Origin of the sequence: Enterobacter cloacae complex sp. OE43NF (genome assembly GCF_023544405.1) — a bacterium.
GTDB classification, from domain to species: Bacteria; Pseudomonadota; Gammaproteobacteria; order Enterobacterales; family Enterobacteriaceae; genus Enterobacter; species Enterobacter cloacae.
On sequence record NZ_JAMJFW010000001.1, the window covers coordinates 113,994 to 229,336 of the forward strand.

General features: G+C 54.6%; 101 protein-coding genes and 1 riboswitch (2 of these 102 cut by a window edge). Of the genes, 46 read left to right on the plus strand and 55 right to left on the minus strand.

What is annotated here, in order from left to right:
• The 3 genes in view from pdxA to lptD are tightly spaced (at most 53 nt apart) and all read right to left on the minus strand, a layout consistent with a single transcriptional unit that may run on beyond the window.
• Positions 1–12 carry the start of a 4-hydroxythreonine-4-phosphate dehydrogenase PdxA gene (pdxA, locus tag M8370_RS00565; protein WP_013095541.1) on the minus strand. It extends 975 nt beyond the left edge of the window, so 12 of the gene's 987 nt are visible here — the first part of the coding sequence; its start codon is at positions 10–12; the stop codon falls past the left edge of the window.
• Entirely contained in the window at positions 12–1,298 is a 1,287-nt protein-coding gene (gene surA, locus M8370_RS00570; RefSeq protein WP_013095542.1) for a peptidylprolyl isomerase SurA, read from the minus strand. Before surA ends, pdxA begins: the two co-directional genes overlap by 1 nt.
• A gap of 53 nt (positions 1,299–1,351) precedes the next feature.
• Entirely contained in the window at positions 1,352–3,703 is a 2,352-nt protein-coding gene (lptD, locus tag M8370_RS00575; protein ID WP_045902536.1) for an LPS assembly protein LptD, read from the minus strand.
• 239 nt (positions 3,704–3,942) lie between these two features.
• Here lptD and djlA point away from each other — a divergent pair, with 239 nt between their 5' ends.
• On the plus strand, positions 3,943–4,761 hold the full coding sequence (gene djlA / locus M8370_RS00580) for a co-chaperone DjlA (RefSeq protein ID WP_013095544.1): 819 nt from the start codon (positions 3,943–3,945) through the stop codon (positions 4,759–4,761).
• Between the two features lie 30 nt (positions 4,762–4,791).
• On the opposite strand, the gene rluA is transcribed toward djlA, so the two are convergent.
• From rluA to araB, 6 genes are all read right to left on the minus strand, one after another.
• Positions 4,792–5,451, minus strand: coding sequence for a bifunctional tRNA pseudouridine(32) synthase/23S rRNA pseudouridine(746) synthase RluA (rluA, locus tag M8370_RS00585; RefSeq protein WP_020688480.1), 660 nt, complete (start codon positions 5,449–5,451; stop codon positions 4,792–4,794).
• Positions 5,452–5,463: 12 nt separating this feature from the next.
• Entirely contained in the window at positions 5,464–8,370 is a 2,907-nt protein-coding gene (gene rapA, locus M8370_RS00590) for an RNA polymerase-associated protein RapA (RefSeq protein ID WP_045292756.1), read from the minus strand.
• A 128-nt stretch (positions 8,371–8,498) separates the two neighbouring features.
• Positions 8,499–10,856, minus strand: coding sequence for a DNA polymerase II (gene polB, locus M8370_RS00595; RefSeq protein WP_250020367.1), 2,358 nt, complete (start codon positions 10,854–10,856; stop codon positions 8,499–8,501).
• A 74-nt stretch (positions 10,857–10,930) separates the two neighbouring features.
• Complete coding sequence (gene araD / locus M8370_RS00600; RefSeq protein WP_023620030.1) at positions 10,931–11,626, minus strand: L-ribulose-5-phosphate 4-epimerase; 696 nt, start codon at positions 11,624–11,626, stop codon at positions 10,931–10,933.
• Positions 11,627–11,712: 86 nt separating this feature from the next.
• On the minus strand, positions 11,713–13,215 hold the full coding sequence (gene araA / locus M8370_RS00605; RefSeq protein ID WP_020688483.1) for an L-arabinose isomerase: 1,503 nt from the start codon (positions 13,213–13,215) through the stop codon (positions 11,713–11,715).
• 10 nt (positions 13,216–13,225) lie between these two features.
• Positions 13,226–14,935 carry a ribulokinase gene (gene araB / locus M8370_RS00610; RefSeq protein WP_023620027.1) on the minus strand — a complete coding sequence of 570 codons (1,710 nt, stop codon included), beginning with the start codon at positions 14,933–14,935 and terminating at the stop codon, positions 13,226–13,228.
• Positions 14,936–15,271: 336 nt separating this feature from the next.
• On the opposite strand from araB, the gene araC reads away from it, so the two are divergent.
• Positions 15,272–16,117 carry an arabinose operon transcriptional regulator AraC gene (araC, locus tag M8370_RS00615; protein WP_013095551.1) on the plus strand — a complete coding sequence of 282 codons (846 nt, stop codon included), beginning with the start codon at positions 15,272–15,274 and terminating at the stop codon, positions 16,115–16,117.
• Positions 16,118–16,244: 127 nt separating this feature from the next.
• The gene (locus M8370_RS00620) at positions 16,245–17,012 is read left to right on the plus strand and encodes a DedA family protein (RefSeq protein WP_013095552.1); all 768 of its coding nucleotides are present in this window, start codon (positions 16,245–16,247) and stop codon (positions 17,010–17,012) included.
• Here the strand turns inward: M8370_RS00620 and thiQ are convergent.
• From thiQ to sgrR, 4 genes are all read right to left on the minus strand, one after another.
• On the minus strand, positions 17,002–17,703 hold the full coding sequence (gene thiQ, locus M8370_RS00625) for a thiamine ABC transporter ATP-binding protein ThiQ (protein ID WP_250020368.1): 702 nt from the start codon (positions 17,701–17,703) through the stop codon (positions 17,002–17,004). The two genes, M8370_RS00620 and thiQ, sit on opposite strands and share 11 nt — an antisense overlap.
• Complete coding sequence (gene thiP / locus M8370_RS00630; RefSeq protein WP_250020369.1) at positions 17,687–19,297, minus strand: thiamine/thiamine pyrophosphate ABC transporter permease ThiP; 1,611 nt, start codon at positions 19,295–19,297, stop codon at positions 17,687–17,689. Before thiP ends, thiQ begins: the two co-directional genes overlap by 17 nt.
• Positions 19,273–20,256, minus strand: coding sequence for a thiamine ABC transporter substrate binding subunit (gene thiB / locus M8370_RS00635; protein WP_013095555.1), 984 nt, complete (start codon positions 20,254–20,256; stop codon positions 19,273–19,275). The genes thiP and thiB overlap by 25 nt, the downstream gene beginning before the upstream one ends.
• 31 nt (positions 20,257–20,287) lie before the next feature.
• Positions 20,288–20,388, minus strand: a riboswitch (TPP riboswitch).
• A gap of 36 nt (positions 20,389–20,424) precedes the next feature.
• Positions 20,425–22,080 (minus strand): HTH-type transcriptional regulator SgrR, encoded by a 1,656-nt coding sequence (sgrR, locus tag M8370_RS00640; protein WP_013095556.1) that lies wholly within the window; start codon positions 22,078–22,080, stop codon positions 20,425–20,427.
• 88 nt (positions 22,081–22,168) lie between these two features.
• Here sgrR and sgrT point away from each other — a divergent pair, with 88 nt between their 5' ends.
• The 3 genes from sgrT (at position 22,169) to M8370_RS00655 (ending at position 23,990) form a co-directional block, all read left to right on the plus strand.
• Complete coding sequence (gene sgrT, locus M8370_RS00645) at positions 22,169–22,321, plus strand: glucose uptake inhibitor SgrT (RefSeq protein ID WP_013095557.1); 153 nt, start codon at positions 22,169–22,171, stop codon at positions 22,319–22,321.
• 121 nt (positions 22,322–22,442) lie between these two features.
• A complete protein-coding gene (locus M8370_RS00650; RefSeq protein ID WP_013095558.1) occupies positions 22,443–23,621 on the plus strand; it encodes a sugar efflux transporter in 1,179 nt (392 codons plus the stop codon).
• Positions 23,622–23,837: 216 nt separating this feature from the next.
• Complete coding sequence (locus M8370_RS00655) at positions 23,838–23,990, plus strand: Hok/Gef family protein (protein WP_010427008.1); 153 nt, start codon at positions 23,838–23,840, stop codon at positions 23,988–23,990.
• A 91-nt stretch (positions 23,991–24,081) separates the two neighbouring features.
• On the opposite strand, the gene leuD is transcribed toward M8370_RS00655, so the two are convergent.
• The 5 genes from leuD to leuL form a co-directional block, all read right to left on the minus strand.
• Positions 24,082–24,687: a 3-isopropylmalate dehydratase small subunit gene (leuD, locus tag M8370_RS00660; protein WP_013095559.1), complete on the minus strand. Its 606-nt coding sequence runs from the start codon at positions 24,685–24,687 to the stop codon at positions 24,082–24,084.
• Positions 24,688–24,697: 10 nt separating this feature from the next.
• Positions 24,698–26,098 carry a 3-isopropylmalate dehydratase large subunit gene (gene leuC / locus M8370_RS00665; RefSeq protein ID WP_045292743.1) on the minus strand — a complete coding sequence of 467 codons (1,401 nt, stop codon included), beginning with the start codon at positions 26,096–26,098 and terminating at the stop codon, positions 24,698–24,700.
• Between the two features lie 2 nt (positions 26,099–26,100).
• The gene (gene leuB / locus M8370_RS00670) at positions 26,101–27,192 is read right to left on the minus strand and encodes a 3-isopropylmalate dehydrogenase (RefSeq protein WP_013095561.1); all 1,092 of its coding nucleotides are present in this window, start codon (positions 27,190–27,192) and stop codon (positions 26,101–26,103) included.
• A complete protein-coding gene (leuA, locus tag M8370_RS00675; protein ID WP_013095562.1) occupies positions 27,192–28,763 on the minus strand; it encodes a 2-isopropylmalate synthase in 1,572 nt (523 codons plus the stop codon). The genes leuB and leuA overlap by 1 nt, the downstream gene beginning before the upstream one ends.
• A 91-nt stretch (positions 28,764–28,854) precedes the next feature.
• Positions 28,855–28,941 (minus strand): leu operon leader peptide, encoded by an 87-nt coding sequence (leuL, locus tag M8370_RS23545; protein ID WP_071885196.1) that lies wholly within the window; start codon positions 28,939–28,941, stop codon positions 28,855–28,857.
• A 636-nt stretch (positions 28,942–29,577) separates the two neighbouring features.
• Here leuL and leuO point away from each other — a divergent pair.
• From leuO to mutT, 23 genes are all read left to right on the plus strand, one after another.
• Positions 29,578–30,522 (plus strand): transcriptional regulator LeuO, encoded by a 945-nt coding sequence (gene leuO, locus M8370_RS00680; protein WP_013095563.1) that lies wholly within the window; start codon positions 29,578–29,580, stop codon positions 30,520–30,522.
• A 379-nt stretch (positions 30,523–30,901) separates the two neighbouring features.
• A complete protein-coding gene (gene ilvI, locus M8370_RS00685) occupies positions 30,902–32,626 on the plus strand; it encodes an acetolactate synthase 3 large subunit (RefSeq protein ID WP_038418678.1) in 1,725 nt (574 codons plus the stop codon).
• 1 nt (position 32,627) lies between these two features.
• Positions 32,628–33,119 (plus strand): acetolactate synthase small subunit, encoded by a 492-nt coding sequence (gene ilvN, locus M8370_RS00690; protein ID WP_008501994.1) that lies wholly within the window; start codon positions 32,628–32,630, stop codon positions 33,117–33,119.
• 179 nt (positions 33,120–33,298) lie between these two features.
• Positions 33,299–34,303, plus strand: coding sequence for a catabolite repressor/activator (cra, locus tag M8370_RS00695; protein ID WP_013095565.1), 1,005 nt, complete (start codon positions 33,299–33,301; stop codon positions 34,301–34,303).
• A gap of 604 nt (positions 34,304–34,907) precedes the next feature.
• Entirely contained in the window at positions 34,908–35,366 is a 459-nt protein-coding gene (gene mraZ, locus M8370_RS00700) for a division/cell wall cluster transcriptional repressor MraZ (RefSeq protein WP_014830641.1), read from the plus strand.
• A 2-nt stretch (positions 35,367–35,368) separates the two neighbouring features.
• Complete coding sequence (gene rsmH, locus M8370_RS00705) at positions 35,369–36,310, plus strand: 16S rRNA (cytosine(1402)-N(4))-methyltransferase RsmH (RefSeq protein ID WP_013095568.1); 942 nt, start codon at positions 35,369–35,371, stop codon at positions 36,308–36,310.
• Positions 36,307–36,672, plus strand: a complete 366-nt coding sequence (gene ftsL, locus M8370_RS00710; protein ID WP_008501989.1) for a cell division protein FtsL — start codon at positions 36,307–36,309, stop codon at positions 36,670–36,672. The genes rsmH and ftsL overlap by 4 nt, the downstream gene beginning before the upstream one ends.
• Before the next feature lie 15 nt (positions 36,673–36,687).
• The gene (gene ftsI / locus M8370_RS00715; protein ID WP_023620014.1) at positions 36,688–38,454 is read left to right on the plus strand and encodes a peptidoglycan DD-transpeptidase PBP3; all 1,767 of its coding nucleotides are present in this window, start codon (positions 36,688–36,690) and stop codon (positions 38,452–38,454) included.
• A complete protein-coding gene (gene murE / locus M8370_RS00720) occupies positions 38,441–39,928 on the plus strand; it encodes a UDP-N-acetylmuramoyl-L-alanyl-D-glutamate--2,6-diaminopimelate ligase (protein ID WP_013095570.1) in 1,488 nt (495 codons plus the stop codon). Before ftsI ends, murE begins: the two co-directional genes overlap by 14 nt.
• The gene (murF, locus tag M8370_RS00725; protein ID WP_047352030.1) at positions 39,925–41,283 is read left to right on the plus strand and encodes a UDP-N-acetylmuramoyl-tripeptide--D-alanyl-D-alanine ligase; all 1,359 of its coding nucleotides are present in this window, start codon (positions 39,925–39,927) and stop codon (positions 41,281–41,283) included. Before murE ends, murF begins: the two co-directional genes overlap by 4 nt.
• On the plus strand, positions 41,277–42,359 hold the full coding sequence (mraY, locus tag M8370_RS00730) for a phospho-N-acetylmuramoyl-pentapeptide-transferase (RefSeq protein WP_008501985.1): 1,083 nt from the start codon (positions 41,277–41,279) through the stop codon (positions 42,357–42,359). The genes murF and mraY overlap by 7 nt, the downstream gene beginning before the upstream one ends.
• A 2-nt stretch (positions 42,360–42,361) precedes the next feature.
• Positions 42,362–43,678 carry a UDP-N-acetylmuramoyl-L-alanine--D-glutamate ligase gene (murD, locus tag M8370_RS00735; protein ID WP_250020370.1) on the plus strand — a complete coding sequence of 439 codons (1,317 nt, stop codon included), beginning with the start codon at positions 42,362–42,364 and terminating at the stop codon, positions 43,676–43,678.
• Positions 43,678–44,922 carry a cell division protein FtsW gene (ftsW, locus tag M8370_RS00740; protein ID WP_013095573.1) on the plus strand — a complete coding sequence of 415 codons (1,245 nt, stop codon included), beginning with the start codon at positions 43,678–43,680 and terminating at the stop codon, positions 44,920–44,922. Before murD ends, ftsW begins: the two co-directional genes overlap by 1 nt.
• Positions 44,919–45,983 carry an undecaprenyldiphospho-muramoylpentapeptide beta-N-acetylglucosaminyltransferase gene (murG, locus tag M8370_RS00745; protein WP_250020371.1) on the plus strand — a complete coding sequence of 355 codons (1,065 nt, stop codon included), beginning with the start codon at positions 44,919–44,921 and terminating at the stop codon, positions 45,981–45,983. The genes ftsW and murG overlap by 4 nt, the downstream gene beginning before the upstream one ends.
• Before the next feature lie 58 nt (positions 45,984–46,041).
• A complete protein-coding gene (murC, locus tag M8370_RS00750; protein ID WP_013095575.1) occupies positions 46,042–47,517 on the plus strand; it encodes a UDP-N-acetylmuramate--L-alanine ligase in 1,476 nt (491 codons plus the stop codon).
• Positions 47,510–48,430, plus strand: a complete 921-nt coding sequence (locus M8370_RS00755; protein WP_038981206.1) for a D-alanine--D-alanine ligase — start codon at positions 47,510–47,512, stop codon at positions 48,428–48,430. Before murC ends, M8370_RS00755 begins: the two co-directional genes overlap by 8 nt.
• 1 nt (position 48,431) lies before the next feature.
• The gene (gene ftsQ / locus M8370_RS00760) at positions 48,432–49,274 is read left to right on the plus strand and encodes a cell division protein FtsQ (protein ID WP_250020372.1); all 843 of its coding nucleotides are present in this window, start codon (positions 48,432–48,434) and stop codon (positions 49,272–49,274) included.
• Positions 49,271–50,527 (plus strand): cell division protein FtsA, encoded by a 1,257-nt coding sequence (gene ftsA / locus M8370_RS00765; protein WP_006173845.1) that lies wholly within the window; start codon positions 49,271–49,273, stop codon positions 50,525–50,527. Before ftsQ ends, ftsA begins: the two co-directional genes overlap by 4 nt.
• Positions 50,528–50,590: 63 nt before the next feature.
• Positions 50,591–51,742, plus strand: coding sequence for a cell division protein FtsZ (gene ftsZ, locus M8370_RS00770; protein WP_008501978.1), 1,152 nt, complete (start codon positions 50,591–50,593; stop codon positions 51,740–51,742).
• Positions 51,743–51,843: 101 nt separating this feature from the next.
• A complete protein-coding gene (gene lpxC / locus M8370_RS00775; protein WP_013095578.1) occupies positions 51,844–52,761 on the plus strand; it encodes a UDP-3-O-acyl-N-acetylglucosamine deacetylase in 918 nt (305 codons plus the stop codon).
• A gap of 279 nt (positions 52,762–53,040) precedes the next feature.
• A complete protein-coding gene (secM, locus tag M8370_RS00780) occupies positions 53,041–53,544 on the plus strand; it encodes a secA translation cis-regulator SecM (RefSeq protein ID WP_250020373.1) in 504 nt (167 codons plus the stop codon).
• A 59-nt stretch (positions 53,545–53,603) separates the two neighbouring features.
• On the plus strand, positions 53,604–56,309 hold the full coding sequence (secA, locus tag M8370_RS00785; protein WP_013095581.1) for a preprotein translocase subunit SecA: 2,706 nt from the start codon (positions 53,604–53,606) through the stop codon (positions 56,307–56,309).
• A 56-nt stretch (positions 56,310–56,365) separates the two neighbouring features.
• Positions 56,366–56,758, plus strand: coding sequence for an 8-oxo-dGTP diphosphatase MutT (gene mutT / locus M8370_RS00790; RefSeq protein WP_013095582.1), 393 nt, complete (start codon positions 56,366–56,368; stop codon positions 56,756–56,758).
• 34 nt (positions 56,759–56,792) lie between these two features.
• Here the strand turns inward: mutT and yacG are convergent, their stop codons facing one another.
• Genes yacG through coaE form a run of 3 tightly spaced genes read right to left on the minus strand, consistent with a single transcriptional unit; the run spans position 56,793 to position 58,360 of the window.
• Positions 56,793–56,987 carry a DNA gyrase inhibitor YacG gene (yacG, locus tag M8370_RS00795; protein ID WP_003856332.1) on the minus strand — a complete coding sequence of 65 codons (195 nt, stop codon included), beginning with the start codon at positions 56,985–56,987 and terminating at the stop codon, positions 56,793–56,795.
• A gap of 9 nt (positions 56,988–56,996) precedes the next feature.
• A complete protein-coding gene (gene zapD / locus M8370_RS00800) occupies positions 56,997–57,740 on the minus strand; it encodes a cell division protein ZapD (RefSeq protein WP_222169078.1) in 744 nt (247 codons plus the stop codon).
• Complete coding sequence (coaE, locus tag M8370_RS00805) at positions 57,740–58,360, minus strand: dephospho-CoA kinase (protein WP_014830656.1); 621 nt, start codon at positions 58,358–58,360, stop codon at positions 57,740–57,742. The genes zapD and coaE overlap by 1 nt, the downstream gene beginning before the upstream one ends.
• Before the next feature lie 228 nt (positions 58,361–58,588).
• Between coaE and M8370_RS00810 the strand changes: the two genes are divergently transcribed.
• The gene (locus M8370_RS00810; RefSeq protein WP_013095585.1) at positions 58,589–59,632 is read left to right on the plus strand and encodes a GMP reductase; all 1,044 of its coding nucleotides are present in this window, start codon (positions 58,589–58,591) and stop codon (positions 59,630–59,632) included.
• A 32-nt stretch (positions 59,633–59,664) separates the two neighbouring features.
• Here the strand turns inward: M8370_RS00810 and hofC are convergent, their stop codons facing one another.
• The 4 genes from hofC to nadC all read right to left on the minus strand — a co-directional run bounded on the left by hofC (position 59,665) and on the right by nadC (position 63,741).
• On the minus strand, positions 59,665–60,849 hold the full coding sequence (gene hofC / locus M8370_RS00815) for a protein transport protein HofC (RefSeq protein ID WP_250020374.1): 1,185 nt from the start codon (positions 60,847–60,849) through the stop codon (positions 59,665–59,667).
• On the minus strand, positions 60,839–62,221 hold the full coding sequence (gene gspE, locus M8370_RS00820) for a type II secretion system protein GspE (protein WP_038418685.1): 1,383 nt from the start codon (positions 62,219–62,221) through the stop codon (positions 60,839–60,841). Before gspE ends, hofC begins: the two co-directional genes overlap by 11 nt.
• Before the next feature lie 12 nt (positions 62,222–62,233).
• The gene (ppdD, locus tag M8370_RS00825; protein ID WP_023620000.1) at positions 62,234–62,671 is read right to left on the minus strand and encodes a prepilin peptidase-dependent pilin; all 438 of its coding nucleotides are present in this window, start codon (positions 62,669–62,671) and stop codon (positions 62,234–62,236) included.
• A gap of 176 nt (positions 62,672–62,847) precedes the next feature.
• Positions 62,848–63,741 carry a carboxylating nicotinate-nucleotide diphosphorylase gene (gene nadC, locus M8370_RS00830; RefSeq protein ID WP_013095589.1) on the minus strand — a complete coding sequence of 298 codons (894 nt, stop codon included), beginning with the start codon at positions 63,739–63,741 and terminating at the stop codon, positions 62,848–62,850.
• Between the two features lie 87 nt (positions 63,742–63,828).
• On the opposite strand from nadC, the gene ampD reads away from it, so the two are divergent.
• Both ampD and ampE read left to right on the plus strand, forming a co-directional pair.
• Positions 63,829–64,380: a 1,6-anhydro-N-acetylmuramyl-L-alanine amidase AmpD gene (ampD, locus tag M8370_RS00835; protein ID WP_058651097.1), complete on the plus strand. Its 552-nt coding sequence runs from the start codon at positions 63,829–63,831 to the stop codon at positions 64,378–64,380.
• A gap of 9 nt (positions 64,381–64,389) precedes the next feature.
• The gene (gene ampE / locus M8370_RS00840) at positions 64,390–65,244 is read left to right on the plus strand and encodes a beta-lactamase regulator AmpE (protein WP_020688508.1); all 855 of its coding nucleotides are present in this window, start codon (positions 64,390–64,392) and stop codon (positions 65,242–65,244) included.
• An 18-nt stretch (positions 65,245–65,262) separates the two neighbouring features.
• On the opposite strand, the gene M8370_RS00845 is transcribed toward ampE, so the two are convergent.
• The 3 genes from M8370_RS00845 to aroP form a co-directional block, all read right to left on the minus strand.
• Positions 65,263–66,213 (minus strand): glycoside hydrolase family 43 protein, encoded by a 951-nt coding sequence (locus M8370_RS00845; RefSeq protein ID WP_038418687.1) that lies wholly within the window; start codon positions 66,211–66,213, stop codon positions 65,263–65,265.
• Positions 66,206–67,618, minus strand: a complete 1,413-nt coding sequence (locus tag M8370_RS00850) for a glycoside-pentoside-hexuronide (GPH):cation symporter (protein WP_250020375.1) — start codon at positions 67,616–67,618, stop codon at positions 66,206–66,208. The genes M8370_RS00845 and M8370_RS00850 overlap by 8 nt, the downstream gene beginning before the upstream one ends.
• Positions 67,619–67,784: 166 nt before the next feature.
• On the minus strand, positions 67,785–69,155 hold the full coding sequence (aroP, locus tag M8370_RS00855; protein ID WP_013095594.1) for an aromatic amino acid transporter AroP: 1,371 nt from the start codon (positions 69,153–69,155) through the stop codon (positions 67,785–67,787).
• A 537-nt stretch (positions 69,156–69,692) separates the two neighbouring features.
• Here aroP and pdhR point away from each other — a divergent pair.
• From pdhR to lpdA, 4 genes are all read left to right on the plus strand, one after another.
• On the plus strand, positions 69,693–70,457 hold the full coding sequence (gene pdhR, locus M8370_RS00860) for a pyruvate dehydrogenase complex transcriptional repressor PdhR (protein ID WP_013095596.1): 765 nt from the start codon (positions 69,693–69,695) through the stop codon (positions 70,455–70,457).
• Positions 70,458–70,580: 123 nt separating this feature from the next.
• Entirely contained in the window at positions 70,581–73,244 is a 2,664-nt protein-coding gene (gene aceE / locus M8370_RS00865; protein WP_013095597.1) for a pyruvate dehydrogenase (acetyl-transferring), homodimeric type, read from the plus strand.
• A gap of 14 nt (positions 73,245–73,258) precedes the next feature.
• Entirely contained in the window at positions 73,259–75,151 is a 1,893-nt protein-coding gene (gene aceF / locus M8370_RS00870) for a pyruvate dehydrogenase complex dihydrolipoyllysine-residue acetyltransferase (protein WP_023620930.1), read from the plus strand.
• Between the two features lie 197 nt (positions 75,152–75,348).
• Entirely contained in the window at positions 75,349–76,773 is a 1,425-nt protein-coding gene (lpdA, locus tag M8370_RS00875) for a dihydrolipoyl dehydrogenase (protein ID WP_014830669.1), read from the plus strand.
• Positions 76,774–76,825: 52 nt separating this feature from the next.
• Here lpdA and M8370_RS00880 read toward each other — a convergent pair whose 3' ends face one another.
• Both M8370_RS00880 and M8370_RS00885 read right to left on the minus strand, forming a co-directional pair.
• On the minus strand, positions 76,826–77,617 hold the full coding sequence (locus M8370_RS00880; protein ID WP_048972714.1) for a DUF2950 family protein: 792 nt from the start codon (positions 77,615–77,617) through the stop codon (positions 76,826–76,828).
• A 10-nt stretch (positions 77,618–77,627) separates the two neighbouring features.
• Positions 77,628–79,172, minus strand: a complete 1,545-nt coding sequence (locus M8370_RS00885; RefSeq protein ID WP_130626888.1) for a DUF3300 domain-containing protein — start codon at positions 79,170–79,172, stop codon at positions 77,628–77,630.
• Positions 79,173–80,063: 891 nt separating this feature from the next.
• Here M8370_RS00885 and acnB point away from each other — a divergent pair.
• Both acnB and yacL read left to right on the plus strand, forming a co-directional pair.
• Positions 80,064–82,661 carry a bifunctional aconitate hydratase 2/2-methylisocitrate dehydratase gene (acnB, locus tag M8370_RS00890; RefSeq protein WP_013095602.1) on the plus strand — a complete coding sequence of 866 codons (2,598 nt, stop codon included), beginning with the start codon at positions 80,064–80,066 and terminating at the stop codon, positions 82,659–82,661.
• Positions 82,662–82,850: 189 nt separating this feature from the next.
• Positions 82,851–83,213, plus strand: a complete 363-nt coding sequence (yacL, locus tag M8370_RS00895) for a protein YacL (RefSeq protein ID WP_013095603.1) — start codon at positions 82,851–82,853, stop codon at positions 83,211–83,213.
• 47 nt (positions 83,214–83,260) lie between these two features.
• Here the strand turns inward: yacL and M8370_RS00900 are convergent, their stop codons facing one another.
• The 4 genes from M8370_RS00900 to M8370_RS00915 form a co-directional block, all read right to left on the minus strand.
• On the minus strand, positions 83,261–84,232 hold the full coding sequence (locus M8370_RS00900; RefSeq protein WP_095440133.1) for a hypothetical protein: 972 nt from the start codon (positions 84,230–84,232) through the stop codon (positions 83,261–83,263).
• An 18-nt stretch (positions 84,233–84,250) separates the two neighbouring features.
• Positions 84,251–84,700 (minus strand): lysozyme, encoded by a 450-nt coding sequence (locus tag M8370_RS00905; protein WP_013095605.1) that lies wholly within the window; start codon positions 84,698–84,700, stop codon positions 84,251–84,253.
• Positions 84,693–85,400, minus strand: a complete 708-nt coding sequence (locus tag M8370_RS00910; protein WP_013095606.1) for a DUF2589 domain-containing protein — start codon at positions 85,398–85,400, stop codon at positions 84,693–84,695. The genes M8370_RS00905 and M8370_RS00910 overlap by 8 nt, the downstream gene beginning before the upstream one ends.
• A 79-nt stretch (positions 85,401–85,479) precedes the next feature.
• Positions 85,480–86,145, minus strand: a complete 666-nt coding sequence (locus tag M8370_RS00915; RefSeq protein ID WP_040022115.1) for a DUF2589 domain-containing protein — start codon at positions 86,143–86,145, stop codon at positions 85,480–85,482.
• A 310-nt stretch (positions 86,146–86,455) separates the two neighbouring features.
• Here M8370_RS00915 and M8370_RS00920 point away from each other — a divergent pair, with 310 nt between their 5' ends.
• Positions 86,456–87,076 (plus strand): LuxR C-terminal-related transcriptional regulator, encoded by a 621-nt coding sequence (locus M8370_RS00920; RefSeq protein ID WP_013095608.1) that lies wholly within the window; start codon positions 86,456–86,458, stop codon positions 87,074–87,076.
• 67 nt (positions 87,077–87,143) lie between these two features.
• Here M8370_RS00920 and speD read toward each other — a convergent pair whose 3' ends face one another.
• From speD to M8370_RS00935, 3 genes are all read right to left on the minus strand, one after another.
• On the minus strand, positions 87,144–87,938 hold the full coding sequence (speD, locus tag M8370_RS00925; protein WP_013095609.1) for an adenosylmethionine decarboxylase: 795 nt from the start codon (positions 87,936–87,938) through the stop codon (positions 87,144–87,146).
• Complete coding sequence (gene speE, locus M8370_RS00930) at positions 87,939–88,808, minus strand: polyamine aminopropyltransferase (protein WP_013095610.1); 870 nt, start codon at positions 88,806–88,808, stop codon at positions 87,939–87,941. It lies immediately after the preceding gene.
• A gap of 114 nt (positions 88,809–88,922) precedes the next feature.
• Positions 88,923–89,270 (minus strand): YacC family pilotin-like protein, encoded by a 348-nt coding sequence (locus tag M8370_RS00935; RefSeq protein WP_014830675.1) that lies wholly within the window; start codon positions 89,268–89,270, stop codon positions 88,923–88,925.
• A 145-nt stretch (positions 89,271–89,415) separates the two neighbouring features.
• Here M8370_RS00935 and cueO point away from each other — a divergent pair, with 145 nt between their 5' ends.
• A complete protein-coding gene (gene cueO / locus M8370_RS00940) occupies positions 89,416–90,975 on the plus strand; it encodes a multicopper oxidase CueO (RefSeq protein ID WP_047352022.1) in 1,560 nt (519 codons plus the stop codon).
• 132 nt (positions 90,976–91,107) lie between these two features.
• On the opposite strand, the gene M8370_RS00945 is transcribed toward cueO, so the two are convergent.
• Positions 91,108–93,498: a glucose/quinate/shikimate family membrane-bound PQQ-dependent dehydrogenase gene (locus tag M8370_RS00945; protein ID WP_047352021.1), complete on the minus strand. Its 2,391-nt coding sequence runs from the start codon at positions 93,496–93,498 to the stop codon at positions 91,108–91,110.
• A gap of 208 nt (positions 93,499–93,706) precedes the next feature.
• On the opposite strand from M8370_RS00945, the gene hpt reads away from it, so the two are divergent.
• Positions 93,707–94,243, plus strand: coding sequence for a hypoxanthine phosphoribosyltransferase (hpt, locus tag M8370_RS00950; RefSeq protein ID WP_013095614.1), 537 nt, complete (start codon positions 93,707–93,709; stop codon positions 94,241–94,243).
• Positions 94,244–94,302: 59 nt separating this feature from the next.
• Here hpt and can read toward each other — a convergent pair whose 3' ends face one another.
• The gene (can, locus tag M8370_RS00955; RefSeq protein WP_013095615.1) at positions 94,303–94,965 is read right to left on the minus strand and encodes a carbonate dehydratase; all 663 of its coding nucleotides are present in this window, start codon (positions 94,963–94,965) and stop codon (positions 94,303–94,305) included.
• Positions 94,966–95,072: 107 nt separating this feature from the next.
• Here can and M8370_RS00960 point away from each other — a divergent pair, with 107 nt between their 5' ends.
• The 4 genes from M8370_RS00960 (at position 95,073) to M8370_RS00975 (ending at position 98,622) form a co-directional block, all read left to right on the plus strand.
• Complete coding sequence (locus tag M8370_RS00960; protein ID WP_013095616.1) at positions 95,073–95,999, plus strand: ABC transporter ATP-binding protein; 927 nt, start codon at positions 95,073–95,075, stop codon at positions 95,997–95,999.
• Positions 95,996–96,766 carry an ABC transporter permease gene (locus tag M8370_RS00965; RefSeq protein WP_013095617.1) on the plus strand — a complete coding sequence of 257 codons (771 nt, stop codon included), beginning with the start codon at positions 95,996–95,998 and terminating at the stop codon, positions 96,764–96,766. The genes M8370_RS00960 and M8370_RS00965 overlap by 4 nt, the downstream gene beginning before the upstream one ends.
• 104 nt (positions 96,767–96,870) lie before the next feature.
• The gene (locus M8370_RS00970) at positions 96,871–97,311 is read left to right on the plus strand and encodes a PTS sugar transporter subunit IIA (RefSeq protein ID WP_040022739.1); all 441 of its coding nucleotides are present in this window, start codon (positions 96,871–96,873) and stop codon (positions 97,309–97,311) included.
• Between the two features lie 63 nt (positions 97,312–97,374).
• Complete coding sequence (locus tag M8370_RS00975) at positions 97,375–98,622, plus strand: polysaccharide deacetylase family protein (RefSeq protein ID WP_029883642.1); 1,248 nt, start codon at positions 97,375–97,377, stop codon at positions 98,620–98,622.
• A gap of 1 nt (position 98,623) precedes the next feature.
• On the opposite strand, the gene M8370_RS00980 is transcribed toward M8370_RS00975, so the two are convergent.
• The 16 genes from M8370_RS00980 to thpR all read right to left on the minus strand — a co-directional run bounded on the left by M8370_RS00980 (position 98,624) and on the right by thpR (position 112,908).
• Complete coding sequence (locus M8370_RS00980) at positions 98,624–99,700, minus strand: fimbrial protein StkG (protein WP_045902559.1); 1,077 nt, start codon at positions 99,698–99,700, stop codon at positions 98,624–98,626.
• Positions 99,701–99,725: 25 nt separating this feature from the next.
• The gene (locus tag M8370_RS00985) at positions 99,726–100,361 is read right to left on the minus strand and encodes a fimbrial-like protein (protein WP_311764736.1); all 636 of its coding nucleotides are present in this window, start codon (positions 100,359–100,361) and stop codon (positions 99,726–99,728) included.
• Positions 100,361–100,903 carry a fimbrial protein gene (locus M8370_RS00990; RefSeq protein WP_052123593.1) on the minus strand — a complete coding sequence of 181 codons (543 nt, stop codon included), beginning with the start codon at positions 100,901–100,903 and terminating at the stop codon, positions 100,361–100,363. The genes M8370_RS00985 and M8370_RS00990 overlap by 1 nt, the downstream gene beginning before the upstream one ends.
• A gap of 24 nt (positions 100,904–100,927) precedes the next feature.
• Complete coding sequence (locus M8370_RS00995; protein WP_013095623.1) at positions 100,928–101,506, minus strand: fimbrial protein; 579 nt, start codon at positions 101,504–101,506, stop codon at positions 100,928–100,930.
• Between the two features lie 13 nt (positions 101,507–101,519).
• Complete coding sequence (locus M8370_RS01000) at positions 101,520–104,099, minus strand: outer membrane usher protein (RefSeq protein ID WP_250020376.1); 2,580 nt, start codon at positions 104,097–104,099, stop codon at positions 101,520–101,522.
• 65 nt (positions 104,100–104,164) lie between these two features.
• Positions 104,165–104,902 carry a fimbrial chaperone gene (locus M8370_RS01005; RefSeq protein WP_149896552.1) on the minus strand — a complete coding sequence of 246 codons (738 nt, stop codon included), beginning with the start codon at positions 104,900–104,902 and terminating at the stop codon, positions 104,165–104,167.
• A 62-nt stretch (positions 104,903–104,964) separates the two neighbouring features.
• Positions 104,965–105,552, minus strand: coding sequence for a fimbrial protein (locus M8370_RS01010; protein WP_250020377.1), 588 nt, complete (start codon positions 105,550–105,552; stop codon positions 104,965–104,967).
• A 395-nt stretch (positions 105,553–105,947) separates the two neighbouring features.
• Positions 105,948–106,328, minus strand: a complete 381-nt coding sequence (gene panD / locus M8370_RS01015; RefSeq protein WP_003856284.1) for an aspartate 1-decarboxylase — start codon at positions 106,326–106,328, stop codon at positions 105,948–105,950.
• 56 nt (positions 106,329–106,384) lie between these two features.
• Positions 106,385–107,236: a pantoate--beta-alanine ligase gene (panC, locus tag M8370_RS01020; RefSeq protein WP_013095627.1), complete on the minus strand. Its 852-nt coding sequence runs from the start codon at positions 107,234–107,236 to the stop codon at positions 106,385–106,387.
• Positions 107,237–107,247: 11 nt separating this feature from the next.
• The gene (gene panB, locus M8370_RS01025) at positions 107,248–108,039 is read right to left on the minus strand and encodes a 3-methyl-2-oxobutanoate hydroxymethyltransferase (RefSeq protein ID WP_013095628.1); all 792 of its coding nucleotides are present in this window, start codon (positions 108,037–108,039) and stop codon (positions 107,248–107,250) included.
• A 122-nt stretch (positions 108,040–108,161) separates the two neighbouring features.
• Positions 108,162–108,641 carry a 2-amino-4-hydroxy-6-hydroxymethyldihydropteridine diphosphokinase gene (gene folK / locus M8370_RS01030; protein ID WP_013095629.1) on the minus strand — a complete coding sequence of 160 codons (480 nt, stop codon included), beginning with the start codon at positions 108,639–108,641 and terminating at the stop codon, positions 108,162–108,164.
• Entirely contained in the window at positions 108,638–110,035 is a 1,398-nt protein-coding gene (gene pcnB, locus M8370_RS01035; RefSeq protein WP_072193776.1) for a polynucleotide adenylyltransferase PcnB, read from the minus strand. The genes folK and pcnB overlap by 4 nt, the downstream gene beginning before the upstream one ends.
• Positions 110,036–110,077: 42 nt before the next feature.
• Positions 110,078–110,968, minus strand: a complete 891-nt coding sequence (gene gluQRS, locus M8370_RS01040) for a tRNA glutamyl-Q(34) synthetase GluQRS (RefSeq protein ID WP_013095631.1) — start codon at positions 110,966–110,968, stop codon at positions 110,078–110,080.
• Positions 110,969–111,027: 59 nt separating this feature from the next.
• Positions 111,028–111,483, minus strand: a complete 456-nt coding sequence (gene dksA / locus M8370_RS01045; protein WP_013095632.1) for an RNA polymerase-binding protein DksA — start codon at positions 111,481–111,483, stop codon at positions 111,028–111,030.
• Positions 111,484–111,659: 176 nt separating this feature from the next.
• Positions 111,660–112,364: a DNA/RNA nuclease SfsA gene (sfsA, locus tag M8370_RS01050; protein WP_013095633.1), complete on the minus strand. Its 705-nt coding sequence runs from the start codon at positions 112,362–112,364 to the stop codon at positions 111,660–111,662.
• Complete coding sequence (thpR, locus tag M8370_RS01055) at positions 112,354–112,908, minus strand: RNA 2',3'-cyclic phosphodiesterase (protein WP_013095634.1); 555 nt, start codon at positions 112,906–112,908, stop codon at positions 112,354–112,356. The genes sfsA and thpR overlap by 11 nt, the downstream gene beginning before the upstream one ends.
• A gap of 73 nt (positions 112,909–112,981) precedes the next feature.
• On the opposite strand from thpR, the gene hrpB reads away from it, so the two are divergent.
• Positions 112,982–115,343 carry the 5' portion of an ATP-dependent helicase HrpB gene (gene hrpB / locus M8370_RS01060; protein ID WP_250020378.1) on the plus strand. 68 nt of this gene lie beyond the right edge of the window, so 2,362 of the gene's 2,430 nt are visible here — the first part of the coding sequence; its start codon is at positions 112,982–112,984; its stop codon lies off the right edge, out of view.

The window sequence follows — 115,343 nt, forward strand, 5'->3', positions numbered from 1 at the left end:
ATGCTGTTTCATTAGTTGCTCAGAACTTTCACGTAAGCGCTGGCGCGTTGTTCCTGCATCCAGGTTGCCGCTTCTTCAGAGAACTTACGGTTGAACAGCATACGATAGGCTCTGTCTTTCTGCGCTGCGTCGGTTTTATCAACGTTGCGGGTATCCAGCAGTTCGATCAGATGCCAGCCAAAGGAGGAGTGTACCGGCGCACTCATCTGGCCTTTGTTCAGCTTCATCAGCGCATCGCGGAATGCCGGATCGTAGATATCCGCCGCCGCCCAGCCCAGGTCGCCGCCCTGGTTAGCTGAGCCAGGATCCTGAGAGAACTCTTTTGCGGCATTCGCAAACGACGTTTTTCCGCTCTTAATGTCCGCAGCAATCTGTTGCAGCTTCGCACGCGCCTGATCGTCTGTCATGATCGGTGACGGTTTCAGCAGAATGTGGCGAGCATGAACTTCGGTGACGGAGATGTTCTGGCTCTGACCACGCAGGTCGTTGACTTTCAGGATGTGGAAGCCAACACCTGAACGGATTGGACCCACGATGTCGCCTTTCTTCGCCGTGCTCAGCGCCTGGGCAAAGATGGATGGCAGTTCCTGAATACGTCCCCAGCCCATCTGGCCGCCTTTCAGCGCCTGTTGGTCTGCAGAGTAGGTAATGGCCAGCTTGCCAAAGTCACTACCGTTACGTGCCTGCTCAACGATAGCGCGCGCCTGGCTTTCCGCTTCTGCGGCCTGGTCAGACGTTGGGTTCTCAGGCAGCGGGATCAGAATGTGGCTCAGGTTCAGCTCGGTGCTGGCATCGTTCTGGTTGCCCACCTGTTTTGCCAGCGCGTCGACTTCCTGCGGCAGGATGGTGACGCGGCGACGAACTTCATTGTTACGCACTTCTGAGATCAGCATCTCTTTACGGATCTGATTACGGTAGGTTGAATAGCTGATGCCATCATAAGCCAGACGACTACGCATCTGATCCAGGGTCATATTGTTCTGCTTAGCGATGTTAGCGATCGCCTGATCGAGCTGCTCGTCAGTGATCTTCACGCCCATTTTCTGACCCATTTGCAGGACAATCTGATCCATGATCAGACGTTCCAGGATCTGATGGCGCAGCGTTGCGTCATCAGGAAGTTGCTGACCCGCCTGGCCCGAATTGAGCTTCACAGATTTCATCAAACCGTCAACGTCACTTTCGAGCACGACACCGTTGTTAACCACAGCGGCGACCTTATCAACAACCTGGGGGGCCGCGAAGCTGGTATTCGCAACCATAGCGACACCGAGCAGCAGCGTTTTCCAGTTCTTCATACTTTTTCCATTTCAATTAACCGCAAAGCGGATTACGTTGCAAAACAAGCACATTACAAGGAACTGCGGTACGGCAGAATGTTCGAGCGCAGCATCTGCTGCGTGCCCAGGCCGTAGTTGGAGCTCAGGCCGCGCAATTCGACATTAAAGCCAATCACGTTATCGTATTTGCTCTGATTGTTTTGAGTATCCCAGCCGTTAAGCTTGCGTTCGTAGCCGACACGCAGCGCGTAACAGCAGGAGTTATATTGCAGACCAACCATCTGGTCAGCAGGCTTGTTGGCGTTAGTGTCAAAGTAGTATGCGCCCACAATTGACCAGCGGTCAGCGATTGGCCAACTGGCTGCACCCCCCACCTGCGAAATCCCGTCTTTATACTGTTCACTGGTGGCATAGTTCGGCAATGTTGCCTGAATATATTCCGGGCTGGCGTAACGATAGGTCAACTGCACCATACGATCTTCATCGCGACGGTACTCGACGGCTGCACTGCTGGTCGCAATATTGTCGAGACGCGTGTCGTACTGCAGACCCCCGCGTAAGCCCCAGCGATCGGTCATGCGCCAGTAGGTATCGCCCGCCCACACCAGCGAACCTGTTTTGTTGTCTTTCTCCCAGTTGATATTGTCATCACCGGTACGAGACTCGGTGAAATAGTAGATTTGACCAACAGAAACGTTAAAACGTTCAACGGCAGATTCATCATAAACGCGCGTTGTGACGCCGGTCGTTAACTGGTTCGCGGAAGCAATACGGTCGAGACCGCCGTAGGTACGGTCACGGAACAGGCCGCTGTAGTCAGACTGCAGGAAAGCGGAGTCATAGTTCTGGATTTTGCTCTGATCGCGATAAGGCACGTACAAATACTGCATACGTGGCTCAAGCGTCTGCGTATACCCATCCGCCAGCAGACCCATATCGCGCTCGAAGATCAGCTTACCGTCCATTTTGAATTGTGGAAGAACGCGGTTCACGGATTCGTCGAGGTCGGTGCCATAACGGTTGTTATACCAGTCCACATTTTTCTGCTGATAATGGGTCGCCATCAGCTTGGCTTCGGTATTCAGACTCGACCAGTTGTTCGACAGCGGTAAATTGATCGTCGGTTCTAAATGTACACGCGTGGCTTCCGGCATGTCCGAGTTGGTATTGACGAAATGCACTGCCTGAGCGTAGACGCGGGTATCGAATGGACCAACATCGTTCTGATACCAGTTCACATCCAGCTGCGGTTCTGCACCGTAAGTGCTTCGCGTCTGGCTATCAAACACCTGGAACTGCTTCGTCGACACCGTAGCGTTGAAGTTCTGAATGGCATAGCCAACGCTGAACTTCTGCGTGGCGTAACCATCGGTACTGGAACCGTACTTGGAATCGAAGTCGTTGAAATAGTAAGGATCGCTGACTTTGGTGTAGTCGACGTTAAAACGCCAGACCTGGTCCATGACGCCAGCGTGACGCCAGTAGTACATCCAACGGTGTTTATCACCTTCTGTTGGGTGCTCATCCTGGAAGACCTTATCTGATGGCAGATAATCCAGTTCCATCAAACCGGTACCCGCCTGGGTCAGATAGCGGAACTCGTTTTCCCACATGACGTTGCCGCGCTTATGGATATAGTGCGGCGTGATCGTGGCGTCCATGTTGGGCGCGATGTTCCAGTAATACGGCAGATAGAACTCAAAATAGTTCGAGGTGCTGTATTTGGCATTTGGGATCAGGAAGCCTGAACGACGTTTGTCGCCCACGGGAAGTTGCAGGTACGGGCTATAGAAAACCGGCACCGGGCCGAGTTTAAACCGGGCGTTCCAGATTTCTGCGACCTGTTCTTCACGGTCGTGAATTACCTCACTTCCGACCACGCTCCAGGTATTCGAACCCGGCAGACAGGAGGTGAAGGAACCATTTTCCAGAATCGTATAGCGGTTTTCACCGCGCTGTTTCATCAGATCTGCTTTACCACGCCCCTGACGACCTACCATCTGGTAATCACCTTCCCAGACGTTCGTATCTTTGGTGTTCAGGTTTGACCATGCTTTCGGACCTTTCAGGATGACCTGATTGTCGTCATAGTGCACATTACCCAGCGCATCCACCGTTCGTACTGGTTCAGCCGCACCTTCCGGCTGCTTCTGGTGCAACTGCACTTCATCTGCCTGCAGGCGGCTATTGCCCTGATTTATATCCACACTGCCCGTAAACGTGGCATTGTCAGGATAAGTTCCTTTAGAACTGTCGGCAGTAATGGTTACTGGCAAGCTATTGGTATCGCCACTCACCAGTGGGCGATTATAACTTGGGACGCCAAGCATACACTGCGAGGCAAGATCGGCCGCCAGCCCCTGTTGACTGTACAGGGCGGTGCCAATCATTGTGGCCAGGAGGGTGGGGATACGTTTTTTCATACGTTATATTTTAGTGTTCCGTCATCAGTGGCTACGGCTTACAAACGCTCAGAGACTATCTTACTCATCAGCGCAGTACCAGCGTTAATCCTGCCCGTTTGCGTGCCAGAGTGTTAGGCTCGCTATCGAATGACGAGTATGATAATGCAAATTATAGGCGATGTCCCTCAATTGACCGTGGCTCGACCACTGTAATGATGGCGTTGCGTCGACAAGGGACATGACTATCCGGGGAGTATATGCAGTATTGGGGTAAAATCATCGGCGTTGCGTTCGCCATCATCATGGGTGCCGGGTTTTGGGGCATCGTGCTTGGCCTGATTATTGGCCATATGTTCGATAAGGCACGCAGCCGCAAAATGGCGTGGTTCGCCAACCAGCGCGAGCGTCAGTCCCTCTTTTTCTCTACCACCTTTGAGGTGATGGGGCACTTAACCAAATCAAAAGGGCGGGTAACGGAAGCCGATATCCAGATTGCCAGCGTATTTATGGACCGCATGAATCTGCATGGGGAATCTCGTGTGGCGGCGCAAAATGCGTTTCGCATCGGTAAATCGGATAACTATCCGCTGCGCGAAAAAATGCGTCAGTTCCGCAGTATCTGTTTCGGCCGTTTTGATTTAATTCGGATGTTTCTGGAGATCCAGATTCAGGCGGCGTTTGCCGACGGGTCTCTTCATCCGAATGAACGCGATGTGTTATACGTGATTGCCGAAGAGCTGGGGATCTCCCGCATGCAGTTCGACCAGTTCCTGCGCATGATGCAGGGCGGCGCACACTTTGGCGGTGGCTATCAACAGCATCAATCCTCTGGCGGCGGCTGGCAGCAGGCGCAGCGAGGCCCGACGCTGGAAGACGCCTGTAACGTGCTTGGCGTGAAACCTTCGGATGATGCGACAACCATCAAGCGTGCCTATCGTAAGCTGATGAGTGAACATCACCCGGATAAACTGGTCGCGAAGGGCTTACCGCCAGAGATGATGGAGATGGCGAAGCAAAAAGCGCAGGAAATCCAGAAAGCGTACGAGCTGATAAAAGAGCAGAAAAATTTCAAATAAAAAATGGCCCGACACAGTCGGGCCATTTTTTTAGAAATCCACCGGGGCTTTAAACGTCATTGCGTTGCCAAACGCCGGGTGGGTGATGGTGAGTGTCTGGGCATGAAGCTGCAAACGCGGCGCTGAAGCCAGCGCCTCCGGGGGGGCGTAAAAACGGTCTCCCAGAATCGGGTGCCCCAGCGCGAGCATATGCACACGCAGCTGATGTGAACGCCCGGTAATGGGCTTAAGCAGCACGCGCGCGGTGTTATCCGGCGCGTACTCCAGCACTTCATACTCGGTTTGCGCGGCCTTGCCCGTCTCATAGCATACCTTCTGCTTTGGTCGATTTGGCCAGTCGCAAATCAGCGGCAGATCCACCAGCCCTTCCGCCTGCGCGGGATGGCCCCAGACGCGTGCGACATACTGCTTTTTCGGCTCACGCTCGCGGAACTGACGTTTGAGTTCACGTTCAGCCGCTTTGTTCAGCGCCACCACAATCACGCCGCTGGTTGCCATGTCCAGGCGATGAACGGACTCCGCCTGGGGATAATCACGCTGAATACGTGTCATCACGCTGTCTTTGTGCTCATCCAGACGTCCCGGCACGGACAACAAGCCGCTTGGCTTATTGACCACCATAATGTGCTCATCCTGATAAAGGATAACCAGCCACGGATCTTGCGGCGGATTGTAAGGCTCCATCACCATCTTGTGCTCCGGTTACTGATGCGTCACAACGATAAGACGCAGGGCATCCAGACGCCAGCTTGCCTGATTCAGGCTTTCCAGCACCTGCTGACGGTTGCTCTCAATCGCGGTCAGTTCGTCATCACGGATGTTTGGGTTCACCGCTTTTAACGCTTCCAGACGAGACAACTCTGCAGACAGTTTCTCATCGGCTTCCTCGCGTGCGGCATCAATCAGCGTCCTGGCCGCTTTTTCGATCTGCGTTTCACCCAACTGCAGAATGGCGTGCACGTCCTGTTGTACGGCGTTGACCAGTTTGCTGCCCGTGTGGCGGTTTACTGCGCTCAACTGGCGGTTGAAACTCTCGAATTCAACCTGTGCAGCCAGGTTGGTGCCGTTTTTATCCAGCAGCAGACGCACTGGCGTTGGCGGCAGGAAGCGGGTGAGCTGCAGCTGTTTCGGCGCTTGCGCTTCCACAACATAGATCAGCTCAACCAGCAGCGTACCAACGGGTAATGCTTTGTTTTTCAACAAGGAAATCGTGCTGCTACCCGTGTCGCCGGAAAGGATCAGGTCGAGGCCGTTGCGGATCAACGGGTGTTCCCAGGTGATGAACTGCGCGTCTTCGCGAGACAGCGCCACGTCACGCTCAAAGGTGATGGTGCAACCATCCTCCGGCAGGCCCGGGAAATCCGGAACCAGCATATGATCGGATGGGGTCAGCACGATCATGTTCTCGCCGCGATCGTCCTGGTTAATCCCGACGATGTCGAACAGGTTCATGGCGAAGCTGATCAGGCTTGTGTCGTCATCCTGCTCTTCAATGCTTTCGGCAAGCGCCTGCGCTTTTTCGCCACCGTTGGAGTGGATTTCCAGCAGGCGGTCACGTCCCTGCTCCAGCTGCGCTTTCAGAGCCTCATGCTTTTCGCGACAGGATTTGATCAGCTCATCAAAACCGTCCGTATTTTCCGGCGCTGCCAGGTAACCGATCAGATCCGTATGCACCTGATCGTAAATGGTACGTCCCGTCGGACAGGTATGTTCGAACGCGTCCAGACCTTCGTGGAACCAGCGTACCAGCACCGACTGAGCGGTTTTTTCCAGGTAAGGGACGTGGATCTGAATATCATGCGCCTGACCGATACGGTCCAGACGGCCGATACGCTGTTCCAGCAGGTCGGGGTTGAACGGCAGATCGAACATCACCAGGTTGCTGGCGAACTGGAAGTTACGCCCTTCAGAACCGATTTCAGAGCACAGCAGAACCTGTGCGCCGCTGTCTTCTTCACTGAACCAGGCCGCGGCGCGGTCGCGCTCGACAATGGACATGCCCTCGTGGAACACGGCGGCTCGAATACCTTCACGCTCGCGCAGAACCTGCTCCAGCTGCAGCGCGGTGGCCGCTTTGGCGCAGATCACCAGCACTTTCTGTGAACGATGAGCCGTTAAGTAACCCATCAGCCATTCAACACGCGGGTCGAAGTTCCACCAGGTTCCGGTATCGCCTTCAAATTCCTGATAAATCTGCTCCGGGTAGAGCATGTCGCGCGCACGTTCTTCCTGGCTTTTGCGCGCCCCCATAATGCCGGAGACTTTTATTGCCGTCTGATACTGCGTCGGCAGCGGCAGCTTGATGGTATGCAGTTCGCGTTTCGGGAAGCCCTTCACGCCGTTACGGGTGTTACGGAATAGCACGCGGCTGGTGCCGTGGCGGTCCATCAGCATATCGATCAGCTCTTTACGCGCGGATCCCGCGTTGTCGCTGTCACTGTTGGCTGCCTGCAGCAGCGGCTCAATATCCTGTTCGCCAATCAGATCGCTCAGGGTGTTGAGTTCGTCATTCGAGAGGCGTTTGCCCGCCAGCAGCATGGCGACAGCATCGGCAACCGGGCGGTAATTATTCTGTTCTTCGACAAACTGCTCAAAGTCATGGAAGCGGTTTGGATCGAGCAGGCGCAGACGGGCGAAGTGGCTCTCCAGCCCCAGCTGCTCCGGCGTTGCGGTCAGCAGCAGGACGCCCGGCACGCGCTCGGCAAGCTGTTCAATCGCCATGTATTCACGGCTCGGTGCCTCTTCGCTCCAGACCAGGTGGTGCGCTTCGTCGACCACCAGCAGATCCCACTCTGCGTCGCACAGATGCTCAAGACGCTGCTTGCTGCGGCGCACGAAGTCCAGGGAGCAGATGACCAGTTGTTCGGTTTCAAACGGGTTGTCTGCGTCATGCTGGGCTTCGGCGTAGCGCTCGTCGTCAAACAGCGAGAAACGAAGGTTAAAGCGGCGCAGCATCTCAACCAGCCATTGGTGTTGCAGCGTTTCCGGTACCACGATCAGCACGCGCTCGGCGGCGCCAGAAAGCAGTTGTTGATGCAGGATCATACCGGCTTCAATGGTTTTACCGAGGCCCACTTCGTCTGCCAGCAGTACGCGAGGCGCATGACGACGACCAACGTCATGGGCGATATTCAACTGATGAGGGATCAGGCTGGTGCGTTGACCACGCAGGCCGCTCCACGGCATGCGGTACTGTTCACTCTGGAATTTACGTGCGCGATAGCGCAGGGAGAAGCGATCCATACGGTCGATTTGCCCGGCAAACAGGCGATCCTGCGGCTTGCTGAAAACCAGTTTGCTGTCGAGCAGCACTTCACGCAGGATGACATTGCTCTCGTCAGTGTCGAGGCGAGTCCCAATGTAGGCGAGCAGACCATTCTCTTCTTTTACGTCTTCAACCTTTAGCTGCCAGCCGTCGTGGCTGGTCACGGTGTCACCTGGATTGAACATCACGCGGGTAACAGGGGAGTCATTGCGAGCGTACAGGCGGTTTTCACCGGTAGCAGGGAAAAGGAGGGTGACCATGCGTGCATCGACTGCAACCACGGTTCCCAATCCAAGTTCGCTTTCTGTATCGCTGATCCAGCGTTGACCAAGTGTAAAAGGCATATGTGTTCGGCTCTAATCTTTAATTGCAGGCAATAGTTCAACCACCGTCAAAAAAGACGGTCATCGAAAAATGGGTCCGGGAGTGGAAAGGGCGCTATGGTACTGGATGGCAGCGATTTCGTCACGTGTCAAAATAGGCCAAGCTGCCCTGTCACTAGTGTAGCAAAATCGTCGTCAATGAAAGGCAAAATTCCATCCGCGACGGGCTGAAGCTGGCGCGTCAGGTAGTGGTCGTAGTCCAGCGCAGAGTGTTGATAATCCACAGGCTCTGGCCCGTTTGTCGTCCAGACATACTTGATGGTGCCCCGGTTCTGATACTGCGGGGCGCGCCCCCGACGGACGTTCTCTTCATCCGCCAGACGCGCGGCGCGGACGTGCGGCGGAACGTTACGCTGATACTCGGCCAGCGGGCGGCGCAGGCGTTTGCGATACACCAGCTGGTTGTCGAGCTCGCCGGCCATCAGGCTGGCTATCGTCTCGCGGACGTAGTCCTGATAAGGCTCATTACGAAAGATCCGCAGATAGAGCGTTTGCTGGAACTGCTGCGCCAGCGGAGTCCAGTCTGTGCGTACCGTCTCCAGCCCTTTAAACACCATGCGTTGCTTTTCACCTTCCTGAATCAGTCCGGCGTAGCGTTTCTTGCTGCCCTGATCGGTTCCACGGATAGTGGGCATTAAAAAGCGGCTGAAATGGGTTTCATACTCCAGCTCTAACGCACTGGTTAACCGCTCTTTTTGCAAATGCGCTTGCCACCAGTCGTTCACGAAGGCGACCAGCTGTTTGCCAATTCGCGCGGCTTCCTCTTCGGCGTGCGCGCCCTTCAACCAGACGAAGGTGGAGTCGGTATCGCCATAGATCACTTCATAGCCCTGGGATTCGATCAGCGCCTTTGTCTGGCGCATGATCTCATGCCCGCGCATGGTGATAGACGAGGCGAGACGCGGGTCGAAGAAGCGACAGGCGCTGGTGCCCAGCACACCGTAAAAGGCATTCATGATAATTTTCAGCGCCTGAGAAAGCGGCTTGTTGCCGTGGCGCTTGGCCTCATCGCGCCCGTGCCAGATCTGTCCCACGATCTCCGGCAGGCAGTGTTTCTCCCGTGAGAAACGCGCCCCCAGAAACCCGTCGGTGCTGTGCGTATCGTCCGGCTGCGCCATCCCCTCTACCAGCCCCACCGGATCAATCAGAAAGGTGCGGATAATCGAGGGGTAGAGGCTTTTGTAGTCCAGTACCAGCACGGAGTCATACAGTCCCGGCCGGGAATCCATCACGTAGCCGCCAGGGCTTGCCTGCGGCGGCACGTCCCCCAGGTTCGGTGCGACGTAGCCTGCCCGGTGCATGCGGGGAAAGTACAGATGGCTGAATGCCGCCACGGAACCGCCGTGCCGATCAGCGGCAAGACCATTTACTGTGGCGCGTTCCAGCAGAAAAGGCATGATCTCGGTTTTGTGGAAAATCTGCGTAACCAGCTCACAATCTTTCAGGTTATAGGTGGCAAGTGCCGGTTTGTCTTCGTTGAAGCGGCGGTCGATCTCATCCATTCGGTCCCACGGGTTATCGATGGATTTCCCTTCCCCCAGCAGCTCCTGCGCCACTGCCTCCAGCGAGAAGGAAGAAAAATTCCAGAATGCGGATTTCAGCGCCTCGATGCCGTCGATAATCAGGCGACCGTTGGCCTGCGCGAAGAAGACGCCGTTTTTGAAACCGTGCTCGCGCCATTCCAGTTCGCTATGACCCCGCCCAAGCATGAGCGGGATGCGGTAACGCTCGGCGTGTTTTTGCAGTACCCGCAGGTCGAACTGCACCACGTTCCAGCCGATCAGGACATCGGGATCGCGATCGGCAAACCACTGGTTCAGTTTTTCCAGCAGCTGTGGCCGACTGTTGACGTACTCCAGCCGGAAGTCCAGCGCGGAGGCATCGCCATTCGGTGGCCCGAGCATATAGACAACCCGGTCGCCGCAGCCTTCAAGACCAATACAGTACAGTTCACCGTGACGGGTGGTTTCGATGTCCAGTGAGACCCATTTCAACGGCGGACGGTAGTGCGGGTTGGGTTTCAGGCGGGCGTTAATCAGCCCGCCGTTGTGCGCTGTGCCATCAACCCAGACAGGGGCGGTAATAAACCGCTCCATCAGAAAACGTTCCGGGGGACGAATATCGGCCTCGTACAGGGTGACGCCCGCCTCGCGCAGCAGTTTTTCATAGCGCATCAGCTGGCGATGGGCGCGACAATAGAGACCGTAAACCGGCTGGCGATGGAAATCTTTTAGCTCAAGTGGCGTGATGCGCCAGTTGTTTTCACCGCGCAGTAGCTGCTTTGCTTTGTCGATGTGGGCTTCAGGAATAAATGCCACGGACTCCTGTGGCGGCAGGGTAACGCGCAGCGGGCCGTTGTCCGTCGCCAGCCAGAACTCCACCTCTGTTCCCTGAGGCGTATCCCGCCAGTGTCGGGTCAGTAAAAAACCTTCTTGCGCCTGCGTCACGCCGTTATCCCATAAAACAAAACCAGGCCTGATTATAGCCTGGTTAGCGGTTTTATGCTGGGTTTATATACAGTTTATTGCCCGTAATAAGCTTTTGCACCGTGCTTGCGCAGGTAGTGTTTGTCCAGCAGCGTCTGTTGCATATCCGGCAACTGTGGTGCCAGTTGACGACAGAAGATGCCCATATAGGCTACCTCTTCCAGCACAATCGCGTTATGCACTGCATCTTCCGCATTTTTGCCCCACGCAAACGGGCCGTGGGAATGCACCAGCACCCCGGGCATCTGTGCTGCGTCGATTCCTTGTTTTTCAAAGGTTTCGACAATCACATTGCCGGTTTCCCACTCGTACTCGCCGTTGATTTCCGCATCGGTCATCAGGCGGGTGCACGGAATGGTGCCGTAAAAGTAGTCTGCGTGCGTGGTACCGGTAGCCGGGATGGACTGGCCTGCCTGCGCCCAGATAGTCGCATGACGCGAGTGGGTATGCACAATGCCGCCGATGGTCGGAAATGCCTGATACAGCAGGCGATGGGTGGGGGTATCGGAGGAGGGTTTTTTCTTCCCTTCCACCACTTCACCGGTTGCAATGCTGACCACAACCATATCGTCAACGGTCATCACCGTATAATCCACGCCGGAAGGCTTGATGACGAACACCCCTTTTTCGCGGTCAACGGCGCTGACGTTGCCCCAGGTCAGGGTCACCAGATTATGTTTAGGCAGCGCCAGGTTGGCTTCGAGTACCTGGCGTTTGAGATCTTCTAGCATTGTTGTCTCCCGCCGGATGGCGTTTCGCTTATCCGGCATACACAATCGTAGGCCCGGTAAACGCAGTGCCACCGGGCACGTCGTACTTAACGTTTCGAACCGTAATAGACTTCATTCCAGCGCAGCGCGTCTTTAAACGCGGGCAGGCGGGTATCGTTATCGATCACGGTCAGTTCGATGTCGTGCAGTTCAGCGAACTGACGCATATCGTTGAGATCCAGCGCGTGACTGAAGACGGTATGGTGCGCGCCACCGGCGACGATCCAGGCTTCGGAGGCGGTTGGCAGATCGGGCTGCGCTTTCCACAGGGCGTTGGCGACCGGCAGTTTTGGCAGCGCGTGTGGCGTTTCAACCGCATCCACACAGTTCACCAGCAGGCGGAAACGATCGCCCAGGTCGATCAGGCTGGCGTTGATGGCCGGGCCGGTACGGGTGTTGAAGATCAAACGTGCCGGATCCGCTTTACCGCCAATGCCGAGGTGCTGCACGTCGAGGATCGGTTTCTCTTCAACGGCAATGGACGGGCACACTTCCAGCATGTGTGAACCGAGTACCAGGTCGTTGCCATTTTCGAAGTGGTAGGTGTAGTCCTCCATAAAGGAGGTGCCGCCCTGCAGACCGGTTGACATCACTTTCATGATGCGAAGCAGAGCGGCAGTTTTCCAGTCGCCTTCGCCCGCGAAGCCGTAGCCCTGCTGCATCAGACGTTGTACTGCCAGACCCGGCAGTTGTTTCAGACCATGGAGATCTTCAAATGTCGTGGTAAAGGCGTGGAAGCCACCCTGTTCCAGGAAGCGTTTCATCCCCAGTTCAATGCGCGCCGCGTCCAGCACGTTCTGGCGTTTGTCACCCTTCACCTGCGCCGCTGCGGTGAGGCGGTAGCTGCTTTCGTATTCGTCAACCAGCGCGCTCACGTCGCCATCGCCGATCTCATTGACGACCTGCACCAGGTCACCCACGGCCCAGGTGTTCACGGAAAAACCAAACTTGATCTGCGCGGCAACTTTATCACCGTCGGTGACTGCCACTTCACGCATGTTGTCGCCAAATCGCACCACTTTCAGATGGCGGGTATCCTGTTTGGAAACGGCCTGACGCATCCAGGAGCCGATGCGTTTCTGCGCATGTTGATCCTGCCAGTGTCCGGTCACTACGGCGTGCTGCTGACGCATACGGGCGCCGATGAAGCCGAACTCACGGCCGCCGTGTGCGGTCTGGTTCAGGTTCATAAAGTCCATATCAATGCTGTCCCATGGCAGGGAGGCGTTGAACTGGGTATGGAATTGCAGCAGCGGTTTGTTGAGGATAGACAGACCGTTGATCCACATTTTGGCGGGTGAGAAGGTGTGCAGCCACACCACCAGACCCGCACATTTATCGTCGTAGTTTGCGTCACGGCAGATATGGGTGATCTCATCCGGCGTCGTGCCCAGCGGCTTCAGCACCAGTTTGCATGGCAGTTTGGCCTCAGCATTCAGCGCGTTCACGACGTGTTCCGCATGTTTCGTCACCTGTTGCAACGCTTGCGGTCCGTACAAATGCTGGCTGCCAATCACAAACCACACTTCATAATTATCAAAAATGGTCATCGTCGTGTCCTTAATGGGTCAGGGTTGCCGTCGTATCCGCGGTGTGTTTTGACGGGGCGGCGACAGGGAGATAGTGAAGTTCGGCGCTTTTTGCCCATTGCTGGTAGCGCTGATAAAGCTGTTCAAAGCGTTGCGCCTGTTGAGCACGCGGCTGAAGGGTATTTTCGACCGCGCTTGCCATATGCTGCTGTGCAGTCGGGATATCGGCGTGTACGCCCGCGGCAACGGCGGCGAAAATAGCCGCACCCAGCGCGCAGCATTGATCGGATGCGACAATCTGCAGCGGACGGTTCAGCACGTCGCAGCAGGCCTGCATGATCACCGGGTTTTTACGGGCGATACCGCCCAGCGCCATGACGTTATTGACGTCGATGCCCTGTTCGGTGAAGCACTCCATAATCGCGCGGGCACCAAAGGCGGTGGCTGCAATCAGGCCGCCAAACAGGGCCGGGGCATCGGTCGCCAGATTGAGATCGGTGATAACGCCTTTAAGACGCTGGTTGGCAAATGGCGTACGGCGGCCGTTGAACCAGTCGAGCACCACCGGCAGGTGTTCAAGAGACGGATTTTTCGCCCACGCGGCGGTGAGCTGGGGCAGCAGCTGTTTCTTACTCTCGGCAATCTGGGTTTTCAGTTCCGGGTGCGCGGTCGCCAGCTGGTCCAGCGGCCAGCCCAGTACCCGACCAAACCAGGCGTAAATATCGCCAAACGCAGACTGCCCGGCTTCCAGACCGATAAAGTCCGGTACCACGCTGCCGTCGACCTGTCCGCAGATACCTTTCACTGCGCGGTCACCGACGCTGGCCTTATCCGCAGTCAGGATGTCGCAGGTGGAGGTGCCGATCACTTTCACCAGCGTATTGGGTTGGGCACCAGCGCCCACCGCGCCCATATGGCAGTCAAACGCACCGCCGGAGATTGCCACGTTTTGCGGCAGGCCCAGGCGTGTTGCCCACTCTTCACAGAGCGTGCCCACCGGAATATCGGCGGTAAAGGTGTCGGTAAAGAGCGGGTACTTCAGGCTCTTGTTGATAATCGGATCGAGTTCATCGAAGAAGGCTGCCGGTGGCAGACCGCCCCAGCTTTCATGCCATAGGGATTTATGCCCGGCGCTGCAGCGGCCGCGGCGAATATCCTGCGGGCGGGTGGTACCCGAGAGCAGGGCAGGAACCCAGTCACACAGTTCAATCCACGATGCGGCTGCTTGTGCAACCGCTGCGTCAGCGCGGGTGACATGCAGGATCTTGGCCCAGAACCATTCACTGGAATAAATTCCGCCGATGTAGCGCGAATAGTCGGTTTTGCCCGGCTGGTGGCACAACCGGGTGATGGCTTCGGCCTCTTCGACGGCGGTATGGTCTTTCCACAGCACAAACATGGCGTTCGGGTTGTCGGCGAACTCAGGACGTAGCGCGAGCACCCGGCCTTCCGCATCCACTGGCGCGGGGGTAGAACCGGTGCTGTCTACGCCGATCCCAACCACCTCTGCACGCTGGGCGTCAGTCAGTTCTGCCAGCACGGTTTTGATTGCCGCTTCCATCGACTCGATGTAGTCGCGTGGATGGTGACGGAACTGGTTGTTTGGCGCATCGCAGTAGCGCCCCTCTTGCCAGCGTGGGTACCACTCAACGCTGGTTGCTATCTCCTGGCCGGACGTACAGTCCACTGCCAGGGCGCGAACCGAGTCGCTGCCAAAATCGAGGCCAATCGCAATTGCCATGGTGTTGCTCCATCAGAAAACAGGTATGAGAGAACATTAGAGACTGGGGGCGAAAATCGTCAGGCAGGATCCGCTAATCTTATGGACTAAATTGCTGTTGAGATGGAAAGTGTGACGCCGTGCAAATATTCAATGTGGACATTTCTGCCGCACTTATAGACACTTTTGTTACTGCTTATCTGCCCACTCTGGCGGAGAAATCAGGGGGAAAGGCTGAAACATGGCGGACGTAAAAGAGACGTGATGCTTTTTGGATCTCGTCGCAGGCCATTTTTATACGGCTTTTAACGATATGGACAATTGGTTTCCTTCAGTACCGTTGGGAGAACTGAATCTATGGCCGAAACGCAAAACGATCCCTTACTGCCGGGTTATTCGTTTAACGCCCACCTGGTGGCGGGGCTGACCCCTATCGAGGCTGAGGGATATCTCGATTTTTACGTTGACCGTCCGCTCGGGATGAAAGGGTACATTCTGAACCTGACCGTACGTGGGGAAGGGATAATCAAAAACAACGATCAGCAGTTCGTCTGTCGTCCCGGCGATATGCTGCTGTTTCCACCTGGTGAGATCCACCATTACGGGCGTCATCCGGATGCCAAAGAGTGGTATCACCAGTGGGTCTACTTCCGCCCCCGCGCCTACTGGCAGGAGTGGCTTTCGTGGCCAGCCATTTTCGCGCACACCGGTTTTTACCGCCCGGACGACGCTCATCTGGCCCAGTTCCGCGAGCTGTTTGCCCAGATCATAGAGGCAGGGCAGGCGGGTGGGCGCTACGCTGAGTTGCTGGCGATTAATTTGCTTGAACAGGTGTTACTGCGCCGGATGGAGGCGATTAACGCGTCGCTTAATCCGCCGCTGGATAACCGTGTGCGTGATGCCTGCCAGTACATCAGCGACCACCTGGCCGACAGCCAGTTTGATATCGCCAGCGTGGCCCAGCATGTCTGCCTGTCGCCGTCGCGGCTGTCGCATCTGTTCCGGCAGCAGTTGGGTGTCAGCGTGCTGAGCTGGCGCGAAGATCAGCGCATCAGCCAGGCGAAACTGCTGCTCAGCACCACCCGGATGCCCATTGCCACCGTCGGGCGCAATGTGGGCTTTGAAGATCAGCTCTATTTTTCCCGCGTATTTAAAAAATGCACTGGCGCCAGCCCCAGTGAATTCCGGGCGGGATGTGAATAAACGGTAAAAAAAGATAAACAAGCAGGTGAACAACGGAAGCAACCTGTAAACTATTCAGACAATTGTTGTCTTGACGCGGTGAGGGCGCTAAGCAGAATCCCTGATTCGTTTTCTGACCGGAATAGTTATGCAGGCATTGCTGGAACATTTTATTACCCAGTCGGTTATGTATTCGCTTATCGCCGTTGCGCTGGTGGCGTTTCTGGAATCGCTGGCGCTGGTTGGGCTGATCCTGCCTGGTACGGTGATGATGGCGGCGTTGGGCGCGTTGATTGGCAGCGGTGAGGTCAATTTCTGGCAGGCATGGCTGGCCGGTATGATCGGCTGCTTACTGGGCGACTGGATCTCCTTCTGGCTGGGCTGGCGTTTCAAGAAGCCGCTGCACCGCTGGTCTTTTATGAAGAAGAACAAAGCGTTGCTGGATAAAACCGAGCATGCGTTGCATCAGCACAGCATGTTTACGATCCTCGTCGGGCGCTTTGTCGGGCCAACGCGTCCGCTGGTGCCGATGGTCGCCGGGATGCTGGATCTGCCCGTCGCAAAATTCGTTTTGCCGAACATTATCGGCTGCGTCTTCTGGCCGCCGTTCTACTTCCTGCCGGGGATCCTGGCGGGGGCGGCAATTGATATTCCAGACGATGTGCAGAGCGGTGGCTTTAAATGGTTATTGCTGGCAACAGCGCTGCTGTTATGGCTCGCTGCATGGTTGTGCTGGCGGCTATGGCGCAGCGCGAAAGCAAATGTCGATCGTCTGACGCGCTATCTGCCTCGTTCGCGCTTGCTGTGGCTGGCGCCGCTGACGCTGGGCGTTGCCGTCGTGGCGCTGATCGCGCTGATTCGCCACCCGCTGATGCCGGTGTACGGTGAGATCCTGTTGAAGGTGGTCAGCCGTTAAGGATCCCCAGCAGGTGCGACGCGCTTGCTTTGCCACTCATCAACTCTTCGGTTTCACCATCCCACACGATCCGACCCTCCGCGATCACCACCGATCGCGGGGCGATGCGTGCGGCATCTTCAATACTGTGTGACACCATCAGCATCGTCAGTTGCTGACGCTGGCAGACCTCCTGTACCAGGGCGAGCATCTCCTGACGCAGCGCGGGATCGAGTGCAGAGAAGGGCTCATCCAGCAGCAGTATCGGCTGCTCGCGAACCAGACAGCGAGCCAGCGCCACGCGCTGACGTTGTCCGCCAGAGAGCTCTCCGGGGAGCCGGTCAATAAACGTGGTGATGCCCATCTGCCCGGCAATCTTTTCCAGCTTCTGGCGCTGCGCGTCGTTCAGTTTCAGCCCCGGATCCATACCCAGCGCGATGTTTTGCCGCACCGTCAGATGGGTGAACAGGTTATTTTCCTGGAACAGCATCGAGACCGGACGCCTGGCGGGCGGGGTGTAGGTATGGTCGTTGTTTTCAATCATTATCGACCCGCTTGCCGGTTGCAGAAAACCGGCAATCAGATTGAGTAAGGTACTTTTCCCTGCCCCGCTTGGGCCAAGCACGGCAATCATCTCACCCGGGTGTACCGACAGGCTGAAACGCATAGGCAGGTGCTGGTAGAGCCAGGTGACATCAGTCAGTTTTAACATTGCGCCCCGGAAGTTTTTCGATAACGGTAAATAAGGCAAAGCACAGCAACAGCAGCAACAGCGCCGTGACGGCCCCCTCCTGGCTGCGATAGGAGCCGATCTGCTGATACAACCAGTATGGCAGCGTGCGGAAATCTTCATTGCCGAAGAGCGCCACCACACCAAAATCTCCAATGGAGAGCACACAAGCGAAGGCCAGCGCCTGAGCAAGCGGGCGTTTCAGCGCTCGCAGTTCAACCACCTTAAACCGGCGCCAGCCCTGTAGACCAAGCGACTGACACAGCAAAGCGTAACGGCTGTTGACGTCGCGCATGGGGTTTTCCAGCACCTTCAGCGCATAGGGAATGGCCATCAGGGCGTTGGTAAAAATCACGATTCCGTCGGCGCTTTCCGGCAGACCAACCGTACTGTTGAACAATAAAAAGAAGCCGGTTGCCAGGACGATGCCCGGCATTGCGAGGATTAACATCCCCGTCAGCTCCAGCGCTTGTCCGGCTTTGCGCGCCTGGCGCGCATAAAGTTCGCGACTGCTCCACAGCAGCATCATGGTCAGCACGACACACAATAGCCCGGCAGCCAGTGCGATGCGCAAGGATGTCCAGGTCGCCTGCCAGAGGACGGGCTGTTGCAACACGGAGACGAGGTTAAGGTTAACGCCATCGACGATGACGGCCATCAGCGGTGGCAGAAGCAACAGCAGGGCCAGTACGATCAACATCACATCCGCGATTCGGCTGTGCAGGCTGTCCTGTGGATCGCGCCAGCCTGTAATCTGATGACTGCCCGGTGGAATGGCTTTGCTCAGACGCTGACTCAGCAGGACCAGCACAAGACAGCATAGCATCTGTACCAGAGCCAGAAGCGCAGCGCGGCCGGGGTCGTAGTCGTAACTCAGCGCCTGGTAAATCGCCAGTTCGATGGTGGTCGCCTGTGGTCCACCACCAAGAGAAAGCACGGTGGCGAAACTGGCAAAACAGAGCATGAAGATCAGCGCCGCAACCGGAGGGATTTGACGGCGCAGCCACGGCCATTCGACAAAGCGGAAGAATGACCAGCCGCGCATATCCAGCTGTGCCGCAAGCTGACGCTGCTCGCCGGGGATAGCCTCCAGCGCCTGTAAAAAAAGCCGGGTCGCCATGGGCATGTTGAAAAAGATGTGCGCCAGCAGAATACCTTTGAGTCCGTAAGGGGAGAAGGTCCACTCCAGACCAAGCAGGTTAAAGAGGGCGGCCAGCCAGCCCTGACGACCATACACGCTCAGGATCCCAAATACCGCCACCAGGACGGGCAGGATCAGCGTCATGGCGCACAGTCTCAACAGCGCCTCCCTGCCGGGGAAGCGTCTGCGGTAGAGCGCCCGCGCGAGAAAAATGGCCGGGATCACCGACAGCAGGGCAGAGAGAAACGCCTGCCAGAAAGAGAACCGGATGACGTGCCAGAGATAGCTGTCGTGCCAGAGGGAGAGCAGATCACTCTCTGGCGCGTTAAACCACAATGCCAGAAAAGCACCCAGACTGACCGCCACCATCACTACAGCGGCGAGCAGTCCGGGAAATAACCAGCCGGGAATTAGCGGCTGACGGCGCGTTGCCATTCACTTACCCATGCTGCTCGCTGCGCGGCGACCTGCTGCGGCGTAAACTCCAGCGAGGTTTGCGGTTTGGTCAGTTGCTCAAAGCCAGCAGGTAGCGTCACGTTGGTCACCGGATACATCCAGTTACCCGTAGGGATCGCATTCTGGAACGCCGGGGAGACCATGAATTTCAGGAACTTCTCGGCCAGTTCCGGCTGCTTGCTGGCGGCAGTGCGGGCAGCCACTTCCACCTGCAGATAATGACCTTCAGCGAAATCAGCGGCGGCGTAGTTGTCTTTCTTCTCGGCGATAATGTGATAAGCCGGGGAGGTGGTATAGCTCAGCACCAGGTCGCTCTCCCCTTTCAGGAACAGGCCATAGGCTTCGCTCCAGCCTTTGGTGACGGTCACGGTTTTGGCGGCCAGCTTCTGCCACGCCTCCGGCGTTTTATCACCGTATACCTTCTGCATCCACAGCAGCAGGCCCAGACCCGGCGTGCTGGTGCGCGGATCTTCATAAATCACGCGCCATTTCTGGTCGCTTTCCACCAGCTCCTTCAGGCTTTTCGGCGGGTTCTTCAGCTTGTTTTTGTCATAAACAAACGCAAAATATCCGTAATCGAACGGCACAAAGGTGTCGTTTTTCCAGCCGCCCGGCACGTTAACCGCATCTGCCGCTACGCCGCTTTTGGCGAACAGTTTCGTTTGCGAGGCCGCATCCAGCAGGTTGTTATCCAGGCCGAGTACCACGTCGGCCTTGCTGTTTTTACCTTCCATACGCAGACGGTTAAGCAGCGAGACGCCATCTTCCAGCGCCACGAATTTCAGTTCGCAGTTGCAGTCGGCTTCAAAGGCTTTTTTGACGACCGGGCCTGGGCCCCAGTCGGCAGAAAAGGAGTCGTAGGTGTAGACCGTCAGGACGGGTTTTGCGAAAGCAGGTAGCGCAAACAGCGCCAGCAGGGGAAGCACTTTTTTTAACACTTTGCACCTCAAGGTTGAGTGGCAAAGGATTTTGAGCGACAGCCTCAAATCCCTTCGCCGGCGTTATCCGGATCAGGTTCGACGGGTATTATCTCAGCGCACATCAGTGATGCAGCACCCCGTTGAGAACGGCGCTATTGTAATGATTTGGCGAATATTACGAAAGTGTTATGGCTCTGGTGGCGCAAACCAGGCGGATTTAAAATCAAACCAGCCCAGCGTATTCATCCGTAACCCCCGCATACTGCGCTGGCCCTGGATCATCAGCCAGTGGTGGATCAGCGGCACGATTGCCTGTTCGGCCAGCAGCGCCTGACACCAGGTGGCCAGGTTCATCTCGCCCGCACGCCATTGCGCCGCATCCTGCTGCCAGTCCCGATCGATACAGTGCTGGATCAGCGGGACTTCATACAGGTGTGAGAAGAGCGAGAAATCGAGCGGCAGGGTGAAGTTGGCGCTGTTCAGCCAGATATCGCTGGTCAGTTCCCCCTGGTGCCATTCGTCATAGTCCACTTCCCTGATGTCCAGCCGGACGCCTTCTGCGGCCAGCAGTCTGGTCATGATCCTGGCGATAAAACGGTGTTCCACGTGCTCGCGGTAGTAGGTCAGGGTAACAGACTCCAGCCCTGCCGGTTTGTCACAGTGGGCAGGCCGGGCATGATGCCAGCGAGGAAGCAACCCGTACGCCGGGAACCAGTACGTCTGATACTGTTCTTCCGCATGGTAAATCAGATTAGAAGGAGATAAGACGTGGCTGATCCATTTGCGTACCGCCTGATTGGCCCCGCGGTGAGTGCGGCTGTCAAACAGCAGGTAGTAGCAGCCCTCCTCAAGGCGGCTTTCCACCGCCTTTTCGCCCGTTGTGGGGCCTTCAAGCGTCAGCCCGGCGCTGAGCTCTTCATTGAGATCCGGTAATACCCAGACGTTCACTTCGTCGATCAGCGCCCGGTAGCCAAAATAATCATCAAACGCGCGAATTTTCAGCTGGTTATTGGTGTTACGCGACACGGCATAGGGCCCGGTGCCAATGGGCTGGCTGGCAAAATTGTGCAGCGATTCCCACTCTCCTGGCAAAATCATTGATGGGACATACCCCAGCAGCCAGGGGAGCCATTTATCCGGCTGAGACAGTTCAATATCCAGCGTCCAGGCGGTGGGGGAGTGAACGCGCGAGATATGCGAATAAAGCGGAAGCTTGCGGGCACGTTCCAGTGAGGCGATGACATCGCGCATTTCCAGCTCGCGGCCGTGGTGAAAGTGGATGCCGGGACGTAAGAAAAAGCGCCAGTGACGTGGGGAGAGTTGCTGCCAGTGGTGCGCAATATCAGCTTCCAGTTCCCCGTTTTCCTCATTTATTCGCGTCAGGCCGCTGAATATTTGTCGCGCCATATGGGTTTCTGAGCGGCGTAAGGCCGTGCCGGGGAGCAGATTCTTCATCGGGCGATAGTAGAGCACACGCAGAATGTGGCGGCCCTGACGAAAACTCCGCCCAAGATGGGAGACCAGCATCTGACGTACTGCGGCTTTATCGCCTACCAGTTGCACCAGCTGATCGATTCTGTCCTGTTCCAGCAGGTCTTCTGCTCGCTGTTGCTGCAAGGCCAGCCCGGTATAGAGAAAGGTCAGGCGTGAGCGTTTGCCGCGTCCCGCTTCGGCTTCCCAGTTTAACCAGCCCTGTTGCTGCATGGTGTTAAGCAGCGTGCGCATATGACGTCGGGAGCAGTTAAGGAGTTCAGCCAGTTCGTTAAGCGTGGTCTCCTGCGATTGCCCTTCGCAGCACTGCCAGAGGCGGATGAATTGTTGTTGCAGACGACCAGAAGGCATAAAAGGGGAACTCCTGACAAAAAATCAGCAATTTATTAATCCCTATATTAAGCCAATAATGATTCCCGATGAAGTGAGGAGGTACATTATGAAGAGGTCTACCGCACGTCAGTTTTATCAGCAGTACTTTTCAGCGACAAAAGGAACGTCCTGGCTGGCCCGTCAGTGTGCTGAGCAACGGCTGAAAATGTTAGAAGAACTGATGCAGTGGGACGTTACGAAACCGACCTCTTCTCGCTAACTCGCCTCGATCATGTGTGACTGAGTATTGGTGCTTATCACCCGCCAGCAAAATGTTTTTTGCTGGCTTTTTTCGTTTATTCTTTCACCCAATTTCGATTCGCTTTCACAAGGACTTGCAGATGCTCTGGTTAATGACGATGGGGCGACGCCTGAACGGCGTGTATGCCGCTTTTATGCTGGTGGCCTTTATGATGGGCGTGGCGGGGGCGCTGCAGGCACCGACGCTGAGTCTTTTTCTCAGCCGGGAGGTGGGGGCGCAGCCGTTTTGGGTCGGCCTGTTTTATACCGTGAACGCCATCGCCGGGATCCTGGTGAGCCTGGGGCTGGCGAAACGATCCGACAGCCAGGGCGATCGCCGCAAGTTGATCCTATTTTGTTGCGCCATGGCTGTGGGTAACGCGCTGCTGTTTGCCTTTAATCGTCACTACCTGACGCTGATCACCTGCGGCGTGCTGCTGGCCTCACTGGCGAACACCGCCATGCCTCAGCTGTTCGCGCTGGCCCGGGAATATGCCGACAACTCGGCGCGGGAAGTAGTGATGTTTAGCTCGGTGATGCGTGCGCAGCTCTCTCTTGCATGGGTCATTGGTCCGCCGCTGGCCTTTATGCTGGCGTTGAATTACGGTTTTACCGCCATGTTTTCCATCGCTGCGGGGATTTTTGCCATTAGCCTGGCACTGATTGCCTTCGTGCTGCCGTCAGTGGCGCGTGTCGAACAGACAGCGGATAAACCCATTACTCAGGTGAGCGGCTGGCAGGACAAAAACGTCCGTATGCTGTTTATCGCCTCCACGCTGATGTGGACCTGCAACACCATGTATATCATCGATATGCCGCTATGGATCAGCAGCGATCTGGGGCTGCCGGATAAGCTCGCGGGGATCTTAATGGGGACGGCCGCCGGGCTGGAAATTCCGGCGATGATTCTGGCGGGATACTACGTGAAACATCTCGGGAAACGCCGGATGATGCTGATAGCCGTAGCGGCCGGAGTGCTTTTCTACCTGGGGCTGATTTTCTTCCATTCACGAGAGGCGTTGCTGGCGCTGCAGCTGTTTAATGCTGTGTTTATCGGGATCGTGGCCGGGATAGGGATGCTCTGGTTCCAGGATCTAATGCCCGGACGGGCGGGTTCGGCGACCACACTCTTTACCAACAGTATCTCTACGGGGGTAATTCTGGCGGGGGTGATTCAGGGGGCGTTGTCGCAAAGCTATGGACATGGGTCGGTGTACTGGATGATTGCACTAACGTCGATTGTCACGCTGATGCTGACCTGGCGCGTAAAAGACGTCTGATTCTGGAAGGCGCCTTCACGAAATGAAACGATTTTCTGACAGAGTTTAAGAAGACAAATAGAGTGCGTGGCGGGTGCTTGAGGCTGTTTGCCTCAGGCTTTCGCAAGAGGCAAACAGTGGAGAGTCCCACATCAAAAAACTGATGGGGAGACCAACTTCACAACCAACATTGCGAGGTTAGTCTCTTCATTGCCGAAAAGCAATAAGGAGGCTGGAATGCCAAAACGTACTCTGCTGTTAGGTTTGTTTCTGATCTGTACAACGCTGTTGATCTTCACCTGGATGGTGCGTGATTCACTGTGTGAACTGCATTTCAGACAGGAGAAAACAGAGCTGGCAGCAGTGTTGGCTTACGAAGCAAAACGTTAGCGGTATGGGCGGGGAAAGTTCCCCGCCTCTCCAGAGTGGTTGAGCCTCAACGCACCCTTATCAATGGCCCGCATCGTGCGGGCCATTGCCTTTAGCCCATAAACGCAGGCTGTTTTTTCTCGTATGCGGAGATGGCGTCTTCATGCTGAAGCGTCAGGCCAATGCTGTCCAGACCGTTCAGCATGCAGTGGCGACGGAAGGCATCGATGCTGAAGCTGTAGGTTTTATCTCCGGCTTTCACCACTTCCGCTTCCAGATCCACTTCAAACGACATGCCCGGATTTGCCTTAACCAGCGCGAACAATTCATCCACTTGCTCGTCACTCAGCGTCACCGGCAGCAGCTGGTTGTTGAAGCTGTTGCCGTAGAAGATATCTGCAAAGCTCGGGGCGATCACCACTTTAAAGCCGTAATCGGTCAGCGCCCATGGCGCGTGCTCGCGTGAGGAGCCGCAGCCAAAGTTTTCCCGTGCCAGCAGAATGGAGGCGCCTTTATATTCCGGGAAATTCAGCACAAATTCCGGGTCAGGTACCTGACCTTTATCATCCAGAAAACGCCAGTCGTTAAACAGATGAGCACCAAATCCGGTGCGGGTGACCTTCTGCAAAAATTGCTTCGGGATGATCGCATCGGTATCGACGTTAGCGGCGTCCAGAGGGACAACCCGGCCTGTATGTTGGGTAAATTTCTCTGCCATGATTGTCTCCTTATTTCAGGCTGCGAATATCGGCGAAATGGCCGGTAACTGCCGCAGCGGCGGCCATCGCCGGGCTGACCAGGTGGGTGCGTCCACCGCGGCCCTGACGACCTTCAAAGTTACGGTTACTGGTGGAGGCACAACGTTCGCCCGGATTCAGGCGGTCATTGTTCATGGCCAGACACATGGAGCAACCAGGCAAGCGCCACTCGAAGCCTGCTTCGATAAAGATCTTATCCAGGCCTTCGGCTTCCGCCTGCGCTTTTACCGGGCCGGAGCCTGGCACAACCAGCGCCTGCACGCCGGGTGCCACTTTACGGCCTTTGGCGATCTCCGCCGCAGCGCGTAAATCTTCGATACGCGAGTTGGTGCAGGAGCCAATAAAGACTTTGTCGATGGTCACATCGGTCAACGGCACACCGGGTTTGAGACCCATATACGCCAGCGCTTTTTCGGCACTGGCGCGTTCGACCGGATCGGTAAATGAGGCCGGATCGGGAATAGTGTCATTCACGGAAATGACCTGACCCGGATTGGTTCCCCAGGTCACCTGCGGGGCAATCTCCTCCGCCTGCAAGGTAACAACGGTGTCAAAAACCGCGTCATCATCGGTTTTCAGGGTTTTCCAGTACGCGACGGCGTCAGCGTAATCCTGATCTTTTGGCGCGTGCAGACGCCCTTTTACATAGTTGAAGGTGGTTTCATCCGGCGCCACCAGGCCTGCTTTGGCCCCCATCTCGATGGCCATATTGCACAGAGTCATACGACCTTCCATGCTCAGCGCCTGAATAGCGTCACCGCAGAACTCAACTACGTGCCCGGTGCCGCCGGCACTGCCCGTTTTACCGATGATGGCCAGCACGATGTCTTTCGCGGTGATCCCCGGCGCGGCTTTGCCTTTCACTTCAATCTTCATGGTTTTGGCTCGGCCCTGTTTCAGGGTCTGCGTAGCCAGAACATGCTCAACTTCAGAGGTGCCAATACCGAACGCCAGTGCACCAAACGCGCCGTGCGTTGCGGTATGGGAGTCGCCGCAGACGATGGTCATGCCGGGCAGGGTGATCCCTTGCTCAGGTCCCATCACGTGAACGATACCCTGATACGGATGGTTCAGATCGTAGAGCTCGACGCCAAACTCGTTACAGTTCTTGATCAACTCCTGCATCTGGATACGCGCCATTTCGCCCGACGCATTGATATCTTTGGTCTGGGTGGAAACGTTGTGATCCATTGTCGCGAAGGTTTTACCCGGCTGACGTACCGGGCGTTTGTGCGCACGCAACCCATCAAATGCCTGTGGGGAGGTCACTTCGTGTACCAGATGCCTGTCGATATAGAGCAGTGGGGTTTCGTTTGGTGCCTCATAGACAACGTGTGCATCAAACAATTTTTCATATAACGTCTTCGCCATGATTACACCCCTTCAGCGACATAGCGGGCAATGATGTCGCCCATTTCATCGGTACTGACTGCCGCCGTGCCGCGTGCTAAATCACCGGTACGGACGCCTTCTTCTAACGCGCGATTAATGGCGTTCTCAATTGCGGTTGCCGCATCGCCTGCATCCAGGCTGTAGCGCAGCAGCAGAGCCAGGGAGAGGATCTGCGCAATCGGGTTAGCGATGTTTTTACCTGCGATATCCGGCGCGGAGCCGCCAGCAGGCTCGTACAGGCCAAAGCCTTCTTCGTTCAGGCTCGCTGACGGCAGCATGCCCATGGAGCCGGTGATCATCGCGCACTCATCCGAGAGGATATCGCCGAACAGGTTGGAGCACAGCAGCACGTCAAACTGGGACGGATCTTTAATCAGCTGCATTGTCGCGTTATCGATGTACATATGCGACAGCTCAACGTCAGGATAATGCTTAGCAACTTCGCTGACGATCTCACGCCATAAGATGGAAGACTGCAGCACATTCGCTTTGTCGATAGAGGTCACTTTATGGCGGCGTTTGCGTGCTGACTCAAAAGCGATATGGGCGATACGTTCAATTTCGAAACGGTGATAGACCTCGGTGTCGAACGCTTTTTCATGCTGGCCGCTGCCTTCGCGGCCTTTTGGCTGACCGAAATAGATCCCGCCGGTCAGCTCACGTACGCACAGAATGTCAAAGCCGTTAGCGGCGATATCCGCGCGCAGCGGGCAGAACTCTTCCAGACCCTGATACAGCTTTGCCGGACGCAGGTTACTGAACAGCTTGAAATGTTTACGCAGCGGCAGCAACGCGCCGCGCTCTGGCTGCTCTGCGGGTGGCAGGTGTTCCCATTTCGGGCCACCCACGGAACCAAACAGGACTGCATCGGCGTTCTCGCAACCCTCTACCGTTGCTTTTGGCAGCGGCGTACCGTGATTATCGATAGCAATACCGCCCACGTCGTAGTGGCTGGTGGTAATTTTCATCGCAAAACGCGAGCGAACGGCTTCCAGTACTTTCAGCGCCTGTGCCATCACTTCCGGGCCAATACCGTCACCCGGCAACACAGCAATATGGTAATTCTTCGACATTACACGGTTTCCTTGTTGTTCTCTTTATTCTGAGCTTTGCGTTGCAACTCTTTTTCGACTTCAGCGGCGCGCCAGATATTGTTCAGGACATGCACCATCGCTTTCGCAGAGGATTCGACGATATCGGTCGCCAGACCCACGCCGTGGAAACGACGGCCGTTATAATTGACCACGATATCCACCTGACCGAGTGCATCTTTGCCATGGCCTTTGGCCGTCAGGTCATATTTGACCAGCTCCACGTCGTATTCGGTGACGCGGTTAATCGCCTGGTAGATAGCATCGACAGGACCATTGCCGTTTGCCGCTTCCGCTTTTATCTCATCCCCGCAGGCCAGCTTGATGGATGCCGTGGCGATATCGCTGGAGCCGGACTGCACGCTGAAGTAATCCAGACGGAAATGCTCTGGCTCTTCCTGCTGCTTATTAATGAAGGCCAGTGCTTCCAGGTCATAGTCGAACACCTGACCTTTTTTGTCGGCCAGCTTCAGGAACGCGTCGTACAACTGATCCATGTTGTAATCGCTGTCCTTGTAACCCATCTCTTCCATACGATGTTTCACTGCCGCACGGCCGGAGCGGGAGGTCAGATTCAACTGAACCTGGTTCAGACCGATCGATTCCGGGGTCATGATTTCGTAGTTTTCGCGGTTTTTCAGTACGCCATCCTGGTGGATACCGGAAGAGTGCGCGAATGCGCCGGTACCGACAATCGCCTTGTTGGCGGGGATCGGCATGTTGCAAATCTGGCTGACGGTCTGGCTGGTACGCCAGATTTCATTGTGATTGATGCGGGTGTGCACGTTCATGATGTCTTTGCGCACTTTGATCGCCATGATCACTTCTTCCAGGGAACAGTTGCCTGCGCGTTCCCCGATACCGTTCATCGCTCCTTCTACCTGACGGGCACCGGCGTGAACAGCGGCGATGGCGTTGCCGACGGCCAGGCCTAAATCGTCGTGGGTATGAACTGAGATAATTGCCTTATCAATGTTTGGCACACGATCATACAAGCCAGTAATGATGTTGGAGAACTCAAACGGCATGGTGTAGCCGACGGTGTCCGGGATGTTGATGGTTTTGGCACCGGCATTAATGGCGGCTTCCACCACGCGCGCCAGATCCTCAATTGGCGTGCGGCCTGCGTCTTCACATGAGAATTCAACATCATCCGTATAGTTGCGCGCGCGTTTGACCATGTAGACCGCGCGCTCAATCACCTCGTCGAGGGTGCTGCGCAACTTGGTGGCAATATGCATGGGGGAGGTGGCAATAAAAGTATGAATACGGAATGCTTCAGCCACTTTCAGTGACTCGGCGGCAACGTCGATGTCTTTCTCAACGCAGCGTGCCAGACCACAGACGCGGCTGTTTTTGATGGTACGGGCGATGGTCTGTACCGATTCGAAATCACCCGGAGAAGAGACCGGGAAACCCACCTCCATCACGTCGACACCCATACGTTCGAGAGCCAGCGCAATCTGCAGCTTCTCTTTCACACTCAGGCTCGCCTGTAATGCCTGTTCACCGTCACGTAAAGTGGTATCAAAAATAATGACTTGCTGGCTCATGGGTTAGGTCCTTGTCAGTCTTAGGGCGCCTTGCTACGAGCATAAAAAAACCCGCGCAGTGGCGCGGGTTTTTAGTCTTACTGGTGACGATTCAACGCTGAATTTCGCCCGCCAGTCTACCGCGCACAGAGAATGCGTTTAGTAGTAGTAGACCGGTGAAACGAATGGTGCGAATCATGAATCGTGCTCCGTTAAATTCAATATGCTTTTAGTGGTACTGGATATGGGGGTTGATGTCAACCCCTGACAACAAAAACGACCCCGATCGCACGATGTTCCAGAGAATTTGATTTAGCTAATTGTGCTGGTTTTTATCTTTCATGCCTTTTGAAAAGTCTATTTTTGGACTGGAGATTCATCTCCGGAACGATTTAAATATAATTAGTATCAATTCAACATACGTCTGTAATGGATGAGCCCTGAGAAGAATTGTTTTTAATTTCATTGGCTTATTAGTGCTGCAAATAAAAATGCAGTAAATAAAGCGTGAGCAATGATGCGAGTTTGTTAATTGTTTGGCATGGCTCACGTGAATAGTTTAATAATACTTAAGTTATCATTAACCGAAGGGCGATTGTGTATTTGTCTTGATTATGGTTTCATGCAAACCATAATGTCATTGATATCATTTATGCGAAATTTCATCTCACCATCAATGACCTGGGCGAAGTCACCCTTTTGATGATGCGCTCTTTATATTTTCCGAATTTTAAACAATTCTCTTTCGCTGGTTGTATCTGCATGGTAAATCATATTTTTCGAAATTATTACTGTAATTTGGCAAAGGGAGTTTAGCGTGACAGTGGAGCCAGGAGTGCCAGAAAATAATATTAATCAACCTCAGGGTTATAATGGGGTTAAACCTCAGTTACGCACCGTGGATCTCAATCTGTTGACCGTGTTTGACGCGGTGATGCAGGAACAGAATATCACGCGGGCAGCGCAGTCTCTGGGGATGTCGCAGCCTGCCGTCAGCAATGCGGTATCCCGGCTTAAAGTGATGTTTAATGACGAATTGTTTGTTCGTTATGGCAGGGGGATTCAACCCACGGCGCGTGCATTTCAGTTGTTTGGCTCTATCCGCCAGGCGTTACAGTTGGTGCAAAATGAGCTGCCGGGATCGGGTTTTGAGCCCTTAAGCAGTGAGCGTGTTTTCCATCTTTGTGTATGTAGCCCGTTAGATAATTATTTGACGTCCGTGATCTACAATAAAGTGGAAGAAATTGCGCCCAATATTCAACTGGTATTTAAATCTTCTCTTAATCAGAACACAGAACATCAGCTTCGGTATCAGGAAACAGAATTCGTTCTGGGATACGAAGAGTTCCGTCGTCCGGAATTTTCCTGTGTACCGCTGTTTAAAGATGAAATGGTACTGGTCGCCAGCAAAAAACATCCACGAATGAATATGCCGCTGCGCGAAAGTGATGTTTATAACGAGCAGCACGCTGTTGTTGCCCTCGACCGATACGCCTCATTTAGTTTGCCGTGGTATGACACTGCGGATAAACAGGCGAGCGTGGCTTATCAGGGAATGGCCATGGTCAGCGTCTTAAATGTGGTTTCCCAGACCCATCTGGTCGCTATTGCCCCGCGTTGGCTGGCGGAGGAGTTTTCGGAACCCTTAAATCTGCAAATCCTGCCGTTGCCACTCAAACTCAATAGCCGTACCTGTTATCTTTCCTGGCATGAAGCCGCAGGCCGGGATAAAGGCCATCAGTGGATGGAAGAGCTGCTTATTAGCATTTGCCGCCGATAAGCGCGTCAGGATAAATCACATCGGCGTGTGTGGTTTATCCTGCGTATTTTTTCATTTGCGGTATTTTGTGCTGTTGTTATTTTTTCTGGCTACTGCCAGCTTCGCAAAAATAGATGATTTCCTGAAAGGTTGCGCTTTTCAGCGATGATTTATCACCTCACGAACGAATCACAGTGGAATTAACCATATCCTCCCTGTAACGCTGCTTTTTGTGCTTCTGACCCCGTTTGCCGCGTCCTGTTTGCTAATTGCCTGCCTCAAAACGAGCGGTTAAGGTAACGATCACTCTGCAATATATAAGATTGGTTCATCACGATCGTAAGACGGTGTGGAAATGAATTCTGCAGTCCGTCTATAACAAAATGCCTGGAGGCAAAGCATGGAGATGTTGTCTGGCGCGGAAATGGTCGTCCGATCGTTAATCGATCAGGGCGTTAAGCAGGTGTTCGGCTACCCTGGAGGCGCAGTTCTGGATATTTATGATGCGCTTCATACGGTAGGCGGCATTGACCATGTTTTGGTGCGCCACGAGCAGGCGGCGGTGCACATGGCTGACGGGCTGGCGCGTGCGACGGGTGAAGTGGGCGTGGTATTGGTCACCTCCGGCCCTGGCGCGACGAACGCAATTACCGGTATTGCGACAGCCTATATGGACTCCATCCCGCTGGTCATTCTATCCGGGCAGGTCGCAACGTCACTGATTGGCTACGATGCATTTCAGGAGTGCGACATGGTGGGGATTTCACGCCCCGTTGTGAAGCACAGTTTCCTGGTGAAGCAAACTGAAGACATTCCCGGCGTACTGAAAAAAGCCTTCTGGCTGGCAGCCAGTGGGCGGCCTGGTCCTGTGGTGGTCGATCTGCCTAAAGATATTCTTAACCCGGCAAACAAGCTGCCGTATGTCTGGCCGGAAACGGTAAGCATGCGCTCCTACAACCCAACGACACAGGGCCACAAAGGCCAGATCAAACGTGCGTTACACACGCTTCTGGCTGCGAAAAAGCCGGTGGTCTATGTCGGCGGCGGCGCGGTTAACTCAGCCTGTGAAATGCAACTGCGTGAGCTGATCGAAAAATTGAATCTTCCTGTCGCCTCGTCACTGATGGGACTGGGCGCCTTCCCGGCAACGCACCGCCAGGCTCTGGGTATGTTGGGCATGCACGGTACCTATGAAGCTAACATGACGATGCATCATTCGGATGTGATCTTTGCCGTTGGCGTGCGCTTTGACGATCGCACGACCAACAATCTGGCGAAGTACTGCCCGAACGCCACCGTGCTGCATATTGATATCGATCCTACGTCTATTTCGAAAACGGTACCGGCGGATGTGCCGATCGTTGGGGATGCGCGACAGGTTCTGGAGCAAATGCTGGATCTGCTATCGCAGGAAACCCCTTCACAACCGTTGGATGAGATCCGCGACTGGTGGCAACAGATCGAGCAGTGGCGAGCACGTCAGTGTCTGAAATACGATACCCAAAGCGAAAACATTAAGCCGCAGGCGGTGATCGAAACCCTCTGGCGTCTGACGAAAGGTGAAGCCTATGTCACCTCAGATGTAGGTCAGCATCAGATGTTTGCCGCGCTTTATTATCCGTTTGATAAACCACGTCACTGGATCAACTCTGGTGGTCTGGGGACAATGGGCTTTGGGTTACCTGCCGCACTGGGGGTGAAGCTTGCGCTGCCGAATGAAACCGTCGTTTGCGTGACAGGAGACGGCAGCATTCAGATGAATATCCAGGAACTCTCCACCGCGTTGCAATATGAACTGCCGGTTCTGGTTCTGAACCTGAATAACGGTTATCTCGGTATGGTGAAGCAGTGGCAGGATATGATCTACTCTGGCCGCCATTCTCACTCCTACATGAAATCGCTGCCGGATTTTGTTCGTCTGGCCGAAGCCTATGGTCATGTCGGGATGCGGGTGACCGAGCCGGCAGAGCTGGAAGCGAAACTTGCTGAAGCGCTTGAACACGTCAAAAATAACCGCCTTGTTTTCATGGATGTCATTGTCGATGGCACAGAGCACGTTTATCCGATGCATATTCGCGGTGGTGGTATGGACGAAATGTGGTTAAGTAAAACGGAGAGAACCTGATATGCGCCGGATATTATCTGTATTACTGGAAAACGAGTCTGGCGCACTGTCACGCGTTATTGGACTCTTTGCACAACGCGGCTACAACATTGAGAGCCTGACCGTTGCCCCTACCGAGGATCCTACTCTGTCGCGCATGACGATTCAGACCGTCGGCGACGCCAAGGTGCTTGAGCAGATCGAGAAACAGTTACACAAACTTGTCGATGTTCTGCGCGTGAGCGAACTGGGGCAGGGGGCCTATGTAGAACGTGAGGTCATGCTGGTGAAAATTCAGGCCAGCGGTTACGGCCGTGAAGAGGTTAAACGCAACGCGGATATCTTCCGTGGGCAGATTATCGACGTTACCCCTTCTTTATATACGGTTCAGCTGGTGGGAACGAGTGACAAGCTGGACGCATTCCTTGCGTCCGTGAGGGATGTGGCAAAAATTGTTGAGGTTGCGCGGTCGGGCGTTGTCGGCCTTTCGCGCGGCGAGAAAATCATGCGTTAGCAGACAATAAGGTTCGCCTCTTTCAGCCCGGTCACCAAAGCCGGGCTTTTTTTTGCGTAATACGCCGATAACACAGATAAAAGCGGTTGCCGCGAAAGCTATTCTGCGTTTAGATGTTAAAAGATTTAACCATAACCTTGACAGGGCCATGGACTCTTTTCTTTTTTTAAGGGGCAATTGTGAAACTGGATGAAATCGCCCGGCTAGCCGGCGTGTCACGAACTACGGCCAGCTATGTGATTAACGGTAAAGCAAAGCAGTACCGTGTCAGCGACAAAACCGTTGAGAAAGTCATGGCGGTGGTTCGTGAGCACAACTACCACCCGAATGCTGTCGCAGCGGGCTTACGTGCCGGGCGCACCCGATCGATTGGTCTGGTGATCCCCGATCTGGAAAACACCAGCTACACCCGCATCGCTAACTATCTTGAACGTCAGGCTCGCCAGCGTGGCTATCAGCTCCTGATTGCCTGCTCTGAAGATCAGCCTGATAACGAAATGCGCTGTATTGAGCATCTGCTCCAGCGTCAGGTTGATGCGATCATCGTTTCGACCTCCTTGCCACCTGAGCATCCCTTCTATCAACGCTGGGCGAACGATCCGTTCCCAATCGTTGCACTGGATCGCGCCCTGGACAGAGAGCATTTTACCAGTGTCGTCGGTGCCGATCAGGATGACGCGGAAATGCTGGCCGCGGAGCTGAGAACCTTTCCGGCTGAAACCGTGCTCTATCTTGGGGCGTTGCCTGAGCTCTCTGTGAGTTTCCTGCGTGAGCAAGGCTTCAGAACGGCATGGAAAGACGACCCGCGCGAGGTTCACTACCTTTATGCCAACAGTTATGAACGCGAAGCCGCTGCGCAGCTGTTCGAGAAATGGCTGGAGACGCACCCGATGCCTCAGGCGCTGTTCACCACTTCATTTGCGTTGCTGCAGGGGGTGATGGATGTCACTTTGCGTCGGGATGGTAAGCTGCCTTCCGATCTCGCTATCGCCACCTTCGGTGATAACGAACTGCTCGACTTCCTGCAATGTCCGGTCCTGGCCGTCGCGCAGCGCCATCGTGATGTGGCGGAGCGCGTGCTGGAGATCGTTCTCGCGAGCCTTGATGAACCACGTAAACCGAAGCCGGGGCTGACGCGCATCAAACGTAATCTCTACCGTCGCGGAATTTTAAGCCGCCATTAATGAAATGAGACGGGGCAGCGAAAACTGCTCCCTCTTTTTTCTGGATAATTCTGTCAAATAATTCCCGGAGAAAAATTAGGACGATTCCTTAGGAATCAGAACCTGCTATTTTTTTTATTCTTTCAGGCGTTTTAAAATGCCTTTGAAAGAACATTTATATGATTTATAAAGCCTGTCTTTGTATTGTTTTGTTACAAAGCTGCCCGGTCGATGAATATTCAGACGTTTTTCCCCTGCTCCAGCGTGCTTGCCTGCCAGCCGGTTCGTTCATTGCGCATTGTGGTGAATGTGGCGCTGTTATCCCCTGTGAATATGTCTTAAAATGCTGCCCGCGTCGCAAACTGACACTTTATATTTCGATGCGATGATATTGAGTGAGCCTTAACGCTAGTGTGCATATTCGGTTTTTTTCTTACAAATATTCATAACGTTAATTTTGCCTCGCCAGTTGTGCAGTTATTAACCAGGACTGTTTATCTCTGTAAATAGAGCCCTTTCGGGTTCGTATAGAGAGAGTCCTGGCTTGACAAGCTTTTCCCTCGCTCCGTAAACTCCTTTAGGTGGGAATTTGTGGGTTAAAGTGGTGAGGAGGGGTGAGACTGGCATGTTCCGTGGAGCAACGTTAGTCAATCTCGACAGTAAGGGGCGTTTATCGGTACCAACCCGATACCGCGACCAGCTGATCGAGAACGCTTCGGGTCAACTGGTTTGCACCATTGACATCAACTCCCCCTGCCTGCTGCTTTACCCTTTACCTGAATGGGAAATTATTGAGCAAAAGCTGTCGCGACTGTCGAGCATGAACCCACAGGAACGCCGCGTGCAGCGGTTGTTATTGGGGCATGCCAGTGAGTGTCAGATGGATAGTGCAGGGCGATTACTGATTGCGCCCGTGCTGCGGCAGCATGCCGGTCTGACCAAAGAAGTGATGCTGGTCGGTCAGTTCAACAAGTTTGAACTGTGGGACGAAACGACCTGGTATCAACAGGTCAAGGAAGATATCGACGCTGAGCAGTCTGATTCCGCTACCTTGTCGGAACGGCTGCAGGACTTGTCTCTATAAATATGATGGAAAATTATAAACATACAACGGTGTTGCTGGATGAGGCCGTCAACGGCCTGAATATTCGTCCGGACGGCATCTACATTGATGGCACTTTTGGTCGCGGTGGCCACTCGCGTTTGATCCTCTCCCAGCTTGGAGCGGAAGGACGTCTGCTGGCAATTGATCGCGATCCGCAGGCGATTGCTGTTGCGCAAACCATCGATGACCCACGCTTTTCCATCGTGCATGGACCTTTCTCTGCGCTGGCGGATTACGTTGCTGAGCGCGGTCTGACGGGCAAGATCGACGGGATTCTTCTCGATCTTGGCGTCTCTTCACCCCAACTTGATGATGCTGAACGCGGCTTCTCCTTTATGCGCGACGGCCCGCTGGACATGCGCATGGATCCCACGCGCGGTCAGTCTGCCGCCGAGTGGTTACAGACCGCAGATGAAGCCGATATCGCCTGGGTGATTAAAACCTTTGGCGAAGAACGTTTTGGCAAGCGCATCGCGCGCGCCATTGTTGAGCGCAATCGTATTGAGCCGATGACCCGCACGAAAGAGCTGGCTGAGGTGATTGCGGCGGCAACACCGGTGAAGGATAAACACAAACACCCCGCGACCCGTACCTTCCAGGCGGTTCGCATCTGGGTAAACAGTGAACTGGAGGAAATAGAGCTGGCGCTAAAAAGCTCGCTCGACGTGCTGGCCCCGGGAGGGCGGTTGTCCATCATCAGCTTCCATTCGCTGGAGGACCGTATTGTGAAACGCTTTATGCGTGAACAAAGCCGCGGTCCACAGGTGCCAGCAGGGCTGCCGATGACGGAAGAACAACTCAGGAAGCTGGGTGGCCGTCAGTTGCGAGCATTAGGCAAGTTGATGCCGGGCGAAGAAGAGGTGGCAGAGAATCCACGCGCCCGTAGTTCAGTGCTGCGTATTGCAGAGAGGACGAACGCATGATCGGCAGAGTGACAGAGACCCTAAGCAAAGTTAAGGATTCGTTAGGAAGCAACGAGCGCCATGCCTTGCCTGGCGTGATCGGCGACGATCTTTTGCGGTTTGGGAAGCTGCCACTCTGCTTGTTCATTTGCATTATTGTGACGGCAGTAACGGTGGTGACGACAGCCCACCACACACGTTTATTGACTGCGCAACGCGAGCAGATGGTACTGGAACGCGATGCGCTGGATATTGAATGGCGAAACCTGATCCTTGAAGAAAACGCCCTCGGCGATCACAGCCGGGTCGAGCGGATCGCAACAGAAAAGCTGCAATTGCAGCATGTTGATCCTTCCCAGGAAAATATCGTAGTACAAAAATAAGGGAAAACGCGACGCATGAGAGCAGCGGCAAAAACGCTAAAACCAAAACGTCAGGAAGAACAGGCCAACTTTATCAGTTGGCGTTTTGCGTTGCTTTGCGGCTGCATTTTACTCGCGCTGGGCTTCCTGCTGGGACGTGTGGCGTGGCTACAAATCATCGCGCCTGACATGCTGGTGCGCCAGGGCGATATGCGCTCTCTGCGCGTACAGGAAGTCTCCACATCTCGCGGGATGATCACTGATCGTTCCGGTCGTCCGCTGGCGGTGAGCGTACCGGTGAAGGCGATCTGGGCCGATCCGAAAGAGCTGCACGATGCCGGTGGTATCACGCTCGACAACCGCTGGAAAGCGCTGTCTGACGCCCTGAAAATGCCGCTGGATCAGCTTGCCTCTCGCGTTAACGCCAACCCGAAAGGGCGCTTTATCTATCTGGCGCGTCAGGTTAACCCTGACATGGCCGATTACATCAGAAAACTGAAGCTTCCGGGTATCCATCTGCGAGAAGAGTCTCGCCGTTACTATCCTTCCGGCGAAGTAACCGCTCACCTCATTGGTTTTACCAACGTCGACAGCCAGGGGATTGAAGGGGTTGAAAAAAGCTTCGATAAGTGGCTTACCGGTCAGCCGGGTGAGCGAATCGTGCGTAAAGACCGCTATGGTCGCGTGATTGAAGATATCTCTTCCACAGACAGCCAGGCCGCGCATAACCTGGCGTTGAGCATTGATGAACGCCTGCAGGCGCTGGTGTATCGCGAGCTGAACAATGCCGTGGCCTTTAACAAGGCGGAGTCGGGCAGCGCCGTGCTGGTGGATGTCAGCACTGGCGAAGTGCTGGCGATGGCCAACAGCCCGTCCTACAACCCGAACAACTTTACCGGTACCGCCAAAGATGCAATGCGTAACCGGGCCATTACCGACGTGTTCGAACCTGGCTCCACGGTGAAGCCGATGGTGGTGATGACGGCGCTGCAACGCGGCATCGTCAATGAGAACACGGTTCTGAACACGATCCCTTACCGAATCAACGGCCACGAAATTAAAGACGTGGCGCGCTACAGCGAATTGACCCTGACCGGGGTATTACAGAAGTCGAGTAACGTCGGTGTTTCAAAGCTGGCGTTAGCGATGCCGTCCTCAGCGTTAGTAGAGACTTACTCACGTTTTGGGCTAGGAAAGGCGACCAATTTGGGGTTGGTCGGAGAACGCAGTGGCTTATATCCTCAAAAACAACGGTGGTCTGACATAGAGAGGGCCACCTTCTCTTTCGGCTACGGGCTAATGGTAACCCCGTTACAGTTAGCGCGAGTCTACGCAACGATTGGCAGCTATGGCGTCTATCGCCCACTGTCGATTACCAAAGTTGATCCACCGGTTCCGGGCGAGCGTATCTTCCCGGAATCTATCGTTCGTACCGTTGTGCATATGATGGAAAGCGTGGCGCTACCTGGCGGTGGCGGCGTGAAGGCGGCGATCAAAGGCTATCGCATCGCCATTAAAACCGGTACGGCGAAAAAAGTGGGGCCAGATGGCCGCTACATCAACAAATACATTGCCTATACCGCAGGCGTTGCGCCTGCAAGCAATCCGCGTTTTGCGCTGGTGGTCGTCATTAACGATCCACAGGCGGGTAAATACTACGGCGGCGCCGTTTCAGCGCCTGTGTTCGGCGCCATCATGGGCGGCGTATTACGCACCATGAACGTTGAACCGGACGCGCTGGCAACGGGCGAAAAAAGTGAATTTGTAATTAATCAAGGCGAGGGTACAGGTGGCAGATCGTAATTTGCGCGACCTTCTCGCTCCGTGGGTGCCAAACGCACCTGAGCGAGCGCTACGGGAGATGGTACTGGACAGCCGTGTGGCTGCTTCCGGCGATCTTTTTGTGGCTGTAGTTGGTCATCAGGCGGACGGGCGTCGATATATCCCGCAGGCGATTGCGCAAGGTGTAGCTGCCATTATTGCTGAGGCTAAAGATGAGGCAACCGACGGTGAAATCCGTGAAATGCACGGTGTGCCGGTTATCTACCTTAGCCAGTTGAATGAGCGACTCTCCGCACTGGCGGGACGTTTTTATAACGAGCCTTCAGACCAGCTGCGTCTGGTGGGCGTGACGGGTACTAACGGAAAAACGACGACCACCCAATTGATGGCGCAATGGGCGCAACTGCTGGGAGAAACCGGCGCCGTAATGGGCACCGTGGGGAATGGGCTGCTGGGTAAAGTGAGCCCGACGGAAAACACCACCGGCTCCGCGGTTGACGTACAACATGTGATTGCCGGTCTGGCAGGGCAGGGTGCGACCTTTGCCGCGATGGAAGTCTCCTCTCATGGTCTGGTACAGCATCGTGTGGCGGCGTTGAAATTTGCCGCCTCCGTGTTCACGAACCTGAGTCGCGATCATCTTGATTATCATGGTGATATGGAGCATTACGAGGCCGCGAAATGGCTGCTCTTCTCCACGCATCACTATGGACAGGCCATCATCAACGCTGATGACGAAGTGGGGCGCCGCTGGCTTGCGAAGCTGCCGGATGCGGTTGCGGTGTCGATGGAAGACCATATCAATCCGAACTGCCATGGCCGCTGGCTGAAGGCGGTTGAGGTTAATTATCACGACAGCGGCGCGACGATTCGCTTTGCCTCTTCCTGGGGTGAAGGCGAAATTGAAAGCCGCCTGATGGGGGCGTTTAACGTCAGCAACCTCCTGCTGGCGCTGGCAACGCTGCTGGCGTTGGGCTATCCGATGGCCGAACTGCTCAACACCGCAGAGCGTCTGCAGCCCGTCTGTGGCCGTATGGAAGTGTTCAGTGCGCCAGGTAAACCGACCGTTGTTGTCGATTATGCCCACACGCCGGATGCGCTGGAAAAAGCGCTTGAAGCGGCACGTCTGCACTGCGCCGGTAAGCTCTGGTGTGTGTTTGGCTGTGGGGGCGATCGTGACAAGGGCAAGCGTCCGTTGATGGGTGCCATCGCCGAACAGTTCGCGGATATTCCGGTTGTGACCGATGACAACCCGCGTACTGAAGAGCCGCGCGCCATTATCAACGATATCCTGGCCGGTATGCTGGACGCAGGACGTGCCCGCGTGGTGGAAGGCCGTGCGGAAGCCGTGACCAACGCCATCATGCAGGCGCAGGAGAACGATGTCGTGCTCCTGGCGGGTAAAGGCCATGAAGATTATCAGATTGTTGGCAATCGTCGTCTGGACTATTCGGACCGTGTAACGGCAGCGCGTCTGTTGGGAGTGGTGGCATGATCAGCTTAACGCTCGGCAAGGCGGCAACCCTCCTGCAGGGTACGTTACATGGTCAGGATCTGACCATCGACGCCGTGACGACAGATACCCGCAAAGTGACCGCCGGGTGCCTGTTTGTGGCGCTGAAGGGCGAACGTTTTGACGCCCACGATTTTGCTGAACAGGCGAAAGAGAATGGTGCGGGTGCGCTGCTGGTGAACCGCAAACTCGATATCGATTTACCACAGATTGTGGTGAAGGATACGCGCCTTGCCTTCGGTGAGCTGGCAGCATGGGTTCGTCAGCAGGTGCCAGCTCGCGTTGTTGCTCTGACGGGGTCTTCGGGCAAAACGTCAGTAAAAGAGATGACGGCGGCGATCCTCAGTCAGTGCGGTAACACGCTTTACACCGCAGGCAATCTAAATAATGACATCGGCGTGCCGATGACATTGCTTCGCCTCACCAAAGAGCATGACTTTGCGGTGATTGAATTAGGGGCAAACCACCAGGGTGAAATTGCCTGGACGGTCAGCCTGACGCGTCCGGAGGCTGCGCTGGTGAACAACCTGGCCGCCGCGCATCTGGAAGGTTTCGGTTCACTTGAAGGCGTGGCGAAAGCCAAAGGTGAGATCTATACCGGCCTGCCGGATAACGGTATCGCCATTATGAATGCCGATAATAACGACTGGTTGAACTGGCAGAGCATCATCGGTTCACGTAAGACGTGGCGCTTCTCGCCAAATGCGGCAGACAGTGATTTTACCGCGACCCAGATCCATGTGACTTCGCATGGCACGGAATTCACGCTCAATACCCCAACGGGAGGCATTGAGGTTCTGCTGCCGCTGCCGGGTCGCCATAACATCGCCAATGCGCTTGCTGCCGCGGCGCTGTCGATGGCCGTCGGCGCAACACATGACGCGATCAAAACTGGCCTTGCGAATTTAAAAGCCGTACCGGGACGTCTGTTCCCAGTCCAGCTTGCAGAAAACAAACTGCTGCTGGATGACTCCTACAACGCGAACGTCGGTTCGATGACGGCAGCCGTACAGGTGTTGTCCGAAATGCCAGGCTATCGCGTGATGGTGGTTGGCGATATGGCCGAGTTGGGCGATGAGAGCGAAGCCTGTCATATCCAGGTGGGTGAAGCCGCGAAAGCGGCCGGGCTGGATTGCGTACTGAGCGCAGGAAAACTGAGCCAGGCGATTAGCCATGCCAGCGGTGTTGGCGAACATTTTGCCGATAAAGCCGCACTGATTGAACGTCTGAAGACGTTGATTGCTGAAAAACAAATTGTGACTGTGTTAGTGAAAGGTTCACGTAGTGCCGCCATGGAAGAGGTAGTGCACGCATTACAGGAGAACGGGACATGTTAGTTTGGCTGGCCGAACATTTGGTCAAATATTACTCAGGCTTTAACGTCTTTTCCTATCTGACGTTTCGCGCCATCGTCAGCCTGCTGACTGCGCTGTTCATCTCGTTGTGGATGGGCCCGCGCATGATTGCCCGTCTGCAAAAACTCTCTTTCGGCCAGGTCGTTCGTAACGATGGTCCGGAATCGCACTTCAGCAAGCGCGGTACGCCAACCATGGGCGGGATTATGATCCTGACCGCGATCGTGGTTTCCGTGCTGCTGTGGGCCTATCCATCCAACCCGTACGTCTGGTGTGTGCTGACTGTGCTGGTGGGCTACGGAATCATTGGGTTTGTTGATGATTACCGCAAAGTGGTACGTAAAGACACGAAAGGTCTGATCGCCCGCTGGAAATATTTCTGGATGTCGGTGATTGCGCTGGGCGTGGCCTTCGCGCTGTATCTGGCCGGAAAAGACACTCCCGCTACCGAGCTGGTGGTGCCGTTCTTTAAAGACGTCATGCCGCAACTGGGGCTGTTCTACATTCTGCTGGCGTACTTCGTGATTGTGGGCACCGGTAACGCGGTGAACCTGACCGATGGTCTGGATGGCCTGGCCATTATGCCAACGGTCTTCGTGGCCGCAGGTTTCGCGCTGGTGGCGTGGGCGACCGGCAACATGAACTTTGCCAACTATCTGCACATTCCTTATCTGCGTCACGCGGGCGAGCTGGTGATCGTCTGTACGGCCATTGTCGGGGCAGGGCTGGGCTTCCTGTGGTTCAACACCTATCCGGCCCAGGTCTTTATGGGTGACGTCGGTTCACTGGCTCTGGGCGGCGCGCTGGGTATTATTGCCGTGTTGCTGCGCCAGGAGTTCCTGCTGGTGATCATGGGCGGGGTATTCGTGGTTGAGACCCTGTCGGTGATCCTGCAGGTCGGTTCCTTTAAGCTGCGCGGCCAGCGCATCTTCCGTATGGCACCGATTCACCATCACTATGAACTGAAAGGCTGGCCAGAGCCGCGTGTCATCGTGCGCTTCTGGATTATTTCGCTGATGCTGGTGCTGATTGGCCTGGCAACGCTGAAGGTACGTTAATCATGGCAGATTACCAGGGCAAAAAAGTCGTTATCATCGGGTTGGGCCTTACTGGCCTGTCCTGCGTGGACTTTTTCCTTGCGCGCGGCGTGACGCCGCGGGTGATGGATACGCGTGTTTCTCCGCCGGGTCTGGACAAACTGCCGGAACAGGTTGAACGCCACCTTGGTGGTCTGAATGATGACTGGCTGCTGGCAGCCGATCTGATTGTGGCCAGCCCCGGTATGGCGCTGGCGCACCCTTCACTGAGCGCCGCAGCCGATGCGGGCGTTGAGATTGTCGGTGATATCGAGCTGTTCTGCCGCGAAGCGCAGGCGCCTGTTATCGCCATTACCGGCTCTAACGGAAAAAGCACCGTCACTACCCTGGTGGGTGAGATGGCGAAAGCGGCGGGCAAAAATGTCGGCGTTGGCGGCAACATTGGTTTGCCCGCGCTGATGCTGCTGGACAAAGGCTGCGAGCTGTACGTGCTGGAACTCTCCAGCTTCCAGCTGGAAACCACCTCCAGCCTGCATGCTGCCGCGGCCACAATCCTGAACGTGACCGAAGATCATATGGACAGGTATCCGTTTGGTCTACAGCAGTATCGCGCAGCCAAACTGCGTATATATGAAAATGCCAAAGTCTGCGTCGTTAACGCCGATGATGCCCTGACCATGCCGGTACGCGGTGCCGATGACCGCTGCATCAGCTTTGGTATCACCATGGGTGATTATCATCTGAACCGTCAGCTGGGTGAAACCTGGCTGCGGGTGAAAGGTGAGAAGGTGTTGAACGTGAAGGAGATGAAGCTTTCCGGTCAGCATAACTACACCAATGCGCTGGCGGCGCTGGCGCTGGCGGATGCCGTCGGTTTGCCACGCTCCTCCAGCCTGCAGGCGCTGACCACCTTTACCGGACTGGCGCACCGTTTCCAGCTGGCGCTGGAGCATAACGGCGTACGCTGGATCAATGATTCCAAAGCCACCAACGTAGGCAGTACAGAGGCCGCGCTGAATGGTTTGCAGGTGGAAGGTACTCTGCATCTGCTGCTGGGTGGCGACGGTAAGTCCGCCGATTTCACCTCCCTGAAGCAGTATCTCTCCGGCGATAACATCCGTCTCTACTGCTTTGGTCGTGATGGCAGGGAACTGGCGGAATTGCGTCCTGAGATCGCCGAGCAGACCGCAACCATGGAACAGGCAATGCGCCTGATTGCTCCTCGCGTGAAGCCGGGCGATATGGTGCTGCTCTCTCCGGCATGCGCCAGCCTTGATCAATTCAAGAATTTCGAACAGCGTGGTGATCTCTTTACCCGCCTGGCGAAGGAGTTAGGCTGATGCGTTTATCTCTCCCTCGCCTGAAAATGCCGCGCTTCCCAGGATTTGGTGTCCTGGTGTGGTTGTTTGCGGCACTGAAAGGCTGGGTGATGGGCTCTCGTCAGAAAGATAACGACAGCCTGATCATGTACGATCGCACGCTCTTCTGGCTCACCCTGGGGCTGGCGGCGGTCGGCTTTATTATGGTGACGTCAGCATCAATGCCCGTCGGGCAGCGACTGGCGAACGATCCTTTCCTGTTTGCCAAGCGTGATGGTCTGTACATCATCCTGGCGTTCTGTCTTGCGCTGATAACCTTACGTCTGCCAATGGCGTTCTGGCAGCGACACAGTACCGCGATGCTGATCGCCTCGATCATCATGCTGCTGATCGTGCTGGTGGTGGGGAGTTCCGTAAACGGGGCATCGCGCTGGATCGCCTTTGGTCCGCTGCGTATTCAGCCTGCAGAATTTACCAAACTGTCCCTGTTCTGCTACCTGGCGAACTACCTGGTGCGCAAAGTAGATGAAGTGCGTAACAACCTTCGCGGCTTCCTGAAACCGATGGGCGTGATTCTGGTGCTGGCGGTCTTACTGCTGGCGCAGCCTGACCTCGGTACCGTGGTGGTACTGTTTGTGACGACGCTGGCGATGCTGTTCCTGGCGGGGGCGAAACTGTGGCAGTTCATCGCCATTATCGGGATGGGTATTTCAGCGGTTGTCCTGCTGATCCTTGCTGAACCATACCGTATCCGCCGTGTGACCTCGTTCTGGAACCCGTGGGAAGACCCGTTTGGCAGTGGCTATCAGCTGACGCAGTCACTCATGGCGTTTGGCCGCGGTGAAGTCTGGGGACAAGGCCTGGGCAACTCGGTTCAGAAACTGGAGTATTTACCCGAAGCGCATACTGACTTCATCTTCTCCATTATTGCGGAAGAACTGGGTTATATCGGTGTGGTATTAGCGCTATTAATGGTATTCTTCGTCGCTTTCCGCGCCATGTCGATTGGGCGGAAAGCGCTGGAGATCGATCACCGCTTCTCAGGTTTCTTAGCCTGTTCAATTGGTATCTGGTTTAGCTTCCAGGCATTGGTTAACGTCGGGGCCGCAGCGGGTATGCTGCCGACCAAGGGCCTGACGTTGCCGTTGATCAGTTATGGTGGTTCCAGTCTGTTGATCATGTCGACGGCCATCATGATGTTGTTACGTATAGATTATGAAACGCGTCTGGAAAAAGCCCAGGCGTTTACACGAGGTTCACGATGAATCAACCGAAGCGGTTAATGGTGATGGCAGGCGGTACCGGTGGACATGTGTTCCCGGGGCTGGCGGTTGCGCACCATTTAATGGATCAGGGCTGGCAGGTACGCTGGCTGGGAACCGCAGACCGCATGGAGGCCGACCTGGTACCGAAGCACGGTATTGAGATCGACTTTATTCGTATTTCTGGCCTTCGTGGCAAAGGCATTAAGGCCCAGCTTCTGGCGCCGGTGCGCATTTTCAACGCATGGCGTCAGGCGCGCAGCATCATGAAGCGCTTTCAGCCGGATGTGGTGCTGGGCATGGGCGGTTATGTTTCCGGTCCGGGCGGACTTGCCGCGTGGTCGTTGGGCATTCCCGTTGTACTGCATGAGCAGAATGGTATTGCCGGACTGACCAACAAGTGGCTGACGAAAATCGCCACCAAAGTGATGCAGGCATTTCCTGGTGCGTTCCCGAAAGCGGACGTCGTCGGAAACCCGGTGCGTGTGGATGTGCTGGCGCTGCCGTTGCCGGATACCCGCATGGCTGGCCGTGAAGGCCCTGTTCGCGTGCTGGTCGTCGGCGGATCGCAGGGCGCACGCATCCTGAACCAGACGATGCCGCAGGTTGCCGCAAAGCTGGGTGATGCCGTGACCATCTGGCATCAAAGCGGAAAAGGCGCTCAGCAGACCGTTGAGCAGGCTTATGCGGCAGAAGGTCAACCGCAGCACAAAGTGACGGAATTTATCGACGATATGGCGGCAGCGTACGCCTGGGCCGATGTCGTGGTCTGTCGCTCCGGTGCATTAACGGTGAGTGAAATTGCCGCCGCGGGTTTACCGGCTCTGTTTGTGCCGTTCCAGCACAAAGATCGTCAGCAGTACTGGAATGCGCTGCCGCTTGAAAAAGCCGGTGCCGCGAAAATATTCGAGCAGCCACAATTTACCGCCGATGCGGTCGCCACCACCCTGGCGGGCTGGAACCGGGAAACATTAATGGAGATGGCGCAACGCGCACGTGCGGCGGCCATTCCTGATGCAACGGAGCGGGTGGCAAAAGAAGTGAGCCTGGCAGCCCAGGCTTAACCCTCGCAGCGCGTGTTGCGCTGCACGATTTTTTTAAGTAGTCGATGGCGTTTAGAGAATGAATACACAACAACTGGCAAAACTGCGTTCAATCGTGCCCGAGATGCGTCGCGTCCGGCACATTCACTTTGTTGGCATCGGTGGTGCTGGCATGGGCGGTATTGCCGAAGTGTTAGCTAACGAAGGCTATCAGATCAGCGGGTCTGACCTGGCGCCAAACCCTGTTACGCAGCAACTGGCGTCGCTTGGGGCGACTATCTATTTCAACCATCGCCCGGAAAACGTGCGCGATGCGAGTGTGGTGGTGGTATCCAGCGCCATCTCCTCTGATAACCCGGAAATTGTGGCCGCGCATGAAGCGCGTATTCCGGTGATCCGCCGCGCGGAAATGCTGGCAGAGCTGATGCGTTTCCGTCACGGGATTGCGATTGCCGGGACGCACGGTAAAACCACGACCACGGCGATGGTTTCCAGTATTTATGCCGAAGCGGGTCTCGACCCGACGTTCGTCAACGGCGGTCTGGTAAAAGCAGCAGGTGTGCATGCGCGTCTGGGCCACAGCCGTTATCTGATTGCGGAAGCGGATGAGAGCGATGCGTCGTTCCTGCATCTGCAGCCGATGGTGGCGATTGTCACTAACATCGAAGCTGACCACATGGATACCTACCAGGGCGACTTCGAGAATTTAAAGCAGACCTTTATCAACTTCCTGCATAACCTGCCGTTCTATGGACGCGCGGTAATGTGTGTGGACGATCCGGTCATTCGCGAGTTGTTGCCGCGGGTTGGTCGTCAGATCACCACCTATGGTTTCAGTGAAGACGCGGATGTTCGCGTGGAAGAGTACAAACAGATTGGTGCGCAGGGGCATTTCACCCTGGCGCGTCAGGACAAAGAGCTGCTGCACGTGACGCTGAACGCACCAGGCCGTCATAACGCCCTGAACGCAGCCGCGGCGGTGGCCGTCGCAACAGAAGAAGGCATTGATGACGATGCGATCCTGCGTGCTCTGGAAAGCTTCCAGGGAACCGGGCGTCGTTTCGACTTCCTTGGCGAATTCCCGCTGGATGCGGTAAACGGTAAACCGGGTACTGCCATGCTGGTAGACGACTATGGCCACCATCCAACCGAAGTGGACGCGACCATTAAGGCCGCACGTGCGGGATGGCCAGAGAAGAACCTGGTGATGATCTTCCAGCCACACCGTTTTACGCGTACGCGCGATCTGTATGACGATTTCGCCAGCGTGCTGTCCCAGGTGGACACATTGCTGATGCTGGATGTTTATTCTGCAGGTGAAACGCCGATCCCAGGCGCGGACAGCCGTTCTCTGTGTCGAACCATTCGCGGACGCGGTAAAGTAGACCCTATTTTGGTTTCGGATCCTGCTCAGGTCGCCGAAATTCTGGCGCCGGTACTGACAGGTAACGATTTGATTCTGATTCAGGGCGCGGGAAATATCGGCAAAATCGCCCGTACCTTAGCTGAAATCAAACTGAAGCCGCAAACTCAGGAGGATGAGCATCATGGCTGATAAGATTGCTGTCCTGTCTGGCGGCACCTCCGCCGAGCGCGAGGTTTCCCTGAATTCAGGCGCTGCGGTACTGGCGGGCCTGCGTGAGGCTGGCGTTAATGCACATCTGGTCGATCCGAAAGAGGTCGATGTAACGCAACTGAAAGCAATGGGCTTCGATAAAGTCTTTATTGCTCTGCACGGTCGTGGAGGAGAAGACGGTACCCTGCAAGGGTTGCTGGATCTCATCGGTATGCCCTACACCGGCAGCGGCGTGATGGCCTCCGCCATCTCAATGGATAAACTGCGCAGTAAGCTGCTGTGGCAGGGGGCGGGTTTGCCGGTTGCGCCGTGGGTTGCGTTGACGCGCCGCGAATTTGAAATGGGCCTTCAGGATAGCGTTAATGCACGCATTGCTGAGTTGGGCTTACCGGTTATTGTAAAGCCCAGCCGTGAAGGGTCGAGCGTTGGGATGTCCAAAGTTGATAAAGCTGACGATTTATCGTCTGCTTTAGCGCTGGCATTTCAACACGATGAAGAAGTTCTGATTGAAAAATGGCTGAGCGGGCCGGAATTTACCGTGGCGATGCTTGGTGAAGAAATTTTACCGTCGATTCGCATCCAACCTGCTGGCGTCTTCTATGATTATGAGGCGAAGTATCTCTCTGACGAGACGCAATATTTCTGCCCAGCAGGTCTTGAAGCAGAACGTGAAGCGGATTTACAGTCCCTGGTGCTTAAAGCCTGGCATATTCTTGGTTGCAGTGGCTGGGGACGCATTGATGTGATGCTCGACAGCGATGGGCAATTTTATTTGCTGGAAGCGAATACTTCTCCAGGCATGACCAGCCACAGCCTTGTGCCGATGGCCGCGCGTCAGGCGGGGATGAGCTTCTCGCAGTTAGTCGTACGTATTCTGGACCAGGCGGGCTGATATGTCTCAGGCTGCATTGAACACGCGCAACCGCGATGACGAGGAAGAATATTCTTCTTCACGCCGGAGTAATGGAACGCGTCTTGCAGGGATTATTTTCCTGCTCGGGGTGCTGTGCACCGTGTTTATCAGCGGCTGGATGGTACTGGGCTGGATGGAAGATGCGCAGCGGTTGCCGCTGTCGAAGTTGGTGGTCACCGGTGAACGCCACTACACGCGTAACGATGATATTCGCCAGTCGATTCTGGCACTGGGGTCGCCTGGCACCTTTATGACGCAGGATGTCAACATTATCCAGAGTCAGATTGAACGTCTGCCCTGGATAAAACAGGCGAGTGTAAGAAAGCAATGGCCTGATGAATTGAAGATTCATCTGGTTGAATATGTGCCCATTGCGCGTTGGAATGATCAGCACATGGTTGACGTAGACGGAAATTCCTTCAGCGTCCCGGCCGATCGTGTCAACAAGCAAAATTTACCGATGTTGTATGGTCCTGAAGGCAGCGAAAACGAAGTGTTACAGGGTTTTCGCGAGATGGGGCAAGTGCTGGCGAAGGACAGGTTTACGTTAAAAGAAGCTGCGATGACGGCGCGCCGTTCGTGGCAGCTCACCTTAACGAATGGCATTAAGCTCAACCTTGGCCACGGCGACACGATGAAGCGTCTGGCGCGTTTTGTAGAACTTTACCCGGTTTTACAGCAGCAGGCACAGACTGACGGCAAACGGATAAGCTACGTTGATTTGCGCTATGACTCAGGCGCAGCAGTCGGTTGGGTACCGGCTCCGGTCGAGGAACCTAATCAGCAACAGAATCAGGCACAGGTACAGGCAGAACAACAATGATCAAGGCGACGGACAGAAAACTGGTAGTTGGACTGGAGATTGGCACCGCGAAGGTTGCCGCTTTAGTAGGGGAAGTTCTGCCCGACGGTATGGTCAATATCATTGGCGTGGGCAGCTGCCCGTCCCGTGGTATGGATAAAGGTGGGGTAAACGATCTTGAGTCGGTGGTGAAATGCGTGCAGCGCGCCATCGATCAGGCTGAATTAATGGCAGATTGCCAGATTTCCTCTGTCTATCTGGCCCTCTCTGGTAAGCATATCAGCTGCCAGAATGAAATCGGCATGGTGCCCATTTCTGAAGAAGAAGTGACGCAGGAAGACGTTGAAAACGTAGTACACACGGCGAAATCTGTGCGTGTCCGCGATGAGCACCGCGTATTGCACGTGATTCCGCAAGAGTACGCGATTGACTACCAGGAAGGGATCAAGAACCCGGTTGGTCTGTCTGGCGTGCGTATGCAGGCAAAAGTGCACCTGATCACATGTCACAACGATATGGCGAAGAACATCGTAAAAGCCGTTGAACGTTGTGGCCTGAAAGTTGACCAACTTATTTTCGCCGGTCTGGCGGCAAGCTATTCCGTGCTAACCGAAGATGAACGTGAACTGGGCGTCTGTGTGGTCGATATTGGTGGTGGTACAATGGATATGGCCGTGTATACCGGCGGTGCCCTGCGCCACACCAAAGTGATCCCTTACGCGGGGAACGTGGTGACCAGCGATATTGCCTACGCGTTTGGTACGCCGCCAAGCGATGCAGAAGCGATTAAAGTGCGCCACGGTTGTGCGCTGGGGTCTATCGTTGGCAAAGATGAGAGCGTTGAAGTGCCAAGCGTGGGCGGCCGTCCGCCGCGTAGCCTGCAGCGCCAGACGTTGGCAGAGGTGATTGAGCCGCGCTATACCGAGCTGCTCAACCTGGTCAACGAAGAGATTTTGCAATTACAGGAACAGCTTCGCCAGCAGGGCGTAAAACATCATCTTGCGGCGGGGATTGTATTAACCGGCGGTGCAGCGCAAATTGAAGGTCTTGCGGCCTGTGCGCAGCGTGTGTTCCATACGCAGGTGCGTATTGGCGCACCGCTGAATATTACCGGTTTAACGGATTATGCCCAGGAGCCTTACTATTCAACGGCTGTGGGCCTGCTCCACTACGGGAAAGAATCCCATCTCAGTGGTGAAGCAGAAGTGGAAAAACGCGTCTCAGTGGGGTCGTGGGTCAAACGACTGAACAACTGGCTGCGAAAAGAGTTTTAATTTTTTTAAGAGACCGGAGAGAATTAACGGTCTCGGGCGACAGGCACAACGGAGAGAGAAATTATGTTTGAACCTATGGAACTGACCAACGACGCGGTGATTAAAGTCATCGGCGTCGGTGGCGGCGGCGGTAACGCCGTAGAGCATATGGTGCGCGAGCGCATTGAAGGTGTTGAATTCTTTGCGGTTAACACTGATGCACAGGCACTGCGTAAGACGGCAGTCGGCCAGACTATCCAGATCGGTGGTGGCATCACCAAAGGTCTGGGCGCAGGGGCTAACCCGGAAGTAGGTCGCAATGCGGCTGAAGAAGATCGTGAAGCGCTGCGTGCTGCACTGGAAGGTGCGGACATGGTCTTCATCGCAGCAGGTATGGGTGGCGGTACAGGTACCGGCGCAGCACCTGTTGTGGCTGAAGTGGCTAAAGATTTAGGTATCCTGACCGTTGCTGTCGTGACCAAGCCTTTCAATTTTGAAGGCAAGAAACGTATGGCCTTCGCGGAGCAGGGTATCACCGAGCTGTCCAAGCATGTGGACTCGCTGATCACCATCCCGAACGACAAACTGCTGAAAGTGCTGGGTCGCGGTATCTCTCTGCTGGATGCCTTTGGCGCAGCAAACGACGTGCTGAAAGGCGCGGTTCAGGGTATCGCTGAACTGATTACCCGTCCTGGCCTGATGAACGTTGACTTTGCTGACGTTCGCACCGTGATGTCCGAAATGGGCTACGCGATGATGGGCTCCGGCGTGGCGAGCGGTGAAGACCGTGCGGAAGAAGCAGCAGAAATGGCTATCTCTTCTCCGCTGCTGGAAGATATCGATCTGTCGGGTGCGCGTGGCGTGCTGGTCAACATCACCGCTGGCTTTGACCTGCGTCTGGATGAGTTCGAAACCGTGGGTAACACCATCCGTGCGTTCGCCTCTGACAACGCGACCGTGGTAATCGGTACCTCCCTTGACCCGGAAATGAACGACGAGCTGCGTGTAACGGTTGTTGCTACCGGTATCGGTATGGACAAGCGTCCTGAAATCACTCTGGTGACGAACAAGCAGACTCAGCAACCGGTAATGGATCGTTACCAGCAGCACGGTATGTCTCCTCTGACTCAGGAGCAAAAACCGGCCGCGAAAGTGGTTAATGACCCAACGCCGCAAACGGCGAAAGAGCCAGATTATCTGGATATCCCGGCGTTCCTGCGTAAGCAAGCTGACTAAGAATTGGCTGGAATTTGGGGATTTCCGCTCTTTGTGCTAAACTGGCCCACCGTTAGTGATATACACTCTCGGTTGGATAGTTAATTTGGCGAGATTATACGATGATCAAACAAAGGACACTTAAACGTATCGTTCAGGCGACAGGTGTCGGTTTACATACCGGCAAGAAAGTCACCCTGACGTTACGCCCTGCGCCGGCCAATACCGGGGTCATCTATCGTCGCACCGACTTGAATCCACCGGTAGATTTTCCGGCCGATGCCAAATCTGTGCGTGATACTATGCTCTGTACTTGTCTGGTGAACGAGCATGACGTGCGGATTTCTACCGTAGAGCACCTGAACGCCGCCCTGGCGGGTCTGGGTATCGACAACATTATTGTTGAAGTCGATGCGCCAGAAATCCCGATCATGGATGGTAGTGCTGCTCCGTTCGTTTATCTGTTGCTGGATGCCGGCATCGAAGAACTGAACTGCGCGAAGAAATTTGTTCGCATCAAAGAGACCGTTCGCGTCGAAGATGGCGACAAGTGGGCTGAATTCAAACCGTACAATGGTTTCTCGTTGGACTTCACCATCGATTTTAACCATCCGGCGATTGATGCCAGTACCCAGCGCTATGCGATGAACTTCTCTGCTGATGCGTTTATGCGCCAGATCAGCCGTGCTCGTACTTTCGGCTTCATGCGTGATATCGAATATCTGCAGTCCCGCGGCCTGTGCCTGGGCGGCAGCTTCGATTGTGCCATCGTTGTTGACGATTATCGCGTACTGAACGAAGACGGTCTGCGTTTCGAAGATGAATTCGTTCGCCACAAAATGCTTGATGCAATTGGCGACCTGTTCATGTGTGGTCACAACATTATTGGTGCATTTACCGCGTTCAAATCCGGTCATGCGCTGAATAACAAACTCTTGCAGGCCGTCCTGGCAAAACAGGAAGCCTGGGAGTATGTGACCTTCGAAGACGAAGCTGAACTGCCGCTGGCCTTCAAAGCCCCTGGCCTGGTTCTGGCGTAACGGTTCAAGCCGTTTCGTAAAAAATCGACTGGTTAACCTGGTACTCTCTCCGACCAGGGAAACCAGTCGTTTTTATTTTTACCTTTCTTCATTTTGCCCCAGCTTCCCCTTTCGCTTAGCAGGCGTAGAAAATCTGTGCGTTAGCTGCATTCTTGACCGTTTTTCCCTGCTGCAGTACGTCATTCCTGCTGCTGTGTATTGGCTTTAGTGGTAATATCTGGGCGCTTAAAAGAATAACTGAAATCAGCCTGTGTAAGACGGGCTTATGTGGTGGAGCAAGTGAGCGGAATTCTGACGCGCTGGCGACAATTTGGCAGACGTTACTTCTGGCCGCATCTCTTATTAGGGATGGTCGCGGCGAGTTTCGGCTTGCCTGCGCTCAGTAACAGCGCTGAAGCTGCCACACCGGCAAAGACGTCAACCACCAAACACGATCTCACCGCGCGCGTTAACTTCACCAATCTTGCGTGGCTTGAAGCCAGCCGCCGTCCTAACTTTTCGGTAGATTACTGGCAGCAGCACGCCATCCGCACGGTTATTCGCCATCTGTCATTTGCAATGGCGCCGCAGGCCATACCGGTTGCTGAAGAGACGCTGCCGGTTCAGGCGCAACACCTTGCGCTGCTGGATACGCTCAACGCGCTGTTGACGCAGGACCGCCAGCCAGCTGTTAGCGTTCCGCAGACAGCGCAATCTGTCGTTGTTTCACCCGCCACATTCTCTGTCTCGACGTGGATAAGCCAGGTTCACGGCATTCGCGCCGGGCCTCAGCGCCTCAGTTAAATTAACCGTTTTCAATACCTTAATTTATCTGCCCGTTATGGGGCGTTTGAGAATTTATTATGCTAATCAAATTATTAACCAAAGTTTTTGGTAGTCGTAACGATCGTACCCTGCGCCGTATGCGCAAAGCTGTCGCTGTCATCAACGGTATGGAACCGGCGATGGAAAAGCTGTCTGATGACGAGCTGAAAGCGAAAACCGCAGAATTCCGCGCACGCCTGGAAAAAGGCGAAACCTTAGAAAGCCTGATCCCGGAAGCCTTCGCGGTTGTGCGTGAAGCGAGTAAACGTGTATTCGGCATGCGTCACTTCGACGTGCAGCTGCTGGGCGGTATGGTGCTTAACGAGCGCTGCATCGCGGAAATGCGTACCGGTGAAGGTAAAACCCTGACCGCGACGCTGCCTGCCTACCTGAACGCACTGACCGGTAAAGGCGTGCACGTCGTGACCGTCAACGACTATCTGGCACAGCGTGACGCCGAAAATAACCGTCCATTGTTCGAATTCCTGGGGATGACCGTCGGCATCAACATGTCCGGTCTTCCTGCGCCAGCCAAGCGCGAAGCGTATAACGCCGATATCACCTACGGTACCAACAACGAATACGGCTTCGACTACCTGCGTGACAACATGGCGTTCAGCCCTGAAGAACGTGTGCAGCGTAAATTGCACTATGCGCTGGTGGATGAGGTGGACTCCATTCTGATCGATGAAGCGCGTACCCCGCTGATCATCTCCGGTCCGGCCGAAGACAGCTCTGATATGTACCGTAAAGTCGACAAAATCATTCCACACCTGCTGCGTCAGGAGAAAGAAGACTCCGATACCTTCCAGGGTGAAGGCCACTTCTCCGTTGATGAAAAAGCGCGCCAGGTGAACCTGACTGAACGTGGTCTGGTTAAAATTGAAGAGCTGTTAGTGGCTGAAGGCATCATGGAAGAGGGCGAGTCTCTTTACTCCCCGAGCAACATCATGCTGATGCACCACGTGACTGCCGCACTGCGCGCCCATGCGCTGTTCACTCGCGACGTCGACTACATCGTCAAAGACGGCGAAGTCATCATCGTTGATGAGCACACCGGCCGTACCATGCAGGGTCGTCGCTGGTCTGACGGTCTGCACCAGGCCGTTGAAGCCAAAGAAGGCGTGGATATTCAAAACGAAAACCAGACGCTGGCGTCTATTACCTTCCAGAACTACTTCCGTCTGTACGAGAAGCTGGCAGGGATGACCGGTACAGCAGATACCGAAGCGTTTGAATTCAGCTCCATCTACAAACTGGATACCGTTGTCGTTCCAACCAACCGTCCAATGATCCGTAAGGACATGCCGGACCTGGTCTACATGACCGAAGCGGAAAAAATTCAGGCAATCATCGAAGATATTCGCGAACGTACTGCTAAAGGCCAGCCGGTTCTGGTGGGGACCATCTCCATCGAGAAATCCGAAGTGGTGTCTAATGAGCTGACCAAAGCGGGTATCAAGCACAACGTACTGAACGCCAAATTCCACGCCAAAGAAGCAGATATCGTTGCGCAGGCGGGTTATCCAGCGGCCGTGACCATCGCCACCAACATGGCGGGTCGTGGTACCGATATTATGCTGGGTGGTAGCTGGCAGGCCGAAGTGGCGGAGCTGGAAAACCCAACGCCGGAACAGATTGCGCAGATCAAAGCCGACTGGCAGGTGCGTCATGACGCGGTTCTGGCATCTGGTGGTCTGCACATCATTGGTACTGAGCGTCACGAATCACGTCGTATCGATAACCAGCTGCGTGGTCGTGCAGGTCGTCAGGGTGATGCCGGTTCTTCCCGCTTCTACCTGTCGATGGAGGATGCGCTGATGCGTATCTTCGCCTCTGACCGTGTTTCCGGCATGATGCGTAAGCTGGGGATGAAACCAGGTGAAGCCATTGAGCACCCATGGGTGACCAAAGCGATTGCCAACGCGCAGCGTAAAGTGGAAAGCCGCAACTTCGATATTCGTAAGCAGCTGCTGGAATATGACGACGTCGCCAACGATCAGCGTCGTGCTATCTATACCCAGCGTAACGAACTGCTGGACGTATCCGACGTGAGCGAAACCATCAACAGCATTCGTGAAGATGTGTTCAAAGCGACTATCGATGCGCACATTCCGCCTCAGTCTCTGGAAGAGATGTGGGATATCGAAGGCCTTCAGGAGCGCCTGAAAAACGACTTCGACCTCGACCTGCCAATCAAAGAGTGGCTGGATAAAGAGCCTGAGCTGCACGAAGAGACCCTGCGCGAGCGTATCTACGAAACCGCGCTGGAGGTATACAAGCGTAAGGAAGAGGTTGTTGGCGCTGAGATGATGCGTCACTTCGAAAAAGGGGTGATGCTGCAGACGCTGGACTCACTATGGAAAGAGCACCTGGCGGCGATGGACTACCTGCGTCAGGGGATCCACCTGCGTGGCTATGCACAGAAAGATCCTAAGCAGGAGTACAAGCGCGAATCCTTCTCGATGTTTGCCTCCATGCTGGAGTCGCTGAAATATGAAGTTATCAGCACCCTGAGCAAAGTGCAGGTGCGTATGCCGGAAGAAGTGGAAGCGATGGAGCAACAGCGTCGTGAGGAAGCCGAGCGTCTGGCACAGATGCAGCAGCTCAGCCACCAGACTGACGATAGCGAAGCCGCTGCGGCAATCGCCGCGCAAACTGGCGATCGCAAAGTGGGGCGTAACGATCCGTGCCCATGCGGCTCCGGTAAAAAATATAAGGCGTGCCACGGCCGTCTGAGCTAAGTTCATAAAAAACGAAAAGGCGCAGAAATCTGCGCCTTTTTTATGGAAGTGACAATATGAAAATACTGCAAATTGCTGTCGGGATTATTCGCAACCCGCAAAACCAAATCTTCATTACGCAACGTGCCGCTGACGCCCACATGGCAAACAAGTGGGAGTTTCCTGGCGGGAAAATCGAGTCCGGTGAAACGCCGGAGCAGGCGCTGGTGCGTGAGCTTCAGGAAGAGGTCGGCATTACTCCGATTGGCGCAACGCTATTTGATAAGCTGGAATACCAGTTTCCGGATCGTCACATCACGCTGTGGTTCTGGCTTGTGGAAAGCTGGGAGGGGGAACCCTGGGGGAAAGAGGGTCAACCGGGTGGCTGGGTTTCGCTTCACGCGAGTGATGCCGAAAAATTTCCTCCGGCAAATGCGCCCGTCATATCCCGGCTAACGGGCAACCTGTAGGCCTGCTAAGCGAAGCGCCAGCAGGCATCTACCGCTACTGCTGGTTTTCGCTCCAGTCATCGCTGTCTGAGAGGTCGCCTTCACTTGGAATGCGTTTCTCTTCCGCCGCCCATTCGCCCAGGTCAATTAACTGACAACGCTTACAGCAGAATGGGCGAAACGGACTCACCTCTCCCCAGACAACAGTTTTGCCACAGGTTGGGCAGTTTACGGTGGTTACATCAGACATAGGCACTCCTTAACAACAGGCCAGTTCAAAATCGAGGCGTTCCGGCACGGTGCCATTTTCACTATCCAGCGGCATAAAGCGAATCGCAAAACGACTCTTATGCCCGGATATTTGCGGGTAAAGCTGTTCACCTAAAGAGAGGTTAAGACGCAGCAGATCCGCATCATCACCGTTGTCCTGGTAGAAACCGTTCAGGCTGGTTTGCTTTCGGAATGGCGCCGAGTTACGGATGAGATCGAGGATCAGGGATAACGTCTGATGCATCGGCTCCAGGCTGTCCAGCCAGCTTTTCACTTGCGCATCACGCTGGACCTGCGGCATATGCAACCACATATGCAGTGTCGGCAGGTCAAAGCTGCAGCAGCCGCCCGGGATACTCAGGCGCTGGCGCACCAGCCCGATTAAGCGGTCTTCGCGCAAAAACTGCCCAACGCGGGGAGCGGCCATCAGCGTACTGCTGCTGTTTTTAAGCTGTTGACGGAGTGAATCAATGCGGCTCTGGTCAACGCCCGGTACTTCGGCCCAGGCCTGTAATTTACGCTGCTGGCGCTCCAGCTCTTTCAGTAGCTCGGTGCGAACGTCGCCTCGTTCAATTACATCCAGAAGATCGCCCACATTGCGGAAGAAGTGCAGCGCCGTAGCATGATCGCTGATGGGCAAATGTTGTGAGAGTTGTTGAATCAGAAATTCGATACGCAGCCAGGTACGCATTTTTTCGTTGAGCGGATGCTCAAAAAGGATGTGGGTCGACATTATGGTTTTTCCTGTGCAACGGCCTGCGCGGCATACGTCAGATACTGCGCGTGCAGGCGGGCAACATCCGATGCAATGGCATCTGGTGCGCCGTTATTATCAATAACATCATCCGCAACGGCAAGGCGCTGAGCGCGCGTGGCCTGAGCGGCAAGAATTTGTTCAGCCTGTTCGCGCGAGACATGGTCGCGCGCCACGGTGCGCTGGATTTGCGTTTCGGGTGAGACATCAATGACCAGTACCCGGTCCGCTTTATTGTGCAGTTGATTCTCTACCAGCAGCGGAACCACCCACAGAACATACGGCGAGCGGGCTGCGGCAATCTGACGCTGGGTTTCCTGGTGGATAATGGGGTGGAGCAGAGCATTAAGCCAGGCCTTTTCTGAAGAATCAGAAAAAATGCACTCACGAAGCTTGCGGCGATTTAGCGTGCCATCCGCGTTGATAATTGCCTGACCAAAATGTGCCTTAATGGCGTTTAGTGCGGGTGTATCTGGCTCTACCACCTGACGGGCAATGATATCGGCATCGATTATGGTGATACCCAGACGAGAAAATGCGTCCGCAACGGTACTTTTCCCGCTACCGATGCCGCCGGTTAATGCGACGATATACCCCATTAAATCAAATCCTGGGAATTATTCATTATTAAAATCAGTTGGTTAAAATTCAAACGTGCGCCAGCCACTGTTTGGCTCTCTTTACCGGCTTTTTACCAGGTAAATTTATAGGATTGTAGCGTAAAAAAAGAGAATTTCGCAGTCTTGCGGAGCAGGTATTAGTGCGTATGATAACGTCACTGGAGTTGTGCTTTTAACATATTTGCCTCTAACCCCAGGAATCCGCACATGCGTATCGAAGAAGATCTGAAGTTAGGTTTCAAAGACGTTCTTATCCGCCCTAAACGCTCTACACTGAAAAGTCGCTCAGACGTTGAACTCGAACGTCAATTCACCTTTAAACATTCCGGTCAGACCTGGTCTGGCGTGCCGATCATCGCAGCCAATATGGATACGGTGGGAACCTTCGAGATGGCGACCGCGCTGGCGAAATTCGATATCCTTACCGCTGTGCATAAGCACTACAGCCCGGAAGAGTGGAATACCTTTATCGCCTCTGCATCGGACGATGTGGTGAAGCATGTCATGGTTTCCACCGGTACCTCCGATGCCGATTTCGAGAAGACCAAACAGATTCTTAACGCTAACCCGGCGCTCAATTTTGTCTGTATTGATGTGGCAAATGGTTACTCCGAGCACTTCGTGCAGTTTGTCAGCAAGGCGCGTGAGGCCTGGCCCACCAAAACCATTATCGCGGGCAACGTGGTAACCGGTGAAATGTGTGAAGAGCTGATCCTTTCCGGTGCAGACATCGTAAAAGTGGGCATTGGCCCGGGTTCCGTGTGTACCACGCGTGTGAAGACCGGTGTGGGTTACCCGCAACTTTCTGCGGTGATTGAGTGTGCTGATGCCGCGCACGGTCTGGGTGGTCAGATCATCAGCGACGGCGGTTGCACCATGCCGGGTGATGTCGCGAAAGCCTTTGGCGGCGGCGCGGATTTCGTGATGCTTGGCGGCATGCTGGCGGGTCATGAAGAGAGCGGCGGTACCGTGGTTGAAGAGAACGGCGAGAAGTTCATGCTGTTCTACGGCATGAGCTCAGAATCAGCAATGACCCGTCACGTAGGTGGCGTGGCAAAATACCGTGCTGCGGAAGGCAAAACCGTGAAGCTGCCTCTGCGTGGCCCGGTCGAAAACACGGCTCGTGACATCCTGGGCGGCCTGCGTTCCGCATGTACCTACGTTGGGGCATCCCGTCTGAAAGAGCTGACAAAACGTACGACGTTTATCCGCGTTCAGGAGCAGGAAAACCGCGTTTTCAATAGCCTGTAATGTTTCTGCTGGCGTATGTCCGTACGCCAGCGTTATCCCGCGCTCATTGCATCCCCGAGATGGAAAATGGGCAGATACATCGCCACCACCAGCGTACCGATAATCACCCCTGTCACAATCAGCAGCACTGGCTCCAGAAGCGCGGCCAGATTATCTGCCAGTTGAAAGGTTTGCTCCGTATGATGGCGGGCAAGGTTTTCCAGCATAATGTCGAGTGACCCAGAGACCTCCCCGGTGCGTATGAGTTGAATGCACAGCGGGGTAAAGACGGCCGCTTTCTGAAATGAAGACCAGACGGTAAAGCCTTGTTCTATGTCCCCACGAACGCTGCGCAATATGCCTTGCCAGTACCGGCTATCAACAGTTTCTTCTGCGCTCTGTAATCCCTGTAAAAAGGGGATGCCCGCCTGCTGGGTGAGTGACAGTACGGTAAAGATCTGCCCCAGTTTTTGCCCTCTTGCCAGCCTTCCCGTCACGGGAATATGCATCAGGATACGTTGCCAGCGCGGATCCCGTCGCAGCGCCCAGGCGATGGCCACGGGAATAAGCAGCAGCACGAACAGGGCGATGGCGTATGTCTGGATAAACGCCGACAGGCCCATGACCATCTGTGTCAGCAGCGGCAGGGGAGTATTAAACGTTTTGTAGATGGCCGCGAACTCCGGCAAGACCAGGGTGACCATGGCCAGAACGACCAGAACGGCCAGCGCCAGGATGATCGTCGGATAGCGCAACGCCTTCTTCACTTTTGCCGTGAGTTGCTGCTGGGATTGTTGCTGCTGAGCGAGCTGGCGGCAGCACGTTTCCAGCTTTCCCGTTAGCTCCCCTGTTTTTACCATCGAGACATACAGCGGGCTAAATACCGCAGGCCATCGCTTCAGCGCCTCTGAAAAGACGCATCCCTCGCTCAGATCATCATTCATGTTTTCCAGCAGCGCCTGCCAGTGTTTGACAGGATGCTGCTCGGCCAGCATTTGCAGACTTTGCGATAACGTCAGGCCAGCCTGCAGTAGCGTGGCAAGCTGGCGAAACATCTCATAGCAATGATGGGGTTGCCAGCGGTGCGTCAGTGAGCATCGGGTGAGCGAAAGTGGGTGTAACTCTTTACGCATCAGCCTGACTAAGGCCGTTTCGCGATCTGGTGCCCACAGCACCCCACACAGAGATTCGCCTTCACTGGATAGCGCCCGCCAGCGCCAGAGATGATTAACACTCATTGGGCATTCCCAGCACGCGCAGCAACTCTTCGAGCGTGGTCAGTCCTTGCTCAACGGCCAGACAACCCTGCTCAAATAACGATGTCATTCCCGCCTGACGGGCGCTGGCTTCGATGACTTCTATCGAGGCGCCACTGGCGATGGCCTGCCGGAGCGTGGTGTCGATGGCAAGGACTTCAAAAATGGCGACGCGGCCATAAAAGCCGTGATAGCAGCGATCGCAGCCGCCAGGTTGCCAGCGAGGAAGCGGCCGGGGCCATACGGTGCGCGGTAATTCTGCGCGGCTGTTGGCTTCCTGCCGACAGTGAGGACACAGACGACGCACCAGTCGCTGGGCAATCACCAGCGAAAGTGCAGAGGAGATCATCCAGCGTGCGACCCCCATCTGCTGCAGGCGAATGACGGTTTCCGTCGTGGAGTTGGTGTGCAGCGTCGACAGCACCAGATGCCCGGTCTGTGCGGCGTTAATGGCAATCTCTGCCGTTTCACTATCGCGGATTTCGCCTACCATAATGATGTCCGGATCCTGGCGCAGGAGCGCCCGCAGAACGCTCTGAAAGGTTAAGCCCGCACGGGGATTAATCTGCGTTTGGTTCAACCCCGCAAGCGGGATCTCGATCGGATCTTCCACGCTGCAGATGTTAACGTCAGGGGTATTACGCGCCTGCAATGCGCTATAGAGCGTGACCGTTTTTCCGCTGCCAGTGGGGCCCGTGACCAAAATCAGCCCCTGCGGTTGATGAAGGATCTCGTTAAAGCGGGCCAGCTGTTTCGCACTCATTCCCAGTTTTTCGGGTTCCAGCGCCTGATGAACCTGATGCAGCAGGCGCAGCACAATTTTCTCTCCGCCGCTGCAGGGAAGCGTGGCGATGCGAAAAGAGACCGGCTCGCTTGCCAGTTCAATCGTAAATTGACCATCCTGCGGTAAACGGCGCTCCGCAATATCCAGTTGGCCCAGCACTTTTAAGCGAGCGGTGAGGGTATTTGCCACCGCTGCAGAAAGCGGAGGCAGCGGACAAAGCACACCGTCAACACGCAAGCGGACCTGACAGATATCCCCCATCGGTTCGATATGAATGTCAGATGCGCGCTGGTTGATCGCCTGCTGCAGGGTGTGGTTGAGAATATCCACCGTGTTGTGCGGCGTTAACACAACCGGGAGGTGTGATTGCGCGGTTAACTGCCGGTGTTTTTCCATGCGCTCCGCTGTCCAGCATTCAATATCAATACGTTTTTGCGTGGCGAAACGTAGCGCTTCCATCATTTCAGCGGCGGGATTGCCCACGACGGCGATGCTAATCATGTCGGCGTCGCTGGTCAGCAGCAAAGCATGGTGGCGCTGGCACAGGGTGACGAGTTGATCTGAATTCATTGTCCGCTCCTGTCAGTTACTGTCGAAACGGAAAACATCTTCGCAGGCCTCTTTGAGCGCACCGTCGTTGCTGATGTTGCAGCTACGTTTCCAGCCCGTCATACCGTTGCCACTACTCCATTGCGGCGTCACCACCACCTCAAGTCCGTTAAGGCTCTCCTGCCCGGTTAACGACACGACGCCCTGCGTCACGCTCATTCCCGAGACATAGCGTGTTGTCGTTGGAGAAGGGATACCGTTACTGCCGCCGTCGCAGCTCGTCACGCCGCCATGTTCCAGGGCACAAAGTTCAATCGCCGTGCGATAGGGCACGAACGTTTGCAGCATGTCGGTCAGGGCCGCTTTTCGCAGGTAGTTCTGGTAGGCGGGAATACCAATGGCGCTCAGGATGGCAATAATGCCGATTACCACCATCAGCTCAATGAGCGTGAAGCCTTGTTGTCTGTTCATATCTGCTCCTCAGGGTTAAGTGGCGCTACTCTGACAGCGGGGAAAAAAGCAGACGAGGGGCAAAAAACGGAACGTGAAGCGGCGTTCAGGGAATTTGTACTTACTTGCAGAGAAGAACAGAGAGATTGCGAGGAGGGCTGAAATTTCCCCTCTCCAGGCAGAGAGGGGGAACGACGTTATTTAAAGCGCATGGAGAGATCGAGGGCGCGAACGTGCTTGGTCAGCGCCCCGACAGAAATGTAGTCCACGCCGGTTTCGGCGAATTCACGGATCGTTTCGAAGGTGACGTTTCCTGAAACTTCGAGCTGTGCCTGGCCGTTGGTGAGCTTCACCGCCTCGCGCATCTGTGCTGTTTCAAAGTTATCGAGCATGATGATATCGGCACCGGCCTTGATGGCCTGCTCCAGCTCTTCGAGGTTTTCAACTTCCACTTCAACCGGCACATCCGGGTGCAGCCAGAAGGCTTTCTCCACCGCCTGACGCACGGAGCCAGAGGCAATAATGTGGTTCTCTTTAATCAGGAAGGCGTCGGACAACCCCAGACGGTGGTTGGCTCCCCCGCCACAAAGCACCGCGTACTTTAATGCCGTGCGCAGACCTGGCAGCGTTTTACGGGTGTCCAGCAGCTGCGTATGGGTACCGGCCAGCAGGTCAACGTAACGACGCACTTCACTTGCCACCCCTGAAAGGGTCTGCACAAAGTTAAGCGCGGTACGTTCACCGGTCAGCAGCACGCGGGACGGGCCTTCAAGCTCAAACAGCGGCTGGTTTGCGGTAATGGCGTCACCGTCTTCGACATGCCAGGTGATTTGCACCTCATCGCCAGCCAGTTGAGTAAAGACCTCTTCAACCCAGCGCTTGCCGCAAAACACGCCATCTTCGCGGGTGATGATCACGGCGTGTGAGCGTGTCTCTTTCGGCAATAATTGTGCGGTAATATCGTTGTCCGCGCTGACGTCACCGCCCAGATCTTCTTTCAAAGCATGGGCAACGCTTGCCGGAATATCCATATTAATACGTTCCAGAAGCGCTTCACGTCGGTGGTCGGGGTTGTAGCGGCGAGGCGGCATGATAAAACTCCAAATTGGTAACGAATCATAATATTGAAACATGCTACTCTGAACCGAGTAACAGCACCATACATAAGGAGTTCCAGCATGTTGTTAGAAGACGGATGGCTGGTGGATGCGCGGCGTGTACCCTCACCGCACCACGATGGCCGCCCGGAGGATGAAAAGCCCACACTGCTGGTGGTTCATAACATTAGTCTCCCGCCAGGTGAGTTTGGCGGTCCGTGGATCGATGCGTTATTCACGGGAACGATAGATCCCGATGCCCATCCTTTCTTTGCTGAGATTGCGCATCTGCGCGTATCGGCGCACTGCCTGATCCGTCGCGATGGCGAAGTGGTTCAGTATGTTCCTTTTGATAAGCGCGCCTGGCATGCGGGTGTCTCGATGTATAAGGGGCGCGAGCGTTGCAATGACTTCTCTATTGGGATTGAGCTGGAAGGCACGGACACCACCCCTTATACCGATGCACAGTACCAGCGGTTGGTGGATATCACCCAAACGCTCATCAGGCTTTACCCTGCGATTGCAGAGAACATTACGGGACACTGTGATATCGCCCCGGCGCGAAAAACCGATCCTGGCCCTGCATTTGACTGGCCCCGGTTTCGCGCCATGCTTACCGCGTCGTCAGAATAAGGAGATAACATGACGTTGTTTACCATGCTGCTGGTTATCATCGCTGAACGCTTGTTCAAACTCGGTGAGCACTGGCATCTGGATCACCGGCTGGAGGTGCTTTTCCGCCGGATTAACCATTTTTCCATGCTGCGTACGCTGCTGATGACCGCGGGCGTGATGGTGATTACGTTCTTGCTGCTGCGCTCGTTATACGGCCTCTTTTTCAACGTGCCGCTACTGGTGGTGTGGATCCTGCTCGGCGTGCTGTGCATTGGCGCAGGCAAAGTGCGTATGCACTATCACGCTTATCTGAAAGCCGCTTCCCGTGATGATGCGCATGCACGTAGCGCCATGGCCAGCGAGCTGACGATGATCCACGGCGTGCCGCCGGATTGCGATGAACGCGAGTTCCTGCGTGAACTGCAAAACGCGCTGCTGTGGATTAACTTCCGCTACTACCTGGCGCCGCTGTTCTGGTTTGTGGTGGGGGGCCCGTGGGGGCCGGTACTGCTGATGGGATATGCGTTCCTGCGCGCCTGGCAGACCTGGCTTGCCCGCTATCTCACCCCGCATGAACGTTTGCTCTCCGGCATTGATGCGATCCTGCACGTGCTCGACTGGCTTCCGGTTCGTCTGGTGGGTGTGGTCTACGCGCTTATTGGCCACGGCGAAAAAGCGCTCCCGGCGTGGTTCGCGTCGCTTGGCGACCGTCATACCTCGCAGTACCAGGTGCTGACACGCCTCGCGCAGTTCTCACTGGCGCGTGAGCCGCATACCGACAAGATAGAAACGCCGAAAGCGGCGGTCTCGATGGCGAAGAAAACGTCGTTTGTGGTGGTCGTTATCGTGGCGTTGCTGACCATTTACGGCACGCTGGTCTGAACCCGCGTGCCGTAGCGGTTAAGGCGTATCTGCAGGTGGGATGCCAAAATCAGGCATCCCGTTTTCGTGCCAGCGGACGAGCTTCAGGCGGGTATGACGATTGGGGTCATAAAGCGGATCGCCTTCAATTTCGGTGTAATTTCGCGCGTGATACACCAGCACATCTTCTCCTTCCGGCGTTTGCGTAAAGCTGTTATGGCCTGGCCCATACTGGCGGTTTTCGTAGCTGGTGACGAAGACCGGGCGCGAGGCCTTGTGCCAGTTGGCAGGATTTTGCGGATCGGCATTGATCTCTGTCCACAGCAGCCCCATGCAGTAGTTCTCGTCGGTCGCGCTGGCGGAATAGCTGATAAACAACTTGTCGCCGTGGAATAGCACCGCTGGGCCTTCGTTGACCCAGAAGCCGCGGCACTCCCAGTCATATTCCGGTTTACTGAGCATCACCGGCTCGCCTTTCAGCGTCCACGGGTTCTCCATTTCACATAAATAGAGATTGGAGTTGCCGGAGATATCCGGGGCTTTTTGCGCCCACAGATACCAGCGTTTCCCCTGATGCACGAACGTGGTCGCGTCCAGCGCAAAGGTGTCGAACGGCGTTTTTACCTGGCCTTTTTCAGTCCACGTGCCGGTTAGCGGGTCGCGGTCGGCACACTCCAGCACAAACATGCGGTGCTGGAACATGCCCAGACCGTCCAGCGCCTGGGTGTGCGCGGCGGCAAAATAGATGTACCACTTACCGTCGATATGATGCAGTTCCGGTGCCCAGATAAGCTGGCTCATTGGGCCGGTCTCCGGTTTGCGCCATACGACCACCTCGTCGGCGCTGCGCAGACCTTCCAGCGACGCTGCCCGGCGGATCGCCAGCCTGTCGTATTGCGGCACGGAGGCGATAAAATAATATTGCCCTTCATGACGCAGAATGTACGGGTCAGCGCGTTGTTCTATAAACGGGTTAGGCCAGTTATGCATGCGGCGTTCCTTCTTTTGTTTCGGCTCTCGTTTCCTGCCAGGCGTTCAGTTCGCTGTAGTTGGTGCGGCGTTTCTCCAGGTCGAGCTGGATCTGTTTCATGGTTTCCCGATCCACTTTCAGCAGTCGTACTACGCCCGCAGTGATCAAATACCCCACACCCGGGATCACGGTAAACAGCAGAACGATCACGTTAATGGCCTCTGCGCTTTGCGCTTTCGCACCGGCGTCGTAGCCATACCATGAGAGCAGGAAGCCCACCATCGCGCCAGCAATCGCCAGCCCCAGCTTGAGGAAGAAGATATTGCCCGAGAAGCTGATCCCGGTGATGCGTTTACCGGTTTTCCACTCGCCATAGTCGTCCACATCGGCCATTAGCGACCAGTGCAGCGGAGATGGGATCTGGTGAAGAATGTTAAGCAGGAAGTAGAGCACCACGATGGTGACGGTCGCTTTCGGGTCGAATAAATAGAACGCGCAGGAGAAAAGCGCCAGCACGATGTTGGTCCAGAAGAACACTTTTAGTTTACACCAGCGGTCGGTCAGCACTTTCGCCAGCATACTGCCGAGCATCATTCCCACCACGCCCAGGCTGATAAACAGGGTGGCAAAGTGAGTGCTCTGGCCCATTACCCAGGTGACGTAATACATGGTGGCCGCCATGCGGATAAAGCCCGGGCAGACGTTGCAGAGCGTCAGCAGCAGAATGCGTACCCACTGGTCGTTTTTCCACACGTCCTTCAGATCGTTTTTCAGCTCATCATGGGTCTGCACCGCCGGACGTACGCGCTCGCGCACGGTGGCGAAGCAGAACAGGAACATACAGGTACCAATCAGCGCCAGCACGGTCATCGCCATCTGGTAGCCTTTGGCTTTGTTATCGCCACCAAACCAGTCCGCCATCGGCAGGAGCGTGAGCGACAGTAAAAGCGTGGCAATACCCACCATCACAAAGCGATAGGACTGGCAGGCCACGCGCTCTTTTGGGTCATTGGTGATCACGCCGCCCAACGAGCAGTAGGGAATGTTGATGGCCGTATAGGTTAACGAGAGCAGGAAGTAGGTCACAAAGGCATAGATAACTTTGCTGTTATAGCTCCAGTCAGGCGTGGTGAACATCAGGATACTGAACAGCGCATAGGGGAACGCAATCCACAAAAGCCATGGACGAAACCGCCCATATTTACTGCGGGTACGGTCCGCGATGGCCCCCATAATCGGGTCCGTAACGGCATCAATGACGCGCACGGACAGCAGCAACACGCCGACCAGCGCAGGTGCCAGCCCAAAAATATCGGTATAAAAATAATTAACAAACAACATGATGGCGCCGAAGATGATATTGCATCCTGCATCGCCCATCCCATAGCCGATCTTCTCTTTTACTGACAGTTTATTGTTATCCATTGACTGCTCTCCGGGTGACGGTATGGAGAGAATTATTTGCTGGCTAATCGATATATGCGTTGCAGTATCAGGGCGGTGATATGGATAAAGCGGCTGACGAGGTGAATTTGTGAGGAAGGTAACAAACGCTCAGCACCCGCGAAACGAGTGCTGAGCTGAGGGGCTATTAATGTGCTTTTACGGTTTTACCGTTTTTCTGTTTTACCAGATACCCCACGCCGAGGATCGCAATCCAGACCGGGATCAGGTAAACGGAAATCGCCATGCCTGGGGTGAGTAGCATAATTACCAGCACGCCCGCCATAAACAGCAGGCAAACCCAGTTACCCAGCGGATAGAGCAGGGCAGGGAAGCGTGTGGTTACGCCCTGCTGCTGTTTAGCGCGGCGGAACTTGATGTGCGCCAGGCTGATCATCGCCCAGTTAATCACCAGAGCCGAGACCACCAGGGCCATCAGCAGGCCAAACGCCGATTCAGGTGCCATGTAGTTAATCAGCACGCAAAGCGCCGTCACGATAGCCGAAACAATGATGGTATTGACCGGCACGCCGCGCTTATCGACGTTCAACAGGGCTTTCGGTGCGTTACCCTGCTGCGCAAGGCCGAACAGCATGCGGCTGTTGCAGTACACGCAGCTGTTGTAAACGGAAAGCGCCGCCGTCAGCACGACGATATTGAGTGCATTCGCCACGAAGGTATCGCCCAGTTCGTGGAAGATAAGGACGAACGGGCTGGTGTCGGCCGTGACGCGTGTCCACGGCAGCAGCGAGAGCAGAACGGCCAGTGAACCCACATAGAAGATCAGAATTCGGTAGATAACCTGATTTGTCGCTTTCGGGATGCTTTGCTCCGGGTTGTCGGCTTCAGCGGCGGTGATCCCCACCAGCTCCAGCCCCCCGAAGGAAAACATAATAATGGCCATCATCATCACCAGACCGGTCATCCCGTGAGGCAGGAATCCACCTTGCTCCCAGAGGTTACGCACTGTGGCCTGTGGGCCACCGTTGCCGCTAAACAGCAGCCAGCCGCCAAAGATAATCATCGCCACCACGGCAATGACTTTGATGATGGCAAACCAGAACTCCATCTCACCGAACACTTTTACGTTGGTCAGGTTGATGGCGTTGATAATGACGAAGAACGCTGCCGCAGAAACCCAGGTTGGGATCTCGGGATACCAGAACTGAATGTATTTCCCCACGGCGGTCAGTTCTGCCATGGCCACCAGAACGTAAAGCACCCAGTAGTTCCAGCCGGAAGCGAAACCGGCAAAACTGCCCCAGTATTTGTAGGCAAAGTGGCTGAACGAGCCTGCAACCGGCTCTTCAACGACCATCTCACCTAACTGGCGCATAATCAGAAACGCAATAAAACCTGCGATAGCGTAACCCAAAATAATGCCTGGACCGGCCGACTGGATGACGGATGCGCTTCCCAGAAACAGGCCAGTGCCGATAGCACCACCCAATGCGATGAGCTGTATATGGCGGTTTTTAAGGCCGCGCTTTAGCTGATCGCCGTGCTGTTGAGCTTCCATTTGAAACCTCGTGTGTGGTTGTTATGTTCACGCTGTGCGTGTGTAATTATGAATATCCGTTTTCTGTATTTATTTCTTTACGGTTAATAAGACCGAAAAAAGCGGAGATGTCTTCCGTAAGCGCAAGAATAGTGGTAAGCGCATGTGAATGCACCTGCTTTATGAAGGGCTGATGACGAGTTGAATAAAAAGAAAGCATTTGTAAATCGCACCGTTAATTCTTACTACCCCAACCTATAGAATAGAAATGCCTTAAAAGTGGGCGAATTTTCATTTTTTGCGTTGTTGAATCGCTTCAGATTGCAAAAACCCTCGTTTCATTATGGTTAAAACTCCCTCTTTGGTAGTAATCAGCTCATTTGTGCAAAGTTACATTTCTGAAACGTTATTTCTGTAAGGTTGTTAAAATGTGCAGGGTTTACTGATTTCAATCAAAACCAATATGGACAGAAGGTGAATACTTTGTTACTTTAGCGATACGAACTTGAAATTGGTAAGACCAATTGACTCCGGGCAAAAAGGCGTAAGACAGGGAATATGGCCTACAGCAAAATTCGCCAACCAAAACTATCCGATGTGATTGAGCAGCAGCTGGAGTTTTTAATCCTCGAGGGGACACTGCGCCCGGGTGAGAAACTTCCGCCAGAACGCGAGCTGGCTAAACAGTTCGACGTATCCCGCCCCTCTCTGCGTGAGGCGATTCAACGCCTCGAAGCAAAGGGCTTGCTGCTTCGTCGCCAGGGCGGCGGAACCTTTGTTCAAAACAGCCTGTGGCAGAGCTTCAGCGATCCGCTGGTAGAACTTCTCTCTGACCACCCAGAATCCCAGTTTGATCTGCTTGAGACCCGTCACGCGCTTGAAGGTATCGCGGCCTATTACGCCGCCCTTCGCAGCACTGATGAAGATCGCGTGCGTATCCGCGAACTGCATCAGGCCATTGAACGGGCACAGCAGTCCGGCGATTTAGACGCCGAGTCCAATGCCGTCGTCCAGTATCAGATTGCCGTCACCGAAGCGGCACACAACGTAGTGCTCCTCCATCTGCTACGCTGCATGGAGCCGATGCTGGCCCAGAACGTTCGTCAAAATTTTGAATTGTTGTATGCCCGTCGGGACATGCTCCCGCTGGTAAGCAACCATCGCACCCGAGTATTCGAGGCGATAATGGCCGGGGAACCGGAGCAGGCGCGCGAAGCGTCGCACCGACATCTGGCTTTCATTGAGGAAATCTTGCTGGACCGCAGCCGAGAACAATCGCGTCGCGAACGTTCATTACGCCGCATACAGCAACGAAAGGATTAAGCGCCAGGTACTTTTAGAGCGCGGCAACTAAACGCAGAACCTGTCTTATTGTGTTTTCTGACGAAAATACAATGGGACAGGTTCCAGATAAATCAACGTATTAGATAGATAAGGAATACCCCCATGTCAGAACGTCTCCAAAATGACGTGGATCCGATCGAAACTCGCGACTGGCTACAGGCGATCGAATCGGTCATCCGTGAAGAAGGTGTTGAGCGCGCTCAGTATCTGATTGATCAGCTGCTTTCTGAAGCCCGCAAAGGCGGCGTGAAGGTTGCTTCAGGTGCAGGGGCTAGCAACTACGTAAACACGATTGCCGTTGAAGACGAACCGGAATACCCGGGCAATCTGGATCTGGAACGCCGTATCCGTTCTGCTATCCGCTGGAACGCCATCATGACCGTTCTGCGTGCGTCCAAGAAAGATCTGGAGCTGGGTGGCCACATGGCGTCCTTCCAGTCCTCTGCGACCGTTTACGAAGTGTGCTTCAACCACTTCTTCCGTGCTGCTAACGAGAAAGACGGCGGCGACCTGGTGTACTTCCAGGGCCACATCTCTCCGGGCATCTATGCACGTGCATTCCTGGAAGGTCGTCTGACTGAAGAGCAGATGAACAACTTCCGTCAGGAAGTTCACGGTAAAGGTCTGTCTTCTTACCCGCACCCTAAACTGATGCCTGAATTCTGGCAGTTCCCGACCGTATCCATGGGTCTGGGCCCAATTGGTGCAATCTATCAGGCGAAATTCCTGAAGTACCTGGAACACCGTGGTCTGAAAGATACCTCTGAGCAAACCGTTTACGCCTTCCTGGGCGACGGTGAGATGGATGAGCCAGAATCTAAAGGTGCGATCACCATCGCTACCCGTGAGAAGCTGGACAACCTGTGCTTCATCATCAACTGTAACCTGCAGCGTCTGGATGGTCCGGTAACCGGTAACGGTAAGATCATCAACGAACTGGAAGGCATCTTCGCAGGTGCTGGCTGGAACGTTATCAAAGTAATGTGGGGTTCCCGTTGGGACGAACTGCTGCGTAAAGACACCAGCGGTAAACTGATCCAGCTGATGAACGAAACCGTTGACGGTGACTACCAGACCTTCAAATCCAAAGACGGTGCCTACGTTCGTGAGCACTTCTTCGGCAAATATCCTGAAACCGCCGCACTGGTTGCAGACTGGACTGACGAGCAGATCTGGGCGCTGAACCGTGGTGGTCACGATCCGAAGAAAATCTACGCTGCACTGAAAAAAGCGCGCGAAACCAAAGGTAAAGCGACTGTAATCCTGGCCCACACCATCAAAGGTTACGGCATGGGTGATACCGCAGAAGGTAAAAACATCGCTCACCAGGTTAAGAAAATGAACATGGACGGCGTGCGCTATATTCGCGACCGTTTCAACGTGCCAGTGACCGATGAGCAGGTAGAAAACCTGTCTTACATCACCTTCCCGGAAGGTTCTGAAGAGTACAAGTACCTGCACGAACGTCGTCAGGCGCTGAAAGGCTACCTGCCAGCTCGTCAGCCTAACTTCACCGAGAAACTGGAACTGCCAGCGCTGGAAGACTTCTCTCAGCTGCTGGAAGAGCAGAACAAAGAGATCTCCACCACTATCGCTTTCGTTCGTGCCCTGAACGTGATGCTGAAGAACAAGTCGATCAAAGATCGTCTGGTGCCAATCATCGCTGACGAAGCGCGTACTTTCGGTATGGAAGGTCTGTTCCGTCAGATCGGTATCTACAGCCCGAACGGCCAGCAGTACACCCCGCAGGACCGTGAGCAGGTTGCATACTACAAAGAAGACGAGAAAGGTCAGATCCTGCAGGAAGGTATCAACGAGCTGGGCGCAGGCGCATCCTGGCTGGCTGCTGCGACCTCCTACAGCACCAACAACCTGCCGATGATCCCGTTCTACATCTACTACTCCATGTTCGGGTTCCAGCGTATCGGTGACCTGTGCTGGCAGGCAGGCGACCAGCAGGCTCGCGGCTTCCTGATTGGTGGTACTTCCGGTCGTACGACCCTGAACGGTGAAGGTCTGCAGCACGAAGATGGCCACAGCCACATTCAGTCTCTGACTATCCCTAACTGTATCTCTTACGACCCGTCTTACGCGTACGAAGTGGCAGTCATCATGCATGACGGTCTGCAGCGCATGTACGGCGAAGCGCAAGAGAACATTTACTACTACATCACCACCCTGAACGAAAACTACCACATGCCGGCAATGCCAGCAGGTGCCGAGGAAGGTATCCGTAAAGGTATCTACAAACTCGAAACCATCGAAGGTAGCAAAGGTAAAGTTCAGCTGCTGGGCTCCGGTTCTATTCTGCGTCACGTTCGTGAAGCAGCGCAGATCCTGGCGAAAGACTACGGTGTGGGTTCCGACGTGTACAGCGTGACCTCCTTCACTGAACTGGCGCGTGATGGCCAGGATTGTGAGCGCTGGAACATGCTGCACCCAATGGAAACCCCACGCGTTCCGTACATCGCTCAGGTGATGAACGACGCGCCAGCGGTGGCGTCTACTGACTATATGAAACTGTTCGCTGAGCAGGTTCGTACTTACGTTCCAGCTGATGATTATCGCGTACTGGGTACTGACGGCTTCGGTCGTTCTGACAGCCGCGAAAACCTGCGTCACCACTTCGAAGTTGATGCTTCTTACGTGGTTGTAGCAGCACTGGGCGAACTGGCTAAACGTGGCGAAATCGATAAGAAAGTGGTTGCGGACGCAATTACCAAATTCAACATCGATGCAGAAAAAGTTAACCCGCGTCTGGCGTAAGAGGTAAAAGAATAATGGCTATCGAAATCAATGTACCGGACATCGGGGCTGATGAAGTTGAAATCACCGAGATCCTGGTCAAAGTAGGCGACAAAGTTGAAGCTGAACAGTCGCTGATCACCGTAGAAGGCGACAAAGCCTCTATGGAAGTCCCGTCTCCTCAGGCTGGCATCGTTAAAGAGATCAAAGTCTCTGTTGGCGATAAAACCGAGACTGGCAAACTGATCATGATTTTCGATTCCGCCGACGGTGCAGCAGCTGCTGCACCTGCGCAGGAAGAGAAGAAAGAAGCTCCGGCCGCCGCTGCTCCAGCAGCTGCCGCGGCAGCGAAAGAAGTTAACGTGCCTGACATCGGCGGTGACGAAGTTGAAGTCACTGAAATCCTGGTGAAAGTGGGCGATACCGTTGCGGCTGAGCAGTCTCTGATCACCGTAGAAGGCGATAAAGCGTCTATGGAAGTGCCGGCGCCGTTCGCGGGCACCGTTAAAGAGATCAAGATCAACACCGGTGACAAAGTGTCTACCGGCTCTCTGATCATGATCTTCGAAGTGGCGGGTGCTGCACCTGCCGCTGCGCCAGCTCAGGCTGCTGCTCCGGCGCCAGCGGCTGCACCAGCAGCAGGCGGCGTGAAAGACGTTAACGTTCCTGACATCGGCGGTGACGAAGTCGAAGTGACCGAAGTGATGGTGAAAGTGGGCGACAAAGTTGCCGCTGAACAGTCACTGATCACCGTTGAAGGCGACAAAGCCTCTATGGAAGTGCCTGCGCCGTTCGCGGGTACCGTTAAAGAGATCAAAATCAGCACCGGCGACAAAGTCTCTACCGGCTCTCTGATCATGGTCTTCGAAGTGGAAGGCGCTGCGCCTGCTGCCGCTCCGGCTGCCGCAGCTGCTCCAGCACCGGCTGCTGCACCGGCTCAGGCTGCTAAACCAGCGGCACCTGCTGCAAAAGCGGAAAGCAAATCTGAGTTCGCTGAAAACGACGCTTACGTCCACGCGACCCCGCTGATTCGTCGCCTGGCGCGCGAATTCGGCGTGAACCTGGCGAAAGTGAAAGGGACTGGCCGTAAAGGTCGTATCCTGCGCGAAGACGTTCAGGCTTATGTGAAAGACGCGGTGAAACGCGCTGAAGCTGCACCAGCTGCAGCCGCAGGCGGCGGTATCCCGGGCATGCTGCCATGGCCGAAAGTGGACTTCAGCAAGTTCGGTGAAATTGAAGAAGTGGAACTGGGCCGCATCCAGAAAATCTCTGGTGCTAACCTGAGCCGTAACTGGGTCATGATCCCGCACGTTACGCACTTCGACAAAACCGATATCACCGATCTGGAAGCGTTCCGTAAACAGCAGAACGCCGAAGCTGAGAAGCGTAAACTGGACGTGAAATTCACCCCTGTGGTCTTCATCATGAAAGCCGTTGCCGCTGCCCTGGAGCAGATGCCACGCTTCAACAGCTCCCTGTCCGAAGATGGCCAGAAGCTGACGCTGAAGAAATACATCAACATCGGTGTTGCGGTTGATACGCCAAATGGTCTGGTTGTTCCGGTCTTCAAAGACGTGAACAAGAAGAGCATCACTGAGCTGTCCCGCGAACTGACCACCATCTCCAAAAAAGCGCGTGATGGTAAGCTGACTGCCGGCGAAATGCAGGGCGGCTGCTTCACTATCTCCAGCATCGGCGGCCTGGGTACTACCCACTTCGCACCGATTGTTAACGCGCCGGAAGTGGCTATCCTCGGTGTGTCCAAGTCCGCGATGGAGCCGGTGTGGAATGGCAAAGAGTTCGTGCCGCGTCTGATGATGCCAATCTCTCTGTCCTTCGACCACCGCGTGATCGACGGTGCTGATGGTGCGCGTTTCATCACCATCATCAACAACATGCTGAGCGACATTCGCCGCCTGGTGATGTAAGTGAAAAGCCGGCCAGTCGGTCGGCTTTTTTCTGTTAATCTCATGTGGTTTGTGAGGTTATTGGCGAAAGCGACAATTCGTGAGCCGTTTGTTGTTTCAAAATTGTTAACAATTTTGTAAACTGCGGGCGGATAGAACGTCCCGGTGGATGAAGGGCGACAAGTACCTGGACCGCCGGAAATCAATAAGAGGTCATGATGAGTACTGAAATCAAAACTCAGGTCGTGGTACTTGGGGCAGGTCCCGCAGGTTACTCTGCAGCCTTCCGTTGCGCTGATTTAGGTCTGGAAACCGTCATCGTAGAACGTTACAACACCCTTGGTGGTGTTTGTCTGAACGTAGGTTGTATCCCTTCTAAAGCGCTGCTGCACGTAGCGAAAGTTATCGAAGAAGCCAAAGCGCTGGCTGAACACGGTATCGTCTTCGGCGAGCCGAAAACCGATATCGATAAAATCCGTACCTGGAAAGAGAAAGTTATCACTCAGCTGACCGGTGGTCTGGCTGGCATGGCGAAAGGCCGTAAAGTGAAAGTGGTTAACGGTCTGGGTAAATTCACCGGCGCGAACACCCTTGAAGTGGAAGGCGAAAACGGCAAAACCGTAATCAACTTCGACAACGCGATCATCGCGGCGGGCTCTCGTCCAATCGAACTGCCATTCATTCCACATGAAGATCCACGCGTGTGGGATTCCACCGATGCCCTGGAACTGAAAACCGTTCCAAAACGTCTGCTGGTTATGGGCGGCGGTATCATCGGTCTGGAAATGGGTACCGTGTACCATGCGCTGGGTTCAGACATTGACGTGGTTGAAATGTTCGACCAGGTTATCCCGGCTGCGGATAAAGACATCGTTAAAGTCTTCACCAAGCGTATCAGCAAGAAATTCAACCTGATGCTGGAAACCAAAGTGACTGCCGTTGAAGCGAAAGAAGACGGTATTTACGTTTCCATGGAAGGTAAAAAAGCGCCATCCGAACCACAGCGTTACGACGCCGTGCTGGTGGCGATCGGCCGTGTGCCGAACGGTAAGAACCTCGACGCGGGCAAAGCAGGCGTGGAAGTGGACGACCGTGGCTTCATCCGCGTTGACAAACAGCTGCGCACTAACGTGCCGCACATCTTTGCTATCGGCGATATCGTCGGTCAGCCAATGCTGGCGCACAAAGGTGTTCACGAAGGTCACGTTGCCGCTGAAGTTATCGCCGGCATGAAACACTACTTCGATCCGAAAGTGATCCCATCTATCGCGTACACCGAGCCAGAAGTGGCATGGGTCGGTCTGACCGAGAAAGAAGCGAAAGAGAAAGGCATCAGCTACGAAACCGCCACCTTCCCGTGGGCTGCTTCTGGCCGTGCTATCGCTTCCGACTGCGCAGACGGTATGACCAAACTGATCTTCGACAAAGAGACTCACCGCGTTATCGGTGGTGCGATTGTCGGTACCAACGGCGGCGAGCTGCTGGGTGAAATCGGTCTGGCGATCGAAATGGGTTGCGACGCGGAAGACATCGCGCTGACCATCCACGCTCACCCAACTCTGCACGAGTCCGTGGGCCTGGCGGCAGAAGTGTTTGAAGGTAGCATCACCGACCTGCCAAACGCGAAAGCGAAGAAGAAATAAGTTTCTTCAGACAAAAAAAGCGGCCTGTGGCCGCTTTTTTTATGTGCTGGATTCAGGGAGCCACAGGCTGCCAGGTTTTATCCGGGCTATAGGCGGTTAACGCCTGGGCTTTCTGCTCAGAGTCATTGCCGAGATCGGCCTGGTACACTTTGTCATCCTGGTTTATCACAAAGCTCATGACGCCTGTCTGGCCATAGCTGACGGGCCATGCCACCATCGCAAAGCCTTTCTCATCAGGCAGGATACGGAACCGATAGCCGTGATAGCCTGCACCGGGCTCTTTGGGGCTGAAGGCCGGCCCCAGCGGGCTGGGGGCTTCACCCGGCGAAACGGGCCAGTAGAGACCATCTTTTTTCCCTTCAGAGCTGACAATTTTCTGCGCGTATTTTTGATTCATGGCGAAATAGCTCTGCTGGGCATCCACATAGGCATGTAATGCTTCGATGGCGGCAAGCTCGTTACGCCCGATCTCGCGGGTCAGGATCTCCTCGGCGCCCTCCTTGATATCGAATTGCCATCCGGTAGCGGTTTTGACAACCGGGATGGGCAACTGCCAGTCGTTATTTCCGACGACCAGATGCGCCGTATTACCATCGATAACCGTGTTGTGCCGCACCTTCCAGTCGCGGAGGAAACGATCGACGGCATCAGGATCGACCCCTTCTGGCGGCAGAAAATCGCGCCAGTTCTCTCCAAGCAGATTGTTCATCGCCGTTTCATTCTGCTCACTGATGGCATGCGCCAGCGCATCGGTCGCCTGAGCGGGCGTGCTGAAGGATTGCTGTGCCATCGCAGCGGTGGACATCATGAACAACACCATTCCACAGACAAGATTCTTTTTCATGTTGGCTCCCTTAACGATGACGGAATTCACGGTGTTCAGCACGTCCGGCAGGGGCCTGACGCGGCTGCTGATGACGGGCAGCCAGTTGTCTGCTTTGCGCCCCCCGTTGCTGCTGGGCTTGCCAGTTGGCAGAGCGGCTGTCGTTGCCGCTCAAGGCATTTGCGCGAGGCTGGCTGGTTCGCTGCGGGATATGGCGTTGCTGAGCAGGCTGCGCGATCCGTTTCTCCTGTCGCTGGGTTACGGCAGGGTGATTATCACGCTGCTGCGAGGTGGTTCGCTTTGCCGTTTGCGGTCTGGTGTCGTAGCCACGGTAGTTGTTGCGCTGGGATATCTGCTTCAGCTGTTCGCCTGAAGCCTGGCGCTGTGCATCTCTGGTTCCCGGACGCGCGGTTTGCGGGAAGGTTTTACCCGTCGATTTCTCTATCTGGCTCAGGGCCGCCTGACGCTGGCTGTCGCGGTTAACCGGTTTTTGCTGCGTAGAACTGAGCCCCGTTACCGTGTTAGTGGAATGGAAGCGGTTATTAAGCTGGCTGGTGGGGTAGGGCACACCTTCCCGATACGCCGGGTTATGCTGCCAGGTGCGGTTGGCATCCGTCAGGCGTTGACCACTGATTTTGTTGAAGTTCTCAACGTTGATATTGATATTGTTATCACCGTTGCGGTTATAGCCGCCGTGATTCCAGTCATCGTCATGATGGTGGTCCCAGTCGTCGTCATCATCCCAGTCGATGTTGCTGAAGATGGCGTAGGTTGTCGCCACACCCAGGCTGAAGCCTAAGCCTTTAACCAGACTGTCCGTAAACTGCTCTCCCGGAGAAGGAGGTAGATAGGTTGGCGGGTAAGCCGTGTTTGGCCAGGTACCGTAAACGGTATTGGGGTTATAGGTGGGGACGTAAACGACCTGCGGATCTGCGGATTCAATTTTGATCACCGTCGGGGCAGGCGTGGTGGAAGTCGTCGATTCGCTGGTGGCCGATTTGGCCGGGGCAGGTTTCGTCACGGTGGTGACCGTCTGCTGAGGCGTCGATTGTAAGGCGCCGGTCTTTTGAGCCAGCGCGCGCAGGCGTTGGACGGAATCCATGACATCCTTCGGTTGCGCGAGAAACGCATCCCCCAGATTTTGTACCCACGGCGGGTTTTCACCCATCAGCGACATCAGTTGAGGAAACGCGACCAGCGATTTTACGCTGGGATCCCAGGGCTGGCTGGCAACGGCCTGGATAGCGGCGTCTCCTTCCATTTTAGGGTTGTCTTTGGACCACTGCGCCGCCTGGATGACGTTGGCCGGGTAGGTCGAGGCCATTAAAATTTGTGACAGCAGGGCATCCGGATAGAGTGCGATGGGAGCAACCCACTGATCGATTTGCGCGGCCGTATAGGCTGGGGCGACGACGGGGGCGGGTTGCGCTGCTGCGGGGGGTACCGGTTGTTGTGCGACGGGAGCGGGGACGACAGGCTCTGTCTCCCGACTTTTGACAAACATGACACCTGAGGCGGCAAACAGCCCGGCACTGCACAGAAGAACAAGCAGATGTGGTTTAAAGGGCAACTTCATAAAATGACTCCAACGAGACAAGCGCTGTGCCGTGAGGCGTTACGGTTGGCGTGAGTATTATTCACTCGCCTTTTACTGTTTTGACTTTTGTTGGGGAACTGCCGGTACGTCCGGATAAAGAGTGTGAGTATTTATTACACAATTATATGTGATAGCTGAAAAGCCGCTGGGATTTCAGAAGGCCGCTCTTGCGAGCGGCCAGCAGCTAGTTGCCGAGGTTGACAACAAACAGCACTGTGATGTCGGATATGTTCCAGCCACCGTGCAGTGCCGTAAGCAGTAAACCGAGCGCAACGATCAGCGCAGTGATTCGCATCTCCATTGCGTGCGTTCCTGTACAGGCTACGCGGGTTCATTCTTCACCGGGAAAGGCAGAACCTGGCAAGTTGATGTTGCCGCGTAGATGAAGGAACTGCTCCCGGGCCCGGTGACTGGTTGCTACACCAGCGGAGCAGGCCGCGGAGAAGAATAGTCAATTCAATGGATCTGAAGAAGGCAAAAAATGCAATTACATGGGCTTTCATACGAAATGGGAAGGCGCTACGCAAAATCGTGATAGCAGCTTGCAAGCCCACAGGGAGTGATGCACAATATTTCACGTTGGTGTTGCCGCAAATCTGCCAACCCGGTGTGCTACCACCGCAAGGCAACAAATAAACCGCTTTCAGGCGGTTTTTTTGTTGCCAAAATTCCACCCGTCAGCCCTCTACACCATGCTTAACGATTCAGCAAATTTTTTAATGTTGCTTTTTTGTAAACGGATTAACACTGTGCAGAAATCCTGCTATGCTGCCCGACGCGGTATCGGGCATTTACCCTACAAACTGCTGTCTCACAGGAGCGTGAAGAGAACGCCCGCCGCATATGACAATGAGAGCGAGGAGAACCGTCGTGCTAGAAGAATACCGTAAGCACGTAGCAGAACGTGCCGCCGAGGGAATTGTACCCAAACCGTTAGATGCAACCCAAATGGCCGCGCTCGTCGAGCTGCTGAAGAACCCGCCTAAGGGCGAAGAAGAATTCCTGTTAGATCTGCTGATCAACCGCGTACCGCCTGGCGTAGATGAAGCTGCCTACGTAAAAGCCGGATTCCTTGCTGCTATCGCCAAAGGCGAAGCCACCTCCCCACTGGTTACTCCTGAAAAAGCCATTGAACTGCTCGGCACCATGCAGGGTGGTTATAACATTCATCCGCTGATTGACGCGCTGGATAACGACAAGCTGGCACCGATTGCCGCTAAAGCGCTCTCTTCAACGCTGCTGATGTTCGATAACTTCTACGATGTGGAAGAAAAAGCCAAAGCAGGCAACGTCTATGCGAAGCAGGTGATGCAGTCCTGGGCCGATGCCGAATGGTTCCTGAACCGTCCTGCGCTGGCTGAAAAAATTACCGTTACCGTATTCAAAGTCACCGGTGAAACCAACACCGATGACCTCTCTCCGGCACCGGATGCATGGTCTCGCCCGGATATCCCGCTGCACGCACTGGCGATGCTGAAAAACGCCCGTGAAGGCATTGAGCCGGATCAGCCAGGCGTTGTCGGCCCGATCAAACAGATCGAAGCGTTGCAGAAAAAAGGATTCCCGCTGGCTTACGTCGGTGACGTTGTCGGTACCGGTTCTTCCCGTAAATCCGCCACTAACTCCGTCCTGTGGTTTATGGGTGACGATATTCCGCATGTGCCGAACAAACGCGGTGGCGGCCTGTGCCTGGGCGGTAAGATTGCCCCAATCTTCTTCAACACCATGGAAGATGCTGGCGCACTGCCAATCGAAGTGGATGTCTCTAACCTGAACATGGGCGACGTGATTGACGTTTACCCGTATAAAGGTGAAGTCCGTAACCACGACACCAACGAGCTGCTGGCGAGCTTCGAGCTGAAAACCGATGTGCTGATCGACGAAGTGCGTGCCGGTGGCCGTATCCCGCTGATCATCGGTCGTGGCCTGACCACCAAAGCGCGTGAAGCGCTGGGTCTGCCGCACTCAGACGTGTTCCGTCATGCGAAAGACGTAGCGGAAAGCAATCGTGGCTTCTCGCTGGCGCAGAAAATGGTTGGCCGTGCGTGCGGCGTGGCCGGTATCCGTCCTGGCGCTTACTGCGAGCCGAAGATGACCTCTGTGGGCTCTCAGGACACCACCGGTCCAATGACCCGTGACGAGCTGAAAGACCTGGCGTGCCTGGGCTTCTCGTCCGATCTGGTCATGCAGTCCTTCTGTCACACGGCGGCGTATCCGAAGCCGGTTGACGTAACCACGCACCACACACTGCCAGACTTCATTATGAACCGTGGCGGCGTCTCCCTGCGTCCGGGCGACGGCGTTATCCACTCCTGGCTGAACCGTATGCTGCTGCCGGATACTGTTGGTACCGGCGGTGACTCCCATACCCGTTTCCCGATTGGTATCTCCTTCCCGGCGGGCTCCGGTCTGGTGGCGTTTGCCGCAGCGACCGGCGTGATGCCGCTGGATATGCCGGAATCGGTACTGGTGCGCTTCAAAGGTAAAATGCAGCCGGGTATCACCCTGCGCGACCTGGTTCACGCTATCCCGCTGTATGCCATCAAACAGGGCCTGCTGACCGTTGAGAAGAAAGGTAAGAAAAACATCTTCTCTGGCCGCATCCTGGAAATTGAAGGGCTGCCGGACCTCAAAGTTGAGCAGGCATTCGAGCTGACCGATGCGTCTGCAGAGCGTTCCGCCGCGGGTTGTACCATCAAGCTGAACAAAGAGCCGATCATTGAGTATCTGAACTCTAACATCGTCCTGCTGAAGTGGATGATTGCGGAAGGCTACGGCGACCGTCGTACGCTGGAGCGTCGTATTCAGGGGATGGAGAAATGGCTGGCGGATCCGCAGCTGCTGGAAGCCGATGCTGACGCAGAATATGCGGCGGTGATCGACATCGATCTGGCAGACATTAAAGAGCCAATTCTCTGTGCACCGAACGATCCTGACGATGCGCGTCTGCTGTCTGACGTGCAGGGCGATAAGATCGACGAAGTGTTCATCGGTTCCTGTATGACCAATATCGGTCACTTCCGTGCTGCCGGTAAACTGCTGGATACTCACAAAGGCCAGCTGCCAACCCGCCTGTGGGTAGCGCCACCAACCCGTATGGATGCGGCGCAGCTGACTGAAGAGGGTTACTACAGCGTGTTTGGTAAGAGCGGTGCGCGCATCGAAATCCCTGGCTGTTCCCTGTGTATGGGTAACCAGGCGCGCGTGGCTGACGGTGCGACGGTGGTCTCCACCTCTACCCGTAACTTCCCGAACCGTTTAGGTACCGGTGCGAACGTCTACCTGGCGTCTGCTGAGCTGGCGGCGGTTGCGGCGCTGATTGGCAAACTGCCAACGCCGGAAGAGTACCAGACCTTCGTTGCTCAGGTTGATAAGACGGCGGTGGATACCTATCGCTATCTGAACTTCGACCAGCTCTCTCAGTACACCGAGAAAGCTGACGGGGTGATCTTCCAGACGGCGGTATAAAAGCAAAACCGTCTCCACGAGACGGTTTTTAGTGTTTGCACCCTCTCCCATGGGAGAGGGCCGGGGTGAGGGCATCAGGCCGCAGGGCCTTGCTCTCACCTTTTTATTTTCATTCCTCCCACCTCACACGCTTTTTTTCTTCCTCTCTGCTGCGATAATTACCGTAATGGCTTTGCAGAGGAAAACACTATGGATTACGAATTTCTGCGCGACATCACCGGGGTGGTGAAAGTGCGTATGTCGATGGGCCACGAAGCCGTTGGACACTGGTTTAACGAAGAAGTGAAAGAAAATCTAGCGCTTCTTGATGAAGTTGAACAGGCGGCGAATACGATAAAAGGCAGTGAACGTTCCTGGCAACGTGCGGGTCATGAATACACGCTGTGGATGGATGGCGAAGAGGTGATGGTGCGGGCCAACCAGCTGGAATTCTCGGGCGACGAGATGGAAGAGGGGATGAGCTACTACGACGAAGAGAGCCTGTCGCTGTGCGGCGTGGAGGACTTTCTGCAGGTCGTGGCGGCGTACCGGGAGTTTATGAAACAGAAATAAATGAAATTCCCTCCGAAGCGTGTCGGAGGGAATTCGCTGGTATCGCTCTACAGCAAAAATCTCACAAAATTAGCGGTCGGGTTGGTCGCCGCAACGGGTGACGCCCCCCTGGCGCTGAACGACCACGCCTGACATTGGGAAACGCCTGGCATACCATCGTTGCGTACAAGGAATTGTACGCCGCCAGGGTTTTGCGGCGGATCGCCAGCCGGCATTCCGCAGGCTATCAGGAAATCAATGTCACTTTGTTTACTCCGCAGCTCCGCTACCCGCTGTTCCCAGCCCGCCGGGCGAACACCTTTCTGGGTAAAATAATCCAGGCAGATATCAATGCTAAATGGCTTATCGTCAGCATAAGTATTGGTGAAGTAATCGGTGATGACGATCCCATGCACTGATTCTGCCGACACTTCACTGTTGCTGCCAATATGAATGATTTGACCATTCGGCAATTGGGCTGAAATATGACCTGGGATCGCGTGACCGTTCACCTGAGGAAAGAAATCAATTGTGGAAACGTAGCGTTTTGGCCACATCGTCAGAGATTTATCGCTACGGGTATTCTGCCCGCACAGCAGCCAATTCACAGCGTGAAAAACGGGATCGTGGCAGGGCGTCTTCTCACTCTCCTTATCGTCGCGGTAGAGGATGGCACATGTTCCCGCCAGAAACGTGATGGCAGAAGAGGGATCCCCGGAACGGGCCGGGAAGGCATCAATCAGCCTGTTAACGTAGTCGCTGACATGGTCCATGTAGAAGTCACCGAGTTGCATGAGTTCATCTTCACTGAGCACATTACTCCAGCGGGTATTCCAGAAAAATTCCGGAAGCGTGACAAAGGTATGGTCCCAGCTACCGGTGTCAGTTTCCAGCACCGCTTCGAGCTCAGCAATAACCTGGCTCAGACGAAACTCCATCCGCTCTTTGGCGTGAGTCAGAAGATCGTTATCCGCACTTCGCACGTCGTCTGCCTCGTGCGTAAAGGAGTCAGCACGCCAGGAAAGAATTCGAATTGTCATTTTACACCTCGTGATTGATCAGGATAAAAAAAGAGTTTTTTCAGCGTTACGACGTGCTGTCAGGCCCGCCAGGACCTGACCACCCGCATGGTTCCATTTCAGAAATTCGTCGGCGGCGCCGTTAACGTCTCCGCTGTTCACTTTGCGTAACAGGGTTGAACTCTTCAGATTGGCCGGGCCCAGATTGAAGGCGAAGCTCACCAGAGCATCGAACTGGTTCTGCGTCACCTCCACAGTCAGCATGTTGTTAACCTCGTGCTCAAAACGCTGCAGGTCATCACGAAGGAGCTGTTCTGCGGCTTCTGCGGTGATGGTCCGCGTGCCGCCTGGCGGGATCGGGTTTTCGACGTGACCATAACCGATAGTCGGAATACCGACTGCGTCTTTGTAGGTGGTTAAACGCAGGCCTTCGTACTGTTTGATAAGGGCAATGCCGCCATTGCCGGTTGTTTTCAAGGCATTACTCATGGCTATTCTCCTTTACGGGGACGGGGGTCATACGGTGGATAAATTCATCAAGCAGCCGCAGCACCGCTTCCGGCGGTTCCTGAGCGACAAAATCAATTTCAATATCAATGTTCTGGCTGTCCGTTTTGCCCTCATGGGGCTGGGGCGCCATCGTGACGTGGAAGTGACCCCGCTCTCCCTGTCCTGTCAGCGTGCTGATGGCTTCTGTGGCATCACCGCGAACGGTCAGGCGCATCTTCATTCTCTCCATTGACAGATTGCGCGGTGGAGCAAGTGTCACCAGCGGTACGTTCAATCGATGCCCGTCATCCAGCTGAAGCTCGGCATAGTCGGGTTTGTAGCTGCCGTCCGGGGCCTGCTCAAATAGCTGCGAGAGCACGGCAACGTACTGATGGGCCATATACTGGTTGGCGCTAAAGGCAGCGTGCTGGAGCCCTTGTACCAGGGCATCTAATCCCATCGCGTGGTTGCCCTTGTTGCCGGCAGGGGGCGGCGGCGTTCCGTCATCGCCCCCGCCGCCACCTCCGTCATTGCTTCCGGCGTTCTCCTCCTCCCCGGCAGGAGAAGGAGACGGAGTTGCGGCAGAGGGGGGATCTGACGATACCGTCATCGGTTTATCTGCCGGGGGTTCGGTACTGGCTTCAGGCTTTACATCGCCGGGCGTTTTACGGCTGAACCAGAATCGACGTGAATCAGGCATATTTTTTCTCCATCAGGCAGGTGCCCGTTAACCGGACACCTGTTAGGGGTAATAAATGCGTTTGAATGCGTTGTACGGGTTAGCCGTTACCCCCCTGAGCAGGCGCGGCTGGGGCTGGTGCTGGTGTAATCAGACCTGAACTGTTGGTTGCAGGCAGCTCAGCGGGTTGATCTCCAGCGCGTTGTGCCGGTTTGGTAGCAGCATTGGTCAGATAATCGACCACGCGGCTAAGTGCTTCCGGCATCGGCTGACGTTTAACGGAGGTGTGGATGGAGTATTTGGCACGGGTATCGGTCGAACGGGTCTGTTCTGACTTATGGCTCACGCTGCCCTTGACGCTAACGGAGAATGGACCCCAGCCGATTTTGCCCTCCAGGGAGCCTTCCTGGCTGCTGCTTTCATTGCTGGCTGCGCTCTGATGGATCTCAAGCTCGAAGTCGATGGTCCCTTCTTCGATACAGATGATGGGGTGCACCACTGCCGCCAGCAGAGGAATACGCATGACTTTGGTTTGCGTACCGGTCGTCACGCCTTTCTCATCGACGAGGGTCTCCTCATAATCAAACTGTACCGAAACGGCTTTGCCATCTTTAATACAGACGCTTAATAAGAAATCGGTATAACTTTTGGCTGCCTGGGTTTGGGCTTTAATCATTGCCTGTAATGGCGCGGAAATCATACTGTCTAGCGGCAATGAACTAATAACTGAACCAATAAATCCGGCATCAACATTTGCATCTGGCATAATTCATTCCTCGATGTTTGGGGGGAGCAGAATATGTCTGCCCATTAATCATGGATATCGATTAAAAAAGCATCCATGCGCTTAAAGTTATGTTTTCGGAAATCATTGTGTCTGTATGGAATGGTCTGTATCGAAAGTTACATGGCGAAATGAGACGGGCTGTGCTTAATAAATTAAACCGGCATTACTCCTGCAATTGAAAGTTTCTCCTGGTGTTATTACTTTTCATCCCGCAGCAACCGTTGTTTAAGGTTTGTTTGAAGGGTTTAAGTGCCGCTAACAAGATAACGATTATTTAAGTGGGACGACAATGAATATACTTATTTATGATGAATTGCCGCTGTTCATTCATGGCATCCGATGCCGTTGGGCGGAACTTGCGCCCGCATTACACATCACAGCAGCACATACCGAAGATGAGGTCTGGAAAGGTTTAATAAAAGTCAGGACGGATGTTGTTATTCTGGATGCGGATTATGAAATAGAGAAAAAAAGAGCGTTATTAACCCAGCTAAAATCGCAGGCGGACACTATTTTAGTGTTGATGAATTTTTCACGGCTGGATAATGTCAACCCGATTTATTTTCTGGAATGTGGTGCGGCAGGGATTTTAACCAAGAAAATGGAGTCGGAAGAGTTATTGCAGGCAATTGAATGGGTGCGGCAAGGGAGAATATATTTACCGGATAGTTGCCTGCGCGAACATAAATTAATACGCATGCAGAATTATCCATCCCCGCTGTGCACACTATCACCCCGACAACGTGAGATTCTGCATCTTGTTGTTCAGGGAAATAGCAATAAGCAAATTTGTCGTGTACTTGGGATTGCGGAAGGAACGGTTAAAAATCACCTTCACGCCCTGTTTCGTCAACTGGGAGTCAGAAACCGCACGGAAGCGGCGATGATACTGGCCCAAACGACTGTTTAGGAAAATAACCAGCATGATAAAGAAGGAAAAATCATCACTTTTCCTTCTTTGTCTGCTTACCTGCGTCTTACACGGCCGGAATATTGCGGCCGTAGTAGATTTCGCGCATCTCTTTCCAGAGCAGGTCGGTAATGACCTTACGCTCTTCTTCGCTTAAATCTTCTGGCTTTGTGTGGAACATGTAGTGCTTAAGGTCAAACTCCTTAAGCAGCATCTTGGTGTGGAAGATGTTCTCCTGATACACGTTCACGTCCATCATGTCGTACAGCGATTTCATGTCCTCGGACATAAAGTTCTGAATGGAGTTGATCTCGTGATCGATAAAGTGCTTCATGCCGTTGATATCGCGCGTAAAACCACGCACACGATAATCAATGGTGACGATATCGGATTCCAGCTGGTGAATTAAATAGTTCAGCGCGTTTAGCGGGGAGATCACGCCGCAGGTGGATACTTCAATATCGGCGCGGAACGTACACAGGCCGCCTTCCGGGTGGCTTTCCGGGTAGGTGTGCACGCAGATATGGCTTTTATCGAGGTGGGCGACAACCACTTCAGGCAGCGGGCCCGGGTGTTCGGTTTTGTCGATAAGCTTAGGATCGACCGGCTCTTCGCTGACCAGAATGGTCACGCTAGCGCCCTGAGGTTCATAATCCTGGCGGGCGATGTTCAGAATATTTGCGCCGATAATAGAGCAGGTTTCCGACAGGATCTCGGTCAGTCGGTTGGCATTGTAGAGTTCATCGATATAGGCGATGTAGCCATCGCGCTCTTCCGCTGTTTTGGCATAGCAGATATCGTAAATACAAAAACTCAGGCTTTTGGTCAGGTTGTTAAAGCCATGCAGTTTAAGCTTTTTCAATTAGTTCACCCCCTGGGAGGACAGTGCATCTTGCAGGTACTGCGGCAAGGCGAAGGCTGCGGTATGGACCGCCGGATTGTAGTAACGGCACTGGAGACCTGCCTGATGGAAGCGCGCCTGGATAATCTCCGTGGAGAGATGACGCAGGACGTCGTTATCCGTCGCCCAGGCAAAGGTCATGATCCCGCCGTAGTAGGTCGGAATGGCAGCCTGATAGAAGCTAACATCGCCAAAATAGGTGCTCAGTTTGCGGTGGCTGTCGAGCGCTTCATCCTGCTGCAGGAAGCAGACGCCATTTTGCGCCACGAAGATACCGCCAGGGTTCAGACAACGCTTGCAACCCTCGTAGAACGATGAGGTAAATAGCGAGGCTCCCGGGCCGATAGGGTCGGTACAGTCGGAGATAATAACGTCAAACGTCTGGGTCGTCTGGTTGACGAAGTTCACGCCATCGTCAATCACCAGCTTAAAGCGCGGATCGTCGTAGCTACCCGCATTATGGTTAGGCAGGTACTGACGACAGAATGAGACCACGCCCGCGTCGATCTCTACCATGGTGATGGTTTCAATGGACTGGTGGCGGGAGACTTCGCGCAGCATCGCCCCGTCGCCGCCGCCGATAATCAGCACGTGCTTCGCGTGACCATGAGCCAGCAGCGGGACGTGGGTCATCATCTCATGATAGATAAACTCATCTCGCTCGGTGGTTTGCACCACGCCGTCCAGCGCCATCACGCGGCCAAAAGCGGCATTCTCGAAGATGATCAGATCCTGATGATCGGTTTTCTCATGATAAAGCACGTTATCAACGGCAAAGTACTGACCAAACTGGTCATGCAGTGTTTCATGCCACAACGTGTGGTCGGCCATACGCAGACTCCTCTTCGTTAACATCCGTTACACTCACGAAAAATGAGCGAAACATGATAGCTAACTATAACCGTGGTTGCACGGTTCCAGGCGAAACAAGAGGCGTCGGGAAGGTTATTTCACGTAGGCGAGCAGGCTAAGCGAATCGCGGGCCAGCGCTTTGCATTTTTTTGCCGTTGGGATGCCAATACCGCTTAAATCACGGTAACTGTCTTCACCGAGCGCTTTCATGTCGAAGCTGTCGTAGTTGCTGAGGTCCCATTGGTTCTGCTGGGCAAAAAAGACCAGTGCGCGACGAATTTGCCCGTTGGGTAAATTCTGGTAGCCACAATCATTTTTCAGGAACACAAAAACCGCCGTCAGATCGGCCATATCTTCCGCTTCATTTTCACTGAGCGCATAGCTGTTCGCACACATTGCCATCAGGCTGGTGAACAAAATTGTCCTGAAAAACGTCTTCATTGCTTCTACCACTGCATCACGGAAAATTAACGTTAGCATATTTGGTGCCAGTGCGACGATCTTTATTATTGCCGCGTAACTTGACCTTCCGGTAAGGGGAGGGTTTATGCTCAAAAGATCGTCTGCACGAAATAAGGAAATGAATATGCAACGTCGTGAATTTCTAAAATATTCCGTTGCGTTGGGGGTTGCCAGCGCATTACCACTGTGGAGTCGCGCGGTTCTGGCGGCTGACAGACCTGCCTTACCCATTCCTGATTTATTGACCGCCGATGCCCGTGGCCGTATCCAGCTGGTGGTTCAGTCCGGTAAAACGGCGTTTGGTAAAAATAACGCCACCACCTGGGGCTATAACGGCAATGTGCTTGGCCCGGCGTTGCAGTTGCGCAGAGGAAAAGCCGTCACCGTTGATATTCACAACACGCTGGCAGAAGAGACGACGCTGCACTGGCACGGGCTGGAAGTGCCGGGTGAGGTCGACGGCGGCCCGCAAGGGATTATAAAAGCGGGTGGGAAGCGTACCGTGACCTTTACCCCCGAGCAGCGGGCGGCGACCTGCTGGTTCCACCCGCATCAGCATGGTAAAACGGGCCATCAGGTGGCCATGGGGCTGGCAGGCCTGGTGCTGATTGAAGATGACGAAAGCCGCTTGCTGCGTCTGCCCAAACAGTGGGGTATCGACGATGTGCCGGTCATTGTGCAGGACAAAAAATTCTCCACAGACGGTCAGATTGATTATCAGCTGGATGTGATGACCGCGGCGGTAGGCTGGTTTGGCGATACGCTGCTGACCAATGGCGCGATCTACCCCCAGCACGCTGCACCAAAAGGCTGGCTGCGGTTACGTCTGCTCAACGGATGCAACGCGCGCTCGCTGAACTTTGCCACCAGCGATAATCGTCCGCTGTACGTCGTGGCGAGCGACGGAGGACTGCTGCCTGAGCCGGTCAAAGTGAATGAACTCCCTGTGCTGATGGGCGAGCGCTTTGAGGTGCTGGTGGACATCAGCGACGGTAAATCATTTGACCTGGTGACGCTCCCGGTCAGCCAGATGGGGATGGCCGTTGCGCCATTCGATAAGCCGCACCCGGTTTTACGTATTCAGCCGCTGCAGATCACCGCCTCCGGTACGCTGCCGGACACCTTAACCACGCTGCCGGGACTTCCGTCGCTGGCTGGGCTTACGCAACGTAAGCTGCAGCTCTCCATGGATCCGATGCTCGACATGATGGGCATGCAGGTGCTGATGAAAAAGTATGGCGATCAGGCGATGGTGGGGATGCACCACGGGCAGATGATGGGCCATATGAACATGGATCACGGCAAGATGGGCGGTATGAATCACGGCGGTCACGGGTTTGATTTCCACAATGCCAATATGATCAACGGCAAAGCGTTCGATATGAACACGCCAATGTTTGCTGCTACAAAAGGGCAGTTTGAGCGCTGGGTGATTTCAGGCGAAGGCGACATGATGCTGCATCCGTTCCATATTCACGGCACCCAGTTCCGTATTCTTTCAGAGAACGGCAAAACGCCGGATGCGCATCGCGCGGGCTGGAAAGATACAGTGAGAGTGGAAGGCGGCGTCAGCGAGGTGCTGGTGAAGTTTGACCACGAGGCGCCAAAGGAGTTTGCCTATATGGCGCACTGTCATCTGCTGGAGCATGAAGATACGGGGATGATGCTGGGTTTTACCGTATAAAAAAGCCGGGTGGCGGCTTCGCCTTACCCGGCCTACATTTCGCAGGTGCGGCCTGATGCCCTCACCCTGGCCCTCTCCCGGTGGGAGAGGGAACAAACATAAAAAACGGCAACCGAGGTTGCCGTTTTGCATTTATTTTGCGTCATCCGGCAACGCATACGCGACAATATAGTCGCCCATCTTCGTGCCAAACGAACCGTGACCGCCCGCAGAGATGACTACGTACTGCTTGCCATTCACTTCATAGGTCATCGGCGTTGCCTGTCCACCGGCTGGCAGACGGCCTTGCCACAGTTTCTCACCGTTGGTCATGTTGTACGCGCGCAGGTAGTTATCTGCGGTTGCCGCGATGAACAGCACGTTACCGGCGGTGGAAATTGGGCCACCCAGCATTGGCATACCCATGTTGAACGGCACCGGAACCGGCATCGGGAACGGCATGCTGTCCTGCGGGGTACCAATACGTTTTTTCCACACGATCTGGTTGGTTTTCAGATCCAGACCGGAGATATATCCCCAGGCAGGCTGTTTACACGGCAGACCAAACGGAGACAGGAACGGATTCAGGGTCACGCCAAACGGTACGCCATACTGCGGCTGAATACCGGCTTCGGTACCGCTGCCTTTCGCGTCTTTCGGCTGCTCCATCGGGTTACCTGGACCACGTGGGATCAGTTTAGAGACAAACGGCAGCGCCATCGGGTTGGCGATCGCTACCTGGCGGTTAGGGTCAACGGAGATCCCGCCCCATTCGAACATCCCAAGGTTACCCGGGAAGACTAGCGTGCCCTGCTCAGAAGGTGGGGTAAAGATGCCTTCATAGCGCAACTGATGGAACATTACGCGGCACACCAGCTGGTCAAACATGGTGGCACCCCACATGTCTGCGCCGCTGAGGTCTTTCTTCGGACGGAAGCTCAGTTCGGAGAACGGCTGCGTTTTAGTGACGTAATCGCCTTTAGCCGCACCCTGAGGAACCGGTTTTTCCGGTGCAGGCACAACCAGCTCGCCGTTACGACGGTCCAGTACGAAGATGTTACCGGTTTTCGCCGGAGCATAAATCACCGGAACGGTTTTGCCGTTAACGGTAACGTCCGCCAGCGTTGGCTGGGACGGCATATCCATATCCCACAGATCGTGGTGTACGGTCTGGTAGCTCCACGCCAGTTTACCGGTGGTCGCGTTCAGCGCCAGAATGGAGCTGGCATAACGTTCCTGCTCAGGGGTACGGTTACCGCCCCAGATATCAGGCGTGGTCACGCCCATTGGCAGGTAGACCAGATCCAGCTTCGCATCATACGCAGCCGGTGCCCAGGAGTTTGGCGAGTTGAAGGTAAAGGTGTGTTCATCAGACGGGATCGCGTTAGGATCTTTCGCGCCCGGATCGAAGGCCCACAGCAGTTTACCGGTATTCACGTCGAAACCACGGATAACGCCAGAGGTTTCGCGGGTAGAGAAGTTATCCGTGACCGAACCAGCAATCACGATGGTTTTATCAGTGATGATTGGCGGTGAGGTGGGTTCATACAGACCCGGCGTGGTGTCCGGCATGTTGGTCTGCAGGTTCAGGATACCTTTGTTGGCGAAGGTTTCGCACAGCTTGCCGGTTTCGGCGTTAATCGCGAACAGGCGGCCATCGTTCACCGGCAGCATAATGCGGCGAGGACAGTCGGCAATGACGTCCGGGCTGGCATTATCCGCACGCGCTTCGTGGTAAGAGACACCGCGGCAGGTGATGTGCTGGAACGACGGGTTGGAGTTCAGCTGCGGATCGAAGTGCCATTTCTCTTTACCGGTGGCCGCGTCGAGCGCGAACAGACGCTGGTGCGCCGTGCACAGATAAAGCATGTTGCCCACTTTAATTGGCGTCACTTCGTTGGTCAGTTCACCCGGATCGTTTGGCATCTTCAGATCGCCGGTACGGAATACCCAGGCTTCTTTCAGGTTTTTCACGTTGTCCGCGTTGATCTGCTTCAGCGGGGAGTAGCGCTGACCTTCCTGGTTACGGCCATACGCTGGCCAGTCGCCGTCAGCCACCTGCGAGATAGCCGCCGCAGGGGTGGATTCTGCATTCAGCGTACCGTTGATCTCCTGCGGGTCGTTAAAGCCGGCCCAGGTCAGGATACCGCCACTGATTAGCAGAGCGACAAGCAGCGCTGCAACGGCACCGCTGGAAGGCACAATCAGGCGACGCCAGACGAACGGCAGGATCAGCCAGATACCGAAGAAGACCAGAATGTCGCTGCGTGGCGTCAGTGCCCAGAAGTCGAACCCGACTTCCCAGACGCCCCAGATCATGGTTGCGAGGAGTAATGCCGCATAAAGCCACAGTGCGGATTGTTTTCTACGCCAGAGCAGAACAGTTACGCCAAGCATAACCAGGCCCGCAATGGGGTAGTACCAGGAGCCGCCAATTGCGACCAGCCAGACGCCACCGATTAACAGGTACAGGCCGCAGAAGGCGGCGAATAACGCTGTTAGTGTCACCAGTAGACGCGGCTGTTTAGAGTTTGTTTCAGCCATAGAAAGTGTACTCGTCAGTTTTTGTTAATAATTTGCTAGCAACTAATTATAGGTATTAACAAGTGTGATCGGAATCACAATATTTGCTTTTTATAACTCATACGCCAGGCTTAGCCATTTGCTGATATAATGGCTGGCTTGCGTATCGATGCCGGAATAACACTCATCCGCATTGAGAGATTTTCATTAAAATCATATGGTTAGTAATATGAAACATACTGTTGAAGTGATGATCCCGGAAGCCGAGATCAAAGCGCGTATCGCCGAACTGGGTCGTCAAATCACCGAACATTACAAGGACAGCGGCAGCGAAATGGTGCTGGTTGGTCTGTTGCGTGGCTCTTTCATGTTCATGGCAGACCTGTGCCGTGAAGTGCAGGTGTCACATGAGGTCGATTTTATGACCGCCTCCAGCTATGGCAGCGGCATGTCCACAACCCGTGATGTGAAAATCCTGAAAGATCTGGATGAAGATATTCGTGGCAAAGATGTGTTGATCGTCGAAGACATCATCGACTCCGGTAACACGCTTTCTAAAGTGCGCGAGATCCTGAGCCTGCGTGAGCCGAAATCCCTGGCCATCTGTACTCTGCTGGATAAACCAGACCGCCGTGAAGTGCAGGTACCGGTGGAGTTTGTTGGTTTCTCTATTCCGGACGAGTTCGTCGTCGGTTACGGTATTGACTACGCGCAGCGTTATCGCCATCTGCCGTATGTTGGGAAGGTTGTGCTTCTGGACGAGTAGTGCGGCCTGGTGCCCTCACCCCAGCCCTCTCCCACAGGGAGAGGGAGAAAATCCCCGCTTTATTTATGGTTCACATGCTTAAGCTTGAGGTTGGCAATGCCCGAACGGTAACGCTGCTCCAGCGTTTCGCGGTTGGTGGCGGTCACTTCCAGATTGCGCAGCAGGCCGTCGTGAATGCCGTACGCCCAGCCGTGGATAGAGACCTTCTGCCCGCGCTTCCACGCTGACTGCATGATCGTTGAATGACCCAGGTTATACACCTGCTCCATCACGTTCAGTTCACACAGCGTGTCCATCCGGCGCTCCTGCGGCATTTCACCCAGCAGTGAGCTATGTTTGAACCAGATATCGCGGATGTGCAGCAGCCAGTTATCGATGAGCCCCAGTTCCGGGTTTTCCACAGCGGCCTGCACACCGCCGCAGCCGTAGTGACCGCAAATAATGATGTGCTCGACCTCCAGGACGTCTACGGCGTACTGAACGACAGACAGGCAGTTGAGATCGGTATGAATCACCAGGTTGGCAACGTTACGGTGAACAAACAGTTCGCCGGGCTCAAGGCCCGTCAGTCGCTCAGCCGGAACACGGCTGTCGGAACATCCAATCCAGAGAAAGCGTGGATTCTGCGCTTGCGCGAGCTTTCCAAAAAAACCGGGGTCTTCCTCCACCAGCATTTTTGACCATAGTGCATTGTTGCTGATGAGTGTATCTATGTTGTTCATGGAGGTTAGCGACCTGTAACCAAGTGATTGCGTTGCGCTACTATAGGGTAACCCGACTTTTAATGAAACCACACAACGTGTGTCAGAACCTAAGGTAAGTTTAATTCATGGCGATTGCACTGGAGCTTGAGCAGCTTAAAAAAACCTATCCGGGCGGCGTTCAGGCGCTACGCGGGATAGATCTCAAAGTAGAAGCGGGGGATTTCTATGCGCTTCTGGGGCCGAACGGCGCGGGGAAATCGACGACCATCGGCATTATCAGCTCGCTGGTCAATAAGACCTCTGGCCGGGTCTGCGTGTTTGGCTACGATCTGCAAAAAGATGTGGTCAACGCCAAACGTCAGCTCGGTCTGGTACCGCAGGAGTTCAACTTCAACCCGTTTGAGACGGTGCAGCAGATCGTCGTCAACCAGGCGGGTTACTACGGCGTTGAGCGAAAAGAAGCGTTGGCACGCAGCGAAAAGTACCTGAAGCAGCTTGATCTATGGGAAAAACGTAACGAACGTGCGCGTATGTTGTCTGGCGGTATGAAGCGGCGTCTGATGATTGCCCGTGCGCTGATGCATGAGCCAAAACTGTTGATCCTCGACGAGCCCACCGCTGGGGTAGATATTGAGCTTCGTCGCTCAATGTGGGGGTTCCTGAAAGATCTCAACGACAAAGGCACCACCATTATTTTGACGACGCACTACCTTGAAGAAGCGGAAATGCTGTGCCGCAACATCGGCATCATTCAGAACGGCGAACTGGTGGAAAACACCTCAATGAAGGATCTGCTCTCGAAGCTCAAATCAGAAACGTTCATTCTGGATCTGGCGGCAAAAAGCGCGCTGCCGAAGCTTGAAGGGTACCAGTATCGCCTGGTCGACACCTCCACGCTGGAGGTGGAAGTATTGCGGGAGCAGGGCATTAACAGCGTCTTCTCCCAGCTGAGTGCTCAGGGCATTCAGGTTTTAAGTATGCGTAACAAAGCGAACCGACTGGAAGAGCTGTTTGTCTCTCTGGTGCAGGATAAACAAGGAGACAAGGCATGACGCATCTTTATTGGGTCGCGCTGAAAAGCATCTGGGCGAAAGAGATTAACCGCTTTATGCGCATCTGGGTACAAACCCTGGTGCCGCCGGTGATCACCATGACGCTCTATTTCATCATATTCGGTAATCTGATTGGTTCCCGCATTGGTGAGATGCATGGCTTTACCTATATGCAGTTTATCGTTCCGGGTTTGATCATGATGGCGGTGATCACCAACGCCTATGCCAACGTGGCTTCGTCTTTCTTTAGCGCTAAGTTCCAGCGCAACATTGAGGAACTGCTGGTGGCACCGGTGCCAACGCATGTAATCATCGCGGGTTACGTTGGCGGTGGTGTGGCGCGCGGCCTGTGCGTCGGGATCCTGGTGACGGCTATCTCCTTGTTCTTCGTGCCGTTCCAGGTGCACTCCTGGCTGTTCGTGGGGCTGACGCTGCTGTTGACGGCGATCCTGTTTTCGCTTGCCGGTCTGCTGAACGCGGTGTTTGCCAAAACGTTTGACGATATCAGCCTGATCCCGACCTTTGTGCTGACGCCGCTGACCTATCTGGGTGGGGTGTTTTATTCCCTGACGCTGCTGCCGCCGTTCTGGCAGGCGTTGTCGCACCTGAACCCGATTGTCTACATGATCAGCGGTTTCCGCTTCGGCTTCCTCGGCATTACTGACGTACCGCTGTTCACTACCGTTGCGGTGCTGGTGGTGTTTATCGTCGCCTTCTACCTGCTGTGCTGGTACTTAATCCAGCGCGGACGCGGACTGCGCAGCTAACCTTCCGCCCGGTGACTTTCTGGTTGCCGGGCCTTTTTTTTGACTGTTATCACCGTAAGCTAATCTTCACTTCGCTAAACTACTCGCCTGTTAAGGAGAGAGTTATGCTGGGATGGGTCATTACCTGCCACGATGAACAGGCGCAGGAGATGTTGATAAAGCTTGAAGCCAGGTTTGGTCCACTGGCGCAGTGTCGTGCGGTGAATTACTGGCAAGGTCTGAGCACCAACATGCTGAGTCGGATGATGTGCGATGCCCTGCATGAAACCGACACTGGCGAAGGCGTTATCTTTCTCACCGATAAATCTGGCGCAGCACCGTATCGCGTGGCTGCTCTGTTGAGCCACAAACACGACTGCTGCGAAGTGATCTCCGGTATTGATCTTCCCCTGCTTGAGTTAATGTATCCACGGCGTGAATTATTAAGCAGCGCAGAGTTTCGCGATGCCATCGTGGCGCAGGGTGAGCCGGGCGTCAGCAGCCTGTGGCATCAACAGCAGAAAAATCCCCCCTTCGTTCTTCTTCACGACCTGTATAAGAATTAAACATTGGTATTGATGGTGCATTTGTTACAATGGCACCAGTTTATTCGTACCGATATCACATACATGTTCACGCGTATTTTGTTCCTGTGCCTGCTGGTTCTCTCTGGCGGGGCATCAGCCAGTTTATTAAGTCAGCAAGGTCTTCCAGCCCAGTACATGCAAACCACTGAAGATGCGGCTATCTGGGCGCAGGTGGGAAACGAGGTCGTTAACGTCGGCCATGTCAGGGCCGGACAGATCCTTGCCGTTGTGCCTACCGCTGCGGATTATTACGAGTTTCGCTTCGGCTTCGGGACAGGATTTATCGATAAAGGCCATCTGGAGCAGGTGCAGGGAAAGCAGCGCGTTGAGGACAGCCTTGGCGATCTTAATAAGCCGCTCAGTAATCAAAACCTGATCACCTGGAAAGACACACCGGTGTACAACGCGCCGTCCAGCGGCAGTGCGCCATTCGGTACGCTGAGCGCCAATCTTCGGTATCCGGTTTTAAGCAAACTCAAAGACCGCTTAAACCAGACGTGGTACCAGATCCGTATCGGTAATCGCCTGGCATGGATCAGCAGCCTGGACGCGCAGGAAGATAATGGCCTCCCGGTGCTGACCTACCATCATATTCTGCGTGATGAAGAGAACACGCGCTTCCGGCATACCTCTACCACCACCAGCGTGCGCGCGTTCAATAACCAGATGGCCTGGCTGCGTGACCAGGGGTATACCACCCTGACGATGTATCAGCTGGAAGGGTATGTACGTAACAAACTGAACCTGCCGGCCAAATCGGTAGTGATCACGTTTGATGACGGACTGAAATCCGTAAGCCGCTATGCTTACCCGATTCTGAAAGAGTACGGGTTTAACGCCACGGCGTTTATCATCTCATCCCGCATTAAGCGACATCCGCAAAAGTGGGATCCGAAATCACTTCAATTTATGAGCGTTCAGGAGTTGAAGGGCATCCAGGACGTGTTTGACATTCAGTCCCACACGCACTTCCTGCACCGCGTGGATGGTAACAAGCATCCGATTCTACTGAGCCGCAGCTACCACGTGATTTTGTTTGATTTCGAACGCTCGCGCCGGGCGCTGGCGCAGTTTAACCCGCGCGTGCTGTATCTCTCTTATCCGTTTGGTGGCTATGACAATAAAGCCATAAAAGCCGCGAATGACGCCGGTTTTCACCTCGCAGTGACAACGGTAAAAGGGAAGGTCAAGCCGGGGGATAATCCGTTCTTACTGAAACGCCTGTACATCTTAAGAACGGATTCGCTGGAGACCATGTCGCGGCTGATCAGCAACCAGCCGCAGGGGTAAGCTATTCGTAGGTAAACTGCAGGGTGCCGATGGCGCTGAACGTGCCTGAAGTGACTTTTTCTGTATCAGACTTAACTAACCGGGCCGTAAGTAACCAACTGAATATCGTGAGGGTAGTATTATCTTGTGCGGTATAGCTGCTAGTTGAATTAGGCACTATCTGCCTGTTGTTCGGCCACTTCAGTAACACGCCCACGCCTTGTGCCGCGTTCGACGATGCGGTGTTGGCGAGTAATGAGCCATCGGTCCCGGTTGTTTTACTGGTGGTCAACTTCACGGTGACTTTACGGGTGTTGGTGCAATTCCCTGTCACCCCAAAATCGGCGTTTATGGTTTTATCGTTCTCGATATCGGATACACCATAATCCCCCAGGTCTACGGTTTTGGGAGCCGTGAGCGTGCAGGTGGGTTTTTCTATTGGTGTAATGAAGGCCATATTGGCTATGGTAATGGTCGGTTTGGGATGATCGTCTGGATCGGATCCCACCGGGTCTCCAATGGTAATTTTTCCAATTGTTCCACCAACCGGGCCAATAGATACTACGTTAGCAGGAATACCGGCAAACGTGGGAAGTTGGTAAAATTCGGCCATGGCCCGCCAGGCGCGATTATCCAGCAGCTCATCCTGGTCATTCATGTGTAATGCAAGAAACCAGCTCGTACTGGGAGCGAAATAGGCCGTGGCGGTATTGTCTACTGTGCCAAAAGCCAGAGCATAGGCTATTCCGGTTACATTGGTTTTGAATAAAGCTTTACCATCAATACTGCCGACTAACAGACTGGCGTCTGCCAGGGTGAAAATGTTTTCGCCATGTTTTCCTATCGTGCATTTACTACTTAATCCGGGGCTCAGATTCAGGCGATATAGCGAGCTGATTTTTGTAGGAACAGCGACATTATCCACGATTTGCAGGGTCGGCTTTGCGCCATTATAGTCGCCGATGGACTGCGTGTCGCCAAATCGAAATTTACACTCAATATCTGCATGGGCGTAAAAAGCGTTCATGGTTAAAAACATAAATAAAATGATAAAACCGTTAAAACGTGGGGACACGGTTATCCCAGGACGCTGTGCCATAATTGTTCCTTTTTAGCGTTGCCTGTTAGCGATATGTCACGCTGACTAATGCGCGCGCGGTCACTTTTCCTGCGCTGACCGGGCCGTAATTTTGGTAGCGGGCGTAAAAGTTATACGCTTTCAAATAGCTTTGTTGGTCTGATGGGGTCGCTATTTTGACCTCCACATCAGACTGCCCCTCGCTGTCGAGGACGTTTTGATTATTGGATTCAGAAAAAATAACAATCCCCACGTTTTCAGCGCCGCCAGCAAGGGCGGATGTTTCATTACTGAATATCTGTTTTGAAATCCCATCAATGTGGGCAGACTGCGGTTTAAAGGTAAAGTGCAGCGCTTGCCCGGATCCCGATTCATCCCCGCTGCAGTCCACAACCTGAATCATAAAGCGTGTTCCTCCCGCGGGGTCTGCTGGTTGAAGTCGATCGGTGCCCTCCGCGGTGTAAAACCACGGTTTTCCCACCTTTGGCAGCGTTACGTTTCCACTTTCTGGAATACTGACCTGGCACGTATTGTTGATAATGTTTGCCGTCATATCCATTTCCAGGCTGGAGGCAAAACCCGCTGCGGGAAACCCCAGGCAGAGGGCCAGCCATGACATCGCATTTCTTAAGATTAAGCGGGACTGGAACATCCTGTTTAAGCTACCTGTCTGAATAAACATTATTGATAGGTCACGGTAAACGTCACGGGCGCATTGACCGAACCTGTCGTCACGTCCGAAATCGTTTTACCATTTGCAATGACGATGCGCGCATCCATTTCAAAATTCCCCGTCCCGTTAGACAGGTTGATGACAGACGTCGGGACAGTGGCGCAGTTCAATATGGAGCCTGAGTCGACAGAGCCTTTCCAGATTTCAAAACCGACGTTATGCCCGGCTGCATATGCGTTACCGGTACACGACCCGCCTGCACCCGGCATGGCCTGAATGGCGGCGTTTTTTACCCCGGCACAGTTCGTGAAGGCGATTTTGAAGGTTTCTCGTCGGCTCTGGCTCACCAGGTCAGACTTAAACACATCGCCAAACGGCAAAATGTCAATCGGGGCTCCGCTGGCGTTTTGAATCTCCGCGTTACAGGTCCCGGCCTCAATGGTGGATGTAAACGTTGCCTGCACGCTCGTCGTCCCCGTAATCGCACTTAACGCAACGGAAGGCAGGGTGGCAGTTATTGCAAGCACCAGTAATGTCATTTTCATTTTCATATCAACGCTCCGCATTGCTGCCAGTTATTCATAGGTGAAATTAAACGTAGCGATACCGCTAAAATTGCCGGTCGTGCCTTGGCCGTTTGCGGTTTCCACCAGCGTTGCCAGAAGTGAAACTTCGCCAGCACTTATCTCTCCGCTCGACCAGACGAGGCGCTGTGTATCGGTGGATGAATTAATGACGAAGGGGGTATTCGGGGTGGCGGTACGGGAAATCGCCACGCCAATATTTTCCGCACTGCCATCGCCGGAAAGTGAGTTCTTAATGGCCGTCGTCAGCGTGCTGGCGCTACCGCTGATGGTGGTTTTCAGCGATGCCAGACTCGGCGGGCATGAGACCATTTTGAGTTTAAAGTTGGTCGTGGCTTTGGCATTTTTCAGGATGATGTAATCCAGGCGCACCTTGCCGTTAGTCCCAATGGGGATAACGTTGCTGGTGCCATCACCGCTGCCGCCTTCGATTTTCATATCGCAGGTGGTGTCACGGATATTTGCGGTAAAGGTGATATCGAGATTATCGGCGTGTGTTTCCAGCGACAGCGCCATTAGCCCCGTGCTTAAAATAACTAACCCTGTTTTTTTCCAGGCTCTAAAAAGCATGTTTTAACTCCCTTTATAAGGCTGTGACGCGGCAGGTCTGGCCCGTCAGCAGCGTTGTCGGTCCAATCTTTTTCGCATCCGGTGGGATGTGGTAGGAGACGGTACAGGATGTGCCGGGCTCATTTCCCCAGACGATGTTTAACGTCCCTTTATCTTCAATTCCGCGGATCCAGGCCTGCCCGGCCTGACCCACGCTACCCACGGATACGCCTTGATCGGTTTGCACATCGGCGCCTAACGGGATAAACCCGCCATCGTCACGCATCAGTTCCATTAACACTGAGCGCCCCTGATCGGTTTCAAAGTTAACCAGCACAACGGCACCGCTACGGGGAACGGTGGTGGAGCGGGTATTTTTCACTTCCACGTCAGAGTGCATTTCGCTGATATCAAGACCAACGCTGTTTTCACGGTAGGCGGACAGATAGGGCATAAGGGCATAGCCTGAGGCGCCGATTTCACCGTTTCCGATAGAGACGCGGGCGCCTTCTGCCCCCTCAGCTTTAATTAAGGCAAGCGTATCGCTTTCGCTGATGCTGCCAGGGGCGAGTGTTACGCCACCGGAGTGCAGAACCATCCCGCCGCTATAGCTGGCAGAATATTGTCGTGTATCGTCATCTGAGGCGGAGACGGAAAGGCTTAGCGGTCCATGCGGGCCGTTGTAACTGCCGTACCCGCTCAACTGATTTAACGTCTCGTCGTTACGCGTGGTGCTTTCGGTAATGCTGTAACTGAAGCGGTTATCTTCGGTGTTGCCGTTGGCGCTGGCGTTAAAGCTACTGCCGCCTTTTAAATCGCTGCCGATGCCCGTCGTGAGTGAGGAGAATCCACCCGCTCGCTTGCTGTTACCCATCAGCGTGTCGAATGGAATCGTGAGGTTCAGATAGACGCTGTCATCTTTTTCCCCAAACTCATTGTAGGTGCGCTGCACGGTGAGGCTATAACTTCCCCAGCTTAGCGAATGACTGTGGCCAACCGAGTATTGCGCGGACGAACTGCTTTCATTCCAGTAGTCCTGCCAGGTTGAGTTGACATACAGCGATCCCAAATCAAGATCGGCAATATTCAGCGGTTGGCTGATATTCACCTGGATCTGGTTTTTCATGCGCTGGAAGGTCTGATACACGTCGCTGTTGTTACGTTCCGGGTTACGCTCCCTGTCACGGTATTTGATCTCATTGGTCAACGAGGCCGCATCGTTCAGGCTGAGATAGTCAGACGTCGAAAACCGGTAGGCGGCGACGTTGAAAGAGGTATTCGTGGCTTCCATGAGTTTGCTGTAGGAGATGCGATAACTTTCGCCCGTGAGATGTCGTAAGCCGTCTATCCGGGCATCCGAATGCGTGACATCAAGAGCGAATGCGCCGACTCCGGTATTCATGGCAATACCCAACAATGCGGCGTAGAAATCGCTATCGGTATATTCCAGGCCCGCATACCCCGTGAAGGTATTGGTTAAGCCATAGTAGCCCGTCGCATATCCCACCTTTGGTTTGTCGCGCAGGCTGTCGTCACGCAGTTCACCCACGCCAACATCCCATCGGGAGTAGCCAGGACGAAGCATTTGTGCGACGGAAGAATAGGCGACTGAGAAGGAACGTTTGCTCCCATCCGTCTCTTCTACCGTGACGATGAGATCGCTACCGTAACCTGTTGTACTGAGGTCGGTGATTTCAAACGGTCCTGGGGGGACGGAGGTTTCGTAAATCGTATTGCCGCTTTGGGCGATCGTGACTTTGGCGTTGCTGTTTGCAACCCCTCGGATCACCGGCGCATAGGTCGATATACCATTTGGAAGCATACGGTCATCGTTATACAAACGCGCCCCGCGCAGGCTAATGGAATCGAAGGCGTCGCCACGGGTATAGGAATCGCCGGCGATAAACTGCGCTTTCAGCGGCGTGATATCACGCTGAAGATAGATATCCTGGCTGGCGTAATGAGTACCGGAATCCTGATCCCAGTTCAGGTTGCCTCGCGCCCGGAGTCGCCATGGCCCCAGGTTTGCCCCATAGCGCAGACCTGCATAGGCCGTATCAGTGCTGGAATCCGGCATGTCTGCGTGCCAGCCGTTAAGATCCCATGAGAGCATGGCCACCGGGATCCCGTCTTCCCACAGTGAAGGATCGACAAATCCCGCTGGACGCTGAATAACGAAAGCCTGAGGAATGGAAAGGTCTAACTCCTGTGTGGAGGGATCGTAAGCCACACGCGAGCCGGGATAGGCGTCTGGCATAGAGACACAGGTGTCAGCTGAATCCTCCTCAGGGTGTTTCAGTTGCTCGGTGGTGACATTTGCCTGCGTGAGTAGTTTCGGGGTGATGCAGGGAGTGGCGCGCGGTGTGCCATTCTCCTTAAACAGAAGATCCGTGGTCACGGAAGGTTTCCCGTTAACGATCATCTTCACCTTATAGGTTCCGGCAATAACAGGGTTGCCTTTTGAAAAACGACTGATATCAATGGATGCGCCAGTGTTATAAAGAAACTGCTCGTTAAATTGCACGTCTTCTTCGTTATTATTTTCAGCAGCAAATGCACATAACGGCAATACCGCACTTATCGATAAACATAGTAGCGAACGTCTAAAGTGCATGATGAACTCTGTCCCAGGGCAACGCTAATTATAGTTTTTGTGAATATTCTGAAGCTGACAGGGAATCAATGCGGTATAGACTCATACTTATCAATTCCACCGAAATCATTAATGGCTTGCCAGGTTATTTTGCTATTTCCGGATGAGGTGTAATTTTTCACATTCATCGTCTGGCTTGAGAACGGTGCAATATAATGCGTTTCGATCTCGTAACTTTTACCGCCTGAAATAAGCGCCGCACTTGCCAGCGACACATAATAAGGCGAGTCATTTTTCGCACTTAAAACGATTTTTTGCCCTTGTCGGGTTTGGGACCACTTAAGATTTTTGGCCGCGTCTGTCGGTTCCCCTTTTAACCCAGTGGGACGGAAAAAGAGTTTAATGCGGGTACGGAAAGCAAGCTGAAGCATACTTTGGTTATCGCTCTCCTTAGCCTTCGGTGGAACTTCCAGAACGTTAAACCAGAACAGCGACTCTTTATCTTTTGGCAATGCCTGACCCAGCCAGGTGATTCTGACGGTTTGCCCTTTTTGCGGTTCAACACGCGAAACGGGCGGCGTCACAATAAAAGGCAGTTTAAGTTCCTGAGGGTTAGTGGTATCTCTTCCATCATCGAGCCAGGTCTGTACCAGCAGTGGCCGGGTGCCACGGTTATCCATTGACACCGTTACGTCTTTTGCCGATTCAGGATAAATGACACGGGTGCCGGAAATCACAATATCTGCACTGGCGTTAAGAGCAAACACGCTCATCGAGGCCAGCAGCAGGGCTTTTAGTCCGCTCTTAATATTCAGTACGTACATGTAAACTCTCAATAAATACGCAAAAATGTGCCCAACAGGGCACATTAACGGGAGGGATAAAATTATTCGTAGCTCATGGTGAAGTACGCGTTGGCGCTGACTTTACCTGACTGCACTGGGTTCGTGTCTTTCACCCAGTTGGAACCCGGAACGTATGCAACGCGATAGAACAGCTTGCCGGAACCGGCGGTGAGATTGGTTTTCTGCGTATTATTAGCAGGCTGGCCGACCATAATACGAGAAGATTCGGTTGGGGCATTATTATACAAGGCAAGTGCAACGTTGGTTGCTGCGCCTGCTACGTTGGCGTCAGGTTCAATAGTACCGTTTGCAATGGCACCCATATTTTTTGACATAAAGCTTGCTGAAGCAGTCTTTAATGTTCCTGGGCAGTTGGTGAGCAGCAGTTCAAAATTCTTAGAGCCGACACCGGTATCGACGGTGGTTGATTCAACATCAGATTTTTTAACAACCGGTAAGGTAATAGTAATATTATTTTGTGATTCGCCATTGGCGGTGGAAATATTACACGTTGTGTCTGTTACCGCACCGTCAAAGGTGATTAAACCGATATCGGTGTCTGCTATTGCTGAAAAAGAACCCATTGCAAACAAAGTTACAGCTGAAGCTAATAACGTTTTTTTTAACATAATTTAAATTCCATTTAAAAACATTGTGCAGATTTAATTTAAGCAAAATGATGATAGGGATCTATGAATGGGTTGGGTATTTAAAATTGCTAAAAGCCATTATTAGAAAAATTGAATGTTTGATAAGTTATTGAAAATGATCTTTAAATTTGTTTTGAATGAACGGAGAGAGACGATTTTTATTGCAGCCAAATTATATTGGATTGTTTAGATTATAAATGGCAAAGATCATTCCTTTAATTATATCATTCAGAATAATGTTTTTTTTAAACCAAGAGAAACGCTAAGAGAGGAGAAAATAGGGGAAATAAATAGAGGAGAGGCTATGTATACAAAAAAAGGATGTTTTCTTTTCCTTTGAGGAGCGGAACCTGAAGGCTCCGCTCCTGGCGACATCAGGCAACCTGTACCGGAATCGCCTTTGCGGTGCGTTTCATCTCGTTGTCGCCTTCAAAATAGGCGACTTTAGGCTGCCAGCGGCGCGCCTCTTCGTCGGACATCATGACGAAGCTCGCGATGATCACAATATCCCCTACGTCTGCACAGTGCGCGGCGGCACCGTTAACGGAGATGATCTTAGACCCGCGCTCTGCGGCAATCGCGTAGGTGGAGAAGCGTTTGCCATTGTTCACGTTCCAGATATCAATCGCTTCGTTTTCAAGAATACCCGCCGCGTCGAGAAAATCCTGATCGATCGCGCAGGAGCCTTCATAGTGCAGGTCGGCCTGCGTGACTTTCACACGGTGAAGCTTACCTTGCAGCATTTTGCGAATCATTACGTGTACCTTTAATCATGCGTTAACCCCTCCTGTAAGAGGGGAGGGTAAGAAGGTTATGCCAGTTCAACCACTTTGTTGTCGATAAGGCGCGCCTGGCCGAGCCATGCAGCCACCAGAATAACCGCGCGCTTGCTGGCGTCGGTTAACTCAAGCAGCGTGTCAGCATCACGGATTTGAATATCGTCAGCGCGGAAGCCTTTATCGTTCAGCGCTTGTTCAGCCAGGGCCACGATCTCTTCAGCGGTCAACTCTTTCGCCGACAGTTGCTCTGCCATGGTATTCATGACTTTGCTTAATCCTGGGGCAATTTTACGCTGGTCAGCGGTCAGATAGCCGTTACGGGAGCTGAGCGCCAGACCGTCTTTGGCACGTACAATCGGCACGCCCACGATCTCGATATCATAACCCATGTCGGCAACCATCTTACGGATCAGCGCCAGCTGCTGGAAATCTTTCTCACCAAAGCAGGCAACGTCCGGCTGCACCAGATTGAACAGCTTGCTGACGATGGTAGACACGCCGCGGAAGTGGCCTGGACGGCTGGCCCCTTCGAGCATGGTCGAAATGCCCGGGACATCAACGTACGTGGACTCTTCCGTACCCTGAGGGTAGACATCTGCAGGTGCCGGCGCAAAGACGAAGTCCGCATGGCGCTTTTTCAGCTTCTCGCAATCTTCCTGCAGCGTACGAGGATAGCGCGCCAGGTCGTCCGCGCGGTCAAACTGCATCGGATTAACGAAGATACTGACCACCACGATATCTGCACGGGCTTTCGCTTCGTCGACCAGTTTCATATGGCCGTCATGCAGGTTACCCATGGTCGGGACCAGTGCGATACGTTTACCTTCCTGTCGTGCACGGCGAATATGCTGGCGAAGCAGCGGCAGGGTTTCAATGATTAGCACAACGAGACTCCTTAATGGAAACTGTGTTCTTCACCCGGGTAAACACCGGATTCGACGTCGGCAATATACTGCCTGACCGCAGCGCGCATGTCGCCCGCTTCAGTAAGGAAATTTTTGGCGAATTTCGGGATATGGCCGCCGGTGATGCCAAAGGCGTCGTGCATCACCAGAATCTGACCGTCGGTCACGTTGCCAGCCCCAATCCCGATGACCGGAATAGACAGCGCGTCGGTGATGCGTTTTGCCAGCTCAACCGGTACACATTCCAGCACCAGCAGCTGTGCGCCCGCCGCTTCCAGCGCGAGGGCATCGTCAAACAGCGCCTGCGCGGCATCACCGCGGCCCTGCACCTTGTAACCGCCAAAGATATTGACGGACTGTGGCGTAAGGCCCAAATGTCCGCACACCGGCACGGCGCGTTCGGTGAGCATTCTTACCGTCTCCACCAGCCAGGCGCCGCCTTCGATTTTGACCATATTAGCACCGGCGCGCATCACGGCCGCCGCATTGTCGAAAGCCTGCTCCGGCGTGGCGTAGGCCATAAACGGCAGATCGGAAAGCAGAAGGCAGGCAGGTGCACCACGGCGCACGGCTCGGGTGTGGTAAGCAATATCCTCGACCGTGACCGGCAGGGTAGAGTCATGTCCTTGTACCGTCATCCCTAACGAGTCCCCGACCAGCATGACGTTGATCCCCTCTTCGGCAAACAGTTTGGCGAAGCTGTAGTCATATGCGGTGATGGTGGCGAAGCGTCTCTTTTCCTGTTTGCATTTCTGCAGTAAGGAGATGGTGGTTGGTTTCATACTGTTTCCTGATAACCCAAAGCGAATCTTTGCGCATTCTAACAGTAACATTCGAGGGAACAATGATTTTAGGTCGTCTATTAGCCACAATTATTTTGTGGCTAATGCGCGGGGGCACAAGCTTACCAGCGAGCGGGTTTTTCTGCGTGGAGGTTGTCCAGGATCTCCCTGAGCGGGATGCCGTCCGGGAAGGTGAGATCGGGGGCGACTTCAAACAGCGGCCAGAGCATAAATCCGCGATTTTTCATGTCGTAATGCGGCACCGTCAGGCGTGAAGTGTTAATCACCTCGTTGCCAAACAGCATGATGTCGAGGTCAAGGGTACGTGGCCCCCAGCGCTCTGCTTTACGCACGCGACCTTGTTGCAGCTCAATGCGCTGGGTGTTATCAAGCAACGTTTCGGCATCCAGCGCGGTGTCCAGCACCACGGCGGCATTCAGGTAATCAGGCTGATCCTGCGGGCCGAGCGGCGGTGTACGGTAAAACGAGGAGACCGCCACAATGCGGCTCTGGGGGATCTCACCCAGCGCCTGAACGGCAGCATTAACCTGCTCCAGAGGAGAGGCCAGATTGCTGCCGATAGCGATATACGCGAGGGTCATGCCGTGCCTTCGCGACGCGGTGCGCGCTTGCGCGGACGACGGTGACGACGACGCGGCGCCGGCTCTTCATCAAGGCCAGTGAGCATGTCTTTCTGCTCCGGCGGTGCGGAGACCTGGAACTCGGCCCACCACTGCGCCAGACGCTGCAGCTCCTGGTTGCGTTCAATTTCAGCACGCAGAGAGAGCAGATCAAAGGCCGCGCGGAACTTAGGATGCTCCATCAGCTTCCAGGCGCGTTTGCCCTGACGACGGGACATACGCAGCTGAAGCTGCCAGATATCGCGCACCAGCGTGGTAATACGTTTCGGAATGGCCAGCGTACGGCAGCCTTCGTCTAGTACGTCGTTTGCCGCCAGGGCAAAAGCGTCATAATAGGCGAGGCCGCTTTCCTGGGTAATGCGCTGAGCCGTTTCCAGCAGCGGATACCAGAACATCGCCGCAAACAGGAACGCCGGGTTCACGCGCATATCGTTGCGGATACGGGTGTCGGTATTCTTCAGCACCTGCGCAATCATGCGTTCCATTGGGCTGTCACCATTTTCGGTGAAGTAGCGGGTAATGGACGGGAATAACGGCTGGAAAAGGTTGTATTCGCGCAGCAGGTTATAGGTGGCAAATCCGTGACCGGCTTGCAGCAGTTTGAGCGCTTCTTCGAACAGGCGGGCTGGCGGTACGTCATTGATAAGCGTCGCCAGACGCGGGATCGGCTCTGCCGTCTCCGGGCTGATGCGCATATCCAGCTTGGCGGCGAAACGCACGGCGCGCAGCATACGCACCGGATCTTCGCGATACCGGGTTTCCGGCGTGCCGATCAGGCGAATCAGGCCCTCTTTCAGATCCTGCATGCCGCCGACGTAATCACGCACGGTGAAATCCGCCACGCTGTAGTAAAGGCTGTTGATGGTGAAATCGCGACGCTGGGCATCTTCTTCGATCGAACCGAAGATGTTGTCGCGCAGCAGCATACCGTTCTGGCCACGCTGGGAAGTTGTGCGATCGGATGCGCCCGCTTCGTGGTGACCACGGAACGTCGCCACCTCAATAATTTCCGGCCCAAACATGACGTGTGCCAGACGGAAACGGCGGCCAACGAGACGGCAATTGCGGAATAATTTACGCACCTGTTCGGGCGTGGCGCTGGTCGTCACGTCGAAATCTTTGGGTTTTTTGCCCAGCAGTAAATCACGTACTCCACCGCCAACGAGATAGGCCTCGTAGCCCGCTTTATTCAGACGATAGAGCACCTTGAGGGCATTTTCACTGATATCTTTGCGGGAAATATTGTGCTGCTCACGCGGGATAACCGACATCTGTGGTTGCGCAATAGCGTCATTCGCCATGCTCTCTTCGCGGCTTAGCACTTTACGGCAAAAATTAGCGACTCGGGTAAAAATGGTACACCTCGTAGTGTGTTTTGTTATGAAAAAAGCGGCTAATCATAGCTCAGCGCAACGCATTTGAGAATGCTGGATTTTTGGCACGCTCGTGAGCGACCAGGTGGCAACGGCCAGTTTCAGCAATTCGTCAATGGAAAGATCCTGCCATTCGTTGGTTACATTCTGGTTGAGAAATCGTAACGCGTCGATCAAAACGGGGCGCGGATCGCCCTCTGGCAGGGCGGGGGCGTGGTTTTGCTTCGACAGCTTATCGCCCCGCTCGTTGACGGCCAGCGGCAGATGAATGTAATCCGGTGCCGTCCAGCCAAACTGGTGATACAACGCTATTTGCCGCACCGTAGGTTCAACCAGATCGGCTCCGCGCACAATTTCGGTGACGCCCTGAAAGTGGTCATCCACCACCACCGCCAGGTTATAGGCAAACAGCCCGTCACGGCGGTGGATAATAAAATCTTCCCGTGCCAGCCGTTCATCCGCATGAATGTCGCCAGAGAGCAGGTCGTTAAAGTGGAGCACAGGGGCACGCTGGATCAGGCGAACGGCGGCGTTTTCCGGGCCGTGGTTGAGCGTGCGGCAGTGGCCGTCATAGACGCCCCCCACGCTCTGTATGCGCGCGCGGGTACAGGTGCAGTTATATGAGAGCCCTTGCTCAGCGAGCCAGGCCAGACGTTCCCGGTAGGCGTCGTGACGTGTTGATTGCCAGACAACGTCGCCGTCCCAGTGAAGACCGTAATGTTCCAGCTGACGCAGAATGGTGTCTGCTGCACCGGGAACTTCACGTGGAGGATCAATATCTTCAATGCGGACGAGCCATTTACCCAGGCGTGCGCGAGCCTGCAGGTAGCTGCCGAGAGCGGCAATTAACGAGCCGAAATGTAATTCACCGGAGGGGGATGGCGCGAAGCGCCCGATATAGTGAGATTCAGACATATCAACAGTAATAAGGCGGGAGAGACTCCCGCCTTTGGAGTGGGTAAACAGGACCGGGATTAACCCGCCATCTGTTTTTCGCGGATTTCTGCCAGCGTTTTACAGTCGATGCACAGATCGGCGGTCGGGCGCGCTTCCAGGCGACGAATGCCAATTTCAACACCACAGGATTCGCAGTAGCCAAAATCTTCGTCCTCGACCTTCTTCAGCGTTTTTTCGATCTTTTTGATCAGTTTGCGCTCGCGGTCACGGTTACGCAGTTCAAGGCTGAACTCTTCTTCCTGAGCGGCACGGTCTACCGGATCCGGGAAGTTAGCCGCTTCATCCTGCATATGACTAACGGTGCGATCGACTTCATCCCTGAGTTGATTACGCCATGCTTCAAGAATACGCTTGAAGTGCGACAGCTGGGCTTCATTCATATACTCTTCGCCCGGTTTCTCTTGATACGGCTCCACCCCAGCGATGGCGAGAATACTCAGGGACGATGTTTTACGGTTTTGCCCTTCTTGCATGTTGCTTCTCCTTAACACGCACTATCGATCCCCGTGTTGGGGGAAAAATCAGGTCGCTATAAATAGCAGATGCTTTTCCGTATGGCAATTATCTAAACGTAACACTTGACAAGCCTGTGAGGAAAAGCGTATTTGCGCACGCGGCCAGAACACTTATTCATCAATCGTCTATTCCCTTATAAGACAATGGGAAGAGAGGATCTCAGAGTCATATTATCGGCAGAAAGTTCCGCTTTATAAGCCAAAACCTCTACCCCCTGCTTTTGTGCCTCATTCAACAATTGCGCGTATTTAAGATCAATATGGCGGGCTGGAGAAAACCGTTCAATGGCTGAGTGCAAAACCGCAAACAGCAGTACGGCGCGTTTGCCCGCCGCCGCAACACTCATCAGCTCCCGCAGATGCTTTTGTCCCCGTAGCGTGACTGCATCCGGGAAATAGCCGTTTTCCTGATCCGCTAACGTGACTGATTTGACTTCAATATAGCACTCGGGACGGTCTTCCGCCTGTAACATAAAGTCAATTCTGCTGCCTTCATCGCCATATTTCACTTCAGATTTATGGGTGCCATAACCCACCAGTTCGGGAAGGGTTCCGTTAGTCAGAGCCTCCTTAACTAATTGATTCGCGCGCAGGGTGTTAACGCAAATAAAAGCCCCTTGTTGGGTTTGCGTCATTTCCCAGGTGTGAGGATATTTGCGTTTAGTATTTTCTGAAGTGGAATACCAGACCGTGTCACCCGGTGTCGCACATCCCGTCATTGCCCCGGTGTTGGGGCAGTGCAGCGTTAACGGCTCCCCTTCAGGGGTGACGACATCAGCGAGAAAACGCTTGTAGCGTTGAATAAGCGTGGCGTGTTGCAGTGCAGGACTAAACTTCATCAGAATTCCTTAGGGTATCGCCCAGCGTCCAGCGCTGGAGCGGCGTATAGCGGGTGCGTCCTTGTGAAAAAACAGATTCGTACAGCGCGAAAGAGGTCACCGGAAAGGCCCAGTGAAATCCCGGTGGCGGGATAGCAACGGCCTGACCGGCATCGCGCAGTAGGGTAATGTGAGGATGAAACGGCTGCGGGCTCTGGTAACACCCGCTGCGTGCCGCCTGGGCGCGCAGCATATTCGCAAGCTGTAATAATCCGCGCGGCGGCTGGCGCGTGCCCAGCCAGACGACGCGGGAGCGGAGCCACTGCCCCGCATCGTCAAGGGTCAGCGTAAATCCCGGCTGGGAAATCCGACCGGCCATCGCCGCCAGGGCGCGCTGTTTCTCGCCGCTGACGTCGCCCAGAAAAGCCAGCGTCAGGTGGAGGTTTGCCGCAGCAACCGGGCGGCCCGCTTCGGGCGGGAAGTGTTCGGCGCGCCAGCGAACAATTTGCCGTTGGATCGGCGCGGGAAGCTCAATGGCGAAAAACAGTCGTTTCGACTCAGACATACAGGGGACTCGGTAATGATATGCGCCGATGCTACAATGTACGCCGACTAATGTTAACCCTCTGGAGCTGTTAGTGTCCTCATTGCCGGTCGCCGTCGTCCTTCCTGAACTGCTCGCTGCCTTGCAGGATGCCCCGCAGGTTTTACTTAACGCCCCTACGGGTGCCGGTAAATCCACCTGGCTACCGCTGCACATTCTCAACGCAGGCATTATCAGCGGGAAGATTATCCTGCTGGAGCCGCGCAGGCTGGCTGCGCGCAACGTGGCGCAGCGCCTGGCGGAACTGCTGAATGAAAAACCGGGCGAGACGGTAGGCTACCGTATGCGCGCCGAAACCTGCGTCGGCCCGTCCACGCGGCTTGAAGTGGTGACCGAAGGGATCCTCACCCGTATGCTGCAAAACGATCCGGAACTGTCCGGCATCGGGCTGGTGATTCTGGATGAGTTCCACGAGCGCAGCCTGCAGGCGGATCTGGCGCTGGCGCTGTTGCTGGACGTCCAGCAGGGGTTACGGGACGATCTCCGACTACTCATCATGTCGGCCACGCTGGATAACGAGCGGCTACAGCAGACGTTACCGGATGCGCCGGTCATCACCTCCGAAGGGCGCGCGTTTCCGGTTGAGCGCCGCTATCAGCCGCTTCCTGCCCATCAGCGTTTCGATGAAGCGGTGGCGATCGCCACGGCTGACTTGCTTCGTCAGGAATCCGGTTCGCTGCTGCTGTTTTTGCCGGGCGTTGGCGAAATCCAGCGGGTGCAGGAGCAGCTTGCCGCCCGGGTGGGCAGCGACGTAATACTCTGCCCGCTCTACGGCGCACTGTCGTTGAGTGACCAGCGCAAGGCCATCCTTCCCGCGCCGACGGGGCAGCGTAAAGTGGTACTGGCCACCAATATTGCCGAAACCAGTCTGACCATTGAAGGCATTCGCCTGGTGGTGGACAGCGCCCAGGAGAGGATGGCCAGTTTTGACCCGCGCACCGGGCTGACAAAGCTGCTGACGCAACGCATCAGCCAGGCGTCGATGGTTCAGCGAGCTGGCCGTGCCGGGCGTCTTGAGCCGGGCATCTGTTTACATCTCATCAGTGCAGAACAGGCCGAACGCGCGGCTGTGCAGAGCACGCCGGAAATTTTACAAAGCGATCTTTCGGGGCTGATCATGGAACTGTTGCAGTGGGGTTGCCCCGATCCCGCGCAGTTAACCTGGCTCAATGCGCCTCCCGCGGTAAACCTGGCGGCGGCGCGCGCGTTGCTGACCCAGCTCGGGGCGCTGGACGGCGAAAGGCTATCATCACGTGGGCAGAAAATGGCCGCGCTGGGTAACGATCCCCGGCTGGCGGCGATGCTGGTGGCCGCTCAGGGGGATGATGAAATTGCCACGGCGGCGAAACTGGCGGCTATCCTTGAGGAGCCGCCGCGTGGTGCAAATTGCGATCTGGCGCAGGCCTTTTCACGTAATCAGGGGAACTGGCAGCACCGCGCGCAGCAGCTCTGTAAACGGCTTAACAGCCGTGGTGGTACGCCGGACGCTGACAGCATTGCGCCTCTCCTGGCGCAGGCGTTTGCCGACAGGATCGCGCGTCGTCGCGGGCTGGATGGACGCTACCAGCTGGCAAACGGCATGGGTGCGATGCTGGACAGCGATGACGCCCTGACGCGCCATGAATGGCTGATTGCGCCGCTCTTGTTGCAGGGTAGCCACTCGCCCGATGCCCGAATTTTGCAGGCCGTGGCTGTGGATATCGATGCCCTCACGCGCGCCTGTCCGCAGTTGCTTCAGCAGTCCGACATCGTCGAGTGGGATGATGCGCAGGGTACCCTGAAGGCATTTCGTCGTAGCCAGATAGGTAAACTGACCCTGGCGACGAAGCCGCTGGCAAAGCCATCGGAAGAGGAGTTGCACCAGGCGATGCTAAACGGTATTCGCGAAAAAGGTTTAGGTGTTCTGAACTGGACCCCGGAGGCCGAACAGTACCGTATTCGTCTGCACTGCGCCGCGCGCTGGTTGCCCGAGTATGCCTGGCCGGCGGTGGATGATGACACGTTACTTGCGTCGCTGGAAACCTGGCTCCTGCCGCAAATGAGCGGTGTACACTCGCTGCGGGCGTTAAAAGCGCTTGATGTTAAGGTCGCGTTACAGAATTTACTCGACTGGTCGTTACGTCAACGTCTGGATAGTGAACTGCCAGGGCATTACACTGTGCCGACCGGCAGCCGGATTGCCATTCGTTATCACGAGGATAATCCACCGGCGCTGGCGGTACGGATGCAGGAGATGTTTGGCGAGGCGACCACGCCATCCATTGCCGAAGGGCGCGTGCCCGTGGTGCTTGAGCTGTTGTCACCTGCGCATCGCCCGCTGCAGATTACCCGCGATCTGGGCGCATTCTGGGCGGGGAGCTACCGTGAAGTGCAAAAAGAGATGAAAGGGCGTTATC

Bases quoted from the DNA above. Each gene is read 5' to 3' on its own strand.
- surA (WP_013095542.1), bottom strand. From the start codon at position 1,298: ATGAAGAACTGGAAAACGCTGCTGCTCGGTGTCGCTATGGTTGCGAAT.
- lptD (WP_045902536.1), bottom strand. From the start codon at position 3,703: ATGAAAAAACGTATCCCCACCCTCCTGGCCACAATGATTGGCACCGCC.
- djlA (WP_013095544.1), top strand. From the start codon at position 3,943: ATGCAGTATTGGGGTAAAATCATCGGCGTTGCGTTCGCCATCATCATG.
- rluA (WP_020688480.1), bottom strand. From the start codon at position 5,451: ATGGTGATGGAGCCTTACAATCCGCCGCAAGATCCGTGGCTGGTTATC.
- rapA (WP_045292756.1), bottom strand. From the start codon at position 8,370: ATGCCTTTTACACTTGGTCAACGCTGGATCAGCGATACAGAAAGCGAA.
- araD (WP_023620030.1), bottom strand. From the start codon at position 11,626: ATGCTAGAAGATCTCAAACGCCAGGTACTCGAAGCCAACCTGGCGCTG.
- araA (WP_020688483.1), bottom strand. From the start codon at position 13,215: ATGACCATTTTTGATAATTATGAAGTGTGGTTTGTGATTGGCAGCCAG.
- araB (WP_023620027.1), bottom strand. From the start codon at position 14,935: ATGGCAATTGCGATTGGCCTCGATTTTGGCAGCGACTCGGTTCGCGCC.
- araC (WP_013095551.1), top strand. From the start codon at position 15,272: ATGGCCGAAACGCAAAACGATCCCTTACTGCCGGGTTATTCGTTTAAC.
- M8370_RS00620 (WP_013095552.1), top strand. From the start codon at position 16,245: ATGCAGGCATTGCTGGAACATTTTATTACCCAGTCGGTTATGTATTCG.
- thiQ (WP_250020368.1), bottom strand. From the start codon at position 17,703: ATGTTAAAACTGACTGATGTCACCTGGCTCTACCAGCACCTGCCTATG.
- thiP (WP_250020369.1), bottom strand. From the start codon at position 19,297: ATGGCAACGCGCCGTCAGCCGCTAATTCCCGGCTGGTTATTTCCCGGA.
- sgrR (WP_013095556.1), bottom strand. From the start codon at position 22,080: ATGCCTTCTGGTCGTCTGCAACAACAATTCATCCGCCTCTGGCAGTGC.
- sgrT (WP_013095557.1), top strand. From the start codon at position 22,169: ATGAAGAGGTCTACCGCACGTCAGTTTTATCAGCAGTACTTTTCAGCG.
- M8370_RS00650 (WP_013095558.1), top strand. From the start codon at position 22,443: ATGCTCTGGTTAATGACGATGGGGCGACGCCTGAACGGCGTGTATGCC.
- M8370_RS00655 (WP_010427008.1), top strand. From the start codon at position 23,838: ATGCCAAAACGTACTCTGCTGTTAGGTTTGTTTCTGATCTGTACAACG.
- leuD (WP_013095559.1), bottom strand. From the start codon at position 24,687: ATGGCAGAGAAATTTACCCAACATACAGGCCGGGTTGTCCCTCTGGAC.
- leuC (WP_045292743.1), bottom strand. From the start codon at position 26,098: ATGGCGAAGACGTTATATGAAAAATTGTTTGATGCACACGTTGTCTAT.
- leuB (WP_013095561.1), bottom strand. From the start codon at position 27,192: ATGTCGAAGAATTACCATATTGCTGTGTTGCCGGGTGACGGTATTGGC.
- leuA (WP_013095562.1), bottom strand. From the start codon at position 28,763: ATGAGCCAGCAAGTCATTATTTTTGATACCACTTTACGTGACGGTGAA.
- leuL (WP_071885196.1), bottom strand. From the start codon at position 28,941: ATGATTCGCACCATTCGTTTCACCGGTCTACTACTACTAAACGCATTC.
- ilvI (WP_038418678.1), top strand. From the start codon at position 30,902: ATGGAGATGTTGTCTGGCGCGGAAATGGTCGTCCGATCGTTAATCGAT.
- ilvN (WP_008501994.1), top strand. From the start codon at position 32,628: ATGCGCCGGATATTATCTGTATTACTGGAAAACGAGTCTGGCGCACTG.
- mraZ (WP_014830641.1), top strand. From the start codon at position 34,908: ATGTTCCGTGGAGCAACGTTAGTCAATCTCGACAGTAAGGGGCGTTTA.
- rsmH (WP_013095568.1), top strand. From the start codon at position 35,369: ATGATGGAAAATTATAAACATACAACGGTGTTGCTGGATGAGGCCGTC.
- ftsL (WP_008501989.1), top strand. From the start codon at position 36,307: ATGATCGGCAGAGTGACAGAGACCCTAAGCAAAGTTAAGGATTCGTTA.
- ftsI (WP_023620014.1), top strand. From the start codon at position 36,688: ATGAGAGCAGCGGCAAAAACGCTAAAACCAAAACGTCAGGAAGAACAG.
- murF (WP_047352030.1), top strand. From the start codon at position 39,925: ATGATCAGCTTAACGCTCGGCAAGGCGGCAACCCTCCTGCAGGGTACG.
- mraY (WP_008501985.1), top strand. From the start codon at position 41,277: ATGTTAGTTTGGCTGGCCGAACATTTGGTCAAATATTACTCAGGCTTT.
- murD (WP_250020370.1), top strand. From the start codon at position 42,362: ATGGCAGATTACCAGGGCAAAAAAGTCGTTATCATCGGGTTGGGCCTT.
- ftsW (WP_013095573.1), top strand. From the start codon at position 43,678: ATGCGTTTATCTCTCCCTCGCCTGAAAATGCCGCGCTTCCCAGGATTT.
- murG (WP_250020371.1), top strand. From the start codon at position 44,919: ATGAATCAACCGAAGCGGTTAATGGTGATGGCAGGCGGTACCGGTGGA.
- murC (WP_013095575.1), top strand. From the start codon at position 46,042: ATGAATACACAACAACTGGCAAAACTGCGTTCAATCGTGCCCGAGATG.
- M8370_RS00755 (WP_038981206.1), top strand. From the start codon at position 47,510: ATGGCTGATAAGATTGCTGTCCTGTCTGGCGGCACCTCCGCCGAGCGC.
- ftsQ (WP_250020372.1), top strand. From the start codon at position 48,432: ATGTCTCAGGCTGCATTGAACACGCGCAACCGCGATGACGAGGAAGAA.
- ftsA (WP_006173845.1), top strand. From the start codon at position 49,271: ATGATCAAGGCGACGGACAGAAAACTGGTAGTTGGACTGGAGATTGGC.
- ftsZ (WP_008501978.1), top strand. From the start codon at position 50,591: ATGTTTGAACCTATGGAACTGACCAACGACGCGGTGATTAAAGTCATC.
- lpxC (WP_013095578.1), top strand. From the start codon at position 51,844: ATGATCAAACAAAGGACACTTAAACGTATCGTTCAGGCGACAGGTGTC.
- secA (WP_013095581.1), top strand. From the start codon at position 53,604: ATGCTAATCAAATTATTAACCAAAGTTTTTGGTAGTCGTAACGATCGT.
- mutT (WP_013095582.1), top strand. From the start codon at position 56,366: ATGAAAATACTGCAAATTGCTGTCGGGATTATTCGCAACCCGCAAAAC.
- yacG (WP_003856332.1), bottom strand. From the start codon at position 56,987: ATGTCTGATGTAACCACCGTAAACTGCCCAACCTGTGGCAAAACTGTT.
- zapD (WP_222169078.1), bottom strand. From the start codon at position 57,740: ATGTCGACCCACATCCTTTTTGAGCATCCGCTCAACGAAAAAATGCGT.
- coaE (WP_014830656.1), bottom strand. From the start codon at position 58,360: ATGGGGTATATCGTCGCATTAACCGGCGGCATCGGTAGCGGGAAAAGT.
- M8370_RS00810 (WP_013095585.1), top strand. From the start codon at position 58,589: ATGCGTATCGAAGAAGATCTGAAGTTAGGTTTCAAAGACGTTCTTATC.
- hofC (WP_250020374.1), bottom strand. From the start codon at position 60,849: ATGAGTGTTAATCATCTCTGGCGCTGGCGGGCGCTATCCAGTGAAGGC.
- gspE (WP_038418685.1), bottom strand. From the start codon at position 62,221: ATGAATTCAGATCAACTCGTCACCCTGTGCCAGCGCCACCATGCTTTG.
- ppdD (WP_023620000.1), bottom strand. From the start codon at position 62,671: ATGAACAGACAACAAGGCTTCACGCTCATTGAGCTGATGGTGGTAATC.
- nadC (WP_013095589.1), bottom strand. From the start codon at position 63,741: ATGCCGCCTCGCCGCTACAACCCCGACCACCGACGTGAAGCGCTTCTG.
- ampD (WP_058651097.1), top strand. From the start codon at position 63,829: ATGTTGTTAGAAGACGGATGGCTGGTGGATGCGCGGCGTGTACCCTCA.
- ampE (WP_020688508.1), top strand. From the start codon at position 64,390: ATGACGTTGTTTACCATGCTGCTGGTTATCATCGCTGAACGCTTGTTC.
- M8370_RS00845 (WP_038418687.1), bottom strand. From the start codon at position 66,213: ATGCATAACTGGCCTAACCCGTTTATAGAACAACGCGCTGACCCGTAC.
- M8370_RS00850 (WP_250020375.1), bottom strand. From the start codon at position 67,618: ATGGATAACAATAAACTGTCAGTAAAAGAGAAGATCGGCTATGGGATG.
- aroP (WP_013095594.1), bottom strand. From the start codon at position 69,155: ATGGAAGCTCAACAGCACGGCGATCAGCTAAAGCGCGGCCTTAAAAAC.
- pdhR (WP_013095596.1), top strand. From the start codon at position 69,693: ATGGCCTACAGCAAAATTCGCCAACCAAAACTATCCGATGTGATTGAG.
- aceE (WP_013095597.1), top strand. From the start codon at position 70,581: ATGTCAGAACGTCTCCAAAATGACGTGGATCCGATCGAAACTCGCGAC.
- aceF (WP_023620930.1), top strand. From the start codon at position 73,259: ATGGCTATCGAAATCAATGTACCGGACATCGGGGCTGATGAAGTTGAA.
- lpdA (WP_014830669.1), top strand. From the start codon at position 75,349: ATGAGTACTGAAATCAAAACTCAGGTCGTGGTACTTGGGGCAGGTCCC.
- M8370_RS00880 (WP_048972714.1), bottom strand. From the start codon at position 77,617: ATGAAAAAGAATCTTGTCTGTGGAATGGTGTTGTTCATGATGTCCACC.
- M8370_RS00885 (WP_130626888.1), bottom strand. From the start codon at position 79,172: ATGAAGTTGCCCTTTAAACCACATCTGCTTGTTCTTCTGTGCAGTGCC.
- yacL (WP_013095603.1), top strand. From the start codon at position 82,851: ATGGATTACGAATTTCTGCGCGACATCACCGGGGTGGTGAAAGTGCGT.
- M8370_RS00900 (WP_095440133.1), bottom strand. From the start codon at position 84,232: ATGACAATTCGAATTCTTTCCTGGCGTGCTGACTCCTTTACGCACGAG.
- M8370_RS00905 (WP_013095605.1), bottom strand. From the start codon at position 84,700: ATGAGTAATGCCTTGAAAACAACCGGCAATGGCGGCATTGCCCTTATC.
- M8370_RS00910 (WP_013095606.1), bottom strand. From the start codon at position 85,400: ATGCCTGATTCACGTCGATTCTGGTTCAGCCGTAAAACGCCCGGCGAT.
- M8370_RS00915 (WP_040022115.1), bottom strand. From the start codon at position 86,145: ATGCCAGATGCAAATGTTGATGCCGGATTTATTGGTTCAGTTATTAGT.
- M8370_RS00920 (WP_013095608.1), top strand. From the start codon at position 86,456: ATGAATATACTTATTTATGATGAATTGCCGCTGTTCATTCATGGCATC.
- speE (WP_013095610.1), bottom strand. From the start codon at position 88,808: ATGGCCGACCACACGTTGTGGCATGAAACACTGCATGACCAGTTTGGT.
- M8370_RS00935 (WP_014830675.1), bottom strand. From the start codon at position 89,270: ATGAAGACGTTTTTCAGGACAATTTTGTTCACCAGCCTGATGGCAATG.
- cueO (WP_047352022.1), top strand. From the start codon at position 89,416: ATGCAACGTCGTGAATTTCTAAAATATTCCGTTGCGTTGGGGGTTGCC.
- M8370_RS00945 (WP_047352021.1), bottom strand. From the start codon at position 93,498: ATGGCTGAAACAAACTCTAAACAGCCGCGTCTACTGGTGACACTAACA.
- hpt (WP_013095614.1), top strand. From the start codon at position 93,707: ATGAAACATACTGTTGAAGTGATGATCCCGGAAGCCGAGATCAAAGCG.
- can (WP_013095615.1), bottom strand. From the start codon at position 94,965: ATGAACAACATAGATACACTCATCAGCAACAATGCACTATGGTCAAAA.
- M8370_RS00960 (WP_013095616.1), top strand. From the start codon at position 95,073: ATGGCGATTGCACTGGAGCTTGAGCAGCTTAAAAAAACCTATCCGGGC.
- M8370_RS00965 (WP_013095617.1), top strand. From the start codon at position 95,996: ATGACGCATCTTTATTGGGTCGCGCTGAAAAGCATCTGGGCGAAAGAG.
- M8370_RS00970 (WP_040022739.1), top strand. From the start codon at position 96,871: ATGCTGGGATGGGTCATTACCTGCCACGATGAACAGGCGCAGGAGATG.
- M8370_RS00975 (WP_029883642.1), top strand. From the start codon at position 97,375: ATGTTCACGCGTATTTTGTTCCTGTGCCTGCTGGTTCTCTCTGGCGGG.
- M8370_RS00980 (WP_045902559.1), bottom strand. From the start codon at position 99,700: ATGGCACAGCGTCCTGGGATAACCGTGTCCCCACGTTTTAACGGTTTT.
- M8370_RS00985 (WP_311764736.1), bottom strand. From the start codon at position 100,361: ATGTTTATTCAGACAGGTAGCTTAAACAGGATGTTCCAGTCCCGCTTA.
- M8370_RS00990 (WP_052123593.1), bottom strand. From the start codon at position 100,903: ATGAAAATGAAAATGACATTACTGGTGCTTGCAATAACTGCCACCCTG.
- M8370_RS00995 (WP_013095623.1), bottom strand. From the start codon at position 101,506: ATGCTTTTTAGAGCCTGGAAAAAAACAGGGTTAGTTATTTTAAGCACG.
- M8370_RS01000 (WP_250020376.1), bottom strand. From the start codon at position 104,099: ATGCACTTTAGACGTTCGCTACTATGTTTATCGATAAGTGCGGTATTG.
- M8370_RS01005 (WP_149896552.1), bottom strand. From the start codon at position 104,902: ATGTACGTACTGAATATTAAGAGCGGACTAAAAGCCCTGCTGCTGGCC.
- M8370_RS01010 (WP_250020377.1), bottom strand. From the start codon at position 105,552: ATGTTAAAAAAAACGTTATTAGCTTCAGCTGTAACTTTGTTTGCAATG.
- panD (WP_003856284.1), bottom strand. From the start codon at position 106,328: ATGATTCGCAAAATGCTGCAAGGTAAGCTTCACCGTGTGAAAGTCACG.
- panB (WP_013095628.1), bottom strand. From the start codon at position 108,039: ATGAAACCAACCACCATCTCCTTACTGCAGAAATGCAAACAGGAAAAG.
- folK (WP_013095629.1), bottom strand. From the start codon at position 108,641: ATGACCCTCGCGTATATCGCTATCGGCAGCAATCTGGCCTCTCCTCTG.
- gluQRS (WP_013095631.1), bottom strand. From the start codon at position 110,968: ATGTCTGAATCTCACTATATCGGGCGCTTCGCGCCATCCCCCTCCGGT.
- dksA (WP_013095632.1), bottom strand. From the start codon at position 111,483: ATGCAAGAAGGGCAAAACCGTAAAACATCGTCCCTGAGTATTCTCGCC.
- sfsA (WP_013095633.1), bottom strand. From the start codon at position 112,364: ATGAAGTTTAGTCCTGCACTGCAACACGCCACGCTTATTCAACGCTAC.
- thpR (WP_013095634.1), bottom strand. From the start codon at position 112,908: ATGTCTGAGTCGAAACGACTGTTTTTCGCCATTGAGCTTCCCGCGCCG.